This is a genomic window from Allobosea sp. 2RAB26, from assembly GCF_052115465.1.
Classification (GTDB): Bacteria; Pseudomonadota; Alphaproteobacteria; order Rhizobiales; family Beijerinckiaceae; genus Allobosea.
The window spans coordinates 57672-168370 of sequence record NZ_JBFRGS010000014.1 but is presented as its reverse complement, the minus strand read 5'-3'; the positions used below and the strand labels follow the sequence as shown (position 1 = coordinate 168370).

The following is a 110699-nucleotide window of genomic DNA, read 5'->3' as shown; positions in this document are numbered from 1 at the left end:
CTGCAATCGTGGCCATCGCCATTCTGGGCTGGCTCGCTTCCAGCTGGAGTTCGTCGCCGGGGTCAGAGCAGATTCAGGCCATGTTCGGTGCTTTCGAGATCGGCTGGTCGGGTTATGCCGCTGTGCTTCTGGTGGCGATGGTGGTGGCGGCGATATCCGGTCTCGTTTCGCGGTTTACCGTGCGCCATTATTTGCGGGTGCTGGGGTAGTGAAGTCTTAATCTCTGGGGCGGAGGACGACTTTTCACGTCGCCCTTATGCCCGATTGCCGGTTTAGCCTGGCAAGACATGGTGATGATGGGAATCAGACACGGACAGCTGCCGGTGAGGGGGGGGGACAACGCGATGTCGCCGACCGCGACGAGCAGGAGGAGCTCTGCAGGAGTCTGGGCATGGCGCCTGACCCTTGCCGTTGCTGCCCTGCTCGCGCTCGCGCTCGCCGGCGGTTATGCCGGTTTCATTGCCAGGATCGAACAGCGCGAGCCGACGGTCGCGCCGCGTACGGATGCGATCGTCGTCGTGACCGGCGGGGCCCAGCGCGTCGGCGATGCCATCGGCCTGCTCGGGGCCGAACGTGGGTCGCGCTTGCTGATCAGCGGTGTCAACGAGCGCACCGGCCGTGAGGAGCTTGCAAAGCTCAATCCCTCCGCGCGCGAGCTGCTCGGCTGTTGCGTCGATCTCGACTATCGCGCCCGCAACACCATCGGCAATGCCATCGAGGCACGCCGCTGGGTCCGCAGGCACGACTTCAAGTCACTGCTGCTGGTGACCTCCAATTATCATATGCCGCGGGCGCTGGCCGAGTTCAGCCACGCCATGCCAGGCGTTCGCGTCGTGCCGCACCCGGTGGTGACCGAGCATATCGATGCATCGAGCTGGTGGAACGAATGGCGCGTCGCCAGGGTGCTCGTCCCGGAATATGTGAAATACTTGGTGGCGCGGCTACGCAGCATGCTGGAGGACGATCCGGAAACATCGCGCCTGTCGGTGATCATCGGCGGGCGAAAGCCGGTCTCCTCCAAGCCTGCCAGCGTGCTCGGCCCCGAGAACGAAAAGCGCACGCGCCTGGGGGCGGAGGAGCGCGGCGCTTGACGTCGGCGAGCCGGCGCGCTCTTTGCGCGCCATGCTCGTGCTGCGCTCGCTCCTTTTCAACGTCCTGTTCTATCTGAACCTGATCCTGTGGCTGATTTTCGCGGCGTTGCCCGCGCTTGTCCTGCCGCGGCGCTATATGCTGTGGGTCGCCCTGACCTGGGCGCGCAGTGCGTTGTGGCTCATGCGGGTGACGGCTGGAACCCGCTATGAGATTAGCGGTCTCGAGAATATTCCGCAGGGCGGCATGATGGTGGCCGCGAAACACCAGTCGTTCTGGGAGACCTTTGCGCTCGTCACTATCTTCCAGGACCCGGTCTTCATCCTGAAGCGTGAACTGACCTGGATCCCGTTCTTCGGCTGGTGCCTGTGGAAGATGCGCATGATTCCGGTCAATCGTGGCGCGCGGGCACGGGCTCTCTCGCATGTGACCCGCCGCGCCAAGGTCGAGCTTGGCCAGAACGGCCGCCAGCTCCTGATCTTCCCGGAAGGAACGCGCCGTCCGGCCGGGGCGCCGCCGGCCTACAAGTTCGGCGTCGCACATCTCTATGCCGAGCTCGGCGTGCCCTGCGTGCCGGTCGCGCTCAACTCGGGGCTCTACTGGCCGCGCCGCAAATTCCTGCGCCGCCCTGGAACGATTCGCGTCGAGATCCTGCCGCCGATCCTGCCCGGCATGTCGAAGGAAGCTTTCCAGGCGCAGTTGCAGGATCGCATCGAGACTGCCAGCGACAGGCTGCTCGCCACGGGGCGCGGCGAACTCGCCAGGATCGGGCAGGACCCCCTCGCTTAGACGAGCCCCGGTGGCGCATTCCGCCCGCAAGGCGGGCCATGCTTGACAGGTGTTCAAATTTGTTCTCTTTTTGTTCGGAACAAAGGAGGAACAAATGCCTGTTCTCGCCCTTAAGCTGGACGAATGGAGCATCGAACCCGGTGCGGATGCGCGCGAAATGCCGCTGCGCAGCACCGCAGGGTTGGGCGAGCGTCGCTTCACCGCCTGGCGTGGTCGATCAGGGCGCCGCTATGTCGCCTCGGTCTTTTCGGTCACGGACGATCATGCTCTCGGCTTCAGCGATGCCGTGCTGCTCGCGGTATCCGAGGACCGGCAGATTATCGCGGCGCGCGAGAGCGGTCCCTTCGGGATTGAAGCTGCGCTGACGCGCTGGCGCCGGTCCGTCGTGCTTGCCGGGGCGAGCGAGATCCATATCCATCTGCTCGCCGAGGACGGCTTGAGTCGCCGGGCTGCATTGCTCGACCTGATGCCGCAGGTGTGAGGCTTAGAGCGGCGGGCGTGGCTCGGGCAGACCGGGTGCCAGCACATGAGCCAGATGGCTCAGGACCGGGTCGAAGATGCCCATCTTGCGCAGGTGATCATGCGTGCGCAGGACATAGTCGGGGTTCTCTCCGGAGCTTCCGCGGCCCTGGCGCACCAGTTTGAGCAATTCCTCGGCCGGCAGGCGGCCAGCATATTGCAGGTGTTTGCGGTCGGCCACATAGACCAGCGCCCGGATGCGGCGGCCGTCCTCGAGCCTGACGGGCAGATGGCGTTCGAGATAGACGGAGGTCGCCTGCTCGCGCTCGCGCAGATAGGCGATGGTCCCGGCGGCATGGGGGGGCGCCACCCTGAAGGCGAGCCCTCGGCAAATGCCGCCACGATCGAGCCCAAGCACGAGGCCCGGCCGTTCCGGGGTGCCGCGATGGACATGCGAGAAGACGCAAAGCGAGCGATGATAGCCGTTGAGTCGGGCCGCCACGCTTTCCTCGAAGGCGAAGCCGGGGCGCCAGATCAACGAACCGTAGCCGAAGACCCACAGATCGTCAGAAGCTGCATTCGCTGTCATCGTTATCCCACAGTTTCGCCGTCAGAAGCTGCTTGACGAAGGAAGCGTTCGAATCGGCCGAGAGAATGGCGGGTCTGGCGCTTCCTGCGACCGGGAGCTAACAATCCGGCCGCTTTCGCGCAATGGATCGCTGCTGCATGACCGACCTCCCTTCCGAGCGCTGCCGAGGCCGCTTCTGGCTTTATGCGCCCTTCGCCCTGCTCGTGCTGCTGGCCTTGGCCTGGTCCGGCTTCTGGTTCGTCGTCAAAGGGCGGGTGGTCGAGGGACTTGACCGCGTTGTTGCCCGCGAGGCGCAGATGGGCCGAACGTGGACATGCAGCGATCGCTCCGTCGCAGGCTTTCCCTTTCGGATCGAGGTCCGCTGCGCGGGGTTGACGCTGACCTCGTCGCGCTGGGGCGATACGGTCAAGGTCGAGACTGGCCCGAGTGTGGCGGTCGGACAGATCTATACGCCCGGCCTCGTCATCCTGGAGGTGAAGGGGCCGCTGCAGGCTGCCCTGCCTGAAGGCCGCAAACTTGATCTCGGCTGGAGTCAGCTCGAGGCCAGCCTGGCGTTGAAAGAGCGCGAGCCCGAGCGTTTCTCCATGGTGCTGGTCGAGCCGAATGCGACATTGACCGCGCCCGGCGCGAGCAACGAAACCTGGCGCGCCAATCAGCTGGACGTGCATCTGCGCCGAAACCCGGCGCGTTTTGCGACCGAGCAGGTGGCGGATCTTGCGCTGACAGCGAAAGGCTCGGTGCTGCCCGCGCTCGATGCGCTGCTCGGAACCACTGAACCTGGTGATGTCGAGATGCAGGCGAGTCTGACCCAGTCGCTGGCGTTCAAGGCCGGCTTCAATCCCGATGCGCTCGAAGCCTGGCGTACCACCGGCGGGCAGATCGAACTGACGCGACTGCTGATGACAAAGGGGGCTGCTCGGCTCGAGGCGAGCGGGCGTCTGCTGCTCGACCAGACGCATCGCCTGTCCGGTCAGATCGACGCCGGTGTCGCCGGCATCGATCGGATTGGTGGCATAAAGCTCGGTGGTCTTGCCGCTGGTCTTGGCGGACTGCTTGGTGGCAAGCCGAGCGGGGGCACACCTGGGCTTACGCCTCTGCCGCCGGTCGTCCTGCGCGAGGGGCGGGTCTATCTCGGGCCGTTCCGGCTGCCCCTGCAGCCCTTGGCGCCGCTCTACTGAACAGAAAAGGGGGCGTCACCGCCCCCTTTTCGTATCGTGCTGCCGACGAATTCAGGTCTCAGTTCGCGGGCAGGGCGGCGCGCGGTGCTTCGATCCTGGTCAAGGCCTTCTTGACCGCTTCCTGCACCTTCTCAAAGGCGCGAACCTCGATCTGCCGGACGCGTTCGCGCGAGACCCCGAATTCCTCGGAGAGTTGCTCTAGCGTGATCGGGTCATCGGCCAGGCGCCGAGCCTCGAAGATCCGGCGTTCGCGCGGATTGAGCACCGTCAGTGCTTCGCGCAGCGCCTGGTGGCGGTTGTCGCTTTCCTCGGAGTCGGCCAGGCGACGTTCCTGGCTTTCGCTGTCGTCGACGAGCCAGTCCTGCCATTCGCCCTCGCCATCCTCGCGCAACGGCGTGTTCAGCGACGCATCGCCGCCGAGGCGGCGGTTCATGTCGATGACGTCCTGCTCGTTGACGCCGAGCTTGGTCGCGATCGTCTTGACCTGATCCGGCTTGAGATCGCCCTCGCCAAGTGCCGAAATCTTGCTCTTCGCCTTGCGCAGGTTGAAGAACAGCTTCTTCTGGTTCGCGGTGGTACCCATCTTCACCAGCGACCAGGAGCGCAGGATATATTCCTGGATCGAGGCCTTGATCCACCACATCGCATAGGTTGCAAGACGGAAGCCCTTGTCGGGCTCGAAGCGCTTGACCGCCTGCATCAGGCCGACATTGCCTTCGGACACGACTTCGCCGATCGGCAGGCCGTAGCCGCGATAGCCCATGGCGATCTTGGCCACCAGCCGCAGATGCGAGGTGACGAGCTTATGCGCCGCATCGCGGTCGCCATGCTCGCGCCAGCTCTTGGCGAGCATGTATTCCTCGCTCGGCTCCAGCATCGGGAACTTGCGAATTTCTTCGAGATAACGTGAAAGTCCGCCCTCCGCGGACATGACGGGCAGCGATGCAATCGCCATGCTCGTTTCTCCTTTCCTGGCTCCCGCTTCGCGGCAAGCCAACCGCGCGAACGACCCTCGCGCAGGTTTTGGATGATGTGCCTGAACCAACGCGCGAACCCTGTGAGGGTTCGTCGAGCCCGGCCCCATGCGGCGCCCCTTAAGCCATCCGCATCCAAGCCTCATTATATGCCAATGCAGCTTGGCGGAAAGTGGGCGAAGTGGCCAGATTAGCTCACAGGGCCGCGAGTTCCGCTTGCAGATTTGCAAAATCGGCAGGCGGAGGCGCTTCGAAATACATTTCCGCCTCCGTCACCGGATGAGCAAAGCCGAGTACCGTTGCATGCAGTGCCTGCCGGCCGAGGGCGGCCAGTGCATCGCGTGCGCCGTCAGGAAGGCGGCTTGCCTTGGTCATGTAGCCGGAGCCATAGAGCTGGTCGCCCAGCAAGGGATGGCCGAGATGGCTCATATGGACGCGGATCTGATGCGTGCGACCGGTTTCCAGCCTGCACTCGATCAGGCTGGCCAGGGCTTCGGTTTCCTCCTGCCCGCGAAGCAGCGGCGGATAGCGCTCCAGAACGGTGAAGTGGGTGATTGCCTCGCGGCCGCGGCCTTCGGCAACGACCGCCATCTTCTCGCGATTGCGGTGTGAACGCTCGAGGGCGGCCTCGATCGTGCCATGCGGCCGGCGCGGCGTACCCCAGACCAGCGCGAGATAGGCGCGCTCCAGCGGCCCGGTGCGGCCATGGTCGGCAAACTGCTTGGCAAGCCCCTGATGGGCCTTGTCGGTCTTGGCCACGACGAGAAGCCCGCTGGTATCCTTGTCGAGCCGATGCACGATGCCGGGTCGCCTGACGCCACCAATGCCGGAGAGGCTGTCTCCGCAATGAGCGATCAGCGCATTGACCAAAGTGCCGTCCTCATGTCCCCCCGCGGGATGAACGACGAGGCCGGCCGGCTTGTTGATCACGATCAGAGCATCGTCCTCATAGACGACCTCGAGCGGGATCGATTGGCCCAGCGGCGCGGGCGGCCTGGCCGCAGGCATGATCAGGGTCAGGACGTCGCCGGCGGCGACCTTCCGGCTCGGATCGCCTGCGATCGCGCCGTTGAGGCTCACACCACCCTCCCGGATGACCTGCTGCAGGCGGGCGCGTGAGATTTCGCCGGCAAGCATGGCGAGCGCCTTGTCGAGGCGCATTCCTGCCTGCTCCGGAGCGACATGCAGGCTGACGCCCTCTGCGTTGTCCGGGGAGGTCGATAGTGGGGCAGTTGGTTCGGTGTTCATGCAGACCGCTATAAGGGGCGGGAGGGAGACCCGCACCCCTTTTCGCGCGATCGCCCGTGCAGACGAGGCGAGCGCGCTGGCCGGCGCGCTCGCCGGTCAGCCGAAGAGGCGGAACTTTGCCTTGGCGGCCGTGGCCGGTTGAGCGTCTTCGGGGCCCGGGTCGTCCGGTGCGTGCGATACCGGGAAGATCACCGGGGAGGGGCGATGATCGCGGACCGAGGCTGAGGTCGCAGGAGCCACTGTCGCCTCGGCGACCGGAGTTGGGAGCTTGGCCGCGACGGCCGGTTCACCCTTGGCGACAGGCTCGGTCGCAGGCTTCTCGTCCCCTGCAGGCTTCGCGGGCTCGATTTTCGCCGGCTCGGGTGCGACGAGCGTTGCCTGCTCGATCACCGGTTTGGCGGTCTCGACGGGTGCCATCGTCTCGGCACGCCCTTCCAGCAGCGGTGCGGAATCGTCGAGATCGGCCAGCACATCGTCGATCGCCGGCGCCTGGCTGACGAGTGTCGCCGGAGGAACCGTCCAGACGAAGGCATCGAGGCGCCCGGAAATCGGCGAGACGGGCAGCCAATGGTCAGAGACCAGCCCGTCCGCGACCCAGGCTGCGTCACGCGGCGCGCGCGTGGCGCGCGAGAGCCATTCGCGAACCCGGCCGGCCGAACCATGTTCGGCCTCTTCGAGTTCGGCCATGAGCAGGCAGACGCGGACGGACGCACCGCCGGCCAGCAGCGGCTTCAGCGCCTGGCGGGCCTTGGCGAAATCACGGGCATGGATCGCCGCGCCGGCCAGAGCCAGCACGCCTTCCGGATCGGCCGGACGCAGCCTTACGAGCGTTTCGGCCCGTGCGAGCCGGTCCTGCGCGCTGTCACCGGGGCGCACATCGAGATAAGCGGCGGCGATGTCGGGATGCGGGACCTCGCGCCAGGCGGCTTCGAGCAGCTTGGCGGCCTTTCGGATATCGCCGCGCTCGGCGAGCATGCGCCCTGCAAGGGCAGCTGCCGGCGTGAGGCCTGGGGCGAGTTTTGTCGCTTCCAGGGCGGCGGCCAAGGCCTTCTCCGGTTCGCTGCCCTTCGCGTCGAGGGCTTCCGCCGCCAGCAGCACAGCGCGCTGGCGCTTGGCATCCGCCTTTTCGGCGAGACGCAGGGCGGCGCGGCGTTCGACGGCTGTGCGCGCTGCTTGCCAGTCTCCGGCGCTGGTGTGGAAATCGAGCAGGGCGTCATTGGCCCAGGCAAGCGAGGGGGAGCGCCGCACGGCGTCGTCCGCGAAGGCGCGCGCAGCCGTCATGTCGCCACGGCGACGGGCCTCGACGAAGAGACCGCGCAGGCCGAGCACGCGTGTTTCCGGCTTGTCGAGCATGGCCTTGAAGGCGGCTTCCGCCCGGCCCCTGTCACCCGAGAGCTGGGCCGTCTGTGCTTCGAGCAGCAGGGTCAGCGGCTCGTTGCCGGAAAACTTGCGGGCGTCGACGGCGTAGCGGCCGGCAGCCACTGGATCACCCGCACCGATCGCGACCATGCCACGGGAGACGGCCTCGAAGCCGCGGGCCCGACGTCGCGCTCGCGAGGCGAAGCTGAAGGCCGAGGGCAGGCCCAGAACGAAGCGCACCGCGGCCCATCCGAGCATGGCGAGGAAGGCCAGGATGATGACGCCGATTGCCGCGATCGCGACGCTCGTCTCGATGCGGTAGCCCTGCCAGAGGACCGAGACCTCGCCGGGGCGGTCGGCCAGCCAGACGGCACCAGCCGCGAGGCAGGCAATGACGAAGAGATAGAGCAGCACGCGAACCATTGAACGCTATCCTCCGTCAGCCACCCGCGCCGAGCGCGGCAACCGCATCCTGTGCAATCCTGCCGATCGCGGCGTCAGCGGCAGCGCGCCTCTGCAAACTGGTGCCGAACTCGGCACTGTCCCGCCGCGCCGGCTCGGGCAATTGAGCCCAGAGGCCGGCGGCCTTGCCGAATTCGTTATGCGCAAGCGCATTCTCCAGGCGGATCACCAGCGTTGCAGGGTCGTTTGCGCCGGTATCTCCGACCGGGCGAATGGTGACGACCTTGCTGGCGAGCCCAAGCAGGCGATCCTGCCAATCCTTGGCGGCCGGCGTCATTTCGCGATCGAACATGGCGCGATGAACCCGGAATTGCGCCAGCAGCGCATCCTGCGTCGGTGCGCCGGTTGTGGCGACGGCGGAGAGCGCGGCCAGTTGTTCGGCCGAGCCGCCGCCCTTGCCGAGAGCCGCGATATCGGCCGCGAAGGGCCTGCCGGCAGAAAGCGCGCCCTGGATGCGTTCGGCGAGCACGATGCGCGCGGCGGCAAATGCCTGCGGGCTCGGCGAGGCCGCGGACTTGGCCAGCGTCTCGACGGTGCCGAGGCGTTGCGTCAGCCCGGCGATGGCGGAGCTGTTCTCGGCCGTGGCCGGGGCGGGAGCGTTTGCGAGTTCCGCCAGCCGTGCTGCGGCGGTCTTTGCTTCCGCGGCGACAGTGGCGGCAGCTTCCGATGTCGCGCTGACCCGGCGATCGAGCGCCTCCAGCGCTGCGCGCTGGGGCAGGCTTGTGACAGCACTTTGCAGATTGGTCGTCGTGCGCTGCAGGGTCTCTATGCGCCCCTTCAGTTCGGCGATCTGCTGTTCGCTGGTATCGGGCGTCGAGCGGGAACCGACCAGTGTCATGAGACCCGCCCCAAGGATGCCGCCGATCAGGCCGGTGGCGGCCAGAGCAGCCCATGGCAGCCGCGGAGGGGGAGACGGCTCGCCTGAAACGGGCGGCGCAGGCTCAGATGGAGCCAAGCCAACGGGCTCAGGCGCCGGAGATGTGATTCCGGGTGTGAATTCACTGGGCTGCGTGGCTGCGGGGGGAGGCTGGTCAGTCTCTGCCGAAGCAGCTTCTGGTGTCGCGGTCACTGCCGCCTCTACCCTGCCGTCGATGGTCGGGGGAGTTCGCCGGTGGCGTCCGCGCGGCGTGGCTGTCTGCGGCTCGCTCATCGCATCCTTGTCCGTCTCGACGCCGGCCGGCGCGGCCACGGCCTGTCTAACATCCCCTGCGCGACGATTGCGAGCGGTCACTTGATCCAGCGCGGCCAGCAGGGCCGCCTCTTCGGGGTATTCCGCAACCAGAACCGTGCTGGCGCCTGCTGCGATCAAGGGGGCCGCAACCTCCGCCGAAAGCGTGACATGCGTCAGTTCCAGCGCCTGTTCACTGAGAGCGGAGGCACGTGTCAGGGCGAGGAAGGTCTGGGCGCCTCGTGGTGAATAGTGAAGTGCGGCTTCGGCGCGCCCATCCCGCAGGCTGGCGGCCGCCGCTTCGGGCAGGCTGGGCTTGGCCTCGGCCGCATAGGCCGTCCAGTTCGCGATCTCGTAGCCAGCCTTGCCCAGGCGCTCCGCGATATCGTCATGGCGGTCCCGGCCAGCGACCAGAAGCAGGCGTGCCGGCGTGGGGATATTGCGCTGGACCAGAGCGATCAGGTCGTTGCGGTCGCCATCGGCACTGCGGGCATCCTCGAAACCGGCGTCGCGCATCTTCGCGGCCGTCCGCGCCCCGACGGTGAAGACCGGCAGGTCCCGCCAGGCGGATGGGGCATCGGCGAGGGCCGGCACAGCATTGCCGCTGGTCAGGATCAACGCCGCGAATGTGCCCTTGGGTACCGGTTCGGCGAGGCGGACCACATCGAAAAGCGGCGCCACGATCGGCTCATGTCCATGGGCGGCGAGCGCGCGGGCGCTGCGTTCGGCATCCGCCTGCGGTCTGAACACGAATACGCGCATGCGCCCTCCTGTCGCGTCGTTGGCGTTCATGGAACACCCGGCCTCATGAGTAGATCCCCGCCGGAGCCCTGGCGCGCAAGGCGCGTCCGAGTTCGGCTCCACCTTCCGCGGCCTCGCTGACGGGACCGCTGCAGCTATCTTCGGCCATCGCCGTGCCGTCGGGCGAGAGCAGCAGCCCGCGCAAATGGAAGCGGTCGCCCTCGACGGTGGCATGACCGGCGATCGGCGTCCGGCAGGAACCGTCGAGCTCGGTCAGGAAGGCACGTTCGGCGGCGAGTGCGATGCCGGTGTCACGGCAAAGGATCGGCTGGACAGCTTCCGTGCTTGCGGTGTCACCGATGCGAACCGCAACAGCGATCGCACCCTGGCCGACGGCCGGAAGCGATTCCTCGATGGAAAGGATGCCGCTTGCCTTGTCGGCGAGCCCGAGCCGCTTCAGCCCGGCGATGGCGAGCAGGGTCGCGTCGATCTCTCCACTCGCCACCTTCTCCAGCCGCCTTGCGACATTGCCGCGCAGCAGGACGATCTCGAGATCGGGCCGGGCGCGCCTCAGCATGGCCTGGCGGCGCAGCGAGGCCGAACCAACGACCGCGCCCTGCGGCAGGTCCGCAACGCGGGAAATGCCGCGTGCGATCAACGCGTCGCGCACATCCTCGCGGGGGAGATAGCCAGCGATGGTGAGGCCGTCGGGCAATTTGGTGGGAAGATCCTTGGCGGAGTGGACAGCGTAGTCGATCCGGCCCTCGATCTGAGCCTGGTCGATCTCCTTGGTGAACAGACCCTTTCCGCCGGCCTCCGAGAGGGGGCGATCGCGAATGGAGTCCCCCGTCGTGACGATGATTTCGAGCGGCAGCTCGTCCTTTGCCCAGCCATGAGCCTCGGCGAGGCGGCGTGCGAACTCATTGGCCTGCGCCAACGCCAGGGGGCTGCCGCGCGTGCCGATGACAAAGCGGCCGACCTGGCGTCCGCGAACCGAAGCTGCGATCTCATTCATTCTCTTTGCGTCTTCCTGATGCCGGCCGCTGGCCGGCGAACTCCACGGCCTCTTGGCCTTATGCTCCGTGGCGCACTATACGAGGGAATCCCCGGCGCGAAACCGTCGGAGCTCCGCCCGCCTCTCCTTGTGGCCTGTTCGGGCCGAAACCTGTCCGAGATTTGTCGATCGATCATGCGCGTTCTGGGGATAGAGACGACTTGTGACGAGACCGCGGCTGCAATCGTTGGCGTCGATCGCGCCGGCGAGGCCAAAATCCTGTCCAACGAGATCCTGAGTCAGATCGCCGCACATGCGGCTTATGGTGGCGTGGTGCCGGAGATCGCGGCGCGCGCGCATGTCGAGGCCATCGACCGCATCGTCGCTCGCGCCTTCGCGAATGCCGGACTCAAGCCCTCCGAGATCGACGCGGTCGCTGCTGCTGCCGGGCCGGGTCTGGTTGGCGGCGTCATGGTCGGGCTGACCACGGCGAAGGCGATCGCGCTGGTAACCGGCCGCCCCTTCATTGCGGTGAACCATCTCGAAGCGCATGCGCTGACGGCGCGGCTGACCGACGACGTTGCCTTTCCCTATCTGCTGCTGCTGGTCTCGGGCGGGCATACGCAGCTCCTGGCGGTGCGCGGCGTCGGCGATTATCTGCGCCTGGGCGGAACCATCGACGACGCGGTCGGCGAGGCTTTCGACAAGATCGCAAAGATGCTCGGTCTGGCCTATCCGGGCGGCCCCTCGGTCGAGCGGGAAGCCGAGAAGGGCGATCCCGAACGCTTCGAGTTTCCGCGGCCGATGGCTGGGCGCCCCAATCCCGATTTCTCGCTTTCCGGCCTCAAGACCGCGGTCAGGCTGGTGGCCGAACGCATTGCGCCGCTCTCCGACCGCGACGTCGCCGATCTCTGCGCCTCCTTCCAGGCAGCGGTCGTCGACGTGCTGGTCGACCGCACGCGAGCGGGCCTGCGCGCCTGCCGTGGGGCCGGGATCATGCCCACGGCCTTGGTGGTTGCCGGTGGCGTTGCCGCCAACCAGCCGATCCGGCGCGGACTGACCCGCTTTGCGACCGAGGCCGGCCTGCCGATGGTCGCGCCACCGGTCGCGCTTTGCGGCGACAATGGCGCGATGATCGCTTGGGCTGGGCTTGAGAGGCTGAGGCTCGGGCTTGTCGACGACATGAGCGCGGTTGCCCGGCCACGCTGGCCGCTGGACGAGCTCAAGGCCAAAGCGTGATCCGTGAGCGACGTGAGCGCGCCGAGATGAGCAAGGCCTTCGAGACAATCGGCGTCGTAGGCGGCGGCTCCTTCGGTGCCGCACTGGCTCTGGCCGCGGCGCGGGCCGGGCGAAACGTGCTGCTCTGGGCCCGTGATCCCGAGGCCATCGCGGCCATGCGGGAGCGTCGAGAGGTGCCGCGCCTGCCCGGCGCGACGTTGCCTGCCGCCGTATCGCCGGTTGCCGAGCTTGCCGCGCTTGCCGATGCACAGGCGCTGATCCTCGCGGTTCCGACCCAGGCGCTGCGACAGGTCTGCACCGCGCTCGCGCAAGCCTTGCCGGATGGCGTGCCGACGATCTCGGCGGCCAAGGGCATCGAGCAGAAGAGCGGCTTGTTCACTACGCAAATCATCGCCGAGCTTTGGCCCGGTGCGGTCCCGGCCATCCTGTCCGGTCCGAGCTTTGCCGCCGATATCGCACGCGGGTTGCCGACGGCTCTGACACTGGCAGCGCGCGAGGCGGATCTGGCGCAGGATCTGGCCGAGGCGCTGAGTTCTGCCTCCTTTCGCATCTATCACGGCGTCGACATCCGTGGCGTCGAGATCGGCGGAGCCGCGAAGAACGTGCTGGCGATCGCAGCGGGGATCGCGATCGGGCTCGGCTATGGCGAGAGCGCCCGTGCCGCGCTGGTGGCGCGTGGCTTTGCCGAACTCAGGCGCTTCGGCGAGGCTTTTGGTGCGCAGCCGGAAACGTTGATGGGGCTTTCGGGGTTGGGCGATGTCGTGCTCTCCTGCGCGTCCGCACAGTCACGCAATTTCGCCTATGGGTTGGCGCTCGGCCAGGGCAAGACACCGGCCGAGGCCGCTGGAGGCAAACTGGCCGAGGGCGCCTTCACGACGTCGGTCCTGGCAGAGATGGCGCAGGCACGCGGCATCGAGACGCCCATCGCCGAGGCCGTTGCGGCCATTATCGCCGAACGCATCGGCGTTCGCGAAGCGGTCACGGGATTGCTGGCGCGACCGGTCCGGGCGGAGAATTAGGGAGCAAAGCGATGGCAGGCGACTGGTCGGATCTGAGCAAGCGGGTGGCGCGCGGCGTCGCTGAGGTGCGGAAGACCACCGGCTCGGAGCTGGTTGCCGAGAGCATGCCGGTGGCGTTGGCCGGGCGTGTGCCCGCCGGACCGGTGATCCAGCATCGACGGCGGCGCGGCGATGATACCCACCGCTTCGTGCTGATTCTGCCCTTCGGCGAGGGCGAGGTCAGGGTCGAACTCGGCCCGCAGGATTATGCCGCGCTTACACGCGAGATGGTGCGATTCTGGAATGAACAGGGCGAGGCCGCGCTGCGTCCGCCTGCTCCGACGAAAGAGGATGACGTCTGATGGCTCACTGGCTGGTCAAATCCGAACCATCGGTCTGGTCCTGGGACGACCAGGTCAAGGCTGGTGCGAAGGGCACGCATTGGGATGGCGTGAAGAATCACACGGCCAAGCTCAACCTGATGACGATGAAGCTCGGCGACCAGGTCTTCTTCTACCACTCGAACGAGGGGCTCGAGGTTGTCGGCATCGTCGAGGTCATCAAGGAGCATTATATCGCGAACCCGGGCGAGCCCTGGGTCTATGTCGACTTCAAGGCGGTGAAGCCGCTGCCGAAGCCTGTGACCCTTGCTGAGGTGAAGGCCACGCCGGAACTCGCCAAGATGGCGCTGGTCACGTCCTTCCGCCTGTCGGTGCAACCGGTGACCGACGATGAATGGGCACTGGTCTGCAAGATGGGCGGGCTCTGAAGGATCGACGAGCTCCGAGCACCTCTTGCGGTCGCGGGGGTCAAGCCATAACTATACCGTCCAGACGGTATAGTTATGGAGAATGAACTTGCGTAGCAGCAAAAAGGCGGCGTTGCTCGAGGCAGCGGGCGCGATCGTCGTCGGAGGCGGCATCGACGCCCTGACTTTCGAGCGGCTCGCAGCCGAAACCGGCGTGAGCAAGGGCGGAATTCTCTACCATTTCCCCGACAAGGAGCGCCTTCTGATCGCTCTGGTCGAGGGCATCGTCAGCCTTGTCGATCTTGCGATCGCCGAAGAACGCGCGAGCGCTGCTGAACCCGATGGGCCGGGCCGCTGGCTGCGCGCCTATATCCGCATGGCCTTCACCGACGGAGGCGATGTCGACCGGCTGCTCGGGATCCTGCTGGCGGGATTGCCTCCGGAGTCGCCGGCGCTGGTGCCCTTGCTCAGCGCCGACCGTCGCTGGCTCGAAGCCGCCTGTTCGGATGGCCTGCCGCGCGGGCTGGCGATTGCCATCCGCCTTGCCGTCGACGGCGCCTTCGTCACCAAGCTCGATCCCGCCGATGCTGCAGCTGCGCGCGAGGCGCTCCTGAAGCTGACCGAGGCCGCGCAATGACGCCTGCACGTGGTGCGGTGCCGGGGCGCGACCCGGCCGTCGATGCGATCAGAGGCATCGCCCTGTTCGGCATCCTCGTCGTCAACCTGCCTTTCTTCGCCATGCCGTTCGGCTTCGGCGGCGATTGGTGGCGCTCCGCCTTTCCCGGCGCCCTGGATCGTCTTGCCGTGTTCCTGATCCAGGCCCTGTTCGAGGCGAAATTCGTTCTGATCTTCTCGTTTCTGTTCGGCTATGGCGCGGCGCGGCAGATCGCAACCAACGGCGAAGGGCGCTATCGGCGTCGCCTGCTCGCGCTCGGATTGCTCGGCGTTGCCCATGGCCTGCTGCTCTTCGCAGGAGACATCCTGCTCGCCTACGCGCTTCTCGGAATGATCCTGCCGCTCGCGGCCCGCTGGTCGCTGGGACGCCTGCTCAAGGCGGCTGCCTTGATGTGGCTGCTGGCGATCCTGACCCATGCCCTGCTTGCAATCATCGGCATCATCGAGCCCGATCCGGCCACCGGTGCGGATGCAGCCGTCGTTGCGGTGCATCGTTCCGGCGATTTCCTGGCGATCGCGCACTATCGGCTGATGGAATGGGCGATCTTCTATGGGCTGGCGCCCTTGATCACCTTGCCGCATGTCGGGGGCATGTTCTTCCTCGGCATGGCCGCCTTCCGCCATCTCGGCACCGCCTCGCTGAGCAGCCTCGCCGCACCGGGCGCGGCGTTGGCGCGCTTTCTCTGGCTGCCCGCCCTCGTCGGCAATTTCGCCTATGCCGCGGCGGCGATGGCGTCTCCCGGCCCGGCGAAACCGGCCTTTGCTGCAGCCGAGCTCATCCTGCGCGGCGTCTTCCCGCCGCTGATGAGCCTGGTGATGATCGGCGCCGGCCTGAGTTTCTTCAACCGGCCGCTCGGCATGCGCATTGGCCGGATCTTTCAGGCGGATGGCCGCCTGTCCCTTTCGCTCTACATGTCCGAGTCGATCGTCTGCGTGCTGATCTTTCTCGGCTATGGCCTTGGCCTTTACGGGCGTCTCGGGCCCGCGGCCTGCATGGCTGCGGCAGCCGTCATCTACGCGTCTCTGCTGGTGCTGGCGTCACTATGGTCGCGGAGCTTCAGCAAGGGGCCGTTCGAGTGGTTCGTCGAGCGCATGGCAGGGCCGCGTCGGTTGCGGCAATGACGGCCAATATTGCGCGATAACCGGCAATCCGGCGCGTGGCGGACCGATCCGACCCTCGCCAAAAGTCTTTGAAACCAAAGTGCGAGGGCGTGTGGCTTGCCGCCGCTCTTTCGCGCTTTATGATGCGCGCAATTCGAAAGAAGCGGTCGTTATTTGCCGAGGAATCCGGCACTCATGCCATGAGCCGCGACGAAGATGGGCTGATTGCGGTCCAAGCCCGGGGAGAAGTCTTCTATGTCCGACAAGATCTATGACGTGCCGGCCGCCTGGGCCAAAAAGGCGTATCTGAACGACGCCAAATACAAGAAGATGTACGCGGCCTCGATCAAGGACCCCGACAAGTTCTGGGCCGAGCACGGCAAGCGGATCGACTGGTTCAAGCCGTTCAGCAAGGTGCGGAACGTCAGCTACAAGCCGGGCAAGGTCTCGATCAAATGGTATGAAGACGGCACCACGAACGTTTCCTACAACTGCGTCGACCGACATCTTGCGACGCGCGCCAAGCAGACGGCCATCATCTGGGAAGGCGACGATCCGTCGGAATCCAAGAAGATCAGCTACGGCCAGCTCTATACCGAGGTCTGCAAGTTCGCGAATGTGCTGAAGGCGCAGGGCGTCAAGAAGGGCGACCGCGTCACGATCTACATGCCGATGATCCCCGAGGCGACCTATGCGATGCTCGCCTGCGCGCGGCTCGGTGCGGTGCACTCGATCGTCTTCGGCGGCTTCTCTCCGGATTCGCTGGCCGGGCGCATCGCCGATGCGACCTCGGACGTGGTGATCACGGCGGATGAAGGCCTGCGCGGCGGGCGCAAGGTGCCGCTCAAGGTCAATGTCGACGCGGCGGCCGAAAAGGCCCCGGTCAAGACCGTGATCGTGGTCAAGCGGACCGGCGGCGATGTCGCGATGCAGGAGGGCCGTGACGTCTGGTATCACGAGGAGGCGGCGAAGGTCTCCGGGCACTGCCCGCCGGTCGAGATGAAGGCGGAGGACCCGCTCTTCATTCTCTACACCTCGGGTTCGACGGGTAAGCCCAAGGGGGTCCTGCACACCACCGCCGGCTATCTCGTCTATGCGTCGATGACGCATCAATACGTCTTCGACTACCATGACGGCGACATCTACTGGTGCACGGCCGATGTCGGCTGGGTCACCGGGCACAGCTATATCGTGTACGGCCCGCTGGCGAATGGCGCGACGACCCTGATGTTCGAGGGCATCCCGACCTATCCGACGATCTCGCGCTTCTGGGAGGTTGTCGACAAGCACAAGGTCAACATCTTCTACACCGCGCCGACTGCCATCCGCTCGCTGATGGGCGCCGGCGAGGAACCGGTGAAGAAGACCAAGCGCAAGTCGCTGCGCCTGCTCGGCTCGGTCGGCGAGCCGATCAATCCGGAGGCCTGGGAGTGGTATCACCGCGTCGTCGGAGATGATCGCTGCCCGATCGTCGATACCTGGTGGCAGACCGAGACGGGCGGAATCCTGATCACGCCGCTGCCCGGTGCGACCAAGCTCAAACCCGGCTCGGCAACACGGCCCTTCTTCGGCGTCAAGCCGGAGATCGTCGATGCCGAAGGCAAGGTGCTGGAGGGGGCGACCGAAGGCAATCTGGTGATTGCCGAGAGCTGGCCCGGCCAGATGCGCACGGTCTATGGCGACCACAAGCGCTTCGAGGAAACCTATTTCGCCACCTACCCGAACAAGTACTTTACCGGTGACGGCTGCCGGCGCGACGCAGACGGCTATTACTGGATCACCGGCCGCGTCGACGACGTGATCAACGTGTCCGGCCACCGCATGGGCACGGCGGAGGTCGAGTCGGCACTGGTGGCGCATCCGAAAGTCTCGGAGGCCGCGGTGGTCGGCTATCCCCATGACATCAAGGGGCAGGGCATCTACGCCTATGTCACGCTGATGCAGGGAGAGGCGTCGAGCGAGGCGCTGCGCAAGGAACTGGTCGCGCATGTGCGCAAGGAGATCGGCCCGATCGCCTCACCGGATCTGATCCAGTTCGCGCCCGGCCTGCCGAAGACGCGGTCCGGCAAGATTATGCGCCGTATCCTGCGCAAGATCGCCGAGGACGAATTCGGCGCGCTCGGCGATAGGTCGACGCTGGCCGATCCCGCCGTGGTCGACGATCTGATTTCTAACCGTCAGAACAAGCGCAAGGCGGGCTGAGGCCGGCCAAAGCATCGGTGCGAAAAGCGGATAGCGGCTTTCGCGCCGATGCAAACACAAGAAGGTCAGATGATCTGATCGCTCGGACATCGTGCCCGACCTTGTGGCGCGCATGATGTCTCGGGATGCATTTGCGGGGAGACGGTGATGGTCGGGATTTTGCCCGACCATGGTGGCTCAGTCAGTCTTCCCTGCACTCTTGCGCTTGCTGGTGCCCGGCATCTTCCGTCCGTACAATTCGAGCCTGTGACGGACGATCTCATAGCCGAGTTCGGCAGCGATCTTGGCCTGGAGCGCCTCGATCTCGGGCGACGAGAATTCGACGACCTGACCGGTCTCGACATCGATCAGATGATCATGGTGATGCTGGTCTGCGTGCTCGTAGCGCGAGACGCCGTCCTCGAACGCGTGGCGTTCGATCGCGCCTTGAGTCTCCAGCAGCTTCATCGTCCGATAGACCGTCGACAGCGACAGGGTCGGGTCGTGCGCGAAGGCGCGCGTGAAGATGCCCTTGGCGTCGGGGTGGTCGTCGGCCTCGGCCAGCACGCGCAGAATCAGCCGGCGCTGCTGCGTCATCCGCAGTCCCGCCCGCCTGAGCTCCTCCTCGAAGAGGGCTACCCGTTTGTCGATTCCCTTCATGCCACCGGGATAGCATGTTGAGACGCATTCGCAAAAATTGAGGCTTATCGCAAATCATTTGCAATTGCGTTGACAGATGCAAGTGATTTGCATTAGCGTAAATGGATCGAGCCTGTAGCAGGAGAGATCATGCCTTCGCGTCGACGCTTCACGATTCTGGCCGCCGCCATCGCCTTCGCGGCCGGTTTTGCAGCAACGAGCCAGGGAGTGTTGGCTCAGGCGGGGCAGGCCAAGCCGTTGCGCGTCGTCACGACCTTCACGGTGATCCAGGACATCGCGCAGAACGTCGCTGGCACTGCAGCAATCGTGGAATCGATCACCAAGCCCGGTGCCGAGATCCATGACTACCAGCCGACGCCGCTCGATGTGGTGAAGGCGCAATCGGCCGATCTCGTGCTCTGGAACGGCTTGAATCTCGAGCGCTGGTTCGAGCGCTTCTTCGAGAACGTCAAGGATGTGAAGAGCGCGGTCGTGACCGAAGGCATCGTGCCGATGGGCATCAAGGAGGGCCCCTATGAGGGCAAGCCCAATCCGCATGCCTGGATGTCGACGGCGAGCGCGCTGATCTATGTCGAGAACATTCGAAAGGCGCTGGCGGCTGCGGACCCAGCGAATGCCGAGACATATTCCAGGAACGCGAAGTCCTATTCCGAGCAGATCAAGGCGATCGACGCGCCGTTGCGTGCCCGGCTCGACAAGGTGCCGGAAGGCCGCCGCTGGCTCGTTTCCAGCGAAGGCGCCTTCAGCTATCTCACGCGCGATTTTGGCTGGCGGGAGGCCTATCTCTGGCCGATCAATGCCGATGAACAGGGCACACCGCAGCAAGTGCGGCGCCTGATCGATCTCGTGCGCAAGAACAAGATTCCCGCCGTCTTCAGCGAGAGCACGATCTCCGACAAGGCTGCCAGGCAGGTCGCCCGCGAAACCGGAGCGGCCTATGGCGGCGTCCTCTATGTCGACTCGCTTTCCGCCGAGAACGGGCCGGTACCGACCTATCTGAAGCTGCTGGAGGTGACCGTCGACACGATCGCGAAGGGGTTCGGGCAGTGAACATTCATGTGACTGGCCGACCGGGCGCGCTTGGCCTGACACCCTCGATCACGGTCGAGGGCGTGACGGTGCGCTACAGCAATGGCGTGACAGCGGTGAACGATGCCTCCTTTGCCCTCGGCGCGGGCACGATCTGCGCCCTGGTCGGCATTAATGGCTCGGGCAAGTCGACCCTGTTCAAGACGCTCATGGGCTTTCTTAAGCCGGCTCAGGGCAGCGTCGCGATCGCGGGATTGGAGGTGCGGCAGGCGTTGAAGCGCGGGCTCGTCGCCTATGTGCCGCAGTCCGAGGAGGTCGACTGGAGCTTTCCGGTTCTCGTCGACGATGTCGTGATGATGGGACGCTACGGCCATATGGGCCTGATGCGCATAGCCCGGCGCGCCGACAAGGAGGCCGTCGAGGAGGCGCTCGCGCGCGTCAATATGCTGGATTTCCGACGCCGCCAGATCGGGGAGCTCAGCGGTGGCCAGCGCAAGCGCGTCTTTCTCGCGCGGGCGTTGGCGCAGGGCGGGCAGGTCATCCTGCTGGACGAGCCCTTCACCGGTGTCGACGTCAAGACCGAGGATGCGATCGTCGGTCTGATGCGGGAATTGCGGTCCGAAGGGCGGCTGATGCTGGTTTCGACCCATAATCTCGGCTCGATCCCGGATTTCTGCGACCAGGTCGTGATCTTCAACAAGACCGTGCTGGCGGCTGGCCCGACCGCGACCACCTTCACCGAAGCCAATCTGCAACGGGCCTTCGGCGGCGTGCTCCGACATTTCCGACTCGGCGGCGCGCAACTCCATGACGATGCCGACGACCGGCGCGTCACCGTCCTGACCGACGACGAACGCCCGCTCGTGCTCTATGGCGAGCGCGATCACGAGGTGGTTGTCGACGCCAGCAGGGATGTGGTCCGGTGATCGACCTCCTGCTCGAACCCTTTGCCTACCAGTACATGGTCAAGGCCATCTGGGTCTCGGCGCTGGTTGGCGGCGTCTGCGCCTTCCTGTCCTGCTATCTGATGCTCAAGGGCTGGTCGCTGATGGGCGACGCACTGGCGCATGCGATCGTGCCGGGCGTCGCGCTCGCCTATCTGCTGAAGCTGCCCTATGCCGCCGGTGCCTTCCTCTCCGGCCTGCTGGCGGCGCTCGCCATGTCCCTGGTCCGGGTGCGCACGCAATTGCGGGAAGATGCGGTGATCGGCATCGTCTTCACCACGTTCTTTGCCGTCGGGCTGCTGATCGTCTCGATCAACCCGACCTCGGTGAACGTCCAATCGATCGTGCTCGGCAACATCCTCGGCATCTCCGACGAGGACGTCGTCCAGGTCGCGATCATCGCCTTCGTCTCTCTGGTGATCCTGATCGCGCGCTGGAAGGACCTGATGCTGGTCTTCTTCGACGAGAACCAGGCACGCAGCGTCGGCCTCTCGCCGACGCGCCTGAAGATCCTCTTCTTCGTGCTGCTCAGCGCCTGCACGGTCGCAGCCCTGCAGACGGTCGGAGCCTGCCTCGTGATCGCCATGGTGGTGACGCCGGGCGCAACCGCCTACCTGCTGACCGACCGTTTCGGTCGCCTGATCATCATCGCGGTTGCGATGGGTGTCACGACCAGCGCGATCGGCGCCTATGCCAGCTACTTTCTCGACGGTTCGACCGGCGGGCTGATCGTCGTCTTCCAGACCGTACTGTTCCTGCTCGCGTTCATCTTCGCGCCGAAGCACGGCCGTCTTGCGGCGCGCCGGGCGGCCCGGACCCTTCCGGAGCAAGCCGCATGAGCCTGATCGAAACCTGGTTCCTTTCGCCGTTCGCGCATGAGTTCATGCAGCGGGGGCTGATCGTCGCGGTGCTGGTCGGTCTCGTCTGCGCGGTGCTTTCCTGCTTCCTCGTGCTCAAGGGCTGGTCGCTGATGGGTGATGCGGTCTCGCATGCGGTGCTGCCCGGCATCGTGCTCGCCCATATCCTGAGCTTGCCGCTGGCGATCGGCGCCTTCGCTGCCGGGCTCGGCTGCTCCGTCGGTATCGGCTACCTCAAGCAGAACAGCCGGGTGAAGGAGGACACGGTGATGGGTATCGTCTTCTCCGGCATGTTTGCGCTGGGGCTGGTGCTCTTCGTCAAGGTCGATAGCGACCAGCACCTGATGCATATCCTGTTCGGCAACATGCTCGGCGTGCGCTGGGCCGATATCGCGGAGACGGCGCTGATCGCGGTGCCGACCATCGCGATCATGCTGGCGAAGCGGCGCGATTTTCTGCTCGTCTCCTTCGATCCGGCTCATGCGCGTGCCATTGGCCTCCCGGTCGCAGCGCTGCATTTCGGCTTGCTGATACTGCTGGCGCTGACGATCGTCGCGGCACTCAAGGCAGTCGGTATCATCCTGGTCGTTGCGATGCTGATCGCGCCGGGGGCCATCGGCTATTTGATGACGCGCCAGTTCGACCGGATGCTCATGGTGGCGGCCGGTGTTGCGACCGTCTCAAGCGTGCTCGGTACGATCCTGAGCTTTCATCTCGATGCCGCGACCGGTCCGTGCATCGTCGTGGTCCAGGCCGGATTCTTCCTCGCGGCCCTCGCCCTCAATCTCTGGCGCGCCTCGCGACGCGCCAGTCTCAGCGTCCGCGTGTCACGGGTGCAATGACGCTTGCGCGGCCCTGGGCTGGCTTCTCGCCAGGGCCGGAACGATGCCGGCGAGAATCTCGTAGGAGCGCTTGCGAGCGCCGTGATCGTGGATCGGTGCCGTGACCATCACCTCGTCGGCCGCCGTCGCGTCGAGAAACGCATCGAGCTGGCGCTTCAGGCTTTCCGGCGAGCCGACGAAGGCGTAGCGCAGCATCTGCGAGACATGTGCCTTCTCGGCCGGGGACCAGTAGCTTTCGATATCGTCGATCGGTGGCTGCAGCTTGCCGCGCGTGCCACGAATCATGTCGATGAAGCGCTGCTGGACCGAGGTGAAGAGATAGCGAGCCTCCTCATCCGTATCGGCGGCAATGACGTTGATGCCCGGCATCGCATAGGGCCGATCCAACTGCTCCGACGGCTTGAAACGCTCGCGGTAGATCGCAAGCGCCTGAATCAGCGCGTCCGGTGCGAAATGCGAGGCGAAGGCGTAGGGCAGACCGAGTTCTGCAGCGAGCTGCGCGCCAAACAGGCTGGAACCCAGGATCCAGAGCGGCACCTCGGTGCCTCCCCCTGGCACGGCCTGCACCACCTGCCCGGGCTGCACGGGGGCGAGGAAAGCCTGCACCTCGAGCACATCCTGCGGAAAGCTGTCCGAGGCCATCGGGTCGCGTCGCAGGGCCCGAACCGTGCGCTGGTCGGTGCCCGGAGCGCGGCCGAGGCCGAGATCGATCCGGCCCGGATAGAGCGATTCCAGCGTTCCGAACTGCTCGGCAATGACGAGAGGCGCGTGGTTGGGCAGCATGATGCCGCCGGCACCGAGGCGGATGGTCTTGGTTCCAGACGCAAGATAGCCGATCACCACTGCCGTTGCGGCGCTGGCGATGCCGACCATGTTGTGATGCTCGGCGACCCAGTAGCGGCGATAGCCGAGCGCCTCGGCGTGGCGGGCAAGGTCGAGAGAATTGCGCAGAGCGTCGCCGGGCTCCTGCCCCTCGATCACCGGGGAGAGGTCGAGGACCGAGAAATCAACCATGCAGCGCTCCTGCGTATCGACGCCCGGCTCATCATGCCGCGCCCGTGGCAGATGGGAGTGCTGCCGGCTTGCGTCCAGCCCTTTCGCGATCTGGCATGGCGCCAATGCAGAAGCGTTCTGGCGAGAAGATCCATCCGCGACGCGGCATACTGGACGGCGGCTCGAAACGGCTCCAGAAGGGCGCAATCGATGCGGCGGAGTGAGATATGAAGCAGGAGATCAAGCAAATCTCGGCAGAGCTCCTGATCCGCAATGGCTACCAGGGCTTCCGCTTCCGGGATGTCGCAGACGTCCTCAACACGACGCGCGCGAACATCCACTATTACTACGGCAACAAGCTCAACCTCGCCGAGGAGGTGATTGTCGACTACGTCGAGCAGACGCTGGCGAACTGGGAAGCGAACTGGCGCAGCGACAAGAGCTTCGAAGACAAGATCTGTGGCATGATGGAGTCGAACCGTCAGCGCTATCTCCGCTACAATCCAACGGCCACGACCGCCAATCCCTGGAGCCTGATCGGCCGGATGCGGCTGGAGCAGGATGTGATCGGCCCAAAGGCGCGCGAGGCGCTGGCTCAGTTCGGCCTGACGCTCGAGAATCTCGTGGTCGCCGGAATTGATCAGGCCGTGGCACGGGGCGAGCTTTCCAACGACATCCCGCGCGGCGATATCGCGCTGCAACTGGTCGCCATCGCCAATAGCGCCGGGCCGATCACGCAGGATGGCGGGAATTTCGATCGGCTTGAGCAACTCTATCGCTCATTCAGCCGTATCGTGCACCATGCCTATGGTCACAGGCGGGCCTAGCGCCCGGCTCAGGGAACGCTGAGGCGGGATTCGCGTTTCGTTTCATGTCGCGACGTGTATCGCGACAATCAGTGATCCGAAGCGGGGGATGTCATGGCGAGCGCGGTCAAGAAGGCCAATCCGGCCACGCAAAGCCTGCGCAAGGAGCAGGCGGAGCAAAGGAAGGCGCAACGCGGGAAGGGCAAGGACGCCGAACTGAACGATGCTCTTCGGGCGACCTTTCCGGCCAGCGATCCTGTTGCCTTGGAAAGCCCGACGAGAACAGGAGCGGCGAAGCGGACGTGATCCGGTGGCTCAAGCTTCGACGATAGTTTGCATACATGTTTCCCGCGTATTTGGGGCTGCACTCGAATGCCTTAGCTGAATGGGCCTGCATTCACATGGTTTTGCATGCAAGATGCGAGGGGCGTTGACGCCCCGCCGGGGTGCACCCATAGTCGGCGCCCTTGTCGCCAACGCCTGCCGAGCCATGCCCCGCCCGACGCCTTCCTCCGCCCTTGCGAAACTGCGTGTTCTCGATCTGTCACGTGTCCGGGCCGGGCCGACCTGCGCACGCGTCTTTGCGGATTTCGGTGCCGACGTGATCAAGGTCGAAAGCCCGCCGGGGCTCGATCCGAACGAGAACATGAGCGGCGCGCGGCATGGCTATGACATGCAGAACCTGCACCGCAACAAGCGCTCGCTGACGCTGAATCTGAAGACTGCCGAGGGCAAAGCGATCCTGCTCAAGCTGATCGAGAGTGCCGATCTGTTGATCGAGAATTTCCGCCCGGACGTGAAGGACAGGCTCGGGCTCGATTTCGAAACGCTGCACAAGCTCAATCCGCGCCTGATCCTGGTCTCGGTCTCCGGATTCGGCCAGAGCGGTCCCTACCGGACCCGCGCCGGCTTTGACCAGATCGCCCAGGGGATGGGTGGAATGATGTCGGTCACCGGCCTGCCGGGGCAGGGGCCGGTGCGCGCCGGAATTGCCGTCGCAGACTCGGCTGCGGGCCTCTATGGCGCGCTTGGGGCGCTGGTGGCGATCACCGAGCGCGAGACGTCGGGGCTCGGCCAATGGGTCCAGACCTCCCTGCTCGAAGCCCAGATTGCGATGATGGATTTTCAGGCTGCGCGCTTCCTGGTCGAGGGAACGGTGCCGCCGCAGGCCGGGAACGATCACCCCTATTCGACGCCGATGGGCGTCTACGCGACGAAGAACGGCCATATCAATATCGGCGTCGGCGCCGAGGGCCATTGGCGCTCCTTCTGCAAGGCGATCGGTCATCCCCAACTCGGCGACAACCCGGTCTATGACAGCATGGAAAAGCGTTACGACAAGCGCCCGGAACTGCGGGTCATCATCGAGAGCATTCTGACCCAGAGGGATTCGGCGCATTGGCTTGCGGCCTTCGAGGACCATGCCGTTCCGGCCGGACCGATCTATGCCGTCGACGAGATGTTCGACGACCCGCAGGTGCAGCATCTCGGCATCGCACAGCCGGTCAGCCATCCGATCCTTGGGGATTTCAGGGTGGTGGGCGAGCCGGTCGGCCTGTCGCGGACACCCGCCGGCGTCGTCTCGCCGACGCCGGAGGCAGGGGAGCACAATGCCGAGATCCTGGCCGAACTCGGCTATGGCTCAGGAGCGGTCGCGCGGTTGCGCGAGGCCGGGGCGATCTGAAGGAGCAGCGGGCTGATGAACGACGAGATTCTTTACGATTTGAAGGACGGGGTCGGCACCATCACCCTCAACCGTCCGCAGGCCCGCAACGCGCTGACCTTCGGGATGTATGACCGCATCGCCGCGATCTGCGGCGACATCGAGGGCCATGGTTCACCCAAGGTGCTGGTCCTGACCGGGGCAGGTGACAAAGCCTTCGCTGCAGGCACCGACATCTCGCAGTTTCGTGCGTTCAACAAGCCAGAGGACGCCCTCAACTACGAGACGCGGATCGAGGAGATCATCACCACGATCGAGAGCTGTCCGATTCCGACAATCGCGGCGATCTCGGGCGCCGTGACTGGCGGTGGAGCCGCCATCGCCTGTGCCTGCGATCTCAGGGTCGCGACGCAGTCGGCCCGCTTCGGCTTCCCGATCGCGCGCACGCTCGGCAACTGCCTGTCGATGAACAACCTCGCCCGGCTCGCCTCGCTGCTTGGGCCCGCGCGGGTCAAGGACATGGTCTTCACGGCTCGGTTGATCGAGGCGGAGGAAGGCCACCGCGCCGGCCTCTACGGCGAGCTGGTGGCCGATCATGCGGCTCTGCTCGCGCGGGTCGGAGAGTTGGCGCAGACCATCGCGGGTCATGCGCCGCTGACAATGCGCGCCACCAAGGAAGGCTTGCGCCGGATCGCCGCTGCACGCGGCCATGCCGACGACGAGGACCTCGTCCTGATGTGCTACATGAGCGCTGACTTCCGCGAGGGCATGGAAGCCTTCCTGGCCAAGCGCGCGCCCAACTGGCAGGGGCGATAGAGCTGCCCGTCAGGGCGTCTCATGCTCGTCATCGCCCTGCCGCGTTGGCGTCTCGGCCGCATGCTCCCCGCCCGGGTTGGCGGCGGCGAGGATGGCGGCGAGGCTATTGGCAAAATGGATCTGGATGAGCCGCGCCAGGCCCTCGCCATCGCGGGCGACAAGGGCGGCGAGCATGGCATCGTGCTCCTGCATCGCCGCCTTCCAGCGCGTGGGCTGAAGGTTCGGAAGGTATTTCGCGCGCTCGATGCGTGCGGACAATCCCTCCCAGGCTTCGAGCAGGGCCGCGTTGCGCGCCGCCTCGACAAGTGCCCGATGAATCTGCTGGTTGAGCGCGAAATACTCCAGCTGCTCGGCGCGCGCCTGGTGCCGCATCATCCGGTAATGCAGCATGCCGATCTCGGCGACGGTCTCGTCCGAGATGTTCTTGCAGGCGAGCCGCGCCGCCAGGGCTTCCAAGGTGCTGACGACTTCGTAGAGCCCCAGGATATCGTCGAGGGTCAGCGAGGCGACTTCGGCGCCGCGATTCTGCGTCAGTCTCACCAATCCCTGTGCTGCCAATGTGCGCAGGGCCTCCCGCAGGGGCGTGCGCGAGACGCCGAGCTGTTCGCAGATCTCCTGCTCCCGCAGCTTCTGTCCCGCCGGCAATTCGCCGGTGATGATCATCCGGCGCAGCGTCGCGACCGTCGCACCATGCAGTCGCCCCTTGCGACCAGGCTGAGGGCTGCCGGTCTCGGGAACAGGCGTCGGCGTCGTGGTCATGAGGCCTCGGGTCACGGGCGGAACCTCGCCCTCCGTCCCAGCACGTCTCGCAGGGCCCCTGATCTGTAGGCAAGGCAGCGGCCCCGAACAAGCGGGGCCGCAAGGGCGGGCAGGTTCCTGTCCTGCTCGCAGGATGCTCGGCGGCGTTCAGCCGTAAAGGTATTTCGGCAGCCAGAGCGCGATGCCGGGAAAGACATAGACCAGCACCATCGCGAACAGCACGATCAGCAGATAGGGCATCACGCCGGAGAAGATCTGGTTGATGGTCACGTGCGGTGGCGCGATGCCCTTCAGATAGAAGGGTGCCATCGCTACCGGCGGGGAGAGGAACGAGGTCTGGATATTCAGCGCGATCAGGATGCCGAAGAACAGTGGGTCGATATTGAAGAACTGCAGCAGAGGCAGGAAGATCGGCACGAAGATCACGATGATCTCGGTCCATTCCAGCGGCCAGCCGAGCACGAAGATGATCAGCTGCGCGACGATCAGGAACATGGTCGGCGACAGGTTCAACGCCGTGACCAGATCCTTGATCGGTTCGTGCCCGCCGAGAATCGCGAAGATCGACGAGAAGATGTAGGAGCCGACGAAGAGCCAGCAGACCATCGCCGAGGTGCGCGCCGTCAGGATGACCGATTCCCTGACCTTGCCGAACGAGAGCGAGCGATAGGCTGCGGCCAGGATCAGGCTGCCGAGCGAGCCGATCGCGGCCGCTTCGGTCGGCGTCGCGAGCCCGAAGAAGATCGCACCGAGCACGGACATGATCAGGATGGTCAGCGGAAAGAAGCTGGTCATCAGCGCCCAGAGGACCTTGCTCCAGGGAACGTCCGTCTGTTCCTTCGGCAGTTTCGGCGCCAGCGCCGGGTTGAGGGTGCAGCGAACGATGACATAGACCATGTAGAGGCCCGCCAGCAGCAGCCCGGGGAAGAGCGCGCCCGCATAGAGCTTGGGGACCGAGACACCCGCGGTCGCGCCATAGAGGATCAGCATGACGCTCGGCGGGATCAGGATGCCGAGGCAGCCGCCGGCGCAGACGACGCCGGCCGAGAGCTTCACGTCGTAGCCGGCACGCAGCATGGCGGGAAAGGCGAGCAGCCCCATCAGCGTCACCACCGCCCCGACGATGCCGGTTGCGGTCGCGAAGATCGCGCAGGTCGCGAGCGTCGCGATGGCCAGCGAGCCGGGAACATTGCCGAGCGCGATCTGGATCGAGTGGAACAGCCTGTCGAGGATGTTCGCCCGCTCGATGATGTAGCCCATGAAGATGAAGAGCGGGATCGAGACCAGCACGTCGCTGGCCATGACCGAATAGGCTCGCTGCACGACCAGCGCGAAGACATTGTCGCCCATCGCCCAGTAACCGAAGCCGACGCCGAGTGCCATCAGCGTGAAGGCGATGGGGAAGCCGAGCATGATGAAGAGGATGAACAGGACGAGCATGACCACGCCCAGTTCGGGATTGCCCAGTCCGAACATCAAATCGATCCCTCGCGGGTTGCGGCTTCCTCGAGGATGAGCTTCTCGGTCTCCTCGACATCATGCAGGCGAGGGGGCCATTCGCCCGTGCGCAGGCAGATGACGCAACGCGCCACCTCGGCGAGCCCCTGGACGAACATCAGGACCCCGACGATCGGGATCAGCGACTTGAAGTGATAGAGCGGCGGCCCGTTGGGAGAGTTCGAGGAATGCTCCCCGATCATCCAGGAGAAGGCGGCGAACTTGTATCCGGCCCAGGCCAGCGCGATGACTCCGGGGAAGAAGAACAGAAAATACAGCGCCAGATCGAGCCCGGCCTGCGTGCGCGGGGCCCATTGGCGATAGAGGAAATCGCCGCGCACATGGGCATTGCGTGCGAGCGCGTAAGGGCCGGCCAGCATGAACAGAGTGCCATAGAGAATGTAGCTGACGTCGAAAGCCCATTCGGTGGGTGCACGCAGGACGTAGCGCGAGAAGACCTCGTAGCTGATCGCCAGGGTCAGGATCAGAATCGTCCAGCCGGCGAGTTTCCCGATGGCGGTATTGAACTTGTCGATCGCGAGCACGATGCCCATCAGGGTCTCCACGGCACGTTGCAGAGCTCGTCGGCGCAAACGCCCGCCAGGCCGGTTGCGGGTGGCGGGCGTCCGGATGCGGGCAGAGGCTCAGGCCTTGAAGAAGTGGGTGAAGGCCAGTTCGCGCGAAGGCGTGTTGACGCGTTCATAGGCGACGGTGCGCTTGACCCAGGCCTTCTGCGACTCGACCACCCTCTTGAAGAAGGCGTTTTCGGCAGAAAGCTTGTCGAGCACCTTGTCCCAGGCGACGAGCTGGGCCTTGAGGATCACCTCCGGGGTCGGGACGACGTTGACGCCCTTGGAGCGCAACATGTCGAGATCCTTGGAATAGCGGTCGAGCGCCTTCCAGATCATGTCGGAGGAGGCTGCTTCCGCCGCATATTTGATGATCGCCTTCTGCTCGGGGGCGAGCGCATCGAATTTCGTCTTGTTGAAGATGAGCTCGAAGCTCTCGGCTGCCTGATGGTAACTTTGCAGCATGTAGACCTTGGCGACGTCCTGGAAACCAAGGATCGAGTCGGAGGAAGGATTGTTGAACTCGGCGCCGTCGATGACGCCGCGTTCGAGCGCCGGCACGATCTCGCCACCGGCCAGAATCGTGACTGCGGCTCCCATCTCCTTCATCAAATCGGCCGCGAGGCCGACTGTGCGGTATTTCAGGCCCTTGAAGTCGTCGGGGGTCTTGAGCTCCTTCTTGAACCAGCCAAGCGGCTGGCAGGGCATCGGCCCGCTGAGGAAGCCAACGAGATTGAGCTTCAGGGTCTGGCCGACCAGCTCGTTATAGAGCTCATAGCCGCCGCCATGATTCATCCATCCCAGGAAGCTGGTTGCGTCCCAGCCAAGTGACGGAGGTGTGCCAAAGAGCGAGAAGGCTTTGTTCTTGCCGTACCAATAGGCGCAGACGCCATGCCCGCCATCGAGAATGCCGGCCGCGACCGCATCCTGCATCTGGAAGGCCGGGACGACTGCGCCCGCGGCGAGCACGTCCAGCTTCAGCCGGCCGCCGGACATGTCATTGACCCGCTTGGCGAAGTCGCCGGCGAATTCATGGAAGATGTCCTTGGTCGGCCAGGTGGACTGGAACTTCCACGTCACCGTTTGGGCGCGGCTGACCTGGGGCATGGCAATGGCGCCAGCGCCCGCAAGTGTTGCGACCTTGAGGAAGTTGCGACGGTTCGAACGAGGTTTAGCGGTCTCCGTAGTCATGGATTCCCTCCCTGGGTGTGCCGCCATGTATCTGGCGTGTCGTTATTGCGGCCTGCTGGCCGCGATATCCCAGAGTTGCTGTATTCAGTTGCCGTGGCAAGCGATAGGCGTAATACTAAAGTCTTACAAATTCGATCGTGATCGCCTTCGCGACTGCACAAGAACGGGAGAGGCTATGCCGCTTCAGAGGCAAGGGAGTGCCGTTGCGTTAGTGGAGCCTGATGTCAGGTCGACTGAGCAAGGCCGAAAATCGGCGATAAACGCCGGATTTCCGGAGTTTTCCTCCGTGGCGCAGGGCCAGGAAAGAGCCTGGGCGCGACGGGAAGAGGGCGCTTGCGCCCTTGAGGCAAAGCGCAATTGCTCGTCGCTGCGAAGGAGGAGCATTGCGAAAACAGAAAGAATGAGGCGCGCGTTACACGCGGCTCATTCTCGTATCGTCGTCTTGGGATCGAGGTCTTTCGACCCCGGAAGGCGGAGCGTCGCTCAGCGGCGGCCTTTGCCGGCAGCGCGCATCTGCATGTACTGGACGGCCTCGAGCAGAACCTTGCGGGGGCGCTCGGCATCGCGCTTGGCCTGTTCGGCCTTGCGGGCCGCCTCACGCACCAGTTCGGCCTGACGCTCGGCTTCCTCCTGGGCGGCGCGTTCGATCGCCGCGAGGCGCTCGGCCTCGACGCGGGCGGCGGCCTTTTCGGCGTCGCGGACAGCGCGTGCATCGGCAATGGCCTGGCGCTCCGCGCGGCGCTGCTGCATGATCGGGTCATCGGCCTTCGGCCGTGCCTGGAAACGCTCTAGTAGCGCCTTCTTGGCATTGGCGGAGTTGGACTGACGATCAGTGAAGCTGCGGTCGTTCGGGTTCTTCAAGGTCTACCTTCTTGGGTTGAACGGGCTCTAACTCGCGAGCCCGCGGGGGCAATAATCCAGAACTGGCCGGATGTGTATTGTAATCAGCGCGCAGGCGCTGCGCCTGCGGCGCGGGTCGGCTTCGCCTTGGGCTTCGGCGCGGCGATGAGGCCTTCGCGCTGAGCCTGCTTGCGAGCGGCCTTGCGGGCACGGCGAACGGCATCGGCCTTTTCGCGGGCGCGCTGCTCGGATGGCTTCTCATAAGCTGAGCGGCGCTTCATCTCACGAAAAACGCCTTCGCGCTGCAATTTCTTCTTAAGCACTCGCAGCGCCTGGTCGACGTTATTGTCGCGGACGAGAACCTGCATCCTGGTTTCCTTCATTCGAAATGCGAAAACATCGCGCTGAACCCGGGCCCGAGATCCAGCGAAATCTTCGCAGCGTCATGTTGAAGCGCACCAGAAGGCCGCGCGCCGGTTGTTCGATCTGAGCGGGGAAGGTCGTCGGCGGGCACATTGACATGCGCAGGACCGCGGCGTTCGGCCGAATATCGACGGCCGCCATATGGCCTCTCGAACAGTGAATGTCAATGCAATTGCCGGGGTTCAGGCATGCTTTTGCATGGGCATGCATAACCGAACGGGCGGCGGTGCGCTTTACAAGTGTCGGGTTTTCGCCAACAGGCAATCCTCGCTTCCGTTACTCGATCCTGGTCTTCTCCGTGAACACGCCGTCGCTGAGTCAGTTCCGCCGCATCGTGGTCAAGGTCGGTTCGGCCCTGCTGGTCGACCGCGAGCGCGGCCGGCTGCGCCAGGCCTGGCTCGCCGCGCTCGCTGAGGATCTCGCCGAACTGCACTTGCGCGGCGCCGATGTGCTTGTCGTCTCGTCGGGGGCAATTGCGCTCGGCCGGACCGTGCTCAGACTTCCGAGCGGTCCGCTGCGACTGGAAGAAAGCCAGGCGGCTGCGGCCGTCGGGCAGATCGCGCTGGCGCGGACATGGTCCGAGGCGCTGGGACATCACGGGCTGACCGCCGGACAGATCCTGCTGACGCTGGCGGATACCGAAGAGCGCCGCCGCTATCTCAATGCGCGCGCCACGCTTGGCCGCCTGCTCGATCTGCGCGCGATTCCGGTGATCAACGAGAATGATACGGTCGCGACGACCGAAATCCGCTATGGCGACAATGACCGCCTCGCCGCGCGTGTCGCGACCATGGCGGGCGCCGACCTGCTGGTGCTGTTCTCCGATATCGATGGGCTCTACACGGCGCCGCCGGCGCGGGACCCGGCTGCGCGCCATATCCCGCTGGTCGAGCGGATCACGCCGGAGATCGAGGCCAGGGCGGGCGGAGCAGCGTCCGAACTCTCCCGCGGCGGCATGCGCACCAAGATCGAAGCGGGCAAGATCGCGGCGGCGGGCGGCACTCATATGCTGATCGCCGATGGGCGGACGAAGAACCCGCTCAGTGCGATCGTGGCTGGCGGGCGCTGCACCTGGTTTCTCTCGGCTTCGACGCCTGCGACGGCGCGCAAGACCTGGATTGCCGGCTCGCTCGAGCCGCGCGGCACCCTGTATGTCGATGCAGGGGCCGCTCGTGCCTTGCGCGGTGGAGCGAGCCTGCTGCCTGTCGGCGTCAGCCGGATCGAGGGTGAATTCGCGCGTGGCGATGCCGTGCTCATCCGTGATCCGGATGGGCGCGTGCTCGGCCGCGGGCTGGTGGCCTATGATGCGGGGGAGGCGGGGCTCGTGCTCGGCAAAGCCTCGCGCGATATCGAGGCGATCCTCGGCTATCCCGGGCGCGCCGAGATGATCCACCGTGACGACATGGCGCTCGGTGTCGGCTAAGGTCGCCGGGCTCAAGGAAACGGGTGAGTTGACGATGACTGGCGAAGGCGCGCTGCGCGTGGTTTCTGCAAGCGATGGCCAAGAGGATATCGGCACGGTCATGCATGGGCTCGGCCGGCAGGCCCGCGCTGCTGCGCGGCAGGTCGCGCTTGCGTCGGCTGAGCAGCGCAACGCGGCGCTGACGGCGATGGCCGAGGCCCTGCGCGAGCGTGCGCCGGCGATCCTCGCCGCCAATGCACGAGACCTCGAGGAGGCGCGCGGCGCCGGCCAGAACGCCGCCTTCATCGACCGTCTGATGCTGGACGAGCCCCGGTTGGCGGCGGTTGCCGAAGCGGTGGCGAGCATCGCCCTGTTGCCCGACCCCGTCGGTCGCGTGCTCGCCAAATGGACCCAGCCCAATGGCCTTGCCTTCGAGCGCGTGGCGACACCGCTTGGCGTGATCGCGGTGATCTTCGAAAGCCGCCCGAATGTCACCGCCGATGCCGGCGCGCTTTGCCTGAAGAGCGGCAATGCCGCGATCCTGCGCGCCGGCTCGGATAGTTTCCGCAGCTCGACCGAGATTGCTGCAGCGCTCCGCCAGGGACTGGAAACTGCAGGGTTGCCGGGCGACGTGATCCAGCTGGTGCCGACACGTGACCGCGCAGCGGTCGGCGAGATTTTGGCGGGGCTCGGCGGTGCCGTCGATGTCGTCGTGCCGCGCGGCGGCAAGAGCCTGGTCGCCCGTGTCCAGAGCGATGCGCGCGTGCCGGTCTTCGCGCATCTCGACGGCAACTGTCATGTCTATATCCATGGAGCCGCCGATCTCGACATGGCCAAGGCGATCGTGCTGAACGCAAAGCTGCGCCGTACCGGCGTCTGCGGCGCGGCCGAGAGCCTACTGGTCGATGCCGCCTGTGCTGCAACCCATTTGCAGCCGCTCCTCAGGATGCTGGTCGAGGCCGGTTGCGCGGTTCGTGGCGATGTCGCCGCACAGGCGGCCAATCCGCAGGTGACGCCTGCAACCGAGGCGGACTGGGCAACCGAATATCTGGACCGGATCATTGCGGTGAAGGTGGTCGACGGGCTTGATGCGGCGATCGCGCATATCGAGCGCTACGGTTCGCACCATACAGATGCAATCGTGACTGCCGACGAGGCGGCGGCGCAGCGCTTCCTGGCCGAGGTCGATTCAGCCATCGTCGTCCATAATGCCTCGACCCAGTTTGCCGATGGCGGCGAGTTCGGCTTCGGCGCCGAGATCGGCATCGCGACGGGGCGTATGCATGCGCGCGGGCCGGTCGGTGTCGAGCAGCTCTGCTCCTTCAAATACCGGGTTCATGGCAGCGGCCAGATCCGGCCGTGAGGGCAGAGGATCTGCGCCTGCCGCCCCATGCACCGGGCCTTCGGATCGGCTTGTTCGGCGGGAGCTTCAACCCGGCACATGACGGTCACCGCATGGCGAGCCTGACGGCGCTGCGTCGGCTGCAGCTCGACCGCGTCTGGTGGCTGGTCACCCCGGGCAATCCGCTCAAGGACAATGCGGCCCTGCCATCGCTCGGCGAACGCATTGCGACGGCGCAAGAGCTTGCCGATCACGCCCGCATCCATGTCACCGGGGTCGAGGCGAGCCTGCGCACCCGCTATACCGCCGATACCCTGCGCGCCCTCAAATTGCGCTGCCCTGGCGTCCGCTTCGTCTGGATCATGGGGTCCGACAATCTTGCGGGTTTCCACCGCTGGAACGAGTGGCGAGCCATTGCCCGGATGATGCCGATCGCCGTGATCGACCGCCCGGGATCGACGCATCGCGCTGTGGCTTCGCCGGCCGCCAACTGGCTGTCGCGCTGGCGGGTTTCCGAGAATGCCGCTGCCGCCCTGCCGCTGCTGGAGCCCCCCGCCTGGGTGTTCCTGCATGGCCGGCGCTCCGAGCTGTCCTCGACCTATTTGCGCCAGTTGGCTGGTCGCGATTGAATTTCGACCTCATATCGCTTAATTTAGGATCGTCGCGCTGAGAGCGCGTCGTCATGTGAGGATACGGAACTGAACCGTCAAACCCTTGGTGAAGCCGAGCCGAAGCCGCTTCCCCAGGCTGCTGTCCCCGGAAACCCGTCCGCCGACAGCGTGGCCCTCGCAATCCATGTTCTCGAAGATATGAAGGCCGAGGACATCACTGTCATCGACCTGGTTGGCAAGACTTCGCTGGCTGACGCGATGATCATCGCGTCAGGGCGCGTGAACCGCCACGTCGCCTCGATTGCCGACAGCCTCGTCGAGGCCTTCAAGAAGACCGGACTGCCGACGCCGAAGGTCGAGGGCATGCCTGCCTGCGACTGGGTGCTGATCGATACGGGCGATCTCATCGTCCATGTCTTCCGGCCGGAAGTGCGCCAGTTCTACAATCTGGAAAAGATGTGGGGCGCCGACCGCCCGAATGAGCGGCTCGTCGGCTGATCCTGATTTCCGGTGCGGCTCGCCATCATCACCGTCGGCCGACTCAAGGACGGGCCGGAACGGGACCTCTGCGAGCGCTACCGCGAACGTAGCCATGGTCTCGGGCGCAGCCTTGGCCTGACTGGGCCCGATGTCACGGAGCTGCCTGAAAGCCGGGCGCGGCGGCCTGAAGAGCGCAAGCGCGATGAGGCTGCCGCGATCCTTTCAAAGCTCTCGCCGGGGCTGCTGATCGCCCTCGACGAGCGTGGCAGGAGCCTGACAAGCGATGCCTTCGCCGGCAGGATCGCCGCCGCGCGAGACGCCGGTACGGGTACCGCGAGCCTCGTGATCGGCGGAGCGGACGGGCTGGATGAGACCATTCGGGATCGTGCTGATCTGACGCTGTCCTTCGGGGCCCTGACATTGCCGCATCAGCTCGTGCGCGTGCTTGCGTTGGAGCAGCTCTACAGGGCCATGACGATTATCGCCGGACATCCCTATCATCGCGCATGACGTCCGTCGCATCAGTGATTCGAGCCAGTTCGCGTCGCCTCGGCAGCGCCGCTTTGCTATGGCTCGCGCTCGGTCTCGGTCTCGGTCATCTGCCGGTCAACGCTCAGGAGCCGGCGCCCGATCCGGATCGCGTGGCGCCCGAAATCGCGCAGAAACAGGCGGAGAAACAGGCCCGCGAAGCCGAGTTGAAGGCGATCGAGGAACGGCTGGCCGGCAATGCCGAGGCGCGAACCAAGCTGGAGGCTGAGATCGCCACGATCCGGGCCGATCGGGCCGGTCTCAACAAGGCGCTGCTCGAGACGACGACCCGTACCCAGGGGGTCGAACGTCGTATTGGCGCGATCGAGGAGCGGCTGGCGCTTCTGCAGACCAGCGAAACCGCGATCCGGCGTTCCCTCGAAGGCCGCCGCGGCTTGATCGGCGAAGTCCTGGCCGCGCTCCAGCGGATCGGCCGCCGGCCGCCGCCGGCCGTTTTGGTGCGGCCGGAGGATATCCTGGAGGCGGTGCGCGCGTCGATGCTGCTGGGCGCCGTGGTGCCCGATCTGCGCCAGGAGATCGAGATCCTCGGCACAGATCTCGGCGAGCTGGTGCGGTTGCGCGGCGGGATCGCGGAAGAGCGCAAGGCGATGACCGGTGAGCTGGAAACGCTCGCGGGCGAGCGCCAGCGCCTTGCTTCGCTGATCGACGCCAGGCGCGAGCGCGAGGCCAGCGCCGCCAAGGATATCGAGGCGCAGCGCGGGATGAGCGGAGAGCTTGCGGCGCAGGCGAAGGGTCTGCGCGATTTCGTCGAGCGCATCGAGAAGGAAATCTCCGTCGCGAATCGCGCCGCGGAAGCGGCGCGCCAGGCTCTGGAGGCCGAGACCCGCGAGCAGCGGCAACGCATGGCGGCGCTCGCTTTCAAGGACCCGGCCCGGCTTGCGCCGAAGATCGCTTTCGCGGAAGCTCGCGGCATGCTGCCGCTGCCCGCTGCCGGATCACAATTGCGTGGTTTTGGTGACAATGACGGCGTTGGCGGCACGACGCGCGGAATTTCACTGACAACCCGCCCTAATGCCCTAGTTTCGGCGCCTTCCGACGCTTGGGTTGTTTATGCTGGGCCGTTCCGCTCCTTCGGGCAACTCTTGATCCTGAACGCGGGTGGGGGGTACTATTTGCTCTTGGCCGGCATGCAGCGGATCGACGTGTCGCTGAACCAATTCGTCCTTGCCGGGGAACCGGTTGCGATGATGGGGCAAACGTCGGAAGCTGCCGCGACGATCGTAGGTTCGGGGACTGGGGAACCGGTTCTCTATATTGAGTTCAGAAAAGACGGCGTTTCGATCGACCCGGCACCGTGGTGGACGAAATCGCAAAGCGAAAAGGTTCGCGGATGATGCGCAAGGTCTCCCTCGTTCTCGCCGGCGCAATCGTTGGCGCGGGCCTTACCAGTCTGGCGACGCAGACCCACCTGCTGTCCTCGACCAGCGCGGTCGCGGCCTCGGCCGAGGTCTATCGTAGCCTCAACCTGTTCGGTGATATCTTCGAGAAGATTCGCACCGACTATGTCGAGAAGCCCGACGAGCAGAAGCTGATCGAGGCCGCGATCAACGGCATGGTCTCCTCGCTCGATCCCCATTCGGCCTATCTCGACGCCAAGAGTTTCCGTGACATGGACACGGACATGCGCGGCCAGTTCGGCGGCCTCGGCATAGAGGTCACGATGGAGGACGGCGTCCTCAAGGTCGCCAAGCCGATTCGCGACACGCCCGCCTCCAAGGCCGGCATCCTCGCCAACGACATCATCAGGGAGATCGATGGTGACCAGGTGAAAGGCCTGAGCCTGACCCAGGCCGTGGAGAAGATGCGCGGCATCATCAACACGCAGGTCAAGCTCAAGATCGAGCGCCCGGGCAAGCCGGATCCGCTGGAGTTCACCCTGACGCGTTCCACCATCGTCGTCCCGGCGGTCGAGGAGCGGGTTGAGGGCGATGTCGGCTATATCCGCATCGGCACTTTCAGCGAGCAGACCTATGAGGGACTGCGCAAGGCGCTCGACAAGGTCAATGCCGAGATCGGTGTCGACAAGATCAAGGGCTATGTGATCGATCTGCGCAATAATCGCGGTGGCAGGCTCGACCAGTCGGTGCTGGTGTCGGACGCGTTCCTGGAGCGCGGCAAGATCGTCTCGACGCGCGGTCGCAATGCCGAGGAGACCCAGGTCTTCAACGCCAAGTCGGGCGACCTGACCAAGGGCAAGCCGGTCGTGGTTCTGATCAACGGCTCTTCGGCCTCGGCGGCCGAGATCGTTGCCGGCGCCCTGCAGGATCACAAGCGCGCAACCGTGATGGGCACGCGCTCGTTCGGCAAGGGCTCCGTGCAGACGGTGATCCCGCTCGGCTCGAATGGCGGCCTGCGCCTGACTACGGCGCGCTACTACACGCCATCGGGCAATTCGATCCAGGCCAAGGGCATCACGCCGGATATCGAGGTCGTCCAGGAGATTCCGCCAGAGCTCAAGGACAAGCTGACGGACAACAAGGGCGAGGCATCCCTGAAGGGCCATCTCAAGTCGGGCGACGGCAAGGATGAGCAGTCGGGTTCGGCTTCCTATGTGCCGAATGACCCGGCCAAGGATACGCAGCTTCTTGCCGCGCTGAATCTGTTGCGGGGTGTCAAGAAGGACGTCGCCGGCCCGGTTCCGACCCCAGAGCCCGCCAAGCCGAACTGATCTCCATCCGACTGCGAGGAGAGCGCCGTTCTCCGGCGCTCTCGACTGCTGGCCCCGCACGCGCCAAGACTAGGCGTGCGGGCCGCTGATTCGGGTCCGTTTCGAACAGCTGAGGACGGCTGCCCTTGGCCGGAACGCCGCTTACCGAGCTCGATCGGCCCTTGGGGCAGGGTCGCCCGGTGCGCCACGGCAAGCCGTGGACGCGCATGCTGTCACTTGCCTTGAGCGGGGCGGTGGGGTGCACGGCGCTTGCGGTGATTGCCATCCTGCTGTTCCGGCGCGATCCCGACGGTGGCGAGCCGATGGCGACTGCCGCGATCGAGATCAGGCAGTCTTCAAGAGAAATCGCGGCTGCACCTGCTGGCGAACCGAATGTCAGAGATCCGCGCTCTCAATCCACAGCGCGCCAGCTTGAAACCGAATCAGGGGTGACCGTCGTGCGCCCGGGGGCAGAGGCTCCCGGTGCGATCGTGATCACGATTCCCGATAGCGGCGAGGTCAAGCTCGCGCCGGCTCCCGACAACCGGCTGGTCGAGCGCAGCCGGTTCGGCCTTCTGCCGAAGGTGGCGCTGGACGGCGCGACACCGATGCAGGTCTATGCCCGCCCGTTAGGTCCGGCGCCTGAGACCAAGCCGGCCGGCCGCATTGCGCTTCTCGTCGGCGGGCTGGGCATCAGCCAGAATGGTACGGCAGATGCGATCACGCAGCTGCCTGGCGCGGTTTCACTCGCCTTCGCGCCCTATGGGGTCGAGCTGGAGCGCGTCGTGCAGCGGGCTCGTGGCGACGGCCACGAGGTCTTCCTGCAGGTGCCGATGGAACCGTTCGACTATCCCGACAACGATCCCGGCCCGCACACCCTGCTCTCCGGCCCCAAGGCCGCTGAGAATCTCGATCGGCTGCATTGGGTGCTCGGTCGATTCACCGGCTATGTCGGCATCGTCAATTTCCTTGGAGGCCGGCTGACGGCGGATGAGAACGCCCTGTCGCCGGTCCTGCGCGAGATCGCCGGTCGCGGGCTGATGGTCGTCGACGACGGCTCGTCCTCGCGCAGCCAGCTCGCGAGCGCGGCAGCGCGGGCGCAGATTCCGGCACTCAAGGTCGACAGGGTGATCGATACGGTCACCCGCGCGGATGCGATCGACCAGCAGCTGCAGCGGCTTGAGACTCAGGCGCGCGAGCAGGGTGTGGCGATCGGCGCGGCGAGCGCGCTGCCGGTCTCGATCGAGCGCATTGCCCGCTGGGCCAAATCTCTGGAGGCCAAGGGCCTCGTCATCGTGCCGGTCAGCGCAGCCCGCGGACTGCGCAATCCCTCCACAACAGGTTCCCTGAAATGACCGAGCCGCCTCCCGGCTATCGCCCCTGCGTTGGGCTGGCCTTGTTCAACCGCGACGGGCTCGTCTTCGTCGGGCGGCGGGCGGACAAGACCAAGCGCGAGCATGTTGCGCCGGGCTTTGCCTGGCAGATGCCGCAAGGTGGCATCGATCCCGGCGAGACGCCCTATCAGGCGGCGCTGCGTGAGCTGCAGGAGGAAACCAATGTCACCTCCGTCTCGCTGCTGGCGGAGGTGCCGGTCTGGCTGAGCTATGATCTTCCCGTGGATATCGGCCAACAGGCCTGGAAGGGCCGCTGGCGCGGCCAGGCCCAGAAATGGTTCGCCTTCCGCCTCGACGGTCCCGACAGCGAGATCGATATCCTGCACCCGGCAGGAGGTCACAAGGCAGAGTTCGAGGCCTGGCGATGGGCACGGCTGGAAGAGACGCCCGATCTGATCATTCCGTTCAAGCAGGCCGTCTATCGCGACGTGGTCCGGTCCTTCGCTCCCTTCGCTGCGGACTGATCGTTCCAAGTTCGTCTCGGCGTGAAACAAACATTTCGCGTCCTGCGATTTGCTCTACCATTTCCTGGGGAGTGATTCGCGCTGCGCGCTGCCTGAGCTCCCTGTCACGAAATGCTCACATGAGGGGGTGAGGCTCGCGATATGGTTGATTCGGTTTTCAAGCTTCACACTGCGGTCCTTGCCGCGCGCACGCGCGACCCGGCCTTTTCGCGCACCGCCAAGCTCATCGGCGAGGGGCTGCCGAAGATGGCCAAGAAGCTCGCGGAGGAGGCGGTGGAGGTCGGGCTGGAAGCGGTTCAGGCCGACCGCGAGCGGGTGATCCTCGAGAGCGCCGACCTGATCTACAATCTCGTCGTGCTCTGGAGCGAGATCGGGATCGCGCCCGCGGATGTTTGGCGCGAGATGGACCGGCGCGAACAGCTCTATGGCATTGCCGAGAAATTGCCGAAGAATCGCGCCGCGAAGCAAGCGCGACAGGAAAGCGCCGAGGTTGCCGCAATTGCCGGTGGTGGCTTGCGCGAAGACTGAGCATCCCGCGCGTTTTTGGCGCGCTTGCCCCCTCATCCCCGGGAATGTCAGATTTCCGGGAAGACGGGGGTTGCCAAGCCGAAGCGTTGCGGTTATTCCCGCCACATCAGATCGACGCGGCCACGGCCGAGCCACCTGATACGCGCCCGTAGCTCAGCTGGATAGAGCATCAGACTACGAATCTGAGGGTCAGAGGTTCGAATCCTTTCGGGCGCGCCATTTTGGCTCCTTCTCAGGAGCGCTGCTTACCGCCCGTTTCAGGGCCATTTGTAAGCTTCCATTCAAGCACGATTCAGCGCTTCGCACTCGGCCGAATGGCCGACGGTGTTGTCGGCCATTGCGCGGCCATGATCGGCGAGCCCACGTTGTTCGAGCAGTCATGGCCATTCGACGCCACGCGCATATCGCAAGCGGTGCGGGGGCGAGCCGTCGTGCATTCACTCTCTCAATCGCCTGCCGAGCCTCCCCCGTGCGTTGGATGCTTGGTGCCGCCCCTTGTCGATCGCAAGGCTCGCCGCTGCCAAGCGCCCGCGATTGCGCGCGGATCCGAAGCGGCGCGGCTTGGCCTGTGTCCCAGCGTGTCGGAACGGCGTGAGATCGAGGCGAACGATGGGGCGCAATAGGCTGCGCGGGGGGATGCGGCGCCATCACTGCTCCGATGCTGCGGCCCGTTCCCGGGGGGCGAAGCAGAAGTGGCTGCCGCTCGGTTAGTCCGCAGCGGCGGAACAGCCGCCGTCCAAGGACGTTGCCCAGTCAGGAGGACGCGCGATGAAGGCTTCAGTGATGACGTTATTGCTACTCACCGCATTGGCGGCGAGCGCCTGCAACACGACCCAGCAGAGGATCGGCGGTGCCGCTGCCGGAGCCGGAACGGGCGCACTTGTCGGTGGTCCGGTCGGTGCGGTCGTTGGGGGCGCTGCGGGGGCGGTCACGGCTCCCACCGTGGTGCGCGCAACACGGCGTGCGACGCGTTAGCCGTAGGCGCTGACCGGCCGCTGACTTCGGACCATTTCAGCCTCTTCCACCGCCTCAGGCTCGGCGCGGACGCATATCATCGCTTGCGCGTTGCGGGTGGTTCAGCCGTAACGCCCCTCGAGCCGCCGATCGATCCCTAGTGCCGCGAGCGTGCAGAGCGCGCCCGAGAGCAGATAGACGCCAACCCAGGCGAGCCCGAATTGGCTGGACACGGTCAGCGCCACGAGTGGCGCGAAGCCCGCGCCGAGCAGCCAGGCAAGATCCGAGGTCAGCGCTGCGCCGGTATAGCGGTACTGGGTGCCGAAGCTCGAGGCCACGGCGCCGGCAGTCTGGCCGTAGGAGAGCCCAAGCAGGCCAAAGCCGATGATCACGTAGATCGTCTGCCCCGCCAGGCTGTCGCCGAAGAGCAGGGGGGCGATGATGCTCGACAGGCTGAAGAGCGCGATCATTCCGCCAGAGACAAGGAGCGTGTTGCGGCGGCCAATCTGGTCGGCGATCAAACCGGAGGTGACGATCGCGCCGAAGCCAACCACGGCGCCGGCCGCCTGCACCATCAGGAATTCCGAAACCGAACGTTCGGTGAAGAGGTTGATCCAGCTCACCGGGAAGATGGTGACGAGGTGGAACAGCGCGAAGCTCGCCAGCGGCACGAAGGCGCCGAGGATGAGGGTGCTGCCGCGCGCCCTGACCAACTCAAGCACCGGCATGGGCATGAGCTCGCGGGTTTCCATGAGCTGGGCGAACTCGTGGGTTGCGACCATCCGCAGCCGCGCGAACAACGCCACGACATTAATCGTCAGCGCGACGAAGAAGGGGTAGCGCCAACCCCAGTCGAGGAAATCTTCCCGCGACAGCAAGCCTTCGAAATAGGCGAACAGGCCGGCAGCAAGGATGAAGCCAAGCGGAGCGCCGAGCTGTGGCAGCATGGCGTACCAGCCGCGGCGGCCGACGGGCGCGTTGAGGGCGAGCAGGGAGGAGAGCCCATCCCAGGCTCCGCCGAGCGCGATGCCCTGCAGGAGCCGGAAGATCGCGAGAATGATGCCGGACCAGATGCCGATCGTGGCATAGCCGGGCAGGAAGGCGATGGCGGCCGTCGCGCCACCGAGGAGGAAGAGCGCAACGGTAAGCTTGGCCGCGCGACCGTGGCGACGGTCGATCGCCATGAACAGCACTGTACCGATCGGGCGGGTTATGAAAGCGAGCGCGAAGATCGCGAAGGCATAGAGCGTCGCGGTCAGCCGGTCGGCGAAGGGAAATACCAGCTCGGGAAAGACCAGAACGCAGCCGAGACCGAAGACGAAGAAGTCGAAATATTCGGAAGTTCGGCCGATGATCACGCCGATCGCGATCTCGCCGGGCGAGACATGGTCGCGCCCGTGCTCGTCCGTCAGGTGGCCCGATGTATGGTTCGCTGCCTCAGCGCTCATGACCGGGAACCCCTCGTTATCGGGCGGGTCGGATCGTACGGGCTTGCCCGCACCTCATGCAAATGGATACGGTGGATCGCAGATACCCGTCAAACCTTCGCAATGGGACAGATTGTCTGATGGGTGATGCGAAGGAATGGGCATAGAGAAGGTTGTTCCGGCGGCAGGGAGGTCTCGAGTCTCTTGCGGATCCTTCGATTTCTAACGGTTCTTCCTGTTTTCGCCATGCTCGGCGGCTGCCAGATGGTGCTCTTGGCACCGTCCGGCGATGTTGCCGTGCAGCAGCGAAACCTGCTGCTGACCTCGACGGCGCTGATGCTCCTGATCATCGTGCCGGTGATGGCGCTGACGGTGTTCTTCGCCTGGCGCTACCGCGCTTCCGCCGACGCGACCTATGATCCCGACTGGCACCATTCGCTACCGCTCGAGGTGGTGATCTGGGCGGTTCCGTTGCTGATCATCATCGTCATCGGCGCGATCACCTGGATGGCCACGCACCTGCTCGACCCCTACCGGCCACTCGGGCGCATCAGCGCGGCGAAGCCGGCAGCCGCTGCGAGGATGAGCGAGAACGCACCACCGCAAGGGCCGCTGGTCATCCAGGTGGTGGCGCTCGACTGGAAGTGGCTGTTCCTCTACCCGGAGCAGGGCATCGCCTCGCTCAATGAGGTCGTGGCGCCGGTCGACCAGCCGATCGAATTCCGGATCACGTCCTCCACCGTCATGAATTCCCTCTTCATTCCGGCGCTGGCGGGGCAGATCTACGCCATGCCGGGCATGCAGACGAAACTCAACGCCGTGATCAATCATCCCGGCGATTTCGAGGGCTTCTCGGCCAATTACAGCGGCGCCGGCTTCTCCGACATGCGCTTCCGTTTCCGCGGCGTCGACCGCCAGGGCTTCGAGGCCTGGACCCGAGCCGCGCGCGAAAGGGGCGGGCCACTCGGACGCGAGGAATATCTGGTGCTGGAACGCCCCAGCGAGCGCGAGTCGACGCGGCAGTTCCGCGATGTCGCACCGGATCTGTTCCAGGCGGTCCTCAACATGTGCGTCGATCGCGCCAAGATGTGCACGCGCGACATGATGGCGATGGACGCCAAGGGCGGCGGCGGCAGGGAGGGGATCTCGACCGTGATGGCGCTCGAATACGACAAGAGCGTGCGCCGGGGCGGGCAGCCGATGCCGCCGCGCCCCTTCGTCACGGCGATCTGCACGCCCGCCGACGTCTACGGTACCGCGGGCGTCACCGCCCGCGTCGCCAACTGAACCGCGTCCGAGATGGTCGCCGCTAGCGAGACGAGGGATCCATGACCTCCTATCCCGAATGGTGGAAGCTTGTGTTCGGCCGTTTCACCTTCGAAGCGCTGCCGCTGCACGAGCCGATCCTGGTGGCGACCTTTGCTGTCGTGGTGCTCGGCGGCCTCGCGCTCCTCGTGCTGATCACGCGGATGAAGGCCTGGGGCTATCTCTGGAACGAGTGGTTCACCAGCGTCGACCACAAGAAGATCGGGATCATGTACATGATCCTGGGAGTCATCATGCTGCTGCGCGGCTTCGCCGACGCGCTGATGATGCGGGGCCAGCAGGCGATCGCTTTTGCCGGCAGCGAGGGCTACCTGCCGCCGCACCATTACGACCAGATCTTCACCGCCCATGGCGTCATCATGATCTTCTTCGTGGCGATGCCCTTCGTCACGGGGCTGATGAACTTTGTCGTGCCGTTGCAGATCGGCGCGCGGGATGTCGCCTTCCCATTCCTCAACAATTTCAGCTTCTGGATGACGGTGGGCGGCGCCGTGCTGGTGATGGCCTCGCTCTTCATCGGCGAATTCGCCAAGACGGGCTGGCTTGCCTACCCGCCCCTCTCAGGTGCCGCCTACTCGCCCGGGGTGGGCGTGGACTACTATCTCTGGGCGCTGCAGATCGCGGGCGTGGGCACAACGCTCTCCGGCGTCAACCTGGTGGCGACCATCATCAACATGCGCGCGCCCGGCATGGACATGATGAAGATGCCCGTCTTCACCTGGACGTCGCTGTGCACCAATGTCCTGATCGTCGCGACCTTCCCGATCCTGGCGGCGACGCTCGCGCTGCTGACGCTCGATCGCTATGTCGGCACCAACTTCTTCACGAACGATCTCGGCGGCAACCCGATGATGTACGTGAACCTGATCTGGATCTGGGGGCACCCCGAGGTCTACATCCTGATCCTGCCGGCCTTCGGCATCTTCTCGGAGGTGGCCTCGACCTTCTGCGGCAAGCGGCTCTTCGGCTATGCCTCGATGGTCTATGCGACGGTGGTGATCACCATCCTGTCCTACCTCGTCTGGCTGCACCATTTCTTCACGATGGGCTCGGGCGCCAGCGTCAATTCCTTCTTCGGCATCACGACGATGATCATCTCGATCCCGACGGGCGCGAAGATCTTCAACTGGCTGTTCACGATGTATCGCGGCCGCATCCGCTTCGAGCTGCCGATGATGTGGCTCATCGCCTTCATGCTAACCTTTGTCATCGGCGGCATGACCGGCGTGATGCTGGCGGTGCCGCCGGCCGATTTCGTGCTGCACAACAGCCTGTTCCTGGTTGCGCATTTCCATAACGTCATCATCGGCGGCGTCGTCTTCGGCATCTTCGCCGGCATCGCCTACTGGTTTCCGAAGGCTTTCGGCTTCAAGCTCGATCCGTTCTGGGGCAAGCTCTCCTTCTGGTTCTGGGTCGTCGGCTTCTACGTCGCCTTCATGCCGCTCTATGTGCTCGGCCTGATGGGCGTGACCCGCCGCTTGAATCGCTTCGAGGACCCCTCGCTGCAGATCTGGTTCGTGATCGCGGCAATCGGCGCGGTGCTGATCCTGTTCGGCATCCTTTGCTTCCTCATCCAGATCGCGGTCAGCATCATCCGTCGCGATGCCTTGCGCGACACGACCGGCGACCCCTGGGACGGGCGCACGCTGGAATGGTCGACGTCCTCGCCTCCGCCCGATTACAATTTCGCCTTCACCCCGGTGATCCACGACCATGACTCGTGGTCCGACATGAAGAAGCGCGGCTATCAGCGCCCGCTCGCTGGCTTCCGGCCGATTCATATGCCGAGGAATACCGGGGCCGGTGTCATCATCGCGTGCTTCGCGACGCTCTGCGGCTTCGCGCTGATCTGGCACGTCTGGTGGCTGGCAGCGCTGACTTTCGTGGGCGCCGTGGCGAGTGTGATCACGCACAGCTTCAATTACGACCGCGACTTCCACATCCCGGCAGAGACCGTACTGCGCGAAGAGGATTCGCGCAGCAAGCTGCTGGCCCGGGCCTGAGGAATGATGATGGCGAAGGCGGCAGCACAGGTCCCGGTCCGAAACGGCGCCCCGACGTTCTACGTCACGGAAGAGGAGCACGAGCACTCCGGCGGCTCGACCATGCTCGGCTTCTGGATCTACCTGATGAGCGATTGCCTCGTCTTCGCGGTGCTGTTCGCGACGTTCGGGGTGCTGGGGCGCAACTACGCGGCGGGGCCGTCCGGCGCCGACCTGTTCGATCTCAGGCTGGTGGCGGTCAATACCGGCCTGCTGCTGGTCTCCTCGATCACCTATGGCTTCGCCATGCTGGCGATGGAAAAGGGCCGGCAGGCCGCAATGCAGGGCTGGCTCGTCGTGACCGGCCTGTTTGGCCTCGGCTTCCTCGCGGTCGAGCTTTACGAGTTCGCCCACCTGATCCACGAGGGCGCGACGCCGATGCGCAGCGCGTTCCTCTCTTCTTTCTTCACGCTGGTCGGCACGCACGGGCTGCATGTCACTTTCGGCCTGATCTGGCTGGTCGTGCTGATGAGGCAGGTCGCAAGACACGGGCTGATCGAGGCCAATTGCCGCCGGCTGATGTGCCTGAGCATGTTCTGGCACTTCCTCGACATCGTCTGGATCGGCGTCTTTACCTTCGTCTACCTGATGGGCGTGCTGAAATGAGCGGAAGCCAGGACCACGCCGAGCCGCATGGCGAGCACGGGGACGCCCATGGCGCTCCCCATGGCAGCCTGCGCGGCTACATTACCGGCTTCGTGCTTTCGGTCATCCTGACCGCGATCCCGTTTTGGCTCGTCATGAATGACGTGCTCGGTCACGCGACTTTGACCGCGCTCGTGATCATGGGTTTCGCGGCGGTGCAGATTGTCGTCCACATGGTCTATTTTCTGCACATGAACGGCCGCTCCGAAGGCGGCTGGTCGATGATGGCGCTGATCTTCACCATCATCATCGTGGTGATCGTGCTCTCGGGCTCGCTGTGGGTCATGTACCACCTCAACGCCAACATGATGCCGAGCGACATGCACAGGATGTGAGGCTGGCGTCGTGACGTTCCCGGACGCGGGGCAGGGGCGCCGACCACGCACGGCGCATGTCGTTTTTGTCGCCGCAGCCTGCGTGCTTGCGCTCATCTTCGCAGGGCTCGGCATCTGGCAGATGCAGCGGCGGGCCTGGAAGCTCGACCTCATCGCCCGTGTCGAGGCACGCATCCACGCGCCGCCAGCGGCCGCGCCCGGGCCGGCGGAATGGGGCAGGATCAACGCTGCCACCGACGAATATCGCCGCGTTGCATTGCAGGGGCGCTATCTCCCCGTGCCGGAAACGCTGACCATGGCGGTGACGGAGCGCGGCCCCGGCTTCTGGGTGCTGGCGGCGTTTCGAACGGATGCCGGCTTTACCGTTTTCGTCAATCGCGGCTTCCTGCCGGAGGGGCGGCGTGGGCCGGACGAACGGCGCAAAGTTGCCGGCGAAGCGGCGAGTCTCACCGGGTTGCTGCGGCTGAGCGAGCCGGGCGGCGGCTTCCTGCGTGCGAATGATCCCGCCGCCGGGCGCTGGTATTCCCGCGACGTCGTGCAGATCGCGCAGCAGGCACAGGGCGTCGGAGAGGTCGCACCCTATTTCGTCGATGCCGACGCTGTCTCCGAGCCTGGCCCGCTGCCGCAGGGCGGGATGACACAGGTCAGCTTCCGCAACACGCATCTCGTCTACGCGCTGACCTGGTTCTGCCTTGCATTGATGAGCGCGGGGGCGGCGGCCTATGTGATCCGGGGCAACGCCGACGAGCCGCCGTCAGCGTAGAAGCAGTCCCCTCACCGAACCCGCAGTTTCGGCCAATCATCCGAACTCATCCAGCTTCAGCGTCCTTGCCAGGTCGGCGCGCGCTTGGTGAGGAAGGCCTCGATACCCTCTCGGAAATCGGCGCTCATATAGCACATCAGGATGAGGTCGCTTTCCCCCTTGCGGTCGGATCTGGTGATCCGTCGCATCGCTTCCTTGGTCGCGCGCAGGGTCAGCGGTGCATGGCCAGCAATGGTCGTGGCCAATTCCTTTGCCCGCTCCATCAGCGCGGCATGGTCGGAGACGAGTTCAGTGTAGAGACCGATGCGGTGGCCCTCGTCGGCATCGATCAGCCGCGCGGTAAAGACGATGTCCTTGACCCGCGCCGGTCCGAGCAGGGTGGCCAGCCGCGCATAATTGTTCATGGACAGGCAATTGCCGAGCGTGCGCGCAACCGGGAAGCCGAAGCGGGCGTTGCGCGTCGCAATCCGGAGATCGCAGGCGCAAGCGATGCCGGCACCTCCGCCCGTTGCCGCTCCCGAGATCGCCGCGATGGTCGGAACCTGGCAACTTTCGATCTTCTGCAATGCACCGTCGATGCGTGCCTCATAGGCCAGCGCATCCTCCGGCTTGTCGAAGGCGCGGAACTGCGAGATGTCCGTTCCGGCGGCGAAGGCTTTCTCTCCCGCCCCGGTCAGAACCAGAACCTTGGGTGAGCCATGGCCTTCGAGATCGGAGCAGATCTCGGCGACACGGTCATACATCGCAAATGTCAGCGCGTTGCGCGCTTGTGGCCGGTTGAGCGTAATCCAGCCGATCCCGCTGTCGACCTCATAGCAGATCTCGTCACTCATCGATTCCTGCTCTCCTTCCTGCAGCCGGCATCAGGGGAACCGCTGTCGCCGGCGCCCGGCTGGAGCGCGGCGTCGGACCGGCTTGCGCCGGAACCTGTGTCGGACATCGTTTCAAGCTCAGTCCCTCAGGGCCTGGACCACGAAGGAGAAGCCGCCGAGCGCAACGACGCCGTCGAGCAGCAGCGTGTGGACCTTGAGCGGTATGCGGGCGAGCAGTGCTCTGGCGAGCCAGGCGCCCGGGAACATGCAAAGCCCGATCACCGCACCGAGCCAGACCTGCGCGCTGGTCAGGACTGCTGCCTGCCCGAAGACCAGTGTCTTGGTGAGATGCATGGTGAGACCGACGATCGCATCGGTCGCGACCAGCGCTGCACCGCCAAGCCCGGCGCCGAGCAGGATCGGGATCATCAGCAATCCGCCGCCGATCGTCGTGCCCGAGAGAAAGCCGAAGAATGCTGACGCGACGAGCACGCCGGTCGGCCCGATCTCGAAGCGCCGGCCGGCGAACAGGCGCTTGAGCACCACGATCGCGATCAGGAAGATCCCGAGCACCAGCCCGATCGCCGCCTCGTCGAGCCGGGTATAGAGCACCGCTCCGGCAAAGCAGCCGGGGATCGCCGCCGACAGGATGCGCCTCGTGACGGGCCAGTCGATCAATGTCCGGAAGGCGCCGACGCGCGCGACATGACTGAGCAGCATCGCAACGCTGATCGTCTGCACCACGGAGGCGACGCCGATGATCGGGGCCAGCACCAGCGACAGCACGATCGCGCCGCCCGAGCCGGTGAGCGCACTCAGCAGCGATCCGACCAGGGCGGCTGTGCCGACGGCGAGCGCCGTCGCAACCTGCACGGCCGATCCGAGCAAGGCCGGGTCGGCCACGAGGCTCATGGCAGATAGGCCCCGCCATTTACATGCATGGTCTGGCCGGTGAGATAGCGCCCGTTCGGCCCGGCAAGATAGCGCACCATCGCCGCGACCTCCTGCGGCCGGCCGCGGCGTCCGACCAAGGTGGTGCGGTGCTTGTGATGGTCCGGCTCGGCCGCGGAGTGGCCGCCGCGCACCGTATCGATCAGGCCTGGGGAGACGAGGTTGACGGTGATCCCGCGCTCGGCCAGCTCCTGCGCCAGCGCTTTGGTGAGACCGTCAAGTCCGGCCTTGGCAGTGACGACATGGGCGCGTTGCTTCGCGCCGGTATAGGCTGTCAGTCCGCCGATGTTGATGATGGCGCCTGCGCCGCTCGCGGTCAGCGCGTCCAGTGCCGCCTGCGAGCACAGGAACGGGCCGTCGAGCGTGACCCCGAGCACCTGATGCCATTGCGCCAGGGTCATCGCATCGAAGGCCACTTCGCCACGGATCGCGGCATTGTTGACGAGGATGTCGATCCGGCCGAAGCGCTTGAGCGTGGCCTCGACGGCGGCGCGGACAGAGCCAGGGTTGGTGACATCGGCCAACTGCCAGGCGGCACGACCACCCTCGGCCTCGACTGCGGCGACCATTTCGCCAAGCCCTGTCTCGTCCGAGAGCGCCACGCCCATCACCGCTGCCCCACCGGCGGCGAGTTCGAGCGCGATGGCGCGCCCGATATTGCGGGCTGCTCCCGTGACCAGCGCAACCTTGCCGTCGAGTTCAGTCATCGCTCAGCCCCGTGCCGCCGAGAGGTCGACGCTGCCGCCGGCGACGAGCGTGTCGAGCGCGGCGGCCATCTGCTCAGAGCGCTCGCGCGCCCAGCCCCCGAAGGCGGCGTTGTCGTGGAATTTCTGCAGGATATCGCTGGCGGAAAGAGGTTCATGCGCCCCGCCGCGCATGTGCGGCTGACGCAGCTCGCGTAGCGAGCCATCCGTGAGGGTAGCCCTGATATGGCCGCTGAAATTGCGCGGATACGCGTCTTCTGGATTGACGACATAGGACACCTTGGCGGCCAGCGCCCGCACGCTCGCCTCCGCCACGCGCTCCTCGGTGAATTGCCCAAGCCCGGCGCCGCCATCGATGAAACCGACGGCGACGCAATAGGGCGTCGAGAATTTTGCCGCATAGGCGTTGGGCGGCGCCTGTTTCAGCGCCAGTGGTTCCCAGAGCCGGTGCACCGTGCCTTCGCCGACCTCGCATTCCAGGCTGACGATGTCCTGCGCCTTGATACCCTGCTGCGCCAGTGCGATGGCGCAGTCGACGAAGGGCTGGGTCATCGTTCCGCAGGCATAAGGCTTGAAGGCGAGTGTCTCGAGCACCCAGCTCTCGCCCAACCCGTCGAGCAGCGGCGTGAAATCCGGTGCCTTCGACGGAGCGAAGGCGCGGTAGAAACCGTGATGGCCCTCGATCACGGTTGCGGGTCCGAGGAAGCCGGCCTCGGCCAGCAGGGCGGCGCGGATGCCGGCCTGCGCTGCCGCACCGGCATGGAGCCGCTTGGTCCAGCTGCCGTCGGCGAGATATTCGATGATGCCGGAGGCCAGGCTGCCGGCGACGCCGATGGCATGCGCGATCAGCTTCGGGGGCAGGCCGAGGGCGCTCGCCACCGCGGCGGCAGCTGCGGGAGCGCCGATCACCGCGGTCGGGTGAAAACAGGCCTTGTGAATCGCTTGCGGCGTCACCAGGCTCATTCGGCACATCAGCTCGGTGCCGACTGCAACACCGCGCAGCACGGCTTCGCCCGACAACCCGCGATGCTCCGCCGCCGCCAGCACGGCCGGCACGATCACGGCGCCGGCGTGGATCGGCCCGCCCTCGAATGTATCGTCAAAATCCTCGCCATGCGCCGCGGTGCCGTTGACCAGCGCGGCGTCATAGGGGCCCAGGCCCGATGCATGGCCGATCGCGGTTGCCTTGCCCGACGACGCGGTCGAGGCCAGGGCGGCGCGGACATAGTCGGTGCCACGCGCCGCGACGCAAAGCCCGGCGACGTCGAGCAGCAGCAGGCGGACGGTCTCCCGCGCCTTGGGGCTCACCCTCGCATGGGCGGCGAAGCTGGCGAGCCGCAGCGCGACCGGCTCATCGGCGATCGAAGTCTGGTGGTTCACGCGTGCGCATCCTTGAGCTTGGCATTGCGCGCGTCACGGAATTCGCGGACGAGCGAGAGGGTGACGAAGACGGTCGATGCCAGCAGCAGGCCGACCGCGATCGGGTCTTCGAGGAAGATCGAATGGTCACCGCCGGAGAGCAGCAGCGAGCGGCGATAGCTCGACTCGACCATGTGACCGAGCACGACGCCGAGGATCAGCGGCAGGAACGGATACCCGGCGCGGCGCATCAGGTAGCCGACGAGGCCCATGCCGAGCGCGATGCCGAGATCGGCAAGCGAGGTGTTGAGCGTGTAGATGCCCGACAGGATCAAGGCGAGGATGAAGCCGGCGAGATAGGCGCGGGGCCGGTTCACCAGCCAGACGCAGACGGGCAGCAGCAGGATGCCGACGACGATCTGTGCCAGGGTCGCGATGAACGAACCGAGATAGAGCCCGACCACGACATCGGCATTCTGCTCGAACAGGCGTGGCCCGGGCAGCAGCCCGTGGATCAGCAGGCCGCCGAGCAGCACCGCAGTCGAGTTCGAGCTCGGAATGCCGAAAGAGAGAAGCGGGATCAACGCGGTGCTGGCCACCGTGTTGTTGGCGGTCTCGGGCGCAGCGACGCCCTCCTCCGATCCCTTGCCGAATTTCTCCGGCTCCTTCGACCAGCGCCTGGCCTCGTTATAGGACAGGAAGGCCGCAATCGAACCGCCGCCACCCGGGGTCAGCCCCTCGAATGTGCCGAGCAGGCAGCCGATGAACTGCGAGCGCTTGAGCCTGTTCATCATGCTCAAGCTGGGCAGGCGGACCTTGACCTGTTCACGCAGGCCGCCAATGTCGCGCGAGCCGGACTGCATCATCAACTCGCTGACCGCGAAGATGCCGATCATGATCAGGACGGGTTCGACGCCTCCGAGCAGCTCCGGGCTACCGAAGGTGAAGCGCGTCACGCCCGAGATAGGGTCGGTGCCGATGGTCGAGATCATCAGCCCGACGACTGCCGCGGCGAGACCCTTGAGCAGCGAGCCGTTGGTCATGGAGGCGATGACGCTGAGGCCGAGAATGCCGAGCGCGAAATAGGAGGTTGGCCTGAAGGCGAGTGCGACCCAGGAGAGCGGCTCGGTCAGCATGATCAGCATGACCAGGCCGAACAGGCTGCCGATGACGCCCGACCAGAGCGAGATGCCCAGCGCCTCGCCGGCCCGGCCCTGCTTCTTCATCTCGTAGCCGTCGATCACGGTCGCGGCGGCCGAGTTGGTGCCGGGTGTGCGGATCAGGATGGCCGGGATCGAGCCGCCATATTCGGCGCCGATATAGGTGCAGGCCAGCATCACGATCGCCTGCACCGGCGCCATGCCGTAGGTGAAGGGCAGCAGCAGGGCCATGGTGATCGAGGCCGAGATACCGGGCAGCGATCCGCCGATGATGCCCCAGATCAGGCCGACGATCGAGAACAGGATGATCGGCGAGCCGAACAGGAGGTCGAATGCGATTCCGAGCGAATGCATCATCGTCCCCTTAGAAGAACCAGCCGGAGGGCTGATGCACGCCGAGCAGCTTGACGAAGATCGCCCAGTAGCCGACGGCCCCGCCCATCGCGATCAGCGCGGTTTTCCAGTTCGCCGCCGCGCCCTCGAAGAGAGCGATCGCGCCGATCAGGAGGGCAATGGCGGGCAGGTAGCCGATGATCGGCACGAGCACGACATAGGCCGCACCGAAGCCGAGGAAACCGAGCGCGCGCGGCAGCGGCGCGATCGGGTCGTCATCACCGGGTTGAGTGACTATCGCGGCTGGCTTCGGCGCCCGCGCCAGCGCGCCCTCGATGATGGCGCGGGCCACCAGGACCGCGCCGAACCCGGCCAGGGCGAAGGCGAGGATACGCGGCAATCCGCCCGCGCCGACATCGTCGGCGAGCGAACTCTCCGCGATGTCGCTGATGCCGAGGTAGTACAGGATCGCGATGGCGAGCACGATGAGCCCGCCTGCCAGATCCTTCTGAGCTGTTCGCCCGCTCATGCTACGGTCTTTCCCGACGGGTTGCGCACATGGTCGCTGGAGCGCGGCGTCACTTCAGGACGCCGTTCTCCCTCAGGAAGGCTTCGGTGACGGTGCCGAAGTTCTGGACGAAGCCCTGGTACTGGTCGTGGGGTATGAAGTTCGCGACCAGGCTCTCGGTTCTGTAGACCTTCTGATACTCGGGATCGGCCAGGATCTTCGGCACGGCCTCGTCCCAGATCTTGGTGATCGCCGGCGGCAGCCCTTTGGGGCCGGCAAGGCCACGGAATTTGTCGAGCGCGATCGCGTAGCCGGATTCCTTCACCGTCGGGATGTTGGGGAAGGCTTCCATACGCTTGGCATCGAAGGTCGCGAGCAACCGGATCCTGCCGGCCTCGAGTTGCGGACGAATCTCCGGGATCTCGCCGATGCCGATATCGAGCGTGCCGTTGAGCACGTTGATCATCAGGTCGCCGCCACCCTCATGCGAGACCACGGCGGGGGACACGCCTGCCGCCTTCTTGAGCTGCTCGGCCGCCTGGCGCTCCAGCGAGGCCGGATTGGCCGCGCCCCAACGCCCACGCGAGCTCTGCGCCTTGTCGATCACGTCCTTGAGGGTTTTGTAGGGGCCGTCGGCGCGGGTGTAGATCACCTCCGAGTCGGTGAAGAAGTTCGCCAGCGGCTCGACGTCCTTGTAGCCGTGCTGTGTCTTCGAGAGCAGCGAGGTGTAGATGTAGGTCGGCGTCGTCGCGTAGAAGACGCTGCCATCGGCGGGCGCCGTCGCCAGCCGCGAGACGGCGCGGGCTCCGCTGCCACCCTGCACGTTCTCGATGATGAAGGTCGCCTTGATGTATTTCGGCAGGTGCTTGGCCATCTCGCGCAAGAAGACGTCGCTGCCGCCCCCCGGACTCGAATGGGTGACGAGCGTGACCACCTTATGCGGGTAATCGACCGGCGCTTGCGCGGCGGCGCCGCCTGCCGACCAGGCCGAGAGGCTGGTGGCGACGGCTGTGGCGATGGCCAGATGTCGCATGGTTTCTCTCCCTGAGATCGATGAATGGGCCTCCCTGCTTCGGAGAGGCCTCGTTCGATTGGCGCGGCGGCGCGGCTTCTCCGCGCCAGGCCGTCTTACTGCGCGGCGTTGCGCAGCGGCCGGACTGCCGGCGTGGTGTCGAAGACGAGCTGCTCGACGAGCATCTCGATCCGCGGCAGGGCGTCGACGCCCCAGGCCAGATCGAGCAGCCTGTCCTGGGCGGCGTCGGTGATCGCGCCCTCGGCACACATCCGGAACTTGGCTTCGAGATCGGCGTCGCTGATCGGGTTGTCCGGGCCGCCGCGATAGCGCTCGTCGGCCCATTGCACGAGGGTCCGGCCGTCCTTGGTCTCGACCTCGATGCGCGAGCGGATCTTGTCATAGCCGCGCGCATCGATTTCGGGGTCGTTGAGGACCTCGGTGCGCTTCTGCATGTCCTGCATCGCCGGCGAGGCCACGAACGCGTCGCTGAACTCGTGATGGCTGGCGCGGCGACAGAGCGCGATCATCGAGAGCAGCGCGGGCATCGAGAACTTGGCCTGGAGGTGGTTCTGCGCCAGCGGATAGCGGATCGGCTCGAGGATGTTCCTGCCGGCAAAGAAGCGGATGCGCTCGACCTGCTCGGGTTTGAGGTCATGCGCGAGCACCAACGCCAGCATCGCGTCCATCGATTGATGGGTCAGGATGCCGGACGGGTAGGGCTTGATGCTGATGCCGGGCTCAGCGATCGTCAGCGTCTCGCCGAAGCCCTGCGGCAGCTTCTCTTCCGAAAGTCCCTCGCCCATCACCTGGAAGAAGCCCCAGGTGCCGTCGAGGGCCGCCGGGTCGGCGGTGAAGCCGCGTGCCGCGAGAAGGGCCGCGGTGACGCCGTTTTCCGAAGCGCGACCGACATGAAGCGGCTTGGTCATCGTGCCGAAATTGCAGCGGATGCCGGCAGCGAAACTCGCCGCGATGCCGAGGGCATGCGCTACCTCGGCGCCCTTGAGACCGAGTAGCTTCGCGGCGGCGGCGGCGGCGCCGAAGGTGCCGACCGTGCCGCTGCTGTGATGGCCACGACGATAATGGCGCGGCGTCATCCATTCCGAGATCTTGCATTCGACCTCGAACCCCGTCTGGAAGGCGAGCATGAGGCGCTTGCCGTCAATGCCGCCAAGGCGTTGCGCCAGCACAAGCGCCGCGGTCAGCGGCGGCACCGAGGGGTGGGTCAGCAGGCCGTAGACATGGCGCGGGTCGTTCGAAACCTGGGTGTCGTCCCAGTCGTGAGCATGGCCGGCAGTGCCGAGCACGCGCGCCGCCAGCGCCGCGGGAACGCGGGTATGGCCATGGCCGATCAGCAGCGCCTCGGCCTTGCCGCCGATTTCCGCCGCATCGGCCGCCAGCATGCGCACCGAGTCCTCAAGTCCACCGGCCAGGTAGAGGCCAAGCGCATCGATGATGCAGCGCCGGCCGATCCGCAGCGCCTCAGCTGGCAGGCCGTCGTAGCTCGCCCTCTCGATGAACGCGACAGCGGAGGCAGTAACGTGGTTGAGCTCGGTCATGGCGTATCCGGCTTTCTCTTGAACGAAGATCGTCAGTTGGTCAGACGCGTGGGCTGCGCCTCGGTCTTCCGGTAGGCGGCGAGCAGGCGCGCCTTGGCGCGGGCGACATGGTCGGAATGGGCGCGCTGGGCACGCTCGGGATCGCGGGCGGCGATCGCCTCGACCATCTCGCGATGCTCCGAGTTGGAAACCTCCAGGCCGCCGCCCTGCACCAGGCTGCGGGCACGAAACAGGTGCAGCTTCTTGACCAGCCCGCGATATTGTGCGGCGAGCGTGCCATTGCCGCAGGCATCGATGATGAATTCGTGGAAGGCGAGGTTGAGCGGGTAGTAGCGGTCGAAGTCGCGGTGGCGCGCGGCTGCTTCCATCTGCTCGAGATAATCCCTCAACCGCGCCACCTCCGCCTCGCTGACCCGCTCGGCCAGGAGCTTGCCGGCAAGACCGAACAGCACTGTGCGCACGTCGTAGATCTCGATGGCCTCCTCGACCGCCGGCTGGCGGATGAAGACGCCGCGATTGGGAATCAGCTCGACCAGGCCCAGCCCTTCAAGGGCCCGCAGCGCCTCACGCACCGGGCCGCGGCTGGTGCCGAAGCGGATCGCCAGATGGTTTTCGTTGACCCGCTTACCCGGCGGAATCTCGCCGGCAAGGATCGCCCTCTCGATTTCGCGTTCGAGCACGCCCGAAAGCGAGCGGGTCCTCAGAATGGTCAGGGCATCGTCTGGAATGGTCATAGGCTCTGATATCAGCGTCTACAGAAAACTGTCAACAGTTTGCAATTCTCGAGTTACCATGCTCTCATGAGGTGGTCGCGCGTCCCGAGGAGGGAACAGATCGGCGCAGATCCACGCCTCCCGAGACCGATATCGGGTGGGCTTAGGGCTTGGATCTGCCGGCTGCCGCCGAGGCGCGGAGATCCGGTCGGCCCACTGCACAACCGCTGAAGTGCAGCTCAGGGTTGATCGTAGAATGCTTATTGTTGACAATCCTGAGGATTGGCCCTTAGCTCGTATCAAAATTGGGATGGCGGAGCAGGTGTACCCGCTCGCCGCCGATCCAGAAAAACGAAGCCCGGACCCCGGATGTCCAGGCGATATCGCGTCTGGGAGGATGCATTGGCGTTTCTGGAACTTGCCGATCTGACGATGCGGTACGGCGCGATGACGGTGGTCGATCGCGTCGATCTGAATGTCGAGAAGGGCAATCTCGTCTGCCTGCTCGGGCCTTCAGGCTGCGGCAAGACGACCACCTTGCGCCTCATCGCCGGCTTCATCACGCCCAAGGGTGGCGAGATCCATGTCGGCGGGCGCACGATCTCGTCGGCCGGCTGGAGCGAACCGCCGGAGCGGCGGGGCATGTCGATGATCTTCCAGAGCTACGCGCTCTGGCCGCACATGACCGTTCGCGAGAATATCGGCTATGGGCTGTCCCTCCGGAAGATGCAGGCGGCCGAGATCGCGCGGCTCGTCGACAAGATCCTCGACGTCACGCGGTTGAAGCCGCTGGCCGAGCGCTATCCGGGAGAGCTGTCCGGAGGGCAGCAGCAACGCGTTTCGCTGGCACGCGCGCTCGTCGTCGAGCCCGAGATCCTGCTGCTCGACGAGCCGCTCTCCAATCTCGACGCCAACCTGCGCGAGGAGATGCGCTTCGAGATCCGCCGGCTCCACGACGCCTATCGCTACACCACCGTCTATGTGACGCACGACCAGGCCGAGGCGATGACCACGGCCGATCTCATCGTGGTGATGAACCAGGGCCGGATCGAGCAGGCGGGCAGCCCGGAAGAGATCTATGAGCGGCCGCAATCGGAATTCGTGGCGCGCTTCCTCGGCGGCACCAACATCCTGAAGGGCCGGTGGCTCGATGCCGATACGGTCGAGTGCGGCCCGCTGAAGCTTCGCTGCGGCACCGGCGATTTCTCGGCCGGCGGCGATGGCGTCGTCTCGGTGCGCCATCATGACATCGTGCTGGACGCCAAGCCGCAGGGCGACGGGCCGAACCGGGCGCAGGGCACGGTCCTGCGCCAGGTCTATCTCGGCTCGCATCGCGACTACCTGATCGAACTTCCCGGCGGCGCGCAGATCCGCACGGTTGCCGAACCGCACCTCGCCATCGACCGCGGCCAACCCGTCTGGCTGCACTTTCCACAGGAGCACTGCCGCGCTCTCGCCCGCTGAACCGGGGGCGCGAAAGCAATCTCGCCAACATCATAACAATGAGGAGGAACGAGAATGACACGCCCAATGTTCGACAGACGATCCGTGGTGGCCGGCCTTCTGCTCTCGACGGCTCTCGGAAGCATGCCCGCTCTGGCGCAGGCTCCGGCCCCCTATCAGGTCACGCCGGAGCTTATCGAGGCGGCGAAGAAAGAAGGCACGGTCACCTTCTACACCGCGACCGACGTGGCGGTCTCGGAAAAGGTCGGCAATGCGTTTGAGGCGAAATATCCCGGCATCAAGGTGAAGGTCGAGCGTTCCGGTTCCGAGCGGGTGTTCCAGCGCCTCAGCCAGGAATATGGCAGCTCCATCCATAATGCCGACGTCGTCGAAACCTCCGACGCGGTGCATTTCGTCCTGTTCAAGCGCAATGGCTGGCTGGCCCAGGCCGTGCCGGCCGAGGTCGCGAAGGACTGGCCGAAGGAGGCCAAGGATGCCGACGGCTATTATGCGGCCTATCGCGCGCATCTCTCGGTCATCGGTTACAACAGCAAGCAGGTGAAGGCGGAGGATGCGCCCAAGAGCCATGCCGACCTGCTCGATCCGAAATGGCGCGGCCGCATCGTCAAGGCCCATCCCGGCTATTCCGGCACGGTGATGACCGGCACGGACGTCCTCAGTCAGGCGCTCGGCTGGGAGTTCTTCGAGAAGCTCGGCAAGCAGCGCATCATGCAGGTCCAGTCATCGACAGAGCCGCCGAAGAAACTCGCCCAGGGCGAACGTTCGATCGAAGCCGACGGCAACGAATACAACATGTTCATGCTCAAGGAGTCCGGCGTTCCCGTCGAGATCGTCTATGCGACCGAGGGCACGCCGATCGCCATCGGTCATGGCGGGATACTGAAGAACGCGCCGCACCCCAATGCCGCGAAGCTGTTCTACTCCTTCCTCTTCGACCAGGAGACACAACAGCTCAACAGCGATTCCGGCGGGCTTCGCTCGTTCCACCCGCGCGTCAAGGAGAAGGAGACGCGTACGCCGCTTTCCAAGATCAAGCTGCTCTATTCCGACCCGCTGAAGCTCGAGCCCAATATCGAGATGATCAAGAAGAAATACGAAGAGTATTTCGGCACCTGATCCATTCCGCGCGGACCCCACGGCGCGGATCTTCCGCGCCGTGCATCGCCCTTTGACGAGAGCTGCACCCGGCGCCGGCGCGTCGCGCGCTGGCGGCGCACGGAGATCCTCATGACAGCGATAACCGGGATCGTGTCCGGAGTTCCCATACGCCACGTCGCCATCGACTGGTCGCGGCCGATCTTCGTGCTGCTCACGGTTATCCTTTCGGTGCTGGTCGTGCTGCCGCTCGCATGGCTCGGCTACTACGCCGTGACCGATCAGTCCGGCAGCCTCAGCCTGGCGAATTTCAGGGCTCTGGTCAGCGATGCGACGCTGCGCCGGCCGTTCATCGTGGCGATCACCATGGCGCTCAGCGTCGGTGTGCTGTCCTGCGCCATCGCAACGCCACTTGCCTGGATCGTGGCCCGCACCGACATGCCGGGTCGCACGCTTGTGCGCGGGCTCGTCATGGCCTCCTTCGTGACCCCGCCCTTCCTCGGCGCCATCGCCTGGGAGATCCTGGCCGCGCCCAATAGCGGCATCATCAATGCCGTCTATCGCTGGCTGTTCGACCTCGATCCCTACGAGTACCTCGTCGACATCTACACCCTGTCCGGCCTCGTCTTCGCGATCGCGTGCTACACGTTTCCCTATGTCTTCACCTTGGTGACGAACGCGCTCGAACGCGTTCCGACCGAACTCGAGGAGGCATCCGCCATCCTCGGCGGTGGCCTGTGGACGACCTTGCGCAAGGTGACGGTGCCCCTCGTCCTGCCGGCCATGCTCGCAGGCTCGCTGATCGCGGTGCTGCAGGCGTTGACCATGTTCGGCTCGCCTGCCATCCTCGCCCTACCGGCGAATTTCCACGTCATCACCACCAAGATCTGGAGCCTGTTCCAGTACCCGCCCAAGCCCGGGCTCGCTGCGGCGGCGGCGTTGCCGCTGCTCCTCGTCACCATCCTGCTGCTCTGGACGCAGCGGCGCATCCTTGGCCGGCGCGGATACACCACGGTCGGCGGCAAGAGCGGCAGCGCGCGCATCACGGTGCTCGGGCGCTGGAAATGGCTGGCGCTCGGCTTCACCTTCCTTATCCTGTCGCTGACGGTGCTGATGCCCTATGCCGCGCTGGTGAAGACCGCGCTCACCCGCACGGTGGCGGAGCCGCTGACCTTCGAGAGCTTCACGCTCCACCATATCTGGTTCGTGTTCTTCGAGTTCTCGGCGACACAGCTTGCGCTGCGCAACACGTTCCTGCTCGGCTTCCTCACCGCGACCATCGGCACGGCGATCGCGCTCGTCGTGGCCTATCTCGTCACTCGCGGCAGTTCGCGCGGGGCTCCGCTGCTCGGCTATCTCGCTACCGCGCCGGTCGCGATCCCCGGCATCGTCCTCGGCGTCGGCCTCTTCCTCAGCTATTCCAGCCCGATATTGCCGCTCTACGGCACGCTCTGGATCCTGCTGATCGCTTTCCTGACCATCGAGATGCCTGCGGGCTACCAGCAACTCTCGTCCGCCTTCAAGAGCGTGCATGTCGAGCTCGAGGAGGCGGGGCGCATCCTCGGCGCGACGCGGATGACGACGCTGCGCACCATCACCGCGCCGTTGCTGCGCTCAAACGTCGTGGCGGCATGGTGCTTCGTGTTCATCGGCACGATCCGCGAGCTTTCGGCGACGATCCTGCTGACTACGGCCGACACCAAGCTCGTATCGGTCATCATCTACGACCTCAACGAATCCGGCGATCTCGGCGCGATCTCGGTGCTCGGGATCATGCTGCTGATCGTCTCGTTTGCGGTCGTGTTCCTCGCCAACCGCCTGCCGCTCCTGGGCGGCGCGAAGGTCGCGCCGGTCCGCGGTTGATCAGGCGTCCGGGTAATGGCCGAGCGGGCCGAACAAGGCGGTGCGACTGATCAGGACATGCTCCTCCAGGGCAGCCTCGGCACCGGCGGGGTCGCGTGCCGCGATCCGCTCGAGGATTGCGCGGTGCTCGTCATTGGAGGTCGTCATCCGGCCGGGCATATCGAGGGTGCGGCGGCGCAGGAGGTGCATCTCGCGGTGGATGGCGGCGCATTCGGCTGCGAGGCGGCCATTGCCGCCGAATTCGACGATGGCTTCGTGGAAGCGCAGATTGCCGGGATAGAAGCTGTTGAGGTCGCCGGCTGCCATCGCGGCGTCCATCTCCGCGACATAGCTGGAGAGGATGGCGACCTGCTCGTCCGTGACGATGGGCGCCAGCAACCTGCCTGCCAAGCCGTAGAGCGCCGCCCGGATTTCGTAGAGCTCGGCCGCCTCGCGCCCGTCGAGCGCGCGGATGAACACGCCACGGTTGACCACGACGTTCACCAGCCCGCTCTGCTCGAGTCCCCGGCACGCCTCGCGGATCGGCCCCCGGCTGACACCCAGCCTGGCGGCGAGCGCGTTCTCGTTGAGGCGCTCGCCGGCACTCAGTTCGCCCCGTTCGATCATCTGCTCCAACTCGTGGCGGATGATCGAGGTCAGGGACTGGTTGCGGCGAAGCTGCAGGGCGGAATCGATATCGAGGCTCATGCACTGGGTTCCGTGTGATTGGCCCAATCTATCAGTCGGAGCCGGGCAACGCCATTGGATCTTAAACTGTTGACAATCGGCAAAAGACAATTAGAGGCTGATGGCCTAGCCTGGAGGACGCCATGAAGACGCCCGATAACCTTTCGCCCGCGGATAACGGTCTGACGCGCTATGTGGCGTCCTTCATCTGCGATGCGTCGCCGGCGGATCTGCCCGGCGATGTCGTCGCACTCGGCAAGAAATCGATCCTCGACGGGCTCGGGCTGGCGCTGTCGGGCTCGGTCGCCCATAGCGGCGACTATGTGCGCCGCCATCTCGCCGATCTGAACCTGGCGAGCGGACCGGCCACGGTCATCGGCTCGCGGCTGAAGGTCGCGCCGCGCTTCGCGGCCTTCGCCAACGGCGTCGGCATTCACGCCGACGACTATGACGATACCCAGCTTGCCGTGGCCAAGGACCGGGTCTACGGGCTCCTCACCCATCCGACCGCACCTGCGCTGCCGGCGGCGCTTGCCATGGGCGAGGCGAAGGGTGCCAGCGGGCGCGATGTGATGCTCGCCTACCATCTTGGCGTCGAGGTGGAGTGCAAGATCGCCGAGGCGATCAACCCGCGACATTACCAGACCGGTTTCCACGCCACGGCCACCTGCGGCACCTTCGCGGCTGCGGCGGCCAGCGCCAGGCTGATGGGGCTCGACCTCGACCAGACCCTGCGCGCGCTGTCGATCGCCGGCAGTCAGTCGGCCGGACTGCGCGAGAATTTCGGCACGATGACCAAGCCCTTCCATGCCGGGCGCTCGTCGGAGAGCGGCGTCGCGGCGGCTCAGTTCGCCGAATATGGCTGGAGCGCCACGGACAAGATCCTGGAGGCGCCGCGCGGCTTCTTCCGGGCTGCCGGCGGCGGCTATGACGCGGGCGCCATCCTGAACCAGCTCGGGGCGCCCTGGACCTTTGCGGCGCCCGGCATCTCGATCAAGCCGCATCCTTCAGGCTCGCTGACCCATCCGGGTATGACCGAGATGCTGCGTCTCATCCGCGAGAACCGGATCACCGCGGACGCGGTGGAGCGGGTCCGCGTCGGCACCAACCACAACATGCCCAACGCGCTGATCCACCATCGGCCGACCAACGAGCTCCAGGCCAAGTTCTCGATGGAGTTCTGCATGGCGATCCTGCTGATCGAGGGTAAGGCCGGCCTTGCGGAATTCACCGACGCGGTGGTGAACCGCGCCGACGTCAAGGCGATGATCGAGCGGGTCGATTTCGTGGTGGACGATGAGGCTGAGGCCGCCGGTTACGACAAGATGACGACCCTCATCGCCATTACGCTGAAAGATGGCCGGACCATCTCGGGCCGGGCCGATTTCGGCAAGGGAAGTCCGGCCAACCCGATGAGCTACGAGGAGGTCTCGGACAAGTTCCGCGAGACCGCGGGCTTCGCCAGTCTCGGCCGGGAACGGATCGAGGACGTGATCGCCATGGTGCGCGACCTGGACACTCTGCCCTCGATCGAGCGCCTGATGGCGCCCTTGAGGCTCTGACCATGGCGAAGCTCACCATCGGCGTCCTCAACGGGGACGATATCGGCCACGAGATCGTCCCGGCTGCGGTCGAGGTGACGCGCGCAGCGGCCGCCCGGCACGGGCTCGCCATCGACTGGCGGCCCATGCCTATCGGCCGCGCCGCGCTCGATAGCCACGGCACGACGCTGCCGGATGGCACGCTGGAGACGCTCGCCACCTTCGACGGCTTCATCCTCGGGCCGATCGGTCATCAGGCCTATCCAAAGGGGCCGGGCGCGATCAATCCGCATCCGATCCTGCGCAAGCATTTCGACCTGTTCGCCAATGTCCGCCCGACGCGATCCTACCCCGACATCGGCTGCATCTATGACGATGTCGACCTCGTCATCGTGCGCGAGAACAACGAGGGCTTCCAGCCGGACCGCAATGTCGTGATGGGCTCGGGCGAGTTCCGGCCCACTGACGACCTGACAATCTCGGTGCGCGTCATCTCGCGCAGGGGCAGCCGCAAGGTCGCCCGTGCCGCGCTCGACATCGCCCGGTCGCGGCGCAAGCGCCTGACGCTCGTGCACAAGAACACGGTGTTCAAGCTCGGCTGCGGCATGTTCGTGGAGAGCTGCTACGAGGCGGCGAAGGATTATCCCGATGTCACGATCGACGAGGTGATCGTCGATACCTTCGCAATGCGCCTGGTGCGCGATCCGCAGAGCTTCGACACTGTGGTGACGACGAACATGTTCGGCGACATCCTGACCGATGAAGCCGCGGGGCTGGTCGGCGGGCTCGGCATGGCGCCCGGCCTGTGCATCGGCGAGGGCGGCCTCGCCATGGCGCAGGCGACGCATGGTTCGGCGCCCGACATTGCCGGCAAGGGCGTAGCCAATCCCTATGCAATGATCGAGTCGACGCGGATGCTGATCGAGCATCTCGGCCGGGTCCGATCCCTGCCGCAGGCGGTGGAGGCCGCACGCACGATGGAAGCGGCGATCCGCTCCGCGCTCTCGGGGCCCGAGACGCGCACGCGCGACATCCGCGGCACCACCGGCACCCGTGGCATGACCGAGGCGATCACCAGGGCGATCGGTTAGATCAGCGGGCCGGATACGCGTTCCGCTCCGATGATCCTGAGCCCGATGCCGAAATGTTGCATCAGGCTCTGAGGTCGAGCGTGTCGAGCCGATATTCGCCGCGTTCGTCTGCGTCGAGCTGGGCGACCAGCCCGAGCTCCCAGGCAAGATAGCGCCGCGCGGCATCGAGATTGCCGTCGTGCCGGTCGTGCACGAAGAACAGAAAGTCGATGGCGTCGGCGTCCGCGGGGGCGTCGGGCGAGCTGTCGAGGGCAAGCCCCTCCGCGCGCCAAGCGCTTGCGTCGCCTGTGACCCGGCGAACCGATGTCGCGCCGCATTCCGCGAGGTCGCGGCTGGCGAGCGCGGTTGCTGTCTCGTCTCCCGCAAGCAGCACATGCCGGCCCGCCACGGCCGGCAGGCGCGGCCGGATCGACCAGGCGGCGCCCGGCAGATGGCCGGCGCGATAGGCAAGCGAGCCGCGCAGGTCGAGCAGCAGGTCTCCGGCTTGCGCGCGCTCGATCGCCTCATCGGCGCTGATTGCAGGTGGTGCGACAAGGTCGGGAGGCGGTTCGGATACCGGCAGGCGCCAGTCGGCCGGCCAGGACTCGATATCGGGAAGCACATAGGTTTCGTAGCCGAGTTGGCGCAGCCAGAACGCAGCGAGCGCCGCGCGCAACCCGGTATCGTCGGCCAGGATGATGCGCGCTCGGCGGACGCCGATCCAGTGGTCCGTGGCCTGAATGAGCTGGCCTCCTGGCGCTGAGGCCGCCGCGGCATGCGGCGTGGCCGCGTGCTCGGCCGGATCGCGCATGTCGAGAAGATAGGTCGTGCGGCCGGGCTCTCCGGCGAGGTCTTCGGCTTTGAGGCGGTCGATCCGCGAAATAGCATGCGTGCGCATGAAGGCATCGGCCCGCAGGCGGCTTGCCGCGCGGTCGATCTGCGGCAAAGGACCGGCGGCAGAGTCATACGCGAGCGCACGGCCCGAGAGCGCCCAGCCCTGCGTGCCGTTTTCCAGGGCAAGCACCACTGCGCCCGGCTGCATCAGCGCCAAGCCCGCGGTGCCGATGATGCTGCGCGTCCGCCCGGCGCAGTTGATGATGACGGGGGCTTCCCCCGGGGCGAGTGCGTCCCAGCGATGCGCCGCCTCTCCGTTCGGAAAGGAGCGCGAGCCCGGGATCGTCATCTTCGTGTATTCGCCGGCTGAGCGACCGTCGAGGAGGTGCAGCGGGCGGCCCTGCTCCTGCCAGGCGTCGAGAGTGTCGGGACCGATCGCAGGCACGTGCCAATGCTCCTCGACCAGCTCGCCCAGCGTCTTGCTCGGCAGGTTCACGCCCTTGAACAGGGTGTATCCGGCCGCCGCCCAGGCCGGGGCGCCGCCCGCGATCCAGTCGATACGGCTGTAACCCATCGCGGTGAGCCGCGTTGCGGCGCGCTCGGACACCCCATCGCCCTCGTCGACCAGCACGACCGGCACGTCGCGGCGGGGCACGAGTACCCCGACCAGCGCCTCCAGCCGGCTATAGGGGCAGGGCACGGCGAGGAAGGGGTGGCCTTCGCCGTACTGACCCTGTTCGCGCAAATCGAGACAGGCGATCTCCCCGGGTGCGTGCAGCCTCCGCTTCGCTTCCTGCGGATCGAGCGCCGGCATCAGGCAGCTTCGGCATAGGGCACGGGCTCACGTCCCGAGAAGAAGTCATGGAAGGCGGCGTAGACGAGGTCGGGTCGGTGCTCGGCCGGATAGTGCCCGGTCGGAATGGCCCAGCCGCGCACGCCGTCCGCCCATTCCTGCCAGGCTTCGAGCGGCTTGAAATGCCGGCCGCAATGGCTGTTCGAGCCCCACAGGACGAGGACGGGGCAGGCGATCTTGCGCTTGCCGTAATCCGCCGTGTCCATGGCAAGGTCGAGGGTCACGGTGGCGCGATAATCTTCGCAGACGGCGTGAATCTGCTCCGGGGTCGTGCAGCGTGCGTAGTCAGCCAGCGCCTCGGGCGTGAAGATCTCGAGCCCGACACCCTTCTTGTTGAGCTTGTAGCGGATGTAATAGTCGAGATCGGCGCAGATCAGCCGCTCGGGAAACGGCGCTTTCTGCGCCATGAAGAACCAGTGGTAGGATTCAAGCCCCCAGCCGAGGCTGACATTGGTCAGGACATGATGGGTCGGCACGATGTCGAGAGCGGCCAGCGCGGTGACGCGGTCCGGCTGGTCGAGAGCCATGCGGAAGGCGACGCGCGCGCCCCGGTCGTGCCCGGCGACTGCGAAACGGTCGAAGCCGAGCGCGTCCATCACATCGAAATTGTCCTCGCCCATCGCACGGAAACTGTAGCCGGCATGGTCCTCTCCGCCGTCGGGCTTGGAGCTGTCGCCATACCCGCGCAGGTCGGTCGCGACCACCGTGAAGCTCTGAGCCAGCGATGGCGCAATCTTGTGCCAGCTCGACAGGTTGAGCGGGTTGCCGTGGATCAGCAGCAAGGGCGGCCCGCTTCCGGCTATGGCCACCTCGATTTCGGCGCCGCGGGTGCGCAGTTTACGGCGCTCGAATCCTGCCATCAGCACGGGGCCATGCGGCAGGAGTGGCGGCCGGCTCGCCCCGGGTTCTGATCGTTCCAGCATCATCGGCATTGCTCCTCATCGGATCCCATGCGATGAATATCATATTGTCGACAATAAGCATCTTGAATCTGAGGGACGTCATGGCCGCCATGCAGGATAAGCCTCGCCTCGGCTTCCTCTTCGGAGACGCGACCGGCATCGGTCCCGAGATCGCGGCCAAGGTTCTCGCCGCGGGCCGCTATCGCGAGCATGTCCGGCTCGTTGCGGTTGGTGATCGTCGCGTGCTGGAGCAGGGCGCGCGCGATGCCGGTGTTCAGCTCCGTTGGACCGGCGTGACTGAACGCGACGAGATCGACTGGGATGCTCCCGAGATCCCGCTCGTCGATCTCGGCAATGCCGATCCGGCTCAACTCGGGCGCGGGCAGATATCGGCGGAATCCGGCCGGATCACAGGCGAGACGCTGGCCCGTGCCATCAGCATGGCGCAGGCCGGACAGCTCGATGCGATCACCTTCGCGCCGCTGAACAAGGCCGCGATGTTCGCAGGCGGCTGGCGCTTTCCCGACGAGCACAAGTTGTTCGCGCATCTGCTCAGGCATCACGGCTATTTCTCGGAAATGAACGTGCTCGACGGCCAGTGGATGTCGCGGGTGACGTCGCATGTCTCGCTGCGCGAAGCCCTCGACCTGATCGATGCGCGCGCGATCACCGATGCGGTCGAACTCGTCGACCGCATGATGAAGCGCGCCGGGATCGTCAGCCCGCGCATCGCGGTGGCCGCACTCAATCCTCACGCCGGCGAGAACGGCCTGTTCGGCCGCGACGAGATCGAGCTGATCCGGCCGACCGTGGAGCGGATCGCGGCTGGAGGCATCGGCTGCACCGGGCCCTATCCGGCCGATACGGTCTATATTCGTGCCTTCGCCGGCGAATTCGACAGTGTCGTCGCCATGTATCACGACCAGGGCCAGATCGCGACGAAGCTCAGGGGCTTCAATCGCGGCGTCACGGTGACGGCGGGGCTCGACGTCGTCTTCACGACGCCAGCGCATGGCACAGCATTCGACATTGTCGGCAAAGGCGTGGCCTCGCCCGGCGCGCTCCAGAGCGCCGTCGAACTTGCGAGCCGACTGGCGACAGTCCGCGTCGCCGCCTGAACCGCCGGGCGGGTCGCGACGATGCCGCTATCCGCAGGGCGCCGGTCAGCTGGCGGCGTGAGCGAGATTGTCGCCGCGGAGTGCCTCCAGCACTGCATCGGTCACCGAGCGCGTGGTCGCCGCGCCGCCGAGATCCGGCGTGTGGTTTGCCGGGTCAGCCGTGACGCGCTCGATCGCGCGCATCAGCCGTGCGGCTGCGTCCGCCTCGCCGAGATGGTCGAGCATCATCACGGCGGACCAGAAGCTGGCGATCGGATTGGCGATGCCCTTGCCGGTGATGTCGAAGGCGGAGCCGTGGATCGGCTCGAACATCGAGGGAAAACGGCGCTCGGGGTCGAGATTGGCGGTGGGGGCAATGCCGATCGAGCCTGCGAGGGCTGCGGCTAGGTCGGACAGGATATCGGCATGAAGATTCGTCGCCACGATCGTGTCGAGGCTCCGCGGCTTCAGTGTCATACGGATGGTCATGGCGTCGACCAGCATCTTGTCCCAGGTCACGTCGGGAAACTCGCGCGCCACTTCGGCGGCGATCTCATCCCACATCACCATGCCGTGGCGCTGTGCGTTCGACTTGGTGACGACGGTCAGGAGTTTGCGGGGACGAGAGCGCGCCATTTCGAAGGCGAAGCGCATGATGCGCGTGACCCCGCCGCGGGTGAAGATCGAGACCTCGGTCGCGATCTCCTCGGGTTGCCCGCGATGCGAGCGCCCGCCCTGGCCGGCATATTCGCCCTCCGAATTCTCGCGCACGATCACCCAGTCGAGATCATCCGGAGCCACCCCGCGCAGGGGCGGCTCGATGCCCGGCAGGATGCGCGTCGGGCGCACATTCGCGTATTGGTCGAAGGGCTGGCAGATGGCGAGCCTCAGGCCCCATAGGGTGACATGATCGGGCACATCGGGCGCGCCGACGGCACCGAAATAGATCGCGTCGCAATCGCGGATGCGGTCGAGCCCGTCTTCGGGCATCATCCGGCCATGGCGCTTGAAGTAGTCCGAACCCCAATCGAAATGGGTGAAGTCGAACGCGAAATTGCCGGACCGGGCGGCGCATAGCGACAGGACCTCGAGCCCTGCCCCGATCACCTCGGCGCCGATCCCGTCGCCGGGAATGGCGGCAATCCAGTAGGTTTTCATCAGACGGCTCCGCCCTTGCGTTCGAATAATTGCCTATTGTCGACAATTATAAAGCCCTGTCGGAAATAGTCTACCGGCTGGGCAAGGAAAACCTCCGCTCTCATAGCTTCGGGTACCCCGACGGATTGTCGGCCTGCGCCTGGGTTCGTCCGAATGACACTTGGTTAGCTGCTTGACTAATAGATAGTACACTACACATATGCGTTCTATGGACGACACCCGACCTGGATTCGAGCGCAGCTTCCTGACGGAGCTGTCGACGGCCGGCCGCAAATTGCGAACCCTGTTCGATCGCCTTGTGCGCCAACGCGGCCTGACCTTGTCGCGTGCACGCGCATTGCTTCATCTCTCGCGTTGCCCGGCGATCAATCAGACGGAACTCGCCAGTCTGCTGGAGGTCGAGGGCCCGACCGTCGTGCGCCTGCTCGACGGGATGGAGAAGAACGGCCTGATCGAGCGAAGCGCCATCGACGGCGATCGGCGGGCGAAACAGATCAGCCTGACCCCAGCCGCCCAACATCAGGTCGAGGAGATCGAGGAGATCTCCGGCGAGATCGGCCGCGAGGTATTGCGCGAGATCGACCCTGCCGAACTCGAGATCGCGATCCGCGTGCTTCGGCAGATGATCCGCAACATGGAGCCTCAGTCCTGAGGCTCATGGCCATGGCTACGACCAACGAAACGGAAGCGCGGCCCGAAGCAGATCCTTCATCTGCGAACGTCCAAGAGCCTTCCCGCCCTGAGAGCCCGGCTCTGCTGCCGGCAAAGCCCTTTGCCGTCGCCGCGGCCTATGTCGCGGCCGCCGCCCTTCTGATTGGCACGCAGGGCCTCGGCATGAACTTCGTCGCTGCCAATACCAATCAAATCCAGGGTGCCTTCGGCGCGACGCAGCTTGAGATCAATTGGCTGATCGCCGCCTATATGGCGCCGAATGTCAGCCTGACCCTGATCCTGACCAAGGTCCGGACGCAGTTCGGGCTGCGCCGCTTCGCCGAGCTCGGCATCTGCATCTTCGTCACCGCCTCGCTTCTACATCTGTTCGCGCATGATCTGCATTCGGCGATCGGGGTCCGCTTCCTCGCGGGCATGGCGGCATCGCCGATATCGACACTCGGCTTCCTCTACATGCTCGAGGCCTTTCCTCCGGCCAGGAAGATGTCATGGGGCTTGAGCCTGACGCTGACCTGCTCCGCGATCACCCCTACGCTGGCGCGGCTGATCTCGCCGATGCTGCTCGATATCGGTCAATGGCAGGGCCTCTATACGATGGCGATCGGCCTCGCGCTGATTTCGCTTGCCGTGATCTTCTATCTGCCACTGACGCCGATTCCCCATGCGAAGGTCCTGCAGCGGCTGGATTTCATCAGCTACCCCTTGATTGCGATCGGCTTTGGCCTGCTCGCGGTCATCCTGGTGATGGGCCGCCTGGTCTGGTGGCTGGAGGCACCCTGGATCGGCTGGTGCCTTGCCCTGGCCATCCTGTCGCTCGGGCTTGCCGTGGCAATCGAGATCAATCGCGAGACGCCGCTGCTGAATGTGCGCTGGCTGATGAGCCGGGAAATGCTCCATATCACGGCGGTGCTGCTGGTCTTCCGCATCGTGCTGTCGGAGCAGACTTCGGGCGCACTCGCCCTGTTCCAGAATCTCGGCCTGCTCAATGAGCAGAGCAGGGGGCTGTATGTGGTGATCCTGCTGGCTTCGCTTTGCGGCGGGCTCCTTTGCGGCGCCACTCTCAAGCCCGAGCGCGTGCCGCTGCTGCACGGCGTCGCGCTGCTCTGCATTTGCGCCGGTGCCGCCATGGATAGTCAGGCGACCAATCTGACGCGGCCGGACAACATGTATCTGAGCCAGGCCCTGATCGCGTTTGGCGGCGCGCTGTTCCTGCCTCCGGCGATGCTGGCCGGTCTCATGGCTGCGCTCCGCCAGGGGCCGACCTTTATCACCAGCTTCATCGTGGTTTTCCTCTTCACGCAGAGTCTGGGCGGCCTGATCGGTTCGGCTTTCTTCGGCAGCTTCGTCACGCTCCGCGAGAAGTTCCATTCCAGCCTTCTCGTCGAACATTTCTCGCTGTCCGACCCGGCGGTGGCGGAGCGGGTGAGGCAGCTTTCGGCAGTCTATGGAAAGCTGCTCACTGACGGGCGGCTGCTGAATGCCGAGGGCGTCGCCCTGTTCGCCCAGCAGGCCAGCCGCGAAGCCAATATCCTCGCCTATAACGACGCATTCCTGCTCATCGCGGTCCTGGCAGGAGCCGCGCTCGGCGGACTGATCATCCATCTGCTCTACGCAAGACTGCGCAGCGCCAAGTTCTTCTTACGCCCGGCCGAAGCCCTCTGAACCGAAACCAGCCATCATGTCGAAAGCCATTCGCTCACCTGGAACCCTGATTGCGCTGCTGGTCGCCGCAGGCGGTGTGCTGCTCGTGCTTTACGCCTGGCGGCTGCCGCCCTTCGCCAGCTCGGTCGAGAGCACGGAGAATGCCTATGTCAAAGGCCAGGTCACGATCATCAGCCCGCAATTGGCGGGCTATGTGAAGAAAGTCGCGGTTCAGGACTTCGAAACGGTGAAGGCTGGTGATCTCATCGTGCAGATCGACGACCGGATCTACGAGCAGCGTGTGCGGCAGGCGCAGGCCACTCTTGCCGGCCAGCGGGCCACCCTCGCCAATGCCGATCAATCGCAGCGCGCTGCCGAAGCGCGCCTGCGCTCCGGAGAAGCCCAGATCGCCAGTGCGCAGGCGGCGGTCGAAACCGCGGAAGCCAATGCCGGGCGCATCCTCGCCCTGCGCGAGAAGGGGATTTCGACGCAGAGCGCGGCCGATCAGGCCAGTCTGGTGCTCGACCAGGCCCGCGCCAGCCTACGCCAGGCCGAAGCGGCCCTCGATGTCGCCCGGCAGGATCGGCAGTCCATCATCGTCGGGCGCGCCGGGCTGGAGGCAGCCGTGCGCAATGCCGAGGCAGCAGTGCAATTGGCCGCGATCGATCTGCAGAACACCCGCATCCTGGCGCCGCAGGACGGCAAGATGGGCGAGATCGGCGTGCGGCTCGGGCAATATGTTGCTGTTGGCACGCAACTGGCGTCGCTGGTTCCGGCCAGGAAATGGGTGATCGCGAACTTCAAGGAAAACCAGCTCTCCGGGATGAAGATCGGCCAGCCGGTGACCTTTACGGTCGATGCGCTGCATCACGCCGCGTTGACCGGGCATGTCCAGGAGTTCTCGCCAGCCACGGGCTCCGAGTTCAGCATCCTGAAGGCCGACAATGCGACCGGCAATTTTACCAAGATTGCGCAGCGGCTGCCGGTGCGGATCGCGATCGATCAGGACCAGCCTTTGACCGAGGATCTGGCGCCCGGCATGTCGGTCATCGTCAGCATCGACACCGCCACGCCGGTTGAGGCAGCCGTCAACCTATCCCGCGCCGACAAGCAATAACATCGGCGTGCAAGCGACCAGGGGGGGACAATTGCGGACTTCTGGATCGCCCGCGCTCCAAAATGGCTGCGGTGATCCAGAAATCTCCAGTCCCGAAAGCGCCGAAACGGCAGGCGCCAACGGCCGTCAGCTTCGCGGCCGGGTCAGGCGCTGGAGCCTGAGCGCGGGCCGCGCTTGGCGCGCGGTGGCTTCGCGACGACGGGTGCGGCCGGGACCACCTTGGCCTTGCGACCCAGGCCCGATGCCTTTGCAAGGGCGGCCCGGGCCTCGGAATAGTTCGGTGCGACCATCGGATAGTCTGAGGGCAAGCCCCACTTGGTGCGATATTGCTCAGGAGTGAGATTGTAGGCCGTACCCAGATGACGCCTGAGGGATTTGAACGATTTGCCGTCTTCCAGGCAGATGATGGCGTCCGGCGTGACCGACTTCTTGATCGGAACGGCCGGTACGAGCGCGACCGGTGGCGGCGCAGCTTCGGATTTGGCGTCGAGCTGCGCGAACGCTGAATACGTGCTCGCAATCAAGCCAACGAGATCGCTGCGAGGGACATTGTTATGTGCGACGTAGGCCGAAATAACCATCGCCGTGAGATCAATATAATTTTCATCTTCGTTGGCCATGGCTTTTCCCAAATCAGAATATTGCGCCTAGGTCTCATTTAACCTGCCGAACGTTCTATTTGCAATACTCGTTGCGGTGGTTCGCTCAATTCCGATGCTTGCAGTCCCGGTTTATTCTGGTGAGAGGGCGTGCGGCGGCCTACTGAACTGGGTGGTGACGCGCCTGTTCGAGACTGGCCTTGGCCAGCATAGCCTCCAGCGAGGCGAGAACTTCTGGCACCATGAAGAGGGAGATTTCGTTCTTCCCATCGACTTCCAAGGCGATTACGGCGCCCAGTGTCGTGTCTGCGCTGACTGTAACGTGCTTCACTTTGATCACTGCAAACTCGCGCGTCGGCTTCTGCGGCATTCTCTCACCCCCGTTCTTTGATCTGTGTTCGTCATTCGATATCAACTTACAACGTATTCACAGCCGCCTCGCCACGTGCCCCCGGCACCGTGGTCCTCGCGAGCGGCCAATGTGACGACGAGGCCGGTCAACACGCTCTCCTCGCCAAAACCCTTGATGCAGCCGATCAGTCCCTGGACGTGTTCGACGGCGTGGGCGATGTTCAGCTGATTGCGGAGCCTGTCACCTCGCGGCCGTCACCTCTGGTCCCTTCGCGTGCAATGCCTTGCGCGTCTCATAGTCGACGATCGCGGCCCTGAGAGCTTGCAATTCGAGGGCTTTCGCCGAATTGGGCTGCGCATCCTCGATCTGGCCGATGCGCAGAAGCGCATACCGGTAATCCTCATGGCAGGTGATGCAGACGCTGTGCGTTTCCGGTTTGAGTTCAGTCACCGCGGTCATCGGATCTCTCCTTCCGTGGCTGATCCCAGAAAACTAGTTTGGACGGTTGGGGTTTCAAGAGGGTGTGACGCTGTCGCGAAGCTCGCCGCGGATGCTTCCAAGGGGGGCGGCTTCGTCCTGGTCTGCGGAGCAGACGCGCGCATCGAAGCGGCCGCCTCCAGTGAAGCCCTTGGTGCCTCATGGGCCCAGCAGAAGGGGATGTCTCTCGGGGCGCGGGATTTCTATAGGGAGGGGGCGTTTCGGCGCGGGCCGCAATCGCGGCCAAAGCACCAGGGTTTGAGGGCTATGGGACAATCCACACCTGCCACGGCCGTGTTGAAAGCGGGCGGCGTTTCCTTCGAACTCCGAACCTATGAATACGACCCCAATAGCGATCGCGTCGGTCTTCAGGCGGCCCAGTCCCTGGGTGAACCACCCGGTCGGGTCTTGAAGACATTGATCGCGCAGGTCGACAACACGCCAGTTTGTCTGGTTCTCCCATCAGACCGCGAGGCAAGCATGAAGAGGGTGGCCGCGGCCCTTGGAGGCAAGAGCGCGCGTATGCTGGCGCCGAGCGATGCCGAGCGCCTGACGGGGTATAAGGTCGGCGGCGTCAGCCCATTCGGTCAGAAGCGCAAGCTGAGGACCCTTGTCGAGATCACGGCCGTCTCCGAGCCATATGTCTTCGTCAATGGAGGTCTACGTGGCCTGCAGGTCAAGCTGGCCCCGAACGACCTTGTCCGCGCAAGCAATGCGGGGACGGTCGCGATTGTTTCCTAGCGGCGATCGTCTCTGGCTCGGCTTCTGCGACGTTCCGGGCTCGCGCGATCAATCGCTAGTCCGGGAGAAGACGGCCCGACGACACAGCGCGGTGATCGCGGCGGCTTCGTTGTGTCGACTGCGGCGTTGAACGCCGCCACTCGCAGGTCTGGCCTCGGGTTCCAATCCAGCGGCCGAACACCATTGGAGATGCCCCAGCAATCTGCTCCCAGTCTCGTTGCGCCGCTTCCCTCGGCGCCTCTGGACGTCGCTTGACAGGCTCTGTCGATCAAAACTAGGCTAACATAGTTATGCTTCTTATTCTGTAATTATAGAATAAATCCATACGAGGCGGACCGCCTCGCATAAGGGGAGCGTGCCGCTATGACAGACGTCGTCGACAGCAAACGAAACCTGCTCAAGGCCGGCCTTGTCGGTGGCCTTGCACTTGCGGCAGCGTCCAGTTCAGCCAGGCAGGCGGCGGCACAAGCCGCTCCCAACAGCCTGCTGCGCACCGTTCTCGACCGGGGCAAGCTCATCGTCGGCACGGGCTCGACCAATGCGCCCTGGCATTTCGAGGATGAGAAGGGGCAGCTCGTCGGCATGGACATCGCCATGGGGCGGATCCTCGCCAAGGGGCTCTTCGACGACGACAAGAAGGTCGAGTTCGTCAGGCAGGATGCGGCTCAACGCATTCCCAACATCAATACCGGGAAGGTCGACATCGTCATCCAATTCATGACGATGTCACCGGCGCGGGCGCAGCTCGTCGCGTTCTCCCGACCCTATTATGTCGAGGGCATCGCCCTGCTGACGCGCCCCGACAGCGACAAGAAGAGCTTTGACGCCCTGCTCAAGGCAGGATCGGGTGCACGGGTCTCCATCCTGCAGAACGTCGATGCCGAAGCGTCGGTGAAGAAGGTCCTGCCGCAGGCGACGGTCATGCAGCTCGACAGCCAGGCCAATGTCGTCCTTGCGCTCGATTCAAAGCGTGCCGATGCCGCCGCCGTCGATCTCTCGACCGTCTGGTGGCTCGCGAAGCGCCACCCCGACAAATATGCCGATGCCGGCAAGTCCTGGAACTCCATGCTGTACGGCGCGGCCATGCGCCAGGGCGATCCGGACTGGGTGCGCTTCGTCGACACCACCTTCGGGATCGCCATGTACGGCCACCAGAACGAGATTTTCGATGTCGCGATCAGCGATTATTTTGGTCTGACGCCGCCAGTCCGCGAGACGGGGCTGCCGAAATTCTGACGGCGGCTTTCGCGGTCGCGCTTCGCCGACCCCTGCGCTCGCCGCTGGCGCGCGGCAGGGCGGCGAAGTCGCCTGCACGGCCCGTGACGAGACGTCTCCCGGCATGACGAACTACCACTTCAACTTCGCGATCGTCTGGCGCTACGCCGCGAAGCTGTTCGACGGTCTCCTGCTCAGCATCGAGCTCGCAATCGCGACGATCGCGATCGGCATGGTGATCGGGCTGGTTCTGGCGCTCGTCGAAATGGACGGGCCACGCTGGGCCAGGCCGTTCATCCGGGGCTATGTCGAATTCATCCGCAACGTCCCGCTGCTGCTGCTCGTCTATCTCGTCTTCTACGGCGTGCCGAGCGCGATCGATCTGCAATATGACGCCACCACCTCGTTCGTGGTGACGCTGGCGATCTATTCCGGCGCCTATCTGGTCGAGGTCCTGCGCGCCGGCTTCGAAGCCGTGCCGAAAGGGCTGATCGAGGCTGGCAAGGCGATCGGTCTTACGCCAGCGGGCGTGCTCGTCCATGTCCGGCTGCCGACGGCGCTGCGCATCGCCCTGCCATCGCTCTCGAACACCTATGTCTCGCTGTTCAAGGACACCTCGATCGCCTCCGCGATCGCCGTCCCTGAACTGGCTTACGGCATGCGCTGGATCGAGACGCAGACCTTCCGGACGGTCGAGGTCTATCTGCTCGCGACGCCGATCTATCTGGTCACCAGCTACGCCATCCTGCTGCTGTTGCGGCTGGCCGAGCGGCGCTATGCCATCACGCGGTGAGCGGCCATGACGTTGTTCCTGCAGACGCTTCCGTTTCTGCTCGATGGCCTGCGCATCACGCTCCTGGTCTCGGCCGGCGTGATCGCGCTCTCGCTGTTGATCGGTGTCCCGCTCGGTTGCGTGCTCGCTTTCGGCCCGCTCTGGGCGCGGTTTCCGATCCGGATCTATGCCGATTTCGTGCGCGGCGTACCGATCCTGGTGTTGCTCTATTTCGTCTATTACGGGCTGCCGGCCATCAAGGTGAACCTGCCGAGCCTGACCGCCGCGATTGTGGCATTGACCGCCTTCAAGTCCGCCCAGGTCATTGAAATCACCCGCGGCGCCTTCCAGTCCATCCCCAGAGGGCAGACGGAAGCGGCGAAGTCCATCGGGCTCGGCCTCCTCGACCGCTTCGTCCATGTGCTTGCACCGCAGGCGATCCGACGCTTCCTGCCTCCCTTCGTCAACAGCGTCGTCGATACGGTGAAGGGCTCCTCGCTCGTCTCCCTGCTGGGGATCGTCGACCTGATGCTCGCGCTGCAGCAGGTGATCGGGCGCACCCATGTGGCGTTGCCGCTCTATGTGATGGGGGCGCTGATGTATTTCGCCATCAACTATCCGCTTTCGACGCTGAGCCGGCGTCTCGAGAAGCGTTTCATCTGAGCGGGAGGACGATCATGATCGAGACGCCCGACGAGCCGGTGATCCGCATCAAGGGCCTGACCAAGTCCTTCGGCGCGCACCAGGTGCTGAAGGGCATCGATCTGGATGTCGGCAAGGGACAGGTGATCGCCGTCATCGGCCCATCCGGAAGTGGCAAGACGACCTTGCTGCGCTGCATCAACTTCCTCGAGGAATATGATGGCGGCTCGGTCCGGATCGATGGAGTGGAGGTCGGCTATCGGGATGACGGCGCCGGTCGCCGTCGGCGCAGTGACCGGGAACTCGCCAGCATCCGGGTCGATGCGGCAATGGTCTTCCAGCAGTTCAACCTGTTTCCGCATCTGACGGCGGCCCAGAACGTCATGCTCGGGCTGATGAAGTCGCGCGGCAAGAGCAAGGGCGAGGCAAGGCAGATTGCCGAGAAATGGCTCGTGCGCGTCGGCCTCTCCGAGAAGCTCGACGCGCTGCCCTCGCAATTGTCCGGTGGGCAGCAGCAGCGGGTCGGTATCGCGCGAGCGGTTGCGATCGAGCCGAAGGTCCTGCTGCTCGACGAGATAACCTCCGCGCTCGATCCCGAGCTTGTCGGCGAAGTGCTGGAGGTGGTGCAGGAACTGGCTGCAGAGGGGCGCACGATGATCCTCGTCACCCATGAAATGGCCTTCGCCAGGGAGGTGGCCGACCGCGTGGTGTTCACCGACCAGGGACTGATCGCGATCGACGCGCCGCCGAAGGCCGTCTTCGATGAACAGTCGAACGAACGATTGCGGGCTTTCCTCTCGCGCTTCGCCGCCTTTCGGCATGCTCATTGAGCGGCTGCTGGCGCCCTGACACCCATTCCGACCGAGTTCAGCGATGCCGCCTCCATCCGATCTTGCTCCTCCCTCCGATCTTGCGATGTCGCCCTATGAGAAGCTGGCACAACTTGGTCTTGAATTGCCGCAAGTGCCGACACCGATCGGCAATTTCACGACCCATGTCCGGGAAGGTACGCTGCTCTACCTGTCGGGTCAGGGGCCGACGCATGAGGACGGTCGCATCCACACGGGCAAGGTCGGCGCCGACGTCTCGGTCGAGGAGGCGTATGCTCATGCACGCCTGACGGGGCTGAACCTCATCGCGGTGCTGCACACGGCACTGGGGGACCTTCGAAAGGTCAGGCGCATCGTCAAGGTGCTCGGCATGGTCAACGCCACGCCGGACTTCACCGACCATCCCGCCGTCATCAATGGCTGCTCGGACCTCTTCGTCGCGGTCTTTGGCGATGCTGGCCGGCACGCGCGTTCAGCCGTCGGGTTCGGCTCGCTGCCGCGCCGCATCACCGTGGAGATCGAAGCGGTCGTCGCGGCCTCATGATGCTACTGCCTGAATTGCCAGCCAAGGCTTGCTTCGATGCGCTGTGCCGCGCTCCGGACTGCATCGGCGAAGCGGGAGGGCTCCTCCTGGACCTTGAATTCCGGCAGCACGATCGAGATGGTGATCACGCAATCTCCGGAATTGTTGCGCACCGGTGCCGCGACGCAGGCCACGGCATAGTCGGATTCGCCAGCCTGCACGGCGATGCCGGCGGACAGCGCTTCGTCGGATTGCTCGGCGAGCGCGACCGGGTCGACCGTTGCCCGCCCCGTTGGCGAGGCCTTGGCGCAGCGCCGGAACAGCGCCACCCGGTCCTGAAAATCGAGATGGGCGACCAGAAGCCGGCCCGAGGCGGTCCAGTTCAGGGGCACCCGGGTTCCGATCCGCGATGTGACCTTGAAGTGGCCGGGCCCCTCGGCCATCGCCTCCACCACCATCATGTCGCCGTCACGGCCGCAGATCTGGACTGTCTCACCGACCTCGCGAGAGAGCACATGCATCTCGTGGGTGGCGACCGTGATGATCTCAAGATCGCGCGCGTAGGCGAGGCCGTAGTGATAGAGTTTGGGGCCGAGCCAGACCACGCTGCCATTGCTCGAAAGCAGGTCCCTGGCGACCAGTTCCTCGACGATCGAATAGACCGTGGACAGCGGCGCTCCGACCGCGCGGGCGATATCGTATCCGGTCGCCGGCCGCGCCGTCTCCTGGAGATAGTCAAGGATCTGGACCGATCGCTCGATTCCGCTGACCCGCGTGCGCCGCGGCCCAGTGGCGGAGGGCGCGGACGCCACGCCCATCTCACTGTCCTTCATCTGCCAGCTCTCCGTCACGCGATTCCGCGGACCCCTTACCGTAACCATGCTTCCGGAGGAACGCCATGAACAAGCCCGATACCCGAAAGGCGCTCGGTCTCCGTGCGATCATCAATGTGTCGGGAACGATGACGGGGCTCGGCGCCTCGATCATCGTGCCGCAGGCCATCGAGGCGATGGCTGGGGTCATGCCGCAATTCGTCGAAGTCGACGAACTTCAGAAGGTCGCCAGCGGCGTCATCGCCAGATTGTGCGGAGCCGAGGCTGGATTCGTCACGGCTTCCTGCTCGGCTGGCATCACGCTTGCCGTGGCCGGGGCGATGACGGGCAGTGACCTCTATGCCGTCGAACGACTGCCGGACACGACGGGCCTGAAGGACGAAGTCCTGATCATGACCGGGCATATGGTGAGCTACGGCGCTCCCGTCGAACAAGGCATTGCGCTCGCTGGCGCCAGGGTAGTGCCGGTCGGGCAGGCCACGAGCGTACGGCCCTATCAACTGGCCGGAGCGATCTCGGAACGGACCGCCGCTGCGGTCTATGTCGTGTCCCATCATACGGTCAGCTATGGGCAGCTCCCGCTCGAGGAGTTCGCCGCCATTTGCCGGGCAAGGGGGGTGCCGGTCATCGTCGATGCCGCTTCGGAATACGACCTCCAGCGCTTCCTGGCCGCAGGCGCGGACATTGCGCTGTATTCGGCTCACAAGTTTCTCGGTGGCCCGACAGCCGGAATCGTCGCCGGTCGCAAGGACCTCGTGCGCGCGGCATTTCTTCAGAACGGCGGCATCGGCCGCGGCATGAAAGTCGGCAAGGAGAGCATCGTCGGCACCATCGCTGCCCTGGAAGCATGGGAGACGCGCGACCATGCCGGCATCCGGGAGCGCGAACAGGCCGCGCTTGCGCTGTGGCGCGAACGACTGGCCGAGAGGCCGGGGATCCGTGTCGAGATTGAGCCTGATCCGACCGACAACCCGCTCGACAGGATCAAGCTCTCGGTCGAACCGCAGGCCGCCCATATCACGGCCTGGGACCTCGCCGATGCGCTCGCACGCGGGGAGCCGCCGGTTATTGTGCGCGATCACGAGGTCGAGCACGGATTCTTCTATCTCGACCCCTGTAACCTTCACCCAGGCCAGGAGAATATCGTCGCCGATCGACTGGCCGCCGAGCTTGGCGCCGCCCTGCGCAGCAATGAGATCATCGCCACGCCGCTGGAGGAACGCCGAAGCCGTCGGGCAGCCTATCTCAGGCGTTGGCCGGATTGATGCCTATCCCGCGGATCGCAGGCTCTGGTGACTGTCGGTGCGTCACGCTTTTAGGTGCAGGCTCACCAGCACGGTGATTTCCGCTCCCGCCGGCAGCGAGACCGCAACACGCAGGAAGTTCCCGAAATGCGCGAGCCGCTGGAAGGTCACGGCGTTCTCGCGCGCAGGCAGATCGAAGAGCGAACCTTCCGGGGCCCAATGCAGCCCGTCGGCCGAAATCTCGATGCGGGCCCGCGGCAGCGCACCCTTCGGTGGCTTGAGGGCCCGCACGAAGATGATGGCTTCCTTGGCCCAGCCGGCCTCGTAGGGCTCGGTTGCGGCCTCGCCCGTCCAGGTTTCGTTGCGGGCGACGATGGCGGTGAGGTTCTCGGGCAGCATCAGAAATCTCCCGACAGGCAAACGGAATCGAGATAGGCGAAGGCGCGCTTGTCGGAGTCGGTTTCGGCGAAGAAGCCGAGATTGAGCATGCACCAGAGGTTCTTCATGGCCGGGATGCGGATCGACTCATAGCTGCTCATGTCGAAGCTGCGGTCGTTCACCTGGAAGCCGGTGGCGCGCATCGTCGCCAGATCGAAGTCGAAGCGCAGATAGTGCCAGTTCACCTTGGTCGGAATCTCGTTGTAGCAGAGCCGCTGCTCGCCGCCCGGCAGGTCCTCCCAGTCGTCCGGCGAGAGATGGTAATGCGAGATCGTCTTGCCGGCGGAGCCGATCGGCTTGATCGGCGTGGTGCGGCGCTTGAACTGCCATTTCTGGACATGCTCGCCGTCGAGCGCATTGAGAAAGCGCAGATGCGGCATCACGCGCTCGCCGCCGGCGCCATGCTGGTCGCCGACCTGGAGATCGTAAAGGAAGCCGAACGAGCGGATGTCGGTTTCGGATAGCTGCAGTTCCGTCGCTTCCGGCTTGAAGCTGAAATAGGCCTCGAGACGAATCGGTCCGGGTTTGCGGAAGGTCAGGCGCTTGATTGCGACGTTCTGCGCGCCCTTCTTCGGCCGTGTCGCGATCTTCAGCGCATAGGAGCCGTCGACGCCGCCATGCGAACCGAAATCCCAGTTTGGCAGCGTCGAGAGCATGGCGTGCGAATGCTGGGCATAGCCCGGCAGCATGGCGTCCAGCGTGTCCTCGTAATTGCCGACGAGCTGGGTCCAGCCGCACATGCCGCGGTCGAAATCGTCGAGGCAGATGATGCGAGGCAAGGGATCGAAGCGGCTGAGTTGCGGATCCGCCTCGCGGATCGCACGGCGCATGTCGTCGAGTTGGGAGCTGGTCGCGGTCATTGGGCTTACCCCTTCACCGCGCCGGCGGTCAGGCCGGCGACGAGGTGCTTCTGCATGAGGATGACGAAGGCGAGCACCGGCAGCAGCTGGACGGCAGAGGCGGCGAAGAGCACGCCCCATTCGACGCCCTCGACCGCGCCGATCATCTCGGCGACGACCAGCGGCGCGGTCTTGGCCTTGGTCGTGGTGAAGATGAAGGCGAAGAGGAATTCGTTCCAAGCGTAGACGATGACGAAGACCGCGACCGCCAGCATGCCTTGCGCGGCCAGCGGGAAGATGACGCGCCTGATGATCTGGAACTGCGAGGCCCCGTCGATCATCGCCGCCTCGTCGAGTTCACGCGGGATCTGGTCGATGAACGTGCGCATCACGATGGTGCCGAGCGAGACGAAGAAGGTGGCGTAGAGCACGATCAGGATGAGATGCGTGTCGTTGAGCCCGAGCCAGTTGACCACCGGAAAGAGCGGCAGCGTGATCACGATCGGCGGGATCAGGCGAATGAAGATCAGGAAGAAGGCGCTGGCCTGCAGGCCCCTGCTGGCGTGACGGGAATAGGCGAAGCCGGCGAGCAGTGAAACCGTGACGGCAAGCACGGTCGCTCCGGACGTAACCAGGAAACTGTTCCAGAGCCCGTGGAAGAAGTCGCCCCAGCGGCTCCAGAGCAGCTCGTAATTGGCGAGCGTCGGCGTGAAGCTGAACCGCGACGTCAACGAGAAGATGTCCCGGTCCGACTTGAAGGACGACATCACGATCAGCGCGATCGGCAGGATCGACCAGGCGGCGATCGCGAGAACGCCGAAGCCCTTCAGGACCGCAAGGGGGAATGAGCGCTTACGCATTTTTTCTGAACATCTCCCGGTAGAGAGAGCGCAGGTAGAACAGCGCAAGCAGGAGCGAGGCGAGCACCAGCAACCAGCCGGTCGCAGCCGCGGCACCGAAGGAGTTGTACCGGAACGCCTCGAGATAGAGATAGACGGCCATCACCTCGGTGGTCCGGGCGGGACCTCCGCCGGTCATCAGCCAGACCTCGGAGAACAGCCGGAAGGCGAAGATGTAGCGGAACAGGGCGGCGATCAGCAGCGCGGGCATCAGGAGCGGCAAGGTGATGCGGCGGAATGCGGTCCAACCGGTCGCGCCATCGATGGCGCCCGCCTCGTAGAGCTCGTCGGGGACGGAGAGCCTTGCGGCGTAGATGATGATGAAGCTGAATGGCAGGTGCAGCCAGATCGAGAGCAGCGAGACCATGAAAAGGCCATGCGACGGCTTCACCGCCCATTCGATCGGTGGCAGGCCGAACCAGGCGAGCGCCTGGCTCATCATCCCGACATCGGGCTCGAACAGATAGCGCCACATCACCACCGCCGAGACCTCGCTGACCGCGTAGGGCGCAAGCACGATGGCGAGCAGGAGCGCCCGGAAGGGCACCCCGGAGGCGAAGAACAGCGCCATGAGCAGGCCGAGCAGCAGCTCGACATGCACGACGACGGCGACGACGATGACCGTGTTGATCAACGCCCGCCAGAAATACGGGTCGCCGAGCACCTTGGCGTAGTTGGCGAGGCCGACGAAGCTGGCTGCCTGACCGAAGGAGGATTGGTTCAGGCTGAGCCAGAACACATAGATCGCCGGCAGGAAGATGATACCGCCGACCATCAGCTGGACCGGGCTGACGAGGGCGAGGGCAGAGAGGGGCGTGCGACTGGCCATGATGCTCAGGCGATACGGTGGCGCGCGAGCATCTCGCGGTCGATTTCGATGCCGAGGCCGGGACCTTGCGGCACGTCGAGCATACCGTCGACGAGCTGATGCCCTTCGCCGACGACCGGTGTGGTGAAGCTGTCCCGCAGCGGATTGGCGTAGACCATGCACTCGAAGGTCCGCAGGCTTTCGGCCGCGGCGGCAAGCTGCAGGCTGGCGGCAACGCAGATTGCGCCGGACCAGCCGACATGGGGGGCATAGGCCGTGTTGAAACTCGCGGCGAGTTCAGCGATGCGCCAGGTCTCGGTGATGCCGCCCGAGCGTGTGACGTCTGGCTGGATCAGGCCGAGCGAGCGGTCCTGCAGCATCATGAGGGCCTCGCTGGCGACATAGTCGCTCTCGCCCGCCGCGAGCCGGATCGGCAAGTGTTGGGCGAGGCGCGCATAGCCTGCGCGGTCATGCGGCGCGATCGGCTCCTCGAAGAAGCCGTAGCCGAGATCGGCCAGCGCCCGCCCGACGATCATGGCGTCGTCGACGTCATAGGCCCAGTTGGCGTCGACATAGAGGGCGATATCGTCCCCGGCGAGCTTGCGGATGAATTTGGCGCGCGCGATCGCGTCTTTCAGGGGATGGCCGAGCTTGACCTTGATCTCGCGGAACCCGGCCGTCAGCGCCGCTGCGACCTCTGCTTCCACCGTCGCATCGTCGAGCCAGTTGATCGATGAGGCATAGGCCGGCACGCGGAGCCGCCCCATGCCGCCGAGCAGCTTGTGGATCGGTGCGCCGGCGGCTTTGCCGGCAATATCCCAGAGAGCGATGTCGATCGCGGATATCGCTTCGACCAGTTGCCCGCCAGGCCGCCCGGAGAGGGCATGGCGCATCAACTTCCACAGGGCCCGCCGGTCTGCGGGATCCTTGCCGATCAGCCGCGGGCTCAGCGCATCGTCGATCAGGCGCGCATAGCCGGCGGCTCCGCGGCGCGCGAGCGCCTCGCCGTAGCCGCTGATGCCGTCGCTGGTCGTGACCTCGACGACAACGAGCTCGATCGCGGGATAGTCACCTTGCGAGGTGCGTTGCGTCTTCTCAAGGGTCGCCCGCAGGGGATGGGACTCGATCCTGGCGATGCTGCGGCCGGTCATCTGGTATCGGTCCCTGGTTTGCGGGAAGGCTGATCAACCTAACTGATAGGTTGATCAGTTGCAAACCTGCTCTGTATCTGTCAATCATCAAAGTGGAGGATGCGAATGACCGAAGCCGCGACACTGCCCGAGATCGACAGCGACCCGTTCGGCGCCTCCGATGTCGTGCCGACGCGGCTGGGCGATGCGTTGATCGCGCGCATCACCCAGGCAATCCATGATGGCAGGCTGAAGCCCGGCGACGCGCTTCCATCCGAGGCGCGCCTTGCCGCATCTTTCGGAGTCAGCAAACCGATCGCGCGCGAGGCGATCCGCCAGCTCGCAGCCATGGGCGTCGTCAACATCCAGCAGGGCAAGGTCACGCGTGTCCAGGCGCTCGATGCCGCTCCGCTCGATCGCTTCTTTCGCTTCGCCGTGAGAGGCAGCAAGACCGGGCTCACCGAGGCTGTCGAACTGCGCCGCATCCTCGAGCCGCCGATCGCGCGTTATAGCGCCGAGCGTCGCTCGCCCGCCGATATCGAGCGCCTGACTGGCATCCTCGTGCGCATGGAGGCGTCGCTCGGCGACGTGCCGCGCTGGATCGAGGCCGATCTCGATTTTCACGAGGCGATTGCCGCCTCCGCCGGCAACCGGCTGCTTGATCTCCAGATCCAGGGCCTTCGTCCGGTGATCCGTGAAGTGATGGAGATCTTCAATTCGCGCAGCGCCCGCACGCAGGCCGATTGGCGCAAGACCTATGAGCGCCATGTCCGCGTTGTCGAAGCGATCCGCGCCGGCGACGCCGAGGCGGCGGAAATGGCCATGAACAAGCATTTCGAAGCGGCTGAAGCCGCCATCGCGGAACTCGCGACACTCGGGGAGGATAATCATGACGGCAGGAACAGGGTTGGACCGTAGGCAGCTCCTGGGCGGCTTCATCGGCCTGAGCTTTGCCGGCGCCGCTCCGGCCTTCGCGCAGCAGGGCGGCCCTTTCAACGTCTTTGCGCACCGGGTGATGCAGACCGTCGCGACCGGTGCACAAGGCGGCGACATCACGAAGGATTGGGCGCAGAAGAATGGTGCCACGATCCAGTGGACGACCTTTGATACCGGACCGTTGCAGGAGCGGCTGTTTCGCGAGGCAAGCCTCTCCGAAAGCACCGTCGATGTCGGCTTCGTGCTGAACACGCAGGTGATCCCACGCGCCGCCAACCTGTTCGAGCCGCTCGATGGCTACATGAGCCGCGATCCCCTGGAGGATCCGGCTGACATCTTCCCCGGGTTGATGGAAGGCATGAAGGTCGGCGGCAAGCAGCTCGCGGTTCCGTTCCGCCATGCCTCGTCGGGGCTGCATTACAACGAGGAATTGCTGGCCGAGAAGGGCTTTTCGAAGCCGCCGGCCTCGATCGAGGAACTGGTCGAGATCGCCAGGGCCTGCACCTATCGCCGCAGCGACGGCACCGCGGTGGTGGGCCTGTGCATGCCCGGCGTCACCTACCCGAACGTGATCGATATCGCTCGCGCCTGGGACGGCGACTTCATCACGTCTGACTTCAAATGCGTCGCCGACCAGCCGCCGATGCTGAACGCCATCAAGCTCCTGCGCGCCCTGTTCGAGGCCGGTGCCTTCCCGCGCAATTTCGCGACGCTCTCGCCCGAGGACGTCAATGTCTGGATGCAGACCGGGCGTGCCGCGATGAGCCTGCAGAGCATGGGCCGCAATCGCATCTACAACGACCCGCAGAAGTCGAAATTTCCCGGCAAGATCAGAACGGTCGCCGTCCCCGCCTCGAAGACGCTGGCCGGAAAATATGACGCTGCGCCAGCCAAGGTCGAGTTCTGGGGCATGGTCATCCCGAAGAACGCGAAGCGCAAGGATCTCGCCTGGAGCTTCATCAAGGCGATGACCGCGAAGGATGCGACCCTGAAGGCTGCCCTCAACGGCAATGGCCCGGTGCGCGCCTCGACCTATGCCGATGCCGGCTTCGCCAACACCGTTCCCTATGCGGCGGAAGAGCTGAAGGTGCTCAAGGTCGCCCGTGTGCCGCTGCCGGCCTTCGACGAGGCGGCTCGTGCCGGCGACCTGTTCAAGGAAGAGGCCGAAGCCGCCGTGCTGGGCATGAAGACGCCGGAGGAGGCCATGTCCTCGCTCGTCAAGCGCGTGCAGCCCCTGCTGCCGGCCTGAACCATCTCTGACAATCGCGCGGCACAGCGCGGAGCACCATCGGGAGGAACGCCATGGACAATCGCACTCTTTCGCGCCGCCGCTTCGGACTGCTCGCCAGCGGAGCGGCCGCGTCGCTGGCCTTGCCGACAGGCGCCATGGCTCAGGCCCGGACGGTGACCGCACTCGGGCACCGTGTCCATCAGACCTCGGCCACGATGGGCCCGGGCGGCGATGCCACCGAAGCCTGGCGCAAGCAGGCAGGCGCGGCGGTCAACTGGGTCACCTTCGGCGATGTCAACGCCATCCATGAGCGCCTCTTGCGCGAGGTGACGCTGACCGAGACCTCAATCGATCTCGCCTACCTGCTCAATGGCCGCGCCGTACCGCGCAATCTCAAGCTGTTCGAGCCGCTGGATGCCTTGCTGAAGGATGCGCCGGTCGAGGATTTCGCCGATTTCGCGCCGGGACTGGTCGAGCCGTTGAAGGTCGACGGCGCCCTGCACGGTATACCGGTTCGCCACGCCACCAATGCGCTGATCTATAACGAGGCGCTGCTGGAAGAACGCGGCATCACCAAACTGCCGGCCACCTTCGAGGAACTGATCGAGGTGGCGCGCAAGCTGACCTTCAAGCGCGAGGACGGCACGCAGGTCAACGGCCTCGCCTTCACAGCGGTCTTTGCCTCCAATTTCCTGACCCTCGCCCGCTGTCTTGGTGGCGACTACATGACCAGCGACGGCAAGCTCGTGGCGGCAGAGGCGCCAATGGTGAAGGCCCTGACGGTGCTTGCCGATCTCTACAAGGCGGGCGCGCTGCCGCGCAATTTCGCGACCGTCAACAACGAGGAGATCACCACCTGGATGCAGCAGGGCAGGGCGGCAATGACGATCAACCCCTTCGCCCGGCTGGTGACCTATAACGATCCGGCCAAGGGCAAGTATGGCGGGCGCTTCAAGTCGCTGCTGCCGCCGATGGCCTCCGACCTTGTCGGCAAGGTCGCGTTTGCGCCGACAGTCGAGTTCTGGTCGCTGGTGATCCCGAAGAACAGCAGGCAGAAGCCGCTGTCCTGGGATCTCATCCGGGCTCTCTCGTCGAAAGCCGGCACCAAAGCGATGGCCCTGAATGGCAACGGCCCGGTCCGGATCTCGACCTATGCCGATCCGGCGCTGATTGCAGCAATGCCTTATGCGGCCGACGAGGCGGCAGCGCTCAAAGCCTCTCGCATTCACCTGCCGGCTTTCGACGAGCAGGCGCGCGCCCATGATATCTTCATCGAGGAGACGCAGGCCGCAGTGCTCGGCATCAAGCCGCCGCAACAGGCCATGGACGACGCGGTGAAGCGCGTTCGCCCGCTGCTCGGCTAGGCGGATGGCAGGGCTTCATGGGCGCGTCGCCCTGGTCACCGGCGCGGCGCGGGGGATTGGCCTGGCCGTGGCATCGGAACTGGCCCGGGCCGGTGCGCATGCCGTGCTGCATGATCGCGATGCGGCCGCAAACGAGGCGGCCCTCTTGCCGCTGCATGCGACCGGGCTGAAGGCGAGCGGCCTGATCGCGGATCTTGCGGACCCGGCAATGCCTGGGCGAATGCGTGATGACCTGAATGCTCAGGGCCTCGTTCCCGACATCCTGGTGCTGTGTGCTTCGGTCGAGATCAGGGAGCGGTGGGACGCTGTCAGTGATCGTGCCCTGGCGGTGCAGAGCGAAGTCAATCTCCACGCCACGGTCCGCCTGATCCAGGCCTTCCTGCCCGGCATGATCACGGGCGGCTTTGGCCGGGTGATCGCGATCGGCAGCGTCCAGGAGGCCAGGCCCAATGCCGATTGCCTTTACTATGCCGCCACCAAGGCGGCCCAGACCAGCGTGATCCTGAATCTCGCGCGCACCGTCCGGGCGCCGGACGTCACCTTCAATGTGATCAAGCCGGGCGCGATCCTGACCGATCGCAACCGCGCCGTGCTGGCCGACCCGGTCTATGAGGCGGCGGTCCTGGAGCGCGTCCCGCTTGGGCGGATTGGCTCACCACGCGACTGCGCCGGAGTGGCGCTGCTGCTGTGCCGCGACGAGGGGGCCTATATCAACGGCGCCGAGATCGCGGTCGATGGCGGATTGCGACTGTAGCCTGCGCGGCCCGCGGCTCTCGCGTAGCATGCGGGGCTCATGATGCTGTGATCCGGGGGCTTCCCGTCACCGCAGCACGACGACCTTGGTACCAGTCATGACGCGATCGTAGAGGTCGACAACGTCGCGATTGGTCATCCGGATGCAACCCGACGACACGGCTGCCCCAATCGTGTTGGGCTCATTGGAGCCATGGATGCGATACAGGCTTGATCCGAGATAGAGCGCGCGTGCGCCCAGGGGATTGTCGATGCCGCCCGGCATGTAGCGCGGCAGATCGGGCCGGCGTTTCAGCATCTGCGCGGGAGGCCGCCAATCCGGCCACTCGCGCTTTCTCGTGACGATCTTGGTCCCCGACCAGCTAAAGCCCTGCCGTCCGACGCCGACGCCATAGCGGATCGCCTGCCCATTCCCGAGCACGTAGAAAAGCCTCCGCTGGCTCGTCGAAATGACGATCGTGCCGGGCGCATATTGCCCGCGCCAAGGCACGATTTGGCGCGGGATCGCCTGTTCGCTGAAGATGTTGAGGAAGTCGGCAAGCCCGCGGCTGACCGTATTGTCGTAGGCGTAGGCGGGCGCCGAGAGCGCCAGCGCCGCAACGAAGAGAATAATAGCGCGCAGCATGACCCGCCCTGCAACGCCCCCAGCTGGCGATTCAAGGGAGAAATGGAGGGGGCGTCAAGACGGAATGCGCCAGCGCAGACTGGGACGGAGCCCGGAGTTCAGCGCCGCACATATCTTGGAGGCGTCAAGCTGCGCGCGAACCAGTCGATGAAGCCGATGATGTCGAAGACCGGTCGTCCGGTCGCCTCCGCAATCGCAGCGGCATGAGGCGGCAGATTGGTGCATTCGCACAGGATCGCCCCCACATTGGGGTGCCTGGCCACGAGCGCCAGCGCTGCATCGACGACCTCCCGCTCGAGCGTAGCGAAATCCGAAATCCCGCCCTGGCCGCCATAGACGCGGCGAAACAGGCTCTCCGGCGCCAGGCCCTCGATCGGCGTGTCCGTCCTGACACCGACCGCATCGAGGTGCCTTCGTGTCAGCGCTTCCGCTGCGAAGGTGAGAATGCCGACCTGTTGGCCGGCGGGAAGCATCGCCTCGATCACCGGTGCCTGGAGCAGGCTGCTGGTCGCCACCGGCACTGGCAGCGCCGCGGTCATCTCCTTCTGCAGGAGCGCCAGGAAGCCGCAGCTCGTCGTGATGCCGCGCACGCCGGTCGCGACGAGATCGAGCGCTGCAGCGATGAAGGGCTCGAGCAGTCCCGCGGCTTGCCCATGGACCACCGCAGCGGGATTCGCGCCGCGCACAACCCGGAACTGGACCGGGAACGACCATGTCGTTCCGTTCCCGATATCCCCGGGCAGACGCTGGAATTGCGTGTCGAGCATGAGCACACCGATCCCGAGATCGGCGACCACGCCGTTTGTCCGCGCGGGAGTGGGATTGCTGTTCACGATGCCGTTTCCATGCTCGAGTGCTCGGCCGAGGCGGTCGTGATCCCGTCGAAGAACCACGAGAGGAAGCGATTGGCGCGCAATGCGTCAATCGGGATATCCTCCTGAGCGATCAGTCCGCAGCCGCTTAGCCGTCCCTCCCGAATGAGGTCCAGGACGGCGGCGACATGGGATGCCGCAGTCCGCCGCATCGCGCTCAACGAAACGGTGCCGACAGTCGCGGGAACGACGTGACGCGCGAACCGGTGTTCGATCCGCCGCCCGTTCCGCAGGCCGACGGCCGTGATGAAGACCAGGAGCCGGTCGTCGTCGATCTCGGGGAGCGCGTTCAGAAAGAGGTTCCGCAGCTGATCCACCCGGTGCCGCAGTTTCAGATCGTCCAGCAGGAACTTCATGTAGTCGAGATGGCCGGGATAGCGGATCGTCCGGGAGACCAGGCTGTCGACACGCCCCTCCAGGCATGTGCACAGGCTCAGGGGGATATTTCCGGAAACGAAGACCTCGTAGAGGCTGTCGTCGAGACGGAGCTGCTCCTGCTCGGACAGGGGAGGCAGGCGCGTTACCTTGCGGTTGATCAACGCGGTCGAGGGCTGCAGATATTCGCGCAGCAGGGCATCGACATCCCAGGTGAGGCCGTAGCCGAACCGATTGGTCGAATGCCGTGGCAAGGTGCCGATCCGGACATTCACCTCGCTGCCTTGCATCACACCCCTGGACAAGAGGTCCAGCACCAGCGGCGAGATCAATCCTGGCGATACACCGCATTGCGGAACGAAGCAGCTGGAGGCCGACCCGGCCTCGCGTCGAACGGCCTCAAGGCCGGGCGTATCATCGCTCAGATCAAGGTAATGCACGCCGCTGCGCCGGGCTGCCGCGGCTATGGGAGGTGTCGCGGATGATGGCAGCGCGGCCACCACCGCGTCGGACCGGGCCAGCAGGCTGTCCAGCTTGGATGGGTTGGCGGGATCGATGTCCACCAGGCGCAGATTGAGATTGCGAGCGCTTACCCGAGCCGGCTCCGTCGGATCCACGATCACGACGTCGAACTCCGGGGCCTCGCGAAGCAGGACCGCCAGCGCCGAGCCAATTCTGCCGCCGCCAACGATCACGACGGAAAACGGGCCGTGTTTCTCCCCAAGCCTGTTCATCGGTTCATCAGGCATGGAAGCGCGACAGGAACGCTTTCAGGCGCTCGTTGCTCGGGCTGCGCAGAATATCGGTCGGCGAGCCCTCCGCCGCGATGCGCCCGGCTTCCATGAAGACGATCCGGTCCGACACGTCGGCCGCGAAGGAGATCTCATGGGTGACGATGACCATCGTCATTCCCTGATCCGCGAGGCTGCGTACGACGCCGAGAACCTCGCCGACCAGCTCGGGATCGAGCGCGCTCGTGACTTCGTCCAGGAGAAGGGCATCCGGCTGCATGGCCAGGGCCCGCGCGATCGCGACGCGCTGCTTCTGTCCGCCGGAAAGCTGGTTCGGCCAGGCATCGCGCTTATCGGCAAGCCCGACCTTCGCGATATAGTCCATCGCGATCTCGACGGCCTCGGCCCGCGGCTTGCGCTGCACGATGATCGGTCCTTCGATCACGTTCTCCAGAACCGTCTTGTGGGGAAACAGATTGAAGTGCTGGAACACCATGCCGACATGGCGCCGCAACTCGCCCTGCCCCATGAAATGGGCATCGCCGACATGTTTCAGGCCAACGCGCCTGCCGCGGAAGAGGATATCGCCGGCATCGGGCCTTTCCAGCATGTTCATGCAGCGGATGAAGGTGGACTTTCCCGAGCCGGAAGGGCCGATGATCGAGAGGACCTCGCCGGCTTTCACCGCCAGGTCGATGCCATGGAGCACCTTCAGGGCCCCGAAGTTCTTGGTGACGCCGGAGGCTTCCAGGAGGGAGCCGGACGAAGCGGACGAAGGCTTGGAGGTCGACGAAGGTTTGGAGGTCATGGAACGCCTTTCCTCAATTGCCCGCGCGCATGCGGCGCTCGACGACGTCGGCGAATTTCGTGACCGGGAACAGGATGACGAAATAGAGGATCGCGACAGCCGTATAGGCCTCCAGCGGTCGATAGGTCTGCCCGTTCACGACGGTCGCCATATAGGTGAGGTCGGCGACCGAGATGACCGATACGAGCGAGGTGTTCTTGAACTGCGTGACCGACTGATTGATGAAGGCGGGCATCATCCTGCGGATCGCCTGCGGCAGGACGATCCGGCGCATGACTTGCCATCCCGACATGCCGATCGCGGCGCCTGCTTCGGATTGCCCCTTGTCGATCGAGACGATGCCACCCCTGAAGACTTCGGCATAGAATGCGGCCGCATAGAGCGACAGCGTCGTCATCGCAGCCGCCCAGTTCGGGATGTCGATCCCGAGAATCAGCGGCAAGGCGTAATAGATCCAGAGCAGCTGCACGAGCAGGGGCGTGCACCGGAACAGCTCCTGGAAGCCCTGTGCGAACCAGTTCAGCGGTCCATTGCCCGACAGCCGCGCGAAGCAGACCGCCAGGCCGAGGATCAGGCCAAGTGCGATCGAGCCGATCGTATAGACGACGGTGATCCACGCCCCCCACAGGAAGAGATCGCTCGCCTGGAGGATCGGGGCAAAGCTCCACGTATACATGTTCTCTCCAGCCTTCCGTGGAGGCGGCCCTCGCGGGCCGCCTGGGAGTTCAGCCGCCGAAGCCGAAGCCTTCGGGCATATCGTCCAGCGTGATGCCGAATGGCTCCAGGCTGTTCACGATCCAGGTCTGGTTGTTGCCGATGCGGCGGTTGTATTCGGCCCAGGAGGAGATGAAGGCCTTCCACTTCTCGTCGGTTCCCCAGTTCATAGCCACCACCGAAGGGGTGGAGAGCACGGGCTGCGGCACCATGACCTTGCCGATGCCGCTGGCCTTCTTGGCCATGACGAGGCCGTTGAGCATCGTGTTCACGAGGCCATCGGCCTTGCCGGTGACGACGGCGACGATCGCTTCATCGCGGGACTTGAACCGAAGCATCTTTGCCTTCGGCAGGTATTGCTGCGCGATGAGATCCTGGGAGGAGCCGAGATCGACAGCAAAAGTGTATTTGGGATCGTTGAGCTCGGCCCAGCTCCGCTTCGACAATTCCGGCTTGGGCGAGACGATGACGAAGCTGTTGAAATAGGTCGGCTGGGAGAACGCGACCGACAGCGCCCGTTGCGGCGTCGCGGTGACGCCCAGGGCCAGATCAGCCTTGCCGCTCTGCACGTCCAGGATCGAATTGGGCCAGGTCGATTCAACGACCTGCAATTTGACGCCCAGCGTCTTGGCGATGTCTCTGGCCATCTCGATGGCAAAGCCGCGCCATTCGCCGGTCCGCGGATCCTTGTTGAAATAGGGATCCTCGTTGAGAATTCCCGGGATACGCAGAACGCCGCGAGCGCGCACAGCTTCCACGGTATCCTCGGCTCTGGCCGTTCCCGAAAGCGCCAGCAGCGAGAGGCCGGCGGCGCAGATTGCCCGAAGGACTTGTTTCATGGGTCTAAACTCCGTTCCCCGCCGATGTACTCGGCCTTGCTCCGATATCCGGATTGACGGCAGCGTAGGCGAGCCACCCTCGCGAACAATGCGAGAGTAGCCCCGCTTCCTACCGGTTTTTTTATATGTTGGCGGTTGTCTCGTAGGTCTTGAGGCTCGCCTCGAGCGACGCAAGGCTCTCCGGGCGCAACGGGGCGAGCGGCGCACGGATTTCGGCGCTGATGGCCCCGGTGCGGGCGAGCGCTGCCTTCAGCGGTACTGGATTGCTCTCGATGAAGAGATGTCCAATCACGTCGAACAGAGCCTCATGAAGGCGCCGGGCCTTGTCTGTCTCGCCAGTGACCCAGGCCTTGTGCAGAGCGACGATGTCCTTGGGCAGCAGGTTCGAGGCGACGCTCGTCACGCCGTCGGCGCCGACCGCGAGGAAGGGTAGGGTGAGCCCATCATCGCCTGAGTGGATCACGAATTCCTCACCGAGGGCACGGCGCAGTTCGGTAATCCTCTCGACCTTGCCGCCGGCCTCCTTGATGCCGACGATGTTGGTATGGGCTTTCGCCAGGCGCGCCGCTGTCTCCGGCGCGATTTCGACTCCGGTGCGTCCCGGCACGCTGTAGAGCATGATCGGGATCTCCACCGCCGCAGCAATGGCGGAGAAATGGTCGAACAGGCCGGCCTGAGAAGGCTTGTTGTAATAGGGCGTGACGATCAGGAGGCCGTCGACGCCCAGCGCCTGCGCCCGCACGGCTTTCCCGATGGCCAGGTTCGTCGCGTTGGATCCTGCGCCGGCCATCACGAAGGCTCGGCCTTTGGCCGCTGCGACCGTGGTGCGAATGACGTCCTCTGCCTCGCTGTCAGTCAGGGTCGCGGCCTCGCCCGTGGTGCCGACCGGTACAAGCCCGGCCACACCCGCTTCCAGCTGCTTCTTGATCAAGGCTTCGAGCGCCGGGGTATCGACCGCGCCGTTCCTGAACGGCGTCACGAGAGCGGTGAAGACGCCAGCCATGCGCTGACGAAGTTGCTTATCGATCATTGTGCAATTCCCTTTTCCCGAAGCCTCAGTCGATGACGACCTTGGTCTCGCTCATTTCCCGCAAGGTCATGTGGATGCCCTCGCGTCCCAGGCCGCTGGACTTGATTCCGCCGAACGGCACGTTCTCGGCCCTGAAATCGGGGCCCTCATTGATCATCACGCCGCCGACGCGCAGTTCGCGCGAGAAGCGTTTGACCAGCGCATGATCGTTGGTGAAGACGCCGGCCTGGAGGCCGTAGATGCCGTCACTGACCTCGGCGATGACGCTGCCGACATCGCTGAAGCGGCGGACTGCCAGAACCGGGCCGAAGGTTTCGGAGCGCACGAGGTCGGTGCCTTCCGACACGGCGTCGAGGAGCGTCGGAGCAAAGAGCGTCCCCTTCCGGACGCCGCCTGCCAGCAGCTCTGCCCCATCGGTGACCGCCTGCCTGACGCGCCGCTCCACCTCCATGGCGGCCTGCTCATCGATGACGGTTCCCATGACCGTGTCCGCATCGGCCGGATCGCCCGTGCGAACGGCCTCGATTCTCGCGACGATGCGCTCCAGCATGGTTTCGCGAATGGAGTCGTGAAGGAAGAGGCGCTTCACCGCAGCGCAGCTTTGCCCGGCGATCTCGAAACGATGGCCAATGGCGACGTCGGCCGCGCGGTCCAGATCGGCGTCGGGCATGACGATCAGCGGGTCATTGCCACCGAGCTCCATCAGGCAACGGACCAGGCCGGATGCGTTCTTCAGCGCTAGCCCGGCTGCGGGTCCGCCGGTGAAGCTCAGAATGTCGATATCGCCGCCGGCAATGGTCGCGGCGACCTCGGCCCCCCCATGCACGACGGTGAACAGGCCTGCGGGAAAGCCGGCCTTGGCAGCGAGTTCGGCCAGACGCGCCGCCGCGAGCGGCGCCTTCGGTGACGGCTTGGCAACGACCGCGTTGCCGGCCGCGATCGCGGGACCGAGCTTATGGCAAAGCAGGTTGAGCGGATAGTTGAAGGGCGTGATCGCCCCGACCACGCCGGCGGCCTCATAGGTGATGGACGCGAACTTGCTGGGCGCGCCGGGCACGATTGCCGTCGGCAGCACCTCGCCATGCAGCACGGTCACCGCATCGCCGGACAGGCGCAGGGTGTTCTGGGCGCGACGGACCTCATTGCGGGCCTCCGCGATCGTCTTGCCGACTTCAGCGCAGATGATTTTGGCCATATCGTCGGCCTCATCAGCGAGAAGCTCCGCGAGGCGGTAGAGCAAGGCCTTGCGTTCCGCCGGAGTGCTGAAGCGGAACTCGCGCCACGCCCGGCGCGCGCCTTGCAGAGCCTTTGCGACCGCGACCTCATCGGCAACCGCGACCTGACCAATTCTGGCGCCCGAGTAGGGATTGAACACCTCGATCTGTGGGGATGCTGTTGCGGCTGCGGGACGTTTCACAAGGGTGATGGTCACGGTCTAGGACTCCAGATCGTCTGTTTTCAGGTCGGCAAGTGCTGCCAAGGACACCGGCCGCAGGGGCCAACGTGGTGGGATGGCCGAAGGCACGGCCTCGCCGCGCAGGGCGGCGATCGTCGGGCCGCAGAAACGCCCCTGGCAGACACCCATCCCGAACCGCCCCATGAGGCGGATCTCCCGAGTCGAGGCATCGTCCGGGAGCGATCTGAAGTCGGAGAGGCGACGCGCCTCGCAGCGGCAGATCAGCGTCTCGGGGGATGGCTCCGGCAAGGTGGAGCGGAACAGGTTGAAGAGGGCGGCCTGGACATTCCGCGCCGCCGTCAGCCTGGCCTCGACTTGCCCGTCGGGACGCCGCATCCCCAGACGCGCGAGGATCGTGCAAGCTGCACGGCGGCCATCCAGGATGGCCGCGTCCGCGCCCAGGACCTCGCGCCCGTCGCCGGCAAGGACAACGGGAACGGCCCCTCCGGGATCCGAAAGGGGTATGCCGACCCGGTTGGGCTCGATGCCGTCATGCACCAGCACATGCCGGGCGCGCAGACGATGAAGGGAGCCACTGCGCCTGACCCGAATGTCCAGACCCGCATCATCCTCGCGAACGGAGAGGATGTCGGTTCCGGTCCGGTAGGGGACGCCCTGCGACAGGAGCGTGGCGGCGTAGGAAGCCGCCTCGCCGAGTTGCGGCCCTGCCCCGACCATCTGCAGCAGGGCGTTGAAGCGAAGCCATGGACGCCCTCGCTCCAGCACCGCGACCGGCGGGTTGCCCGCCTTGGCAAGCTGTGCGGATACGGCAAGAAGAAGGGGGCCTGTTCCGGCGACCAGGATGGGCCCCGTCGGTGGGACGCCGGTCTCCTTGAGCAGGACCTGAGCTCCGCCCGCGGTCATGACGCCCGGCAGGTCCCAGCCCTTGAACGGATGGATCTTCTCAACCGCTCCGACAGCGATGACTGCCGCGCGGACCGTGCGGGCAAAAACCCTGCCGGCCGCCCGATCGTCGAAGAGATGGCGGCCATCGCCGTCGACGCCCAGGAAGACGGTGTCGGTGCGCAATTCGATGAGGCTGCCGGCAGCCTCGATACGCTGGGCGAGCTCGGCCCAGTTGCGTCGGTGCCGGGCGGGCGTGTGCGCGGCATGGGCCGCGCCGCGGGCCGCCTGGCGGTGGATCGCGCCGCCCAGTTGATCGCGCTGCTCGACCAGAAGCACACGCAATCCAGCCTCTGCGAGAGTGGCCGCAGCGCTTGCTCCGGCGGGCCCGCCGCCGACGACGAGGATCGGAATGTCAGTCATTCCGCCCCCCAACCGCAGGCATGGACCCAATTCTCAACCCGTCCCTGGCGGTCGTCAGGCACGCCTCGACCGGTGCGCCACCCTCGACCGAGACGACGCAAGCCTGGCACGCGCCGATGCCGCAGAAGACACGCCCGCGCACCGGCGCGCCTTCCGGACCGAGGCTGAGGATGCCGGCCCGGCCCAAGGCCGCTGCAATCGTCTCGCCGGGGCGGAAGGGCACGACGCGATCGTTCCAGAATATCCGCGACATCATTGGCAGGCCTCGACCCCGGCAAATCGAGCGGGTGTCAGCATCGAAAGATCGGCGGCGAGCGGCCGGTCCAGGACTATTCGCGCCGCGGATTCGCCCATGAAGGGACCAAGGCAGATGCCGTCGCCCTCGAAACCGGTCGCGACGACGAGCCCATCGACATGCGGGTGCCTGCCGATGATCGGCAGCCCATCACGCGAGGCCGTCCGCACGCCCGCGAATGTTCTCACCACGCGCCGCGCCCCGAGCGGTGGATAGAGATCGAGGGCTGCCCGCAAGATGGCCGACACGGTCACCGCGTCTGTTCGATGATCGCTGCGATTGTCCTCTCGACTGCCGCCCAGAAGGAACTGGCCGGTCACCAGCGGGTCGATGACGAGGCCGATATGCGATCTGTCCAGAACGATGCCGCGCTTGGCCGCGAGATAGGAGGCGGCCATGAGATGCCCGTCGATGGCGGGACGCCCGGCACTTGCCCGATCGGTGACGACCATCTGTCCCTTCCGCGGGATAAGGATGTCGCCCAGGTTCAGGAGATGGGCCGATCCGATACCGGCCGCGACGAGGACCGCGTCCGCCGGCAGGACTTCGTCCGCGAGCGCGACGCCGACGGCACGGCCATCCCGCACCACGATCTCGGACACCGGCGCCCGGCGCCGCACGACGATGTCGCTCCGCTGCAGCAGGCGCGCCGTGATCTGGTACCCAAGGGCGTGGCCGTCATCGGGAATCTCGAGGGCGGCCGCGACGCGTTCGCCAAGACCGGGGATGCGGTTCATCAGGTCGGCTCGCGCGACCGCGATGACGCGTTCGCCGGCCTGGGCGAGGTCAGCGCCGTGCTGCGACACGAGTTCCGCTTCAAGGGCGTTCTGCGCGATCAGGAAGGTCGAGCGGCGATGGAACAGCCCTTGGAACAGGCCGTCGGCTTCCAACTGACCGTAGAAGGCCCTGGCATGACGGGCGAGGTCCATCATCGGCCCCGGGCGCTTGCTGGCCACCGAGACCGCGCCGTCGGATGCGCCGGTCGCACCGGCTGCCGGGCCCGATGCATCCAGCAACGTGACCCTTGCGCCCGCGGCCGCGAGGAAATGGGCGGCGGCAGCACCGACGATTCCCGCGCCAACCACGGCGACATGCATTGAGGAGGGGCGGGCCATGACGGCGATCTTGTTTCCCAGAAGAGGTGCGCCGAACCTCTTCCGCTTCGCCCGGCCGGTCGATCCAAATGATCGGCGCCGACTTGCCTCATTGTTTGAAAGTGGCGGAAATCGCTCGGCTGTGGGACATGCAGGTCGCTTTCCTGGGAGGGGCTGCCATGCGTGACGCCAACCTGACGCTCATCCAAACGTTCTTCATCGTTGCGCGCGACGGCTCCTATTCCGCAGCCGCGCGCAAGCTCGGCATGAGCTATCAGTCTGCCGCCAATCATGTCCGGCGGCTTGAGCAGGTTCTGGGAGAGCGCCTAGTGGTCTCGGAGCAGGGCGCGAAGACGGTTATTCTGACGCCTCGCGGACGCAGCCTCTACAAGTTGCTGCTGCCTGAGCTGGATACGATGCTCGCCCGGCTCGACCGCACCCTGGACAAGGAGCGTCCGGTCCTGCGCATCGGGCTTCCGCAAGCCATCTTCTACTATCTCCTGCCGCCGGTCCTGGCCCGCTTCCGTGAGCGTTACCCCCAGGTGGAGATCGTGGCCTATGAGCGCGACACGTCGCTCCCGGAACTGATCAAGGACGGCAGCCTGGATGTCTGCATCACCGAACGGTATTTCGGGGACCCGAACGTTCCGCAGCACCTCGTCTGCACCTATCGGCCGGCGCTGATCTTCCCGACGTCCTGGGGGGACCCGCCTTCGCCGAGCAGCATCAAGGATTGGGCCACAGGCCGGCCGTTCGTGACCTACGAGCCAGGCCAGCTCCTTCGCAATCTCGCGGTCGATTATCTCAGGCCACAGGATTCCGAAATGGAGATCGCGATCTCGACGTCGGGCAGTTCGAGCGTCAAGCGATGTGTCGAGGCCGGCCTCGGCTTTGCGATCATTCCGGAATGGTGCCTGGGGGAGCAGGAGCCAAATGTAACAAAGGTCGATATAGATGGATTGCCGGAGATTCCGATTTACTTTGGTGAGGCAATTTTTTTATTCAATAATACCTATGTCAAATCGCTGAGGCAATTGTGTACGGATCTGATTAAATTCTATTAGAAGTCGAAATTTTCTTAGTTATTACAGATTTCGAGCATTGCATGAGGCCCTCCCTGATCGCTGGGTAGCGCCCTGCTACAGGCGAATGCTCGCGAGAGCGAACGCGGCGACCTTCGCAGCCAGGTGAAGCGATCGGCTGCCGATGCTTCCGCGGGGGTTCTGGGCCACTCCGTCAGCCGCCTCAGCGGAGGTCGATGGTTGTCTCGACACTATGCTGAAGCGAGGGCGCATCGTCTGACGTGAGCGACATGCGCAGGCGCACGACGCGTCCTTGCAGGTTTCCCTCGCGTACGACGCGCTCGATCTCCCGTTGAGAGGTCACCCCGACCTCCTTCAGGAACTTCCGGACGGCCATGTTGAAACGGTCCTCATCCATGATCGCTCTCCAAACTCGCTGCCAAGGGCGGCGTAGATTGGTGATACACCCGGATGAGCTCACCGGCAGCACCCGCGCAATTGAGCGCGCATCGGCTTCCGGCGTCGGGGGCCGCTCAACGGTCGTCCGGCGCGTCATCCGGATGGATTGGGAAGACTGGCCGGCGGAGCTGCGTGTAGGGCAGCGAAGCGATCTTGCTGGTGCAGGGGCCGGGTGTTGCAACCGTGTAGCTGCCCTTGGCGATCTTGTCGTAGGCACGCCGATGCGCGACGGCCGCTTTGACGCCGATCGCCTTCAGGGTCTCCGGGTGGATGCCCTGCGAGCGGAACTGCCCAAGGTCGAAGGGCGGCGTCTTGCGGGTGGTCAGCAGCACGCTGATCCCGCGTCCAGTAGTCACCACGGCAGAGGGCCCCATGCTGAAATGGGCGCCCTGCGAGGCAGCGAGATGGCTGTTCAGATCCTCCAGCGCAAAGTCACCATCGCTTGAACTGACGAACCGGGCCTCGATCTCGAGCGGGCCTTCGGCGATGGCGCTCCCCTTGCCGCCGACCGAGATCCAGCGGACATCGCCCGGCCTGGCATCAGCGAGCGCAGCAACCGCCGCGGCGTCGGCAATGGCAACGGCACAGTTCTCAACCTGATGGCGTAGGAACGCGCGGAGCACGGATGTTCCGTCGCCKGGCGCGCCGCCACCGATATTGTCCGCCGGCTCGACGACGATAAAGGGGCCGCCCGGGAGACGCAGCAGCTCCGCGACGGCGCCGTCGAGATCCCACTCGCTCGGCAGGCCGAAGGCGCGCAGGGTCGCGGCCGTTTCAGTGAGACGTGCCAGGGCTTCGCGCGCCTCAGCTTCCGCTCCCGTGGTCACCACGCAGAATGCGACGCCGGCCTCGGGAACATCGGAGAATGAATAGCCGCCGACGACGTTGACAGCCCAGATCGCGGGATTGTCGCTTTCGATCGCCCGAGCCATGGCCTCGAGCTCGCGCATCGGCCGATCGGCCGTTCCGGTTCCTGTCGGTGGCCACATGACGGGGGCGTTGCACGAATACATGCGCGGAAGGCTGTTCTCGTTCAGGGCCCGTGCGAGCAGCTGCGCTGCGCGCTTGGCCGATTCCCGCGCATCGGTGTGCGGGTTCTCGCGATAGGCGACGAGGCCATTGGCGTGGGCAGCCATGGCCGCGGTGAAATTCGCGTGGAGGTCGAAGACACCGAAGACCGGCAGGTTTTCGCAGCCGGGCACCGCACGGATATGGGCGAGCAAAGCACCCTCCGGGTCGAGACATGCCGACGTCACCATGGCACCGTGCAGGGCGAGCCAGATGCCGTCGAGGCCGCCATCCGCGAGTGCTGCCCTGAGCCCCGCGTCGAACTCGTCCCGGAAGCGGTCGAAGACAGCCTGTTCGACGGTGCCCGAGGGCAGGGCCGTGTAGTCGATCGTCGGTACGACCTGCCACCCCTCGGCTTCGGCCACCTCCAGGAATCCATCGAGGGTGGAACCGTCTCCGCGTCGCTGCAACACCTCGCCGCCGCGTCGGATCGTGAAGTCGGCGAGGGCCGTAATCTCGTCGATGAAGCTGTGCGTCTCGTGAAACAGCGCGGCGAGCAGGATGCGGCGGGGGCGTGCCATGCTGGGGAAACCAATCTCGACAGGAAGCGGCGTGGCGCCATTTCGGACGCGGGAGCGTTCCGGATCAAGGCGCCATTATTCCGTCAGGAGAAACCGCTTTGCTTTGACAGGGGGAAGCGACCTCCCGTTAGATCCTGGTGGGGGAGCGGGACGGTGCGGTTGCGTCGTGTCGCCGAGCGGGGGCTATCTGCATGCGCGTCTTCGTTGCATCGCTGGCGACTGAAACCAACACCTTCGCTCCGCTCTTCGTCGATCGCAGCGCCTTTGAGGCGGCCTTCTACTGTCCGCCCGGTACGCACCCGGAAACGCCGACGCTGTGCTCGGCACCGGTGGTCGCCGCCCGCCGCCGCGCTGCCAGCGAGGGCTACACCCTGATCGAGGGCACGGCGACATGGGCCGAACCTGCAGGGCTCGTCTCGCGCGAGGGCTATGAAAGCCTGCGGGATGAAATTCTTAGCCAGCTTCGTGATGCGCTGCCCGTCGATATCGTGCTGCTGGGGCTGCATGGCGCAATGGTTGCGCGCGACTATGACGATTGCGAGGGCGACCTGATGGCGCGCGCCCGCGCGCTTGCCGGCCCCGATTGCGTCATCGGGGCCGAGCTCGACATGCATTGCCATCTCACCACTGAGATGGTCGGTGCCGCCGATATCATCGTGGCCTTCAAGGAGTTTCCGCATACCGACTTTCTCGATCGGGCGGAGGATCTTCTCGAGCTCTGTCTGCGGACAGCGCGCGCGCAGGTGAAACCCGTCAGCGCCGTCTTCGACTGCCGCGGAATTGCGAGCTTCATGACAAGCCGTGAGCCAGGCCGCAGTTTCGTCGACCGTATCAAGGCGATGGAGGGCCGGGAGGGTATCCTGAGTATCTCGGTCGCGCACGGCTTCCAGGCGGCGGACGTGGCGGATGTCGGCACGAAGGTGCTCGTCATCGCCGATCGCGATGCGGACAAGGCGGCGGCGCTCGCCAAGACGCTTGGGCTGGAAATCCTGCGCTGGGGTCCCAGCGGTGCGGCACCGAAGCACTACAAGCCTGATGAGGGTATCGAGGCGGCGCTGGCACTGGCGCAGGATGGCCGTCCCGTCATCCTCGCCGATCGCTGGGACAATCCCGGCGGCGGCGTCGCCGGCGATTCCTCGGTGATGGTCGAGGCGCTGCTCAGACGGCCGGAGGTGCCGGCCGCGATCGGGGCGCTCTGGGACCCCGTCGCCGTGAGCCTGTGCCGCGCCGCCGGGGTTGGAGCCGAGATTTCCCTGCGCTTCGCTGGCAAGGCTGCGCCGTCGTCGGGCCGGCCGATCGATGCCACGGTGCTGGTGACAGGCACGACGCCCGAGCTCGTGGTGCCCTTTGCGCAGAGCTGGGTTTCGCTCGGGCCGGCTGCGGCGATCCGCATTGGCGCTCTCGATATCGTCCTCGCATCGACCCGCGCCCAGACCTTCAGCCCTCCGGTCTTCACCAATCTCGGCATTGATCTGGCGGCAAAGCGGGTCGTGGTCGTCAAATCCTCGAACCATTTCCATGCGGCCTTTGCGCCGATCGCGGCCAGCGTTCTCTATCTCGACAGCGGCGGCCCATACCCACCGGACGCCAGCAAGATCGCCTACACCAAGATCCGCCGCCCGTTCTCACCGCTGGACCCGAACCCATGGCTCTGATCGCCCCCGGTGGCGCGCTGCCGCGTCTGTCACTCGCCGATATCGACGATCAACGCCTCGATGGGCTGAGCAAGGGGCTGCCGCCAGGCATATCGGGCCTGCGACTGGGCGATATCGGGACGCAAGGCTGGAATGTTCTGGCCGGCGACTTGCCGCTCCCGATTGCGGTGATCCGCGAGAGCGTGCTGAGGCGAAACAGCGTCTGGATGAGCGCGTTCACCGCAGAGAACGGTCTGGTGATCGCGCCCCATGGCAAGACGACCATGGCGCCGCAGCTCTTCGACCTGCAGATCGCCGACGGCGCCTGGGCCATTACCGTGGCGACGATCCAGCAGCTTCAGGTGTGCCGCCAATTCGGTGTCAGACGCGTGATCCTCGCCAATCAGCCTGTCGGACGCCAGGAGATCGCCGCCTGCCTCGATGCCGTGATGGATGAGGGCTTTGCGTTGTATTGCCTGGCCGACAGCGTCGAAGGTGTCGCATTGCTGGCGGAGGCCGCCCGGCGCGCGCCGCCGCCATCGGGCAATCCGCTGCGCATCCTCGTCGAGATCGGTTTCATGGGCGGCCGAACGGGTGCGCGCAGCCGGGCCGAGGCGATGGCGATCGCCCGTGCCATCAGTGGGGCGGCTGGGCTGCAACTTGCCGGGTTCGAGTGTTTCGAAGGGTTACATAGTGTCACCGCAGGTGCAGACCGCCTCCTCGACGACATGATCGACGTGGCGTTGGCCGCCGAAGCGGAGGGTTTGCTCGGCCCCGATCCCATGGTGCTGAGTGCCGGCGGAACCGCCCTTTTCGATCGCGTCGGAGAAAAGCTGAACGCGGCGTCCTTTGCGCGATCCATCGTGAAGGTCCTGCGCTCGGGTTGTTACCTGACGCACGATTCAACAGCCTATGCCAGTGCATTCCGGCGCATCGTCATGGAAACAAGCCTGACCCTGCCGGCGGGCGGACTCGAGCCGGCGCTTGAGGTCTGGGCCTATGTCCAATCGCGGCCCGAGCGCGGTCGTAGCCTGCTCACCGTCGGCAAGCGCGACATCAGCTACGACGCAGGCATGCCCGTTCCCCTGCGCTGGTTCCGGCAGGGCATGAGCAATCCCGAGCCGATGCCGGCAGGGCACACGGTTCTCGCACTCAACGACCAGCACTGCCATCTCGGTACGCCGGAGGACAGCCCGCTCCAGGTTGGAGACATGGTCGGCTTCGGCATCGGTCATCCCTGCACGACCTTCGACAAATGGGCTCTGCTGATGCTGGTCGACGACGATTACGGCGTGCGCGGGGTCGTCAGAACGTTCTTCTGAGAGGCCCTACTTGGAAACCGTGTTTCTTGTTGCGAAACTAGGAATCCTTGACGCGAATTCTGGCGACTCCTAGCCTCCGTCGGAGAGAGGGATGATCTGCGGGCGGGAATCGGCGAGGGCGACAGGCGTCTCGCTTCATGCGGCGGGTGCTGATGGGAGATCAGCGTCTTGCAGGCTTCAGGCCGAGATCATGCCCTGTGATCATATGTGGAAGGATCGTTCGTGAAGCCTCCGTCATTCCCGATGATCGCCCCCGAGCCGGAGATGGCAGAGGAGCTATCGCGCCGCAGCCTGCTGCGGCTTGTGCTCGCCAGCAGTGCGATGGCGCTTTCGCCCGCGATCATGGTCGGCGATGCTGCGGCCGAGACGCCGGTTTCCGGTGGAACACTGACGATCGGCGCCGATGCCGACCCGATCGGGCTGGATCCGGTCACGCTTACGGCGTTCTCCTCCTATGATTTCACCAGCCTGATCTATACGGGGCTGCTGCGCTGGTCCGCGCAGATGAAGATCGAGCCCGACCTCGCGCTGAGCTACGAGCAGCCCGATCCCAAGACCTATGTCTTCCGGCTGCGGCAGGGCGTGAAATTCCACAATGGCCAGGATTTCACGGCCAATGATGTGAAGCATACCTTCGATCGCATCCTGAGCCCGGCTTCCGGCAGCCGCCTGCGGGCGTTCTATTCCAGCGTCGATGCGGTTACGGTCATCGACCCCTACACTGTCAAATTCCAGCTGAACGCGACCGATGCGGCCTTCCTGAGCAATCTGGCGACCAGCCCCAATGGTGCGATCGTCCCGGCCGGGGTCGAGAACCTCAACACCCAGCCCGTCGGAACCGGCCCCTTCGTGTTCGAGGCCTATCAGCCGAACCTGCAATTCTCGCTGACCGCGCACGCGGGCTATTATGAGAAGGGGCAGCCGCATCTCTCCAGGGTGGTGTTCAAGTTCTACAAGGACCAGGCCACGCTGACCTCGGCGCTGCGGTCGCGCGCGATCGACATGACCTGGCTGAAGGACCCGAAAGTCGCGGCTGCGATTGCGCGCACCTCGCCCAACCTCGTGTCCGCTCCCGGTCAGACCTCGCGGACCTTTCCGGTCTGGCTGAACATGAAGGCCAAGCCCCTGAACGATGTCAGGGTGCGCCGCGCGCTTAGTCTCGCGACCGATCGCAAGGCCTGCCTCGACACGATCCTGGGCGGTTCGGGCAAGATCGGCGCGATGATCCCGGAAAGCCAGGTCGGCGGCTATGATGGCACCGGGGAACTGCCCTACTACAAGCATGATCCGGCAGCGGCGAAGGCTCTGCTGGCCGAGGCCGGTTATCCCGAGGGCATCGATCTCGGCAATTACATCATCGTCGCAGCCAACCCGCTCGACGTCGCCTGTGCGCAGATCCTGCAGCAGCAATGGCAGGTGGCAGGAATCACGGTCAAACTGACGCCGATGGAGACGGCCCCGCTCTTGACCATGTGGAACACCGGTACGTGGCCGACGCTGCTCTCGGTCGCCCTGTCCTGGACGCCGGACTCGGACGCCACCCTTCAATACATCAAGTCGGACAGCGCTACCGGCAAGGGCACCGGATCGAACGATGCCGAACTCGACAGAATGATCCTGGAAGCCCGCGCCGAACTCGACCTCGGCCTGCGTGCGGCCAAGAACATGGCGATCCAGCGCCATATCGCCGACCAAGCCTACATCATCCAAGTCTACCAGTACCCGCTCCGCTGGGAGATCTGGTGGAACTACGTCAAGGATTACGTCCCGATCGCTGCGAATATCCGCTCCTTCGTGCGCACGGCATGGCTGAAAAAATAACTCCCCCGTTCGCTTTCGGCACATTGGGCGCCGGCCGATGACGCGCTTTGTCTTTGGCCGCCTCGCCTGGATGCTGGTCATCCTGCTGGCGGTCTCCTTCATTGCCTTCGCGATGATGCGGGCTTTGCCAGGCGATTTTGCCATTGCCGCAGCGGGCTCACAGAGCGTCGCACCGGAGGTTCTGGCGACGATCCGGCAGGAACTCGGGCTCGATCGGCCGCTGCTGGCGCAGTACGGGGTCTGGCTCGGGCATGCCCTCCTCGGTGATCTCGGCACGTCCTTCGTGACGCGCCAGCCGGTTCGGCCGGAATTGCTCGATCGGCTTGCGGTGACCTTCCAGCTGACGCTGGTTGCCGCGATCATCTCGATGCTGATGGGGGTAGCGACCGGGCTGGCAGCGGCGCGGATGCGTGGCGCGATCGACTGGATCGTGCGGCTCTACAATGGCGTTATGCTGGCCGTGCCGAATTATGTGGTCGCGACGCTGATCGTGCTGCTCTTCGGCCTCTATTTCCCGCAGATCTCGATCTTCGGCTACACGCCGTTTCTCGAGGATCCGCTCGCCAATATCGGTAGCCTGCTGTTGCCGGCGCTCGCCCTGGCGCTGGCGGTCTCGGTCACGATTTCCGAGAACACCCGCGCTGCCGTCCTCGAGGTGGCCAACCAGGATTTCGTCATGGTCGCTCGCGCGAAAGGGCTGCCTCCGGGCAGGATCCTCCGCGACTACCTCGTCCGCAACGCCTTGACGCCGGTCATCACCGCAACCGGTCTCAAGATCGCAGCCCTGCTTGGCGGCAGCATCCTGGTCGAGACCATCTTCGCCATTCCCGGAATGGGCCAATATCTCTTCGATTCCATCAATAGCCGCGACTATCCGGTGATCCAGGCCATCGTCCTGACGGCATCGGCCATCGTGGTCGTGGTCAATACGATGATCGACATCGCCTATGCCCGGGTCGACGCGCGGGTGAAGCTGTGAGGGCCGTGTCGCAGGAGGGAGTTCAGGAGCAGGCCCTTGGCGCGCGCGCGGTCAAGCCAGTGCGGATCACGCAAGGCGGCCTGCTGCTGGGGATCGGGCTGGCAATGCTGGCCACGATGTTGATCGTCACGATCTTCGCGCCCTTCCTCGTGCCGTTCGATCCGTCCGCGACCTCGCCCGACTCCCTTGCCGGAGCCAGCGCGCGCCACTGGCTCGGCACGGACTCGATCGGTCGCGACGTCCTCAGCCGGCTGATCGTCGGTGGCCGCACGACCCTGCTGATCACGATCACGGCCGTCTTCATCGCCCTCGTCGGAGGTCTCGTCCTCGGGTTGCTCTCCGGCTATCTGGGCGGCCTGGTCGATGACGTGATCATGCGCGTCCTGGATGTGGTTTTCGCCTTCCCGGTGCTCCTTCTCGCGATTGCGGTCGTTGCGGCGCTTGGACCGACCATTCCCAATCTGATCCTCACCATCGCCATCGTGTACACGCCGGCAATGGCCAGAGTGGTGCGCGCGCCCGTGCTCAGCGTGAAGCAATGGGACCATGTCGAAGCGGCGCGCAGCATCGGCATGAGCGAATTGCGGCTGGTTCTCCGCCATATCCTGCCGCTCGTCGTCTCGCCGATCCTTGTCGCGACCAGCCTGACCCTGTCTCAGACGATCTTCACGGTCACGGCCCTGTCCTTCCTCGGGCTCGGGCCGCCGCCGCCGGACCCGAACTGGGGTGGCATGCTGTCCGAAGCGCGGCAATTCATGGAGCTGGCACCGCTGACCGTGATCGGCCCCGCCGCCGCGATCGTGTTCGCGACGCTGACCTTTATCGTCCTGGCCAATGGGCTGCGCGACGTGCTCGATGTCGGGAGCGTGCGATGACCCGCACCGACCCGCTCCTCAGCGTCCGCAACCTGACCGCCAGCGTCACGACGCGCCGGGAGGTCATCCAGGCCGTACGCGGCATCTCCTTCGATATCGCTGCCGATGAAGCGGTCGGTTTCGTCGGCGAATCCGGCTGCGGCAAGAGCGTCACGGCCAAGGCGCTGATGCGGCTCACTCCCGAAGGCACCTCTGTCGCGCTTGGCGGCGAGGTCAGCTTCATGGGGCAGGACATCCTGGCGAAGAGCGAAGTCGATATGCGGGCTTTGCGCGGGCGGCGCATCGCCATGGTCTTCCAGGATCCGATGACGTCGCTCAATCCGGTCCTGAGCATCGCCGCGCAAATGACCGACATGCTGCGCCACCACACCGGGCTGTCCGGCAAGGCGGCAC

Annotated in this window: 113 protein-coding genes and 1 tRNA gene (2 of these 114 cut by a window edge); 64 read left to right on the top strand and 50 right to left on the bottom strand. The window is 65.2% G+C overall.

The features are described from left to right. From AB4118_RS24655 to AB4118_RS24640, 4 genes are all read left to right on the top strand, one after another. A protein-coding gene (locus AB4118_RS24655) for a cell division protein FtsX (RefSeq protein WP_441492204.1) crosses the window boundary here: on the top strand, positions 1 to 209 show its 3' end. Its footprint begins 751 nt before the window's first position; the window shows 209 of its 960 coding nt (coding positions 752-960); the start codon falls outside the window, past its left edge; it ends in the stop codon at positions 207 to 209. Between the two features lie 135 nt (positions 210 to 344). Next, positions 345 to 1091: a YdcF family protein gene (locus tag AB4118_RS24650; RefSeq protein ID WP_441492203.1), complete on the top strand. Its 747-nt coding sequence runs from the start codon at positions 345 to 347 to the stop codon at positions 1089 to 1091. Between the two features lie 31 nt (positions 1092 to 1122). Beyond that, complete coding sequence (locus tag AB4118_RS24645) at positions 1123 to 1878, top strand: lysophospholipid acyltransferase family protein (RefSeq protein ID WP_441492215.1); 756 nt, start codon at positions 1123 to 1125, stop codon at positions 1876 to 1878. A 94-nt stretch (positions 1879 to 1972) separates the two neighbouring features. Further along, complete coding sequence (locus AB4118_RS24640) at positions 1973 to 2359, top strand: hypothetical protein (RefSeq protein ID WP_441492202.1); 387 nt, start codon at positions 1973 to 1975, stop codon at positions 2357 to 2359. Between the two features lie 3 nt (positions 2360 to 2362). Here AB4118_RS24640 and AB4118_RS24635 read toward each other — a convergent pair whose 3' ends face one another. Then, positions 2363 to 2926, bottom strand: coding sequence for a gamma-glutamylcyclotransferase (locus AB4118_RS24635; protein ID WP_441492201.1), 564 nt, complete (start codon positions 2924 to 2926; stop codon positions 2363 to 2365). Between the two features lie 137 nt (positions 2927 to 3063). Here AB4118_RS24635 and AB4118_RS24630 point away from each other — a divergent pair, with 137 nt between their 5' ends. Beyond that, positions 3064 to 4104: a DUF2125 domain-containing protein gene (locus AB4118_RS24630; protein WP_441492200.1), complete on the top strand. Its 1041-nt coding sequence runs from the start codon at positions 3064 to 3066 to the stop codon at positions 4102 to 4104. Positions 4105 to 4162: 58 nt separating this feature from the next. Here the strand turns inward: AB4118_RS24630 and rpoH are convergent, their stop codons facing one another. The 5 genes from rpoH to hemC all read right to left on the bottom strand — a co-directional run bounded on the left by rpoH (position 4163) and on the right by hemC (position 11071). After that, positions 4163 to 5059, bottom strand: a complete 897-nt coding sequence (gene rpoH / locus AB4118_RS24625) for an RNA polymerase sigma factor RpoH (RefSeq protein ID WP_043233872.1) — start codon at positions 5057 to 5059, stop codon at positions 4163 to 4165. Positions 5060 to 5273: 214 nt separating this feature from the next. Then, complete coding sequence (locus AB4118_RS24620; protein WP_441492199.1) at positions 5274 to 6326, bottom strand: RluA family pseudouridine synthase; 1053 nt, start codon at positions 6324 to 6326, stop codon at positions 5274 to 5276. A gap of 96 nt (positions 6327 to 6422) precedes the next feature. After that, positions 6423 to 8108, bottom strand: a complete 1686-nt coding sequence (locus tag AB4118_RS24615) for a heme biosynthesis protein HemY (RefSeq protein WP_441492198.1) — start codon at positions 8106 to 8108, stop codon at positions 6423 to 6425. A 16-nt stretch (positions 8109 to 8124) separates the two neighbouring features. After that, positions 8125 to 10077, bottom strand: coding sequence for a uroporphyrinogen-III synthase (locus AB4118_RS24610; protein ID WP_441492197.1), 1953 nt, complete (start codon positions 10075 to 10077; stop codon positions 8125 to 8127). Positions 10078 to 10120: 43 nt separating this feature from the next. Continuing rightward, complete coding sequence (hemC, locus tag AB4118_RS24605) at positions 10121 to 11071, bottom strand: hydroxymethylbilane synthase (protein ID WP_441492196.1); 951 nt, start codon at positions 11069 to 11071, stop codon at positions 10121 to 10123. 174 nt (positions 11072 to 11245) lie between these two features. On the opposite strand from hemC, the gene tsaD reads away from it, so the two are divergent. The 7 genes from tsaD to acs all read left to right on the top strand — a co-directional run bounded on the left by tsaD (position 11246) and on the right by acs (position 18013). Beyond that, positions 11246 to 12289 carry a tRNA (adenosine(37)-N6)-threonylcarbamoyltransferase complex transferase subunit TsaD gene (gene tsaD / locus AB4118_RS24600; RefSeq protein ID WP_069878903.1) on the top strand — a complete coding sequence of 348 codons (1044 nt, stop codon included), beginning with the start codon at positions 11246 to 11248 and terminating at the stop codon, positions 12287 to 12289. 26 nt (positions 12290 to 12315) lie between these two features. Continuing rightward, positions 12316 to 13308, top strand: a complete 993-nt coding sequence (locus AB4118_RS24595; protein ID WP_441492195.1) for an NAD(P)H-dependent glycerol-3-phosphate dehydrogenase — start codon at positions 12316 to 12318, stop codon at positions 13306 to 13308. 11 nt (positions 13309 to 13319) lie between these two features. Next, a complete protein-coding gene (locus AB4118_RS24590; protein WP_069878906.1) occupies positions 13320 to 13649 on the top strand; it encodes a hypothetical protein in 330 nt (109 codons plus the stop codon). Continuing rightward, positions 13649 to 14056, top strand: coding sequence for an EVE domain-containing protein (locus AB4118_RS24585; protein WP_441492194.1), 408 nt, complete (start codon positions 13649 to 13651; stop codon positions 14054 to 14056). The genes AB4118_RS24590 and AB4118_RS24585 overlap by 1 nt, the downstream gene beginning before the upstream one ends. Positions 14057 to 14144: 88 nt before the next feature. Then, a complete protein-coding gene (locus AB4118_RS24580; RefSeq protein ID WP_441492193.1) occupies positions 14145 to 14672 on the top strand; it encodes a TetR/AcrR family transcriptional regulator in 528 nt (175 codons plus the stop codon). Next, positions 14669 to 15832: a DUF418 domain-containing protein gene (locus tag AB4118_RS24575; protein WP_441492192.1), complete on the top strand. Its 1164-nt coding sequence runs from the start codon at positions 14669 to 14671 to the stop codon at positions 15830 to 15832. The genes AB4118_RS24580 and AB4118_RS24575 overlap by 4 nt, the downstream gene beginning before the upstream one ends. A gap of 234 nt (positions 15833 to 16066) precedes the next feature. After that, the gene (acs, locus tag AB4118_RS24570) at positions 16067 to 18013 is read left to right on the top strand and encodes an acetate--CoA ligase (RefSeq protein WP_441492191.1); all 1947 of its coding nucleotides are present in this window, start codon (positions 16067 to 16069) and stop codon (positions 18011 to 18013) included. Between the two features lie 177 nt (positions 18014 to 18190). Here acs and AB4118_RS24565 read toward each other — a convergent pair whose 3' ends face one another. Continuing rightward, positions 18191 to 18652 (bottom strand): Fur family transcriptional regulator, encoded by a 462-nt coding sequence (locus tag AB4118_RS24565; protein WP_176733307.1) that lies wholly within the window; start codon positions 18650 to 18652, stop codon positions 18191 to 18193. Positions 18653 to 18781: 129 nt separating this feature from the next. On the opposite strand from AB4118_RS24565, the gene AB4118_RS24560 reads away from it, so the two are divergent. From AB4118_RS24560 to AB4118_RS24545, 4 genes are read left to right on the top strand one after another with little or no spacing between them, the layout of a single operon-like run. Next, the gene (locus AB4118_RS24560) at positions 18782 to 19702 is read left to right on the top strand and encodes a metal ABC transporter substrate-binding protein (RefSeq protein WP_441492190.1); all 921 of its coding nucleotides are present in this window, start codon (positions 18782 to 18784) and stop codon (positions 19700 to 19702) included. Continuing rightward, positions 19699 to 20607: a manganese/iron ABC transporter ATP-binding protein gene (locus tag AB4118_RS24555; protein WP_441492189.1), complete on the top strand. Its 909-nt coding sequence runs from the start codon at positions 19699 to 19701 to the stop codon at positions 20605 to 20607. Before AB4118_RS24560 ends, AB4118_RS24555 begins: the two co-directional genes overlap by 4 nt. Next, positions 20604 to 21464 (top strand): metal ABC transporter permease, encoded by an 861-nt coding sequence (locus AB4118_RS24550; protein ID WP_069878913.1) that lies wholly within the window; start codon positions 20604 to 20606, stop codon positions 21462 to 21464. The genes AB4118_RS24555 and AB4118_RS24550 overlap by 4 nt, the downstream gene beginning before the upstream one ends. Further along, entirely contained in the window at positions 21461 to 22324 is an 864-nt protein-coding gene (locus AB4118_RS24545) for a metal ABC transporter permease (protein WP_441492188.1), read from the top strand. Before AB4118_RS24550 ends, AB4118_RS24545 begins: the two co-directional genes overlap by 4 nt. On the opposite strand, the gene AB4118_RS24540 is transcribed toward AB4118_RS24545, so the two are convergent. Next, complete coding sequence (locus AB4118_RS24540) at positions 22310 to 23338, bottom strand: LLM class flavin-dependent oxidoreductase (protein WP_441492187.1); 1029 nt, start codon at positions 23336 to 23338, stop codon at positions 22310 to 22312. The genes AB4118_RS24545 and AB4118_RS24540 overlap by 15 nt on opposite strands. A 206-nt stretch (positions 23339 to 23544) precedes the next feature. Here AB4118_RS24540 and AB4118_RS24535 point away from each other — a divergent pair, with 206 nt between their 5' ends. The 4 genes from AB4118_RS24535 to AB4118_RS24520 all read left to right on the top strand — a co-directional run bounded on the left by AB4118_RS24535 (position 23545) and on the right by AB4118_RS24520 (position 26602). After that, a complete protein-coding gene (locus tag AB4118_RS24535) occupies positions 23545 to 24144 on the top strand; it encodes a TetR/AcrR family transcriptional regulator (protein WP_441492186.1) in 600 nt (199 codons plus the stop codon). Between the two features lie 93 nt (positions 24145 to 24237). After that, the gene (locus AB4118_RS24530) at positions 24238 to 24429 is read left to right on the top strand and encodes a hypothetical protein (RefSeq protein WP_441492216.1); all 192 of its coding nucleotides are present in this window, start codon (positions 24238 to 24240) and stop codon (positions 24427 to 24429) included. 184 nt (positions 24430 to 24613) lie between these two features. Further along, positions 24614 to 25807 (top strand): CaiB/BaiF CoA transferase family protein, encoded by a 1194-nt coding sequence (locus AB4118_RS24525; protein ID WP_441492185.1) that lies wholly within the window; start codon positions 24614 to 24616, stop codon positions 25805 to 25807. A gap of 15 nt (positions 25808 to 25822) precedes the next feature. Further along, on the top strand, positions 25823 to 26602 hold the full coding sequence (locus AB4118_RS24520) for an enoyl-CoA hydratase/isomerase family protein (protein ID WP_441492184.1): 780 nt from the start codon (positions 25823 to 25825) through the stop codon (positions 26600 to 26602). A 9-nt stretch (positions 26603 to 26611) separates the two neighbouring features. Here AB4118_RS24520 and AB4118_RS24515 read toward each other — a convergent pair whose 3' ends face one another. The 6 genes from AB4118_RS24515 to rpsU form a co-directional block, all read right to left on the bottom strand. After that, positions 26612 to 27361 (bottom strand): GntR family transcriptional regulator, encoded by a 750-nt coding sequence (locus tag AB4118_RS24515; RefSeq protein WP_441492183.1) that lies wholly within the window; start codon positions 27359 to 27361, stop codon positions 26612 to 26614. A 147-nt stretch (positions 27362 to 27508) separates the two neighbouring features. Continuing rightward, complete coding sequence (locus AB4118_RS24510; protein ID WP_441492182.1) at positions 27509 to 28837, bottom strand: TRAP transporter large permease; 1329 nt, start codon at positions 28835 to 28837, stop codon at positions 27509 to 27511. After that, positions 28837 to 29412: a TRAP transporter small permease subunit gene (locus AB4118_RS24505; protein WP_441492181.1), complete on the bottom strand. Its 576-nt coding sequence runs from the start codon at positions 29410 to 29412 to the stop codon at positions 28837 to 28839. The genes AB4118_RS24510 and AB4118_RS24505 overlap by 1 nt, the downstream gene beginning before the upstream one ends. 90 nt (positions 29413 to 29502) lie before the next feature. Continuing rightward, positions 29503 to 30618 (bottom strand): TRAP transporter substrate-binding protein, encoded by a 1116-nt coding sequence (locus AB4118_RS24500; RefSeq protein WP_441492180.1) that lies wholly within the window; start codon positions 30616 to 30618, stop codon positions 29503 to 29505. Positions 30619 to 31101: 483 nt separating this feature from the next. After that, positions 31102 to 31479 carry a DUF6481 family protein gene (locus AB4118_RS24495; protein ID WP_441477526.1) on the bottom strand — a complete coding sequence of 126 codons (378 nt, stop codon included), beginning with the start codon at positions 31477 to 31479 and terminating at the stop codon, positions 31102 to 31104. Positions 31480 to 31562: 83 nt separating this feature from the next. Then, positions 31563 to 31826 carry a 30S ribosomal protein S21 gene (gene rpsU / locus AB4118_RS24490; RefSeq protein ID WP_069882405.1) on the bottom strand — a complete coding sequence of 88 codons (264 nt, stop codon included), beginning with the start codon at positions 31824 to 31826 and terminating at the stop codon, positions 31563 to 31565. 353 nt (positions 31827 to 32179) lie between these two features. Here rpsU and proB point away from each other — a divergent pair, with 353 nt between their 5' ends. The 12 genes from proB (at position 32180) to AB4118_RS24430 (ending at position 42273) form a co-directional block, all read left to right on the top strand. After that, complete coding sequence (gene proB / locus AB4118_RS24485) at positions 32180 to 33304, top strand: glutamate 5-kinase (protein ID WP_441492214.1); 1125 nt, start codon at positions 32180 to 32182, stop codon at positions 33302 to 33304. A gap of 100 nt (positions 33305 to 33404) precedes the next feature. Further along, entirely contained in the window at positions 33405 to 34646 is a 1242-nt protein-coding gene (locus tag AB4118_RS24480) for a glutamate-5-semialdehyde dehydrogenase (RefSeq protein WP_441492213.1), read from the top strand. Next, positions 34643 to 35254, top strand: coding sequence for a nicotinate-nucleotide adenylyltransferase (locus tag AB4118_RS24475; protein ID WP_441492179.1), 612 nt, complete (start codon positions 34643 to 34645; stop codon positions 35252 to 35254). Before AB4118_RS24480 ends, AB4118_RS24475 begins: the two co-directional genes overlap by 4 nt. Positions 35255 to 35404: 150 nt before the next feature. Further along, a complete protein-coding gene (gene rsfS, locus AB4118_RS24470; RefSeq protein ID WP_441477524.1) occupies positions 35405 to 35734 on the top strand; it encodes a ribosome silencing factor in 330 nt (109 codons plus the stop codon). A 12-nt stretch (positions 35735 to 35746) separates the two neighbouring features. After that, complete coding sequence (gene rlmH, locus AB4118_RS24465; RefSeq protein ID WP_441492178.1) at positions 35747 to 36226, top strand: 23S rRNA (pseudouridine(1915)-N(3))-methyltransferase RlmH; 480 nt, start codon at positions 35747 to 35749, stop codon at positions 36224 to 36226. After that, a complete protein-coding gene (locus AB4118_RS24460; protein WP_441492177.1) occupies positions 36223 to 37599 on the top strand; it encodes a murein hydrolase activator EnvC family protein in 1377 nt (458 codons plus the stop codon). Before rlmH ends, AB4118_RS24460 begins: the two co-directional genes overlap by 4 nt. After that, positions 37599 to 38933: a S41 family peptidase gene (locus AB4118_RS24455; RefSeq protein WP_441492176.1), complete on the top strand. Its 1335-nt coding sequence runs from the start codon at positions 37599 to 37601 to the stop codon at positions 38931 to 38933. The genes AB4118_RS24460 and AB4118_RS24455 overlap by 1 nt, the downstream gene beginning before the upstream one ends. A gap of 125 nt (positions 38934 to 39058) precedes the next feature. Then, positions 39059 to 40267, top strand: a complete 1209-nt coding sequence (locus AB4118_RS24450) for a divergent polysaccharide deacetylase family protein (protein WP_441492175.1) — start codon at positions 39059 to 39061, stop codon at positions 40265 to 40267. After that, a complete protein-coding gene (locus AB4118_RS24445; protein WP_441492174.1) occupies positions 40264 to 40770 on the top strand; it encodes an RNA pyrophosphohydrolase in 507 nt (168 codons plus the stop codon). Before AB4118_RS24450 ends, AB4118_RS24445 begins: the two co-directional genes overlap by 4 nt. Before the next feature lie 141 nt (positions 40771 to 40911). Beyond that, a complete protein-coding gene (hisE, locus tag AB4118_RS24440) occupies positions 40912 to 41298 on the top strand; it encodes a phosphoribosyl-ATP diphosphatase (RefSeq protein ID WP_441492173.1) in 387 nt (128 codons plus the stop codon). 142 nt (positions 41299 to 41440) lie between these two features. Then, positions 41441 to 41517, top strand: a tRNA-Arg gene (locus AB4118_RS24435). A gap of 549 nt (positions 41518 to 42066) precedes the next feature. Then, positions 42067 to 42273 (top strand): hypothetical protein, encoded by a 207-nt coding sequence (locus tag AB4118_RS24430; protein ID WP_441492172.1) that lies wholly within the window; start codon positions 42067 to 42069, stop codon positions 42271 to 42273. 101 nt (positions 42274 to 42374) lie between these two features. On the opposite strand, the gene AB4118_RS24425 is transcribed toward AB4118_RS24430, so the two are convergent. Continuing rightward, entirely contained in the window at positions 42375 to 43700 is a 1326-nt protein-coding gene (locus AB4118_RS24425) for an MFS transporter (protein WP_441492171.1), read from the bottom strand. Positions 43701 to 43826: 126 nt separating this feature from the next. On the opposite strand from AB4118_RS24425, the gene cyoA reads away from it, so the two are divergent. Genes cyoA through AB4118_RS24400 form a run of 5 tightly spaced genes read left to right on the top strand, consistent with a single transcriptional unit; the run spans position 43827 to position 48790 of the window. Further along, entirely contained in the window at positions 43827 to 44966 is a 1140-nt protein-coding gene (gene cyoA / locus AB4118_RS24420) for a ubiquinol oxidase subunit II (RefSeq protein ID WP_441492170.1), read from the top strand. A 41-nt stretch (positions 44967 to 45007) separates the two neighbouring features. Further along, complete coding sequence (gene cyoB / locus AB4118_RS24415; RefSeq protein ID WP_441492169.1) at positions 45008 to 47008, top strand: cytochrome o ubiquinol oxidase subunit I; 2001 nt, start codon at positions 45008 to 45010, stop codon at positions 47006 to 47008. A 9-nt stretch (positions 47009 to 47017) separates the two neighbouring features. Further along, positions 47018 to 47653: a cytochrome o ubiquinol oxidase subunit III gene (gene cyoC / locus AB4118_RS24410; protein ID WP_441492168.1), complete on the top strand. Its 636-nt coding sequence runs from the start codon at positions 47018 to 47020 to the stop codon at positions 47651 to 47653. Further along, positions 47650 to 48027, top strand: a complete 378-nt coding sequence (gene cyoD / locus AB4118_RS24405; protein WP_069878933.1) for a cytochrome o ubiquinol oxidase subunit IV — start codon at positions 47650 to 47652, stop codon at positions 48025 to 48027. The genes cyoC and cyoD overlap by 4 nt, the downstream gene beginning before the upstream one ends. Before the next feature lie 10 nt (positions 48028 to 48037). Then, the gene (locus tag AB4118_RS24400) at positions 48038 to 48790 is read left to right on the top strand and encodes an SURF1 family protein (RefSeq protein ID WP_441492167.1); all 753 of its coding nucleotides are present in this window, start codon (positions 48038 to 48040) and stop codon (positions 48788 to 48790) included. Between the two features lie 56 nt (positions 48791 to 48846). Here the strand turns inward: AB4118_RS24400 and AB4118_RS24395 are convergent, their stop codons facing one another. The 9 genes from AB4118_RS24395 to AB4118_RS24355 all read right to left on the bottom strand — a co-directional run bounded on the left by AB4118_RS24395 (position 48847) and on the right by AB4118_RS24355 (position 57922). Then, positions 48847 to 49623 carry an enoyl-CoA hydratase/isomerase family protein gene (locus AB4118_RS24395; RefSeq protein ID WP_441492166.1) on the bottom strand — a complete coding sequence of 259 codons (777 nt, stop codon included), beginning with the start codon at positions 49621 to 49623 and terminating at the stop codon, positions 48847 to 48849. A gap of 117 nt (positions 49624 to 49740) precedes the next feature. Continuing rightward, positions 49741 to 50514, bottom strand: coding sequence for a TSUP family transporter (locus AB4118_RS24390; RefSeq protein ID WP_441492165.1), 774 nt, complete (start codon positions 50512 to 50514; stop codon positions 49741 to 49743). Further along, positions 50511 to 51260, bottom strand: coding sequence for an SDR family NAD(P)-dependent oxidoreductase (locus AB4118_RS24385; RefSeq protein WP_441492164.1), 750 nt, complete (start codon positions 51258 to 51260; stop codon positions 50511 to 50513). Before AB4118_RS24385 ends, AB4118_RS24390 begins: the two co-directional genes overlap by 4 nt. A 3-nt stretch (positions 51261 to 51263) precedes the next feature. Further along, positions 51264 to 52637, bottom strand: coding sequence for an MmgE/PrpD family protein (locus AB4118_RS24380; RefSeq protein ID WP_441492163.1), 1374 nt, complete (start codon positions 52635 to 52637; stop codon positions 51264 to 51266). Next, positions 52634 to 54130, bottom strand: a complete 1497-nt coding sequence (locus tag AB4118_RS24375; RefSeq protein ID WP_441492162.1) for a tripartite tricarboxylate transporter permease — start codon at positions 54128 to 54130, stop codon at positions 52634 to 52636. Before AB4118_RS24375 ends, AB4118_RS24380 begins: the two co-directional genes overlap by 4 nt. Positions 54131 to 54140: 10 nt before the next feature. Next, entirely contained in the window at positions 54141 to 54638 is a 498-nt protein-coding gene (locus tag AB4118_RS24370) for a tripartite tricarboxylate transporter TctB family protein (protein ID WP_441492161.1), read from the bottom strand. Positions 54639 to 54687: 49 nt separating this feature from the next. Further along, the gene (locus tag AB4118_RS24365; RefSeq protein WP_441492160.1) at positions 54688 to 55650 is read right to left on the bottom strand and encodes a tripartite tricarboxylate transporter substrate binding protein; all 963 of its coding nucleotides are present in this window, start codon (positions 55648 to 55650) and stop codon (positions 54688 to 54690) included. 95 nt (positions 55651 to 55745) lie between these two features. Continuing rightward, the gene (locus tag AB4118_RS24360; protein ID WP_441492159.1) at positions 55746 to 57188 is read right to left on the bottom strand and encodes an MmgE/PrpD family protein; all 1443 of its coding nucleotides are present in this window, start codon (positions 57186 to 57188) and stop codon (positions 55746 to 55748) included. 32 nt (positions 57189 to 57220) lie between these two features. After that, positions 57221 to 57922: an FCD domain-containing protein gene (locus AB4118_RS24355; RefSeq protein ID WP_069878941.1), complete on the bottom strand. Its 702-nt coding sequence runs from the start codon at positions 57920 to 57922 to the stop codon at positions 57221 to 57223. A gap of 348 nt (positions 57923 to 58270) precedes the next feature. Between AB4118_RS24355 and AB4118_RS24350 the strand changes: the two genes are divergently transcribed. The 3 genes from AB4118_RS24350 to AB4118_RS24340 all read left to right on the top strand — a co-directional run bounded on the left by AB4118_RS24350 (position 58271) and on the right by AB4118_RS24340 (position 62323). Then, positions 58271 to 59365, top strand: a complete 1095-nt coding sequence (locus tag AB4118_RS24350; protein ID WP_441492158.1) for an ABC transporter ATP-binding protein — start codon at positions 58271 to 58273, stop codon at positions 59363 to 59365. Between the two features lie 54 nt (positions 59366 to 59419). After that, entirely contained in the window at positions 59420 to 60481 is a 1062-nt protein-coding gene (locus AB4118_RS24345) for an ABC transporter substrate-binding protein (RefSeq protein WP_441492157.1), read from the top strand. A 111-nt stretch (positions 60482 to 60592) separates the two neighbouring features. Continuing rightward, on the top strand, positions 60593 to 62323 hold the full coding sequence (locus AB4118_RS24340) for an ABC transporter permease (RefSeq protein ID WP_441492156.1): 1731 nt from the start codon (positions 60593 to 60595) through the stop codon (positions 62321 to 62323). Here AB4118_RS24340 and AB4118_RS24335 read toward each other — a convergent pair whose 3' ends face one another. Further along, positions 62324 to 63010 (bottom strand): FCD domain-containing protein, encoded by a 687-nt coding sequence (locus AB4118_RS24335; protein WP_441492155.1) that lies wholly within the window; start codon positions 63008 to 63010, stop codon positions 62324 to 62326. It abuts the gene before it with no gap. A 122-nt stretch (positions 63011 to 63132) separates the two neighbouring features. Here AB4118_RS24335 and AB4118_RS24330 point away from each other — a divergent pair, with 122 nt between their 5' ends. Together AB4118_RS24330 and AB4118_RS24325 are read left to right on the top strand one after the other, a co-directional pair. Beyond that, on the top strand, positions 63133 to 64551 hold the full coding sequence (locus AB4118_RS24330; protein WP_441492154.1) for an MmgE/PrpD family protein: 1419 nt from the start codon (positions 63133 to 63135) through the stop codon (positions 64549 to 64551). Positions 64552 to 64553: 2 nt separating this feature from the next. Further along, a complete protein-coding gene (locus tag AB4118_RS24325) occupies positions 64554 to 65621 on the top strand; it encodes an isocitrate/isopropylmalate dehydrogenase family protein (protein WP_441492153.1) in 1068 nt (355 codons plus the stop codon). Between the two features lie 61 nt (positions 65622 to 65682). Here AB4118_RS24325 and AB4118_RS24320 read toward each other — a convergent pair whose 3' ends face one another. Next, positions 65683 to 67248 (bottom strand): rhodanese-like domain-containing protein, encoded by a 1566-nt coding sequence (locus tag AB4118_RS24320; protein WP_441492152.1) that lies wholly within the window; start codon positions 67246 to 67248, stop codon positions 65683 to 65685. Continuing rightward, entirely contained in the window at positions 67248 to 68210 is a 963-nt protein-coding gene (locus tag AB4118_RS24315) for an alpha/beta fold hydrolase (RefSeq protein WP_441492151.1), read from the bottom strand. Before AB4118_RS24315 ends, AB4118_RS24320 begins: the two co-directional genes overlap by 1 nt. Before the next feature lie 89 nt (positions 68211 to 68299). On the opposite strand from AB4118_RS24315, the gene AB4118_RS24310 reads away from it, so the two are divergent. Beyond that, entirely contained in the window at positions 68300 to 69307 is a 1008-nt protein-coding gene (locus tag AB4118_RS24310) for a PdxA family dehydrogenase (protein WP_441492150.1), read from the top strand. A gap of 45 nt (positions 69308 to 69352) precedes the next feature. On the opposite strand, the gene AB4118_RS24305 is transcribed toward AB4118_RS24310, so the two are convergent. Then, a complete protein-coding gene (locus AB4118_RS24305; protein ID WP_441492149.1) occupies positions 69353 to 70444 on the bottom strand; it encodes a tartrate dehydrogenase in 1092 nt (363 codons plus the stop codon). 208 nt (positions 70445 to 70652) lie between these two features. On the opposite strand from AB4118_RS24305, the gene AB4118_RS24300 reads away from it, so the two are divergent. From AB4118_RS24300 to AB4118_RS24290, 3 genes are read left to right on the top strand one after another with little or no spacing between them, the layout of a single operon-like run. Beyond that, positions 70653 to 71096, top strand: coding sequence for a MarR family winged helix-turn-helix transcriptional regulator (locus AB4118_RS24300; protein WP_441492148.1), 444 nt, complete (start codon positions 70653 to 70655; stop codon positions 71094 to 71096). 11 nt (positions 71097 to 71107) lie between these two features. Next, positions 71108 to 72778 carry an MFS transporter gene (locus AB4118_RS24295; RefSeq protein WP_441492147.1) on the top strand — a complete coding sequence of 557 codons (1671 nt, stop codon included), beginning with the start codon at positions 71108 to 71110 and terminating at the stop codon, positions 72776 to 72778. 16 nt (positions 72779 to 72794) lie between these two features. After that, the gene (locus tag AB4118_RS24290; protein ID WP_441492146.1) at positions 72795 to 73874 is read left to right on the top strand and encodes an HlyD family secretion protein; all 1080 of its coding nucleotides are present in this window, start codon (positions 72795 to 72797) and stop codon (positions 73872 to 73874) included. A gap of 143 nt (positions 73875 to 74017) precedes the next feature. Here the strand turns inward: AB4118_RS24290 and AB4118_RS24285 are convergent, their stop codons facing one another. From AB4118_RS24285 to AB4118_RS24275, 3 genes are all read right to left on the bottom strand, one after another. Next, entirely contained in the window at positions 74018 to 74494 is a 477-nt protein-coding gene (locus AB4118_RS24285; RefSeq protein ID WP_441492145.1) for a Ros/MucR family transcriptional regulator, read from the bottom strand. 139 nt (positions 74495 to 74633) lie between these two features. After that, positions 74634 to 74843, bottom strand: coding sequence for a hypothetical protein (locus tag AB4118_RS24280; RefSeq protein WP_113516134.1), 210 nt, complete (start codon positions 74841 to 74843; stop codon positions 74634 to 74636). Positions 74844 to 75065: 222 nt separating this feature from the next. Next, positions 75066 to 75284 (bottom strand): hypothetical protein, encoded by a 219-nt coding sequence (locus tag AB4118_RS24275; protein ID WP_441492144.1) that lies wholly within the window; start codon positions 75282 to 75284, stop codon positions 75066 to 75068. 285 nt (positions 75285 to 75569) lie between these two features. On the opposite strand from AB4118_RS24275, the gene ybaK reads away from it, so the two are divergent. The 6 genes from ybaK to AB4118_RS24245 all read left to right on the top strand — a co-directional run bounded on the left by ybaK (position 75570) and on the right by AB4118_RS24245 (position 80046). Continuing rightward, on the top strand, positions 75570 to 76043 hold the full coding sequence (gene ybaK / locus AB4118_RS24270) for a Cys-tRNA(Pro) deacylase (RefSeq protein WP_441492143.1): 474 nt from the start codon (positions 75570 to 75572) through the stop codon (positions 76041 to 76043). A gap of 363 nt (positions 76044 to 76406) precedes the next feature. Next, positions 76407 to 77279, top strand: a complete 873-nt coding sequence (locus AB4118_RS24265) for a transporter substrate-binding domain-containing protein (RefSeq protein WP_441492142.1) — start codon at positions 76407 to 76409, stop codon at positions 77277 to 77279. 103 nt (positions 77280 to 77382) lie between these two features. After that, positions 77383 to 78051 (top strand): amino acid ABC transporter permease, encoded by a 669-nt coding sequence (locus AB4118_RS24260; protein WP_441492141.1) that lies wholly within the window; start codon positions 77383 to 77385, stop codon positions 78049 to 78051. A gap of 6 nt (positions 78052 to 78057) precedes the next feature. Continuing rightward, positions 78058 to 78693 carry an amino acid ABC transporter permease gene (locus AB4118_RS24255; protein ID WP_441492140.1) on the top strand — a complete coding sequence of 212 codons (636 nt, stop codon included), beginning with the start codon at positions 78058 to 78060 and terminating at the stop codon, positions 78691 to 78693. A 14-nt stretch (positions 78694 to 78707) separates the two neighbouring features. Continuing rightward, positions 78708 to 79502: an amino acid ABC transporter ATP-binding protein gene (locus AB4118_RS24250; RefSeq protein WP_441492139.1), complete on the top strand. Its 795-nt coding sequence runs from the start codon at positions 78708 to 78710 to the stop codon at positions 79500 to 79502. Between the two features lie 43 nt (positions 79503 to 79545). Then, on the top strand, positions 79546 to 80046 hold the full coding sequence (locus tag AB4118_RS24245) for a RidA family protein (RefSeq protein WP_441492138.1): 501 nt from the start codon (positions 79546 to 79548) through the stop codon (positions 80044 to 80046). A 2-nt stretch (positions 80047 to 80048) separates the two neighbouring features. On the opposite strand, the gene AB4118_RS24240 is transcribed toward AB4118_RS24245, so the two are convergent. Next, on the bottom strand, positions 80049 to 80858 hold the full coding sequence (locus AB4118_RS24240) for an IclR family transcriptional regulator (protein WP_441492137.1): 810 nt from the start codon (positions 80856 to 80858) through the stop codon (positions 80049 to 80051). Between the two features lie 65 nt (positions 80859 to 80923). Between AB4118_RS24240 and AB4118_RS24235 the strand changes: the two genes are divergently transcribed. After that, on the top strand, positions 80924 to 82123 hold the full coding sequence (locus AB4118_RS24235; protein WP_441492136.1) for an aminotransferase class V-fold PLP-dependent enzyme: 1200 nt from the start codon (positions 80924 to 80926) through the stop codon (positions 82121 to 82123). A 42-nt stretch (positions 82124 to 82165) separates the two neighbouring features. Here the strand turns inward: AB4118_RS24235 and AB4118_RS24230 are convergent, their stop codons facing one another. The 5 genes from AB4118_RS24230 to AB4118_RS24210 are packed head-to-tail and all read right to left on the bottom strand — an operon-like array spanning position 82166 to position 86237. Further along, a complete protein-coding gene (locus AB4118_RS24230) occupies positions 82166 to 82501 on the bottom strand; it encodes a hypothetical protein (protein WP_441492135.1) in 336 nt (111 codons plus the stop codon). Continuing rightward, positions 82501 to 83370 (bottom strand): DUF6772 family protein, encoded by an 870-nt coding sequence (locus tag AB4118_RS24225; protein WP_441492212.1) that lies wholly within the window; start codon positions 83368 to 83370, stop codon positions 82501 to 82503. The genes AB4118_RS24230 and AB4118_RS24225 overlap by 1 nt, the downstream gene beginning before the upstream one ends. A gap of 35 nt (positions 83371 to 83405) precedes the next feature. Beyond that, complete coding sequence (locus tag AB4118_RS24220; protein ID WP_441492134.1) at positions 83406 to 84239, bottom strand: carbohydrate ABC transporter permease; 834 nt, start codon at positions 84237 to 84239, stop codon at positions 83406 to 83408. Then, positions 84232 to 85107: a carbohydrate ABC transporter permease gene (locus tag AB4118_RS24215; RefSeq protein ID WP_441492133.1), complete on the bottom strand. Its 876-nt coding sequence runs from the start codon at positions 85105 to 85107 to the stop codon at positions 84232 to 84234. Before AB4118_RS24215 ends, AB4118_RS24220 begins: the two co-directional genes overlap by 8 nt. Before the next feature lie 5 nt (positions 85108 to 85112). Further along, on the bottom strand, positions 85113 to 86237 hold the full coding sequence (locus AB4118_RS24210) for a mandelate racemase/muconate lactonizing enzyme family protein (protein ID WP_441492132.1): 1125 nt from the start codon (positions 86235 to 86237) through the stop codon (positions 85113 to 85115). A 105-nt stretch (positions 86238 to 86342) separates the two neighbouring features. Here AB4118_RS24210 and AB4118_RS24205 point away from each other — a divergent pair, with 105 nt between their 5' ends. From AB4118_RS24205 to AB4118_RS24190, 4 genes are read left to right on the top strand one after another with little or no spacing between them, the layout of a single operon-like run. Further along, a complete protein-coding gene (locus tag AB4118_RS24205; protein WP_441492131.1) occupies positions 86343 to 87134 on the top strand; it encodes a FadR/GntR family transcriptional regulator in 792 nt (263 codons plus the stop codon). Further along, positions 87106 to 88401, top strand: a complete 1296-nt coding sequence (locus AB4118_RS24200; protein WP_441492130.1) for an ABC transporter substrate-binding protein — start codon at positions 87106 to 87108, stop codon at positions 88399 to 88401. Before AB4118_RS24205 ends, AB4118_RS24200 begins: the two co-directional genes overlap by 29 nt. Before the next feature lie 53 nt (positions 88402 to 88454). Beyond that, the gene (locus AB4118_RS24195; RefSeq protein ID WP_441492129.1) at positions 88455 to 89747 is read left to right on the top strand and encodes an ABC transporter substrate-binding protein; all 1293 of its coding nucleotides are present in this window, start codon (positions 88455 to 88457) and stop codon (positions 89745 to 89747) included. Between the two features lie 4 nt (positions 89748 to 89751). Further along, positions 89752 to 90501: an SDR family NAD(P)-dependent oxidoreductase gene (locus AB4118_RS24190; RefSeq protein WP_441492128.1), complete on the top strand. Its 750-nt coding sequence runs from the start codon at positions 89752 to 89754 to the stop codon at positions 90499 to 90501. Positions 90502 to 90567: 66 nt separating this feature from the next. On the opposite strand, the gene AB4118_RS24185 is transcribed toward AB4118_RS24190, so the two are convergent. The 11 genes from AB4118_RS24185 to AB4118_RS24135 form a co-directional block, all read right to left on the bottom strand. Continuing rightward, positions 90568 to 91125 (bottom strand): L,D-transpeptidase, encoded by a 558-nt coding sequence (locus tag AB4118_RS24185; RefSeq protein ID WP_441492127.1) that lies wholly within the window; start codon positions 91123 to 91125, stop codon positions 90568 to 90570. A 98-nt stretch (positions 91126 to 91223) separates the two neighbouring features. After that, on the bottom strand, positions 91224 to 91958 hold the full coding sequence (locus AB4118_RS24180; RefSeq protein ID WP_441492126.1) for an aspartate/glutamate racemase family protein: 735 nt from the start codon (positions 91956 to 91958) through the stop codon (positions 91224 to 91226). Then, positions 91955 to 93106, bottom strand: a complete 1152-nt coding sequence (locus tag AB4118_RS24175; protein ID WP_441492125.1) for a saccharopine dehydrogenase family protein — start codon at positions 93104 to 93106, stop codon at positions 91955 to 91957. The genes AB4118_RS24180 and AB4118_RS24175 overlap by 4 nt, the downstream gene beginning before the upstream one ends. Before the next feature lie 7 nt (positions 93107 to 93113). Beyond that, entirely contained in the window at positions 93114 to 93911 is a 798-nt protein-coding gene (locus AB4118_RS24170; protein WP_441492124.1) for an amino acid ABC transporter ATP-binding protein, read from the bottom strand. A 13-nt stretch (positions 93912 to 93924) separates the two neighbouring features. After that, positions 93925 to 94587, bottom strand: a complete 663-nt coding sequence (locus AB4118_RS24165; protein WP_441492123.1) for an amino acid ABC transporter permease — start codon at positions 94585 to 94587, stop codon at positions 93925 to 93927. A gap of 49 nt (positions 94588 to 94636) precedes the next feature. Next, positions 94637 to 95464 carry a transporter substrate-binding domain-containing protein gene (locus AB4118_RS24160; RefSeq protein ID WP_441492122.1) on the bottom strand — a complete coding sequence of 276 codons (828 nt, stop codon included), beginning with the start codon at positions 95462 to 95464 and terminating at the stop codon, positions 94637 to 94639. Positions 95465 to 95585: 121 nt separating this feature from the next. Next, a complete protein-coding gene (gene dapA / locus AB4118_RS24155; RefSeq protein ID WP_441492121.1) occupies positions 95586 to 96494 on the bottom strand; it encodes a 4-hydroxy-tetrahydrodipicolinate synthase in 909 nt (302 codons plus the stop codon). A gap of 25 nt (positions 96495 to 96519) precedes the next feature. Continuing rightward, entirely contained in the window at positions 96520 to 97926 is a 1407-nt protein-coding gene (locus AB4118_RS24150) for an aldehyde dehydrogenase family protein (protein ID WP_441492120.1), read from the bottom strand. A gap of 3 nt (positions 97927 to 97929) precedes the next feature. Continuing rightward, positions 97930 to 99216 carry an FAD-dependent oxidoreductase gene (locus tag AB4118_RS24145; protein WP_441492119.1) on the bottom strand — a complete coding sequence of 429 codons (1287 nt, stop codon included), beginning with the start codon at positions 99214 to 99216 and terminating at the stop codon, positions 97930 to 97932. Continuing rightward, positions 99209 to 99472: a 2Fe-2S iron-sulfur cluster-binding protein gene (locus tag AB4118_RS24140; RefSeq protein WP_441492118.1), complete on the bottom strand. Its 264-nt coding sequence runs from the start codon at positions 99470 to 99472 to the stop codon at positions 99209 to 99211. The genes AB4118_RS24145 and AB4118_RS24140 overlap by 8 nt, the downstream gene beginning before the upstream one ends. Beyond that, positions 99469 to 100626: an NAD(P)/FAD-dependent oxidoreductase gene (locus tag AB4118_RS24135; RefSeq protein ID WP_441492117.1), complete on the bottom strand. Its 1158-nt coding sequence runs from the start codon at positions 100624 to 100626 to the stop codon at positions 99469 to 99471. Before AB4118_RS24135 ends, AB4118_RS24140 begins: the two co-directional genes overlap by 4 nt. 68 nt (positions 100627 to 100694) lie before the next feature. On the opposite strand from AB4118_RS24135, the gene AB4118_RS24130 reads away from it, so the two are divergent. Beyond that, positions 100695 to 101669, top strand: coding sequence for a LysR family transcriptional regulator (locus tag AB4118_RS24130; protein ID WP_441492116.1), 975 nt, complete (start codon positions 100695 to 100697; stop codon positions 101667 to 101669). Between the two features lie 181 nt (positions 101670 to 101850). Here the strand turns inward: AB4118_RS24130 and AB4118_RS24125 are convergent, their stop codons facing one another. Together AB4118_RS24125 and AB4118_RS24120 are read right to left on the bottom strand one after the other, a co-directional pair. Beyond that, a complete protein-coding gene (locus tag AB4118_RS24125; protein ID WP_441492115.1) occupies positions 101851 to 102045 on the bottom strand; it encodes a DUF6494 family protein in 195 nt (64 codons plus the stop codon). A 115-nt stretch (positions 102046 to 102160) separates the two neighbouring features. Further along, positions 102161 to 103675: a M81 family metallopeptidase gene (locus tag AB4118_RS24120; protein ID WP_441492114.1), complete on the bottom strand. Its 1515-nt coding sequence runs from the start codon at positions 103673 to 103675 to the stop codon at positions 102161 to 102163. A 191-nt stretch (positions 103676 to 103866) separates the two neighbouring features. Here AB4118_RS24120 and AB4118_RS24115 point away from each other — a divergent pair, with 191 nt between their 5' ends. From AB4118_RS24115 to AB4118_RS24090, 6 genes are all read left to right on the top strand, one after another. After that, complete coding sequence (locus AB4118_RS24115) at positions 103867 to 105330, top strand: M81 family metallopeptidase (protein ID WP_441492113.1); 1464 nt, start codon at positions 103867 to 103869, stop codon at positions 105328 to 105330. After that, positions 105321 to 106631: an alanine racemase gene (locus AB4118_RS24110; RefSeq protein ID WP_441492112.1), complete on the top strand. Its 1311-nt coding sequence runs from the start codon at positions 105321 to 105323 to the stop codon at positions 106629 to 106631. Before AB4118_RS24115 ends, AB4118_RS24110 begins: the two co-directional genes overlap by 10 nt. Before the next feature lie 222 nt (positions 106632 to 106853). Continuing rightward, entirely contained in the window at positions 106854 to 108452 is a 1599-nt protein-coding gene (locus AB4118_RS24105; RefSeq protein ID WP_441492111.1) for an ABC transporter substrate-binding protein, read from the top strand. A gap of 37 nt (positions 108453 to 108489) precedes the next feature. After that, the gene (locus AB4118_RS24100; RefSeq protein WP_441492110.1) at positions 108490 to 109431 is read left to right on the top strand and encodes an ABC transporter permease; all 942 of its coding nucleotides are present in this window, start codon (positions 108490 to 108492) and stop codon (positions 109429 to 109431) included. Between the two features lie 5 nt (positions 109432 to 109436). After that, positions 109437 to 110306: an ABC transporter permease gene (locus AB4118_RS24095; RefSeq protein WP_441492109.1), complete on the top strand. Its 870-nt coding sequence runs from the start codon at positions 109437 to 109439 to the stop codon at positions 110304 to 110306. Continuing rightward, a protein-coding gene (locus tag AB4118_RS24090; RefSeq protein WP_441492108.1) for an ABC transporter ATP-binding protein crosses the window boundary here: on the top strand, positions 110303 to 110699 show its 5' portion. It continues 422 nt past the right edge of the window; 397 of the gene's 819 nt are visible here — the first part of the coding sequence; its start codon is at positions 110303 to 110305; the stop codon falls past the right edge of the window. Before AB4118_RS24095 ends, AB4118_RS24090 begins: the two co-directional genes overlap by 4 nt.

What these genes read in the sequence shown, in the direction of transcription:
- AB4118_RS24650 (WP_441492203.1), top strand. Translation starts at nt 345, where the DNA reads ATGTCGCCGACCGCGACGAGCAGGAGGAGCTCTGCAGGAGTCTGGGCA.
- AB4118_RS24645 (WP_441492215.1), top strand. Translation starts at nt 1,123, where the DNA reads ATGCTCGTGCTGCGCTCGCTCCTTTTCAACGTCCTGTTCTATCTGAAC.
- AB4118_RS24640 (WP_441492202.1), top strand. Translation starts at nt 1,973, where the DNA reads ATGCCTGTTCTCGCCCTTAAGCTGGACGAATGGAGCATCGAACCCGGT.
- AB4118_RS24635 (WP_441492201.1), bottom strand. Translation starts at nt 2,926, where the DNA reads ATGACAGCGAATGCAGCTTCTGACGATCTGTGGGTCTTCGGCTACGGT.
- AB4118_RS24630 (WP_441492200.1), top strand. Translation starts at nt 3,064, where the DNA reads ATGACCGACCTCCCTTCCGAGCGCTGCCGAGGCCGCTTCTGGCTTTAT.
- rpoH (WP_043233872.1), bottom strand. Translation starts at nt 5,059, where the DNA reads ATGGCGATTGCATCGCTGCCCGTCATGTCCGCGGAGGGCGGACTTTCA.
- AB4118_RS24620 (WP_441492199.1), bottom strand. Translation starts at nt 6,326, where the DNA reads ATGAACACCGAACCAACTGCCCCACTATCGACCTCCCCGGACAACGCA.
- AB4118_RS24615 (WP_441492198.1), bottom strand. Translation starts at nt 8,108, where the DNA reads ATGGTTCGCGTGCTGCTCTATCTCTTCGTCATTGCCTGCCTCGCGGCT.
- AB4118_RS24610 (WP_441492197.1), bottom strand. Translation starts at nt 10,077, where the DNA reads ATGCGCGTATTCGTGTTCAGACCGCAGGCGGATGCCGAACGCAGCGCC.
- hemC (WP_441492196.1), bottom strand. Translation starts at nt 11,071, where the DNA reads ATGAATGAGATCGCAGCTTCGGTTCGCGGACGCCAGGTCGGCCGCTTT.
- tsaD (WP_069878903.1), top strand. Translation starts at nt 11,246, where the DNA reads ATGCGCGTTCTGGGGATAGAGACGACTTGTGACGAGACCGCGGCTGCA.
- AB4118_RS24595 (WP_441492195.1), top strand. Translation starts at nt 12,316, where the DNA reads ATGAGCAAGGCCTTCGAGACAATCGGCGTCGTAGGCGGCGGCTCCTTC.
- AB4118_RS24590 (WP_069878906.1), top strand. Translation starts at nt 13,320, where the DNA reads ATGGCAGGCGACTGGTCGGATCTGAGCAAGCGGGTGGCGCGCGGCGTC.
- AB4118_RS24585 (WP_441492194.1), top strand. Translation starts at nt 13,649, where the DNA reads ATGGCTCACTGGCTGGTCAAATCCGAACCATCGGTCTGGTCCTGGGAC.
- AB4118_RS24575 (WP_441492192.1), top strand. Translation starts at nt 14,669, where the DNA reads ATGACGCCTGCACGTGGTGCGGTGCCGGGGCGCGACCCGGCCGTCGAT.
- acs (WP_441492191.1), top strand. Translation starts at nt 16,067, where the DNA reads ATGTCCGACAAGATCTATGACGTGCCGGCCGCCTGGGCCAAAAAGGCG.
- AB4118_RS24565 (WP_176733307.1), bottom strand. Translation starts at nt 18,652, where the DNA reads ATGAAGGGAATCGACAAACGGGTAGCCCTCTTCGAGGAGGAGCTCAGG.
- AB4118_RS24560 (WP_441492190.1), top strand. Translation starts at nt 18,782, where the DNA reads ATGCCTTCGCGTCGACGCTTCACGATTCTGGCCGCCGCCATCGCCTTC.
- AB4118_RS24545 (WP_441492188.1), top strand. Translation starts at nt 21,461, where the DNA reads ATGAGCCTGATCGAAACCTGGTTCCTTTCGCCGTTCGCGCATGAGTTC.
- AB4118_RS24540 (WP_441492187.1), bottom strand. Translation starts at nt 23,338, where the DNA reads ATGGTTGATTTCTCGGTCCTCGACCTCTCCCCGGTGATCGAGGGGCAG.
- AB4118_RS24535 (WP_441492186.1), top strand. Translation starts at nt 23,545, where the DNA reads ATGAAGCAGGAGATCAAGCAAATCTCGGCAGAGCTCCTGATCCGCAAT.
- AB4118_RS24530 (WP_441492216.1), top strand. Translation starts at nt 24,238, where the DNA reads ATGGCGAGCGCGGTCAAGAAGGCCAATCCGGCCACGCAAAGCCTGCGC.
- AB4118_RS24525 (WP_441492185.1), top strand. Translation starts at nt 24,614, where the DNA reads ATGCCCCGCCCGACGCCTTCCTCCGCCCTTGCGAAACTGCGTGTTCTC.
- AB4118_RS24520 (WP_441492184.1), top strand. Translation starts at nt 25,823, where the DNA reads ATGAACGACGAGATTCTTTACGATTTGAAGGACGGGGTCGGCACCATC.
- AB4118_RS24515 (WP_441492183.1), bottom strand. Translation starts at nt 27,361, where the DNA reads ATGACCACGACGCCGACGCCTGTTCCCGAGACCGGCAGCCCTCAGCCT.
- AB4118_RS24510 (WP_441492182.1), bottom strand. Translation starts at nt 28,837, where the DNA reads ATGTTCGGACTGGGCAATCCCGAACTGGGCGTGGTCATGCTCGTCCTG.
- AB4118_RS24505 (WP_441492181.1), bottom strand. Translation starts at nt 29,412, where the DNA reads ATGGGCATCGTGCTCGCGATCGACAAGTTCAATACCGCCATCGGGAAA.
- AB4118_RS24500 (WP_441492180.1), bottom strand. Translation starts at nt 30,618, where the DNA reads ATGACTACGGAGACCGCTAAACCTCGTTCGAACCGTCGCAACTTCCTC.
- rpsU (WP_069882405.1), bottom strand. Translation starts at nt 31,826, where the DNA reads ATGCAGGTTCTCGTCCGCGACAATAACGTCGACCAGGCGCTGCGAGTG.
- AB4118_RS24480 (WP_441492213.1), top strand. Translation starts at nt 33,405, where the DNA reads ATGCATGGGCTCGGCCGGCAGGCCCGCGCTGCTGCGCGGCAGGTCGCG.
- AB4118_RS24460 (WP_441492177.1), top strand. Translation starts at nt 36,223, where the DNA reads ATGACGTCCGTCGCATCAGTGATTCGAGCCAGTTCGCGTCGCCTCGGC.
- AB4118_RS24455 (WP_441492176.1), top strand. Translation starts at nt 37,599, where the DNA reads ATGCGCAAGGTCTCCCTCGTTCTCGCCGGCGCAATCGTTGGCGCGGGC.
- AB4118_RS24445 (WP_441492174.1), top strand. Translation starts at nt 40,264, where the DNA reads ATGACCGAGCCGCCTCCCGGCTATCGCCCCTGCGTTGGGCTGGCCTTG.
- hisE (WP_441492173.1), top strand. Translation starts at nt 40,912, where the DNA reads ATGGTTGATTCGGTTTTCAAGCTTCACACTGCGGTCCTTGCCGCGCGC.
- AB4118_RS24430 (WP_441492172.1), top strand. Translation starts at nt 42,067, where the DNA reads ATGAAGGCTTCAGTGATGACGTTATTGCTACTCACCGCATTGGCGGCG.
- AB4118_RS24425 (WP_441492171.1), bottom strand. Translation starts at nt 43,700, where the DNA reads ATGAGCGCTGAGGCAGCGAACCATACATCGGGCCACCTGACGGACGAG.
- cyoA (WP_441492170.1), top strand. Translation starts at nt 43,827, where the DNA reads ATGCGAAGGAATGGGCATAGAGAAGGTTGTTCCGGCGGCAGGGAGGTC.
- cyoB (WP_441492169.1), top strand. Translation starts at nt 45,008, where the DNA reads ATGACCTCCTATCCCGAATGGTGGAAGCTTGTGTTCGGCCGTTTCACC.
- cyoC (WP_441492168.1), top strand. Translation starts at nt 47,018, where the DNA reads ATGGCGAAGGCGGCAGCACAGGTCCCGGTCCGAAACGGCGCCCCGACG.
- cyoD (WP_069878933.1), top strand. Translation starts at nt 47,650, where the DNA reads ATGAGCGGAAGCCAGGACCACGCCGAGCCGCATGGCGAGCACGGGGAC.
- AB4118_RS24395 (WP_441492166.1), bottom strand. Translation starts at nt 49,623, where the DNA reads ATGAGTGACGAGATCTGCTATGAGGTCGACAGCGGGATCGGCTGGATT.
- AB4118_RS24390 (WP_441492165.1), bottom strand. Translation starts at nt 50,514, where the DNA reads ATGAGCCTCGTGGCCGACCCGGCCTTGCTCGGATCGGCCGTGCAGGTT.
- AB4118_RS24385 (WP_441492164.1), bottom strand. Translation starts at nt 51,260, where the DNA reads ATGACTGAACTCGACGGCAAGGTTGCGCTGGTCACGGGAGCAGCCCGC.
- AB4118_RS24375 (WP_441492162.1), bottom strand. Translation starts at nt 54,130, where the DNA reads ATGCATTCGCTCGGAATCGCATTCGACCTCCTGTTCGGCTCGCCGATC.
- AB4118_RS24370 (WP_441492161.1), bottom strand. Translation starts at nt 54,638, where the DNA reads ATGAGCGGGCGAACAGCTCAGAAGGATCTGGCAGGCGGGCTCATCGTG.
- AB4118_RS24365 (WP_441492160.1), bottom strand. Translation starts at nt 55,650, where the DNA reads ATGCGACATCTGGCCATCGCCACAGCCGTCGCCACCAGCCTCTCGGCC.
- AB4118_RS24360 (WP_441492159.1), bottom strand. Translation starts at nt 57,188, where the DNA reads ATGACCGAGCTCAACCACGTTACTGCCTCCGCTGTCGCGTTCATCGAG.
- AB4118_RS24355 (WP_069878941.1), bottom strand. Translation starts at nt 57,922, where the DNA reads ATGACCATTCCAGACGATGCCCTGACCATTCTGAGGACCCGCTCGCTT.
- AB4118_RS24350 (WP_441492158.1), top strand. Translation starts at nt 58,271, where the DNA reads ATGTCCAGGCGATATCGCGTCTGGGAGGATGCATTGGCGTTTCTGGAA.
- AB4118_RS24345 (WP_441492157.1), top strand. Translation starts at nt 59,420, where the DNA reads ATGACACGCCCAATGTTCGACAGACGATCCGTGGTGGCCGGCCTTCTG.
- AB4118_RS24340 (WP_441492156.1), top strand. Translation starts at nt 60,593, where the DNA reads ATGACAGCGATAACCGGGATCGTGTCCGGAGTTCCCATACGCCACGTC.
- AB4118_RS24335 (WP_441492155.1), bottom strand. Translation starts at nt 63,010, where the DNA reads ATGAGCCTCGATATCGATTCCGCCCTGCAGCTTCGCCGCAACCAGTCC.
- AB4118_RS24330 (WP_441492154.1), top strand. Translation starts at nt 63,133, where the DNA reads ATGAAGACGCCCGATAACCTTTCGCCCGCGGATAACGGTCTGACGCGC.
- AB4118_RS24325 (WP_441492153.1), top strand. Translation starts at nt 64,554, where the DNA reads ATGGCGAAGCTCACCATCGGCGTCCTCAACGGGGACGATATCGGCCAC.
- AB4118_RS24320 (WP_441492152.1), bottom strand. Translation starts at nt 67,248, where the DNA reads ATGCCGGCGCTCGATCCGCAGGAAGCGAAGCGGAGGCTGCACGCACCC.
- AB4118_RS24315 (WP_441492151.1), bottom strand. Translation starts at nt 68,210, where the DNA reads ATGCTGGAACGATCAGAACCCGGGGCGAGCCGGCCGCCACTCCTGCCG.
- AB4118_RS24310 (WP_441492150.1), top strand. Translation starts at nt 68,300, where the DNA reads ATGCAGGATAAGCCTCGCCTCGGCTTCCTCTTCGGAGACGCGACCGGC.
- AB4118_RS24305 (WP_441492149.1), bottom strand. Translation starts at nt 70,444, where the DNA reads ATGAAAACCTACTGGATTGCCGCCATTCCCGGCGACGGGATCGGCGCC.
- AB4118_RS24300 (WP_441492148.1), top strand. Translation starts at nt 70,653, where the DNA reads ATGGACGACACCCGACCTGGATTCGAGCGCAGCTTCCTGACGGAGCTG.
- AB4118_RS24295 (WP_441492147.1), top strand. Translation starts at nt 71,108, where the DNA reads ATGGCTACGACCAACGAAACGGAAGCGCGGCCCGAAGCAGATCCTTCA.
- AB4118_RS24290 (WP_441492146.1), top strand. Translation starts at nt 72,795, where the DNA reads ATGTCGAAAGCCATTCGCTCACCTGGAACCCTGATTGCGCTGCTGGTC.
- AB4118_RS24285 (WP_441492145.1), bottom strand. Translation starts at nt 74,494, where the DNA reads ATGGCCAACGAAGATGAAAATTATATTGATCTCACGGCGATGGTTATT.
- AB4118_RS24280 (WP_113516134.1), bottom strand. Translation starts at nt 74,843, where the DNA reads ATGCCGCAGAAGCCGACGCGCGAGTTTGCAGTGATCAAAGTGAAGCAC.
- AB4118_RS24275 (WP_441492144.1), bottom strand. Translation starts at nt 75,284, where the DNA reads ATGACCGCGGTGACTGAACTCAAACCGGAAACGCACAGCGTCTGCATC.
- ybaK (WP_441492143.1), top strand. Translation starts at nt 75,570, where the DNA reads ATGGGACAATCCACACCTGCCACGGCCGTGTTGAAAGCGGGCGGCGTT.
- AB4118_RS24265 (WP_441492142.1), top strand. Translation starts at nt 76,407, where the DNA reads ATGACAGACGTCGTCGACAGCAAACGAAACCTGCTCAAGGCCGGCCTT.
- AB4118_RS24260 (WP_441492141.1), top strand. Translation starts at nt 77,383, where the DNA reads ATGACGAACTACCACTTCAACTTCGCGATCGTCTGGCGCTACGCCGCG.
- AB4118_RS24255 (WP_441492140.1), top strand. Translation starts at nt 78,058, where the DNA reads ATGACGTTGTTCCTGCAGACGCTTCCGTTTCTGCTCGATGGCCTGCGC.
- AB4118_RS24250 (WP_441492139.1), top strand. Translation starts at nt 78,708, where the DNA reads ATGATCGAGACGCCCGACGAGCCGGTGATCCGCATCAAGGGCCTGACC.
- AB4118_RS24245 (WP_441492138.1), top strand. Translation starts at nt 79,546, where the DNA reads ATGCCGCCTCCATCCGATCTTGCTCCTCCCTCCGATCTTGCGATGTCG.
- AB4118_RS24240 (WP_441492137.1), bottom strand. Translation starts at nt 80,858, where the DNA reads ATGAAGGACAGTGAGATGGGCGTGGCGTCCGCGCCCTCCGCCACTGGG.
- AB4118_RS24235 (WP_441492136.1), top strand. Translation starts at nt 80,924, where the DNA reads ATGAACAAGCCCGATACCCGAAAGGCGCTCGGTCTCCGTGCGATCATC.
- AB4118_RS24230 (WP_441492135.1), bottom strand. Translation starts at nt 82,501, where the DNA reads ATGCTGCCCGAGAACCTCACCGCCATCGTCGCCCGCAACGAAACCTGG.
- AB4118_RS24225 (WP_441492212.1), bottom strand. Translation starts at nt 83,370, where the DNA reads ATGCGCCGTGCGATCCGCGAGGCGGATCCGCAACTCAGCCGCTTCGAT.
- AB4118_RS24220 (WP_441492134.1), bottom strand. Translation starts at nt 84,239, where the DNA reads ATGCGTAAGCGCTCATTCCCCCTTGCGGTCCTGAAGGGCTTCGGCGTT.
- AB4118_RS24215 (WP_441492133.1), bottom strand. Translation starts at nt 85,107, where the DNA reads ATGGCCAGTCGCACGCCCCTCTCTGCCCTCGCCCTCGTCAGCCCGGTC.
- AB4118_RS24210 (WP_441492132.1), bottom strand. Translation starts at nt 86,237, where the DNA reads ATGACCGGCCGCAGCATCGCCAGGATCGAGTCCCATCCCCTGCGGGCG.
- AB4118_RS24205 (WP_441492131.1), top strand. Translation starts at nt 86,343, where the DNA reads ATGACCGAAGCCGCGACACTGCCCGAGATCGACAGCGACCCGTTCGGC.
- AB4118_RS24200 (WP_441492130.1), top strand. Translation starts at nt 87,106, where the DNA reads ATGACGGCAGGAACAGGGTTGGACCGTAGGCAGCTCCTGGGCGGCTTC.
- AB4118_RS24195 (WP_441492129.1), top strand. Translation starts at nt 88,455, where the DNA reads ATGGACAATCGCACTCTTTCGCGCCGCCGCTTCGGACTGCTCGCCAGC.
- AB4118_RS24190 (WP_441492128.1), top strand. Translation starts at nt 89,752, where the DNA reads ATGGCAGGGCTTCATGGGCGCGTCGCCCTGGTCACCGGCGCGGCGCGG.
- AB4118_RS24185 (WP_441492127.1), bottom strand. Translation starts at nt 91,125, where the DNA reads ATGCTGCGCGCTATTATTCTCTTCGTTGCGGCGCTGGCGCTCTCGGCG.
- AB4118_RS24175 (WP_441492125.1), bottom strand. Translation starts at nt 93,106, where the DNA reads ATGAACAGGCTTGGGGAGAAACACGGCCCGTTTTCCGTCGTGATCGTT.
- AB4118_RS24170 (WP_441492124.1), bottom strand. Translation starts at nt 93,911, where the DNA reads ATGACCTCCAAACCTTCGTCGACCTCCAAGCCTTCGTCCGCTTCGTCC.
- AB4118_RS24165 (WP_441492123.1), bottom strand. Translation starts at nt 94,587, where the DNA reads ATGTATACGTGGAGCTTTGCCCCGATCCTCCAGGCGAGCGATCTCTTC.
- AB4118_RS24160 (WP_441492122.1), bottom strand. Translation starts at nt 95,464, where the DNA reads ATGAAACAAGTCCTTCGGGCAATCTGCGCCGCCGGCCTCTCGCTGCTG.
- dapA (WP_441492121.1), bottom strand. Translation starts at nt 96,494, where the DNA reads ATGATCGATAAGCAACTTCGTCAGCGCATGGCTGGCGTCTTCACCGCT.
- AB4118_RS24145 (WP_441492119.1), bottom strand. Translation starts at nt 99,216, where the DNA reads ATGACTGACATTCCGATCCTCGTCGTCGGCGGCGGGCCCGCCGGAGCA.
- AB4118_RS24140 (WP_441492118.1), bottom strand. Translation starts at nt 99,472, where the DNA reads ATGATGTCGCGGATATTCTGGAACGATCGCGTCGTGCCCTTCCGCCCC.
- AB4118_RS24135 (WP_441492117.1), bottom strand. Translation starts at nt 100,626, where the DNA reads ATGGCCCGCCCCTCCTCAATGCATGTCGCCGTGGTTGGCGCGGGAATC.
- AB4118_RS24130 (WP_441492116.1), top strand. Translation starts at nt 100,695, where the DNA reads ATGATCGGCGCCGACTTGCCTCATTGTTTGAAAGTGGCGGAAATCGCT.
- AB4118_RS24125 (WP_441492115.1), bottom strand. Translation starts at nt 102,045, where the DNA reads ATGGATGAGGACCGTTTCAACATGGCCGTCCGGAAGTTCCTGAAGGAG.
- AB4118_RS24115 (WP_441492113.1), top strand. Translation starts at nt 103,867, where the DNA reads ATGCGCGTCTTCGTTGCATCGCTGGCGACTGAAACCAACACCTTCGCT.
- AB4118_RS24110 (WP_441492112.1), top strand. Translation starts at nt 105,321, where the DNA reads ATGGCTCTGATCGCCCCCGGTGGCGCGCTGCCGCGTCTGTCACTCGCC.
- AB4118_RS24100 (WP_441492110.1), top strand. Translation starts at nt 108,490, where the DNA reads ATGACGCGCTTTGTCTTTGGCCGCCTCGCCTGGATGCTGGTCATCCTG.